This is a genomic window from Planococcus beigongshangi (genome assembly GCF_016820495.1).
Lineage (GTDB): Bacteria > Bacillota > Bacilli > Bacillales_A > Planococcaceae > Planococcus > Planococcus beigongshangi.
In genome coordinates, this window is sequence record NZ_JADHDU010000006.1 from 1 (window position 1) to 113,086 (window position 113,086).

The 113,086-nt window shown below is 46.8% G+C and carries 118 protein-coding genes, 4 pseudogenes, 2 riboswitches and 2 other annotated features (1 of these 126 cut by a window edge); of the genes and pseudogenes, 69 read left to right on the top strand and 53 right to left on the bottom strand.

All coding sequences use genetic code 11. The annotated features are described in order from the left end of the window. The 6 genes from IQ294_RS12680 to IQ294_RS12705 form a co-directional block, all read right to left on the bottom strand. Positions 1–278, bottom strand: a 278-nt coding sequence (locus IQ294_RS12680) for an Hsp33 family molecular chaperone HslO (protein ID WP_203334429.1), incomplete at its 3' end; no start/stop codon positions are given. Between the two features lie 208 nt (positions 279–486). Beyond that, positions 487–1,812, bottom strand: a complete 1,326-nt coding sequence (brnQ, locus tag IQ294_RS12685; protein WP_203334430.1) for a branched-chain amino acid transport system II carrier protein — start codon at positions 1,810–1,812, stop codon at positions 487–489. A 116-nt stretch (positions 1,813–1,928) separates the two neighbouring features. Further along, positions 1,929–2,179, bottom strand: a binding site (T-box leader). A gap of 145 nt (positions 2,180–2,324) precedes the next feature. Continuing rightward, positions 2,325–2,999 (bottom strand): ABC transporter ATP-binding protein, encoded by a 675-nt coding sequence (locus tag IQ294_RS12690; protein WP_203334431.1) that lies wholly within the window; start codon positions 2,997–2,999, stop codon positions 2,325–2,327. Between the two features lies 1 nt (position 3,000). Then, entirely contained in the window at positions 3,001–4,035 is a 1,035-nt protein-coding gene (locus tag IQ294_RS12695) for an ABC transporter permease (RefSeq protein ID WP_203334432.1), read from the bottom strand. Between the two features lie 133 nt (positions 4,036–4,168). Further along, complete coding sequence (locus IQ294_RS12700) at positions 4,169–5,539, bottom strand: sensor histidine kinase (protein ID WP_203334433.1); 1,371 nt, start codon at positions 5,537–5,539, stop codon at positions 4,169–4,171. Next, positions 5,536–6,210 (bottom strand): response regulator transcription factor, encoded by a 675-nt coding sequence (locus tag IQ294_RS12705; RefSeq protein ID WP_203334434.1) that lies wholly within the window; start codon positions 6,208–6,210, stop codon positions 5,536–5,538. Before IQ294_RS12705 ends, IQ294_RS12700 begins: the two co-directional genes overlap by 4 nt. Before the next feature lie 453 nt (positions 6,211–6,663). Next, positions 6,664–6,918 (top strand) — a binding site (T-box leader). 73 nt (positions 6,919–6,991) lie between these two features. Here IQ294_RS12705 and ilvE point away from each other — a divergent pair. The 6 genes from ilvE (at position 6,992) to ilvA (ending at position 13,724) form a co-directional block, all read left to right on the top strand. Further along, positions 6,992–7,894 carry a branched-chain-amino-acid transaminase gene (gene ilvE / locus IQ294_RS12710; protein ID WP_203334435.1) on the top strand — a complete coding sequence of 301 codons (903 nt, stop codon included), beginning with the start codon at positions 6,992–6,994 and terminating at the stop codon, positions 7,892–7,894. 15 nt (positions 7,895–7,909) lie between these two features. Next, complete coding sequence (ilvD, locus tag IQ294_RS12715) at positions 7,910–9,577, top strand: dihydroxy-acid dehydratase (RefSeq protein ID WP_203334436.1); 1,668 nt, start codon at positions 7,910–7,912, stop codon at positions 9,575–9,577. A 42-nt stretch (positions 9,578–9,619) separates the two neighbouring features. Then, positions 9,620–11,329: a biosynthetic-type acetolactate synthase large subunit gene (ilvB, locus tag IQ294_RS12720; protein ID WP_203334568.1), complete on the top strand. Its 1,710-nt coding sequence runs from the start codon at positions 9,620–9,622 to the stop codon at positions 11,327–11,329. Then, positions 11,326–11,643 carry an acetolactate synthase small subunit gene (gene ilvN / locus IQ294_RS12725; RefSeq protein WP_203334437.1) on the top strand — a complete coding sequence of 106 codons (318 nt, stop codon included), beginning with the start codon at positions 11,326–11,328 and terminating at the stop codon, positions 11,641–11,643. The genes ilvB and ilvN overlap by 4 nt, the downstream gene beginning before the upstream one ends. 20 nt (positions 11,644–11,663) lie before the next feature. After that, entirely contained in the window at positions 11,664–12,680 is a 1,017-nt protein-coding gene (gene ilvC / locus IQ294_RS12730) for a ketol-acid reductoisomerase (protein ID WP_203334438.1), read from the top strand. A 69-nt stretch (positions 12,681–12,749) separates the two neighbouring features. Further along, positions 12,750–13,724 carry a threonine ammonia-lyase gene (gene ilvA, locus IQ294_RS12735; protein WP_349291366.1) on the top strand — a complete coding sequence of 325 codons (975 nt, stop codon included), beginning with the start codon at positions 12,750–12,752 and terminating at the stop codon, positions 13,722–13,724. A gap of 199 nt (positions 13,725–13,923) precedes the next feature. On the opposite strand, the gene IQ294_RS12740 is transcribed toward ilvA, so the two are convergent. Then, positions 13,924–14,493: a biotin transporter BioY gene (locus IQ294_RS12740; RefSeq protein ID WP_203334439.1), complete on the bottom strand. Its 570-nt coding sequence runs from the start codon at positions 14,491–14,493 to the stop codon at positions 13,924–13,926. A 132-nt stretch (positions 14,494–14,625) separates the two neighbouring features. Further along, a riboswitch (TPP riboswitch) is annotated at positions 14,626–14,726 on the top strand. Positions 14,727–14,827: 101 nt separating this feature from the next. On the opposite strand from IQ294_RS12740, the gene tenI reads away from it, so the two are divergent. The 7 genes and pseudogenes from tenI (at position 14,828) to IQ294_RS12775 (ending at position 20,841) form a co-directional block, all read left to right on the top strand. Then, positions 14,828–15,433, top strand: coding sequence for a thiazole tautomerase TenI (gene tenI, locus IQ294_RS12745; RefSeq protein ID WP_154750180.1), 606 nt, complete (start codon positions 14,828–14,830; stop codon positions 15,431–15,433). Positions 15,434–15,466: 33 nt separating this feature from the next. Next, positions 15,467–16,594 (top strand): glycine oxidase ThiO, encoded by a 1,128-nt coding sequence (gene thiO, locus IQ294_RS12750; protein WP_154750181.1) that lies wholly within the window; start codon positions 15,467–15,469, stop codon positions 16,592–16,594. A gap of 13 nt (positions 16,595–16,607) precedes the next feature. Beyond that, positions 16,608–16,811: a sulfur carrier protein ThiS gene (thiS, locus tag IQ294_RS12755; RefSeq protein ID WP_154750182.1), complete on the top strand. Its 204-nt coding sequence runs from the start codon at positions 16,608–16,610 to the stop codon at positions 16,809–16,811. A 2-nt stretch (positions 16,812–16,813) separates the two neighbouring features. Then, positions 16,814–17,581, top strand: coding sequence for a thiazole synthase (locus IQ294_RS12760; RefSeq protein WP_203334440.1), 768 nt, complete (start codon positions 16,814–16,816; stop codon positions 17,579–17,581). Beyond that, positions 17,578–18,597, top strand: coding sequence for a thiazole biosynthesis adenylyltransferase ThiF (locus tag IQ294_RS12765; RefSeq protein WP_203334441.1), 1,020 nt, complete (start codon positions 17,578–17,580; stop codon positions 18,595–18,597). The genes IQ294_RS12760 and IQ294_RS12765 overlap by 4 nt, the downstream gene beginning before the upstream one ends. A 101-nt stretch (positions 18,598–18,698) precedes the next feature. Continuing rightward, on the top strand, positions 18,699–19,451 hold the full coding sequence (locus IQ294_RS12770) for a 3-oxoacyl-ACP reductase (protein WP_203334442.1): 753 nt from the start codon (positions 18,699–18,701) through the stop codon (positions 19,449–19,451). Positions 19,452–19,530: 79 nt separating this feature from the next. Continuing rightward, a pseudogene (locus IQ294_RS12775) lies at positions 19,531–20,841 on the top strand (LLM class flavin-dependent oxidoreductase). A 283-nt stretch (positions 20,842–21,124) separates the two neighbouring features. Here IQ294_RS12775 and IQ294_RS12780 read toward each other — a convergent pair. Further along, on the bottom strand, positions 21,125–21,988 hold the full coding sequence (locus tag IQ294_RS12780; RefSeq protein WP_203334443.1) for an Rgg family transcriptional regulator: 864 nt from the start codon (positions 21,986–21,988) through the stop codon (positions 21,125–21,127). Between the two features lie 164 nt (positions 21,989–22,152). On the opposite strand from IQ294_RS12780, the gene IQ294_RS12785 reads away from it, so the two are divergent. From IQ294_RS12785 to IQ294_RS12810, 6 genes are all read left to right on the top strand, one after another. Next, positions 22,153–22,593: a hypothetical protein gene (locus IQ294_RS12785; protein WP_203334444.1), complete on the top strand. Its 441-nt coding sequence runs from the start codon at positions 22,153–22,155 to the stop codon at positions 22,591–22,593. Between the two features lie 1,016 nt (positions 22,594–23,609). After that, complete coding sequence (locus tag IQ294_RS12790) at positions 23,610–24,476, top strand: ABC transporter permease subunit (protein WP_203334445.1); 867 nt, start codon at positions 23,610–23,612, stop codon at positions 24,474–24,476. After that, a complete protein-coding gene (locus tag IQ294_RS12795) occupies positions 24,470–25,507 on the top strand; it encodes an ABC transporter permease subunit (RefSeq protein ID WP_203334446.1) in 1,038 nt (345 codons plus the stop codon). The genes IQ294_RS12790 and IQ294_RS12795 overlap by 7 nt, the downstream gene beginning before the upstream one ends. Positions 25,508–25,673: 166 nt before the next feature. Next, complete coding sequence (locus IQ294_RS12800; protein WP_203334447.1) at positions 25,674–26,201, top strand: sigma-70 family RNA polymerase sigma factor; 528 nt, start codon at positions 25,674–25,676, stop codon at positions 26,199–26,201. Then, positions 26,191–27,201: an LCP family protein gene (locus tag IQ294_RS12805; protein ID WP_203334448.1), complete on the top strand. Its 1,011-nt coding sequence runs from the start codon at positions 26,191–26,193 to the stop codon at positions 27,199–27,201. Before IQ294_RS12800 ends, IQ294_RS12805 begins: the two co-directional genes overlap by 11 nt. Positions 27,202–27,297: 96 nt before the next feature. Then, complete coding sequence (locus IQ294_RS12810; protein WP_203334449.1) at positions 27,298–27,645, top strand: CPCC family cysteine-rich protein; 348 nt, start codon at positions 27,298–27,300, stop codon at positions 27,643–27,645. A 59-nt stretch (positions 27,646–27,704) separates the two neighbouring features. Here the strand turns inward: IQ294_RS12810 and IQ294_RS12815 are convergent, their stop codons facing one another. Continuing rightward, positions 27,705–28,577, bottom strand: a complete 873-nt coding sequence (locus IQ294_RS12815) for a sulfurtransferase (RefSeq protein ID WP_203334450.1) — start codon at positions 28,575–28,577, stop codon at positions 27,705–27,707. Between the two features lie 252 nt (positions 28,578–28,829). On the opposite strand from IQ294_RS12815, the gene IQ294_RS12820 reads away from it, so the two are divergent. The 9 genes and pseudogenes from IQ294_RS12820 (at position 28,830) to IQ294_RS12860 (ending at position 36,363) form a co-directional block, all read left to right on the top strand. Then, positions 28,830–29,552, top strand: coding sequence for a class I SAM-dependent methyltransferase (locus IQ294_RS12820; protein ID WP_203334451.1), 723 nt, complete (start codon positions 28,830–28,832; stop codon positions 29,550–29,552). Between the two features lie 72 nt (positions 29,553–29,624). Next, positions 29,625–30,644: an SDR family oxidoreductase gene (locus IQ294_RS12825; RefSeq protein WP_203334452.1), complete on the top strand. Its 1,020-nt coding sequence runs from the start codon at positions 29,625–29,627 to the stop codon at positions 30,642–30,644. 251 nt (positions 30,645–30,895) lie between these two features. Next, positions 30,896–31,582 (top strand): FusB/FusC family EF-G-binding protein, encoded by a 687-nt coding sequence (locus IQ294_RS12830; RefSeq protein WP_203334453.1) that lies wholly within the window; start codon positions 30,896–30,898, stop codon positions 31,580–31,582. A 162-nt stretch (positions 31,583–31,744) separates the two neighbouring features. Then, positions 31,745–32,737, top strand: a complete 993-nt coding sequence (locus IQ294_RS12835) for a LacI family DNA-binding transcriptional regulator (RefSeq protein ID WP_432419962.1) — start codon at positions 31,745–31,747, stop codon at positions 32,735–32,737. Beyond that, complete coding sequence (rbsK, locus tag IQ294_RS12840; protein WP_203334455.1) at positions 32,734–33,615, top strand: ribokinase; 882 nt, start codon at positions 32,734–32,736, stop codon at positions 33,613–33,615. The genes IQ294_RS12835 and rbsK overlap by 4 nt, the downstream gene beginning before the upstream one ends. Further along, positions 33,612–33,998, top strand: a complete 387-nt coding sequence (gene rbsD, locus IQ294_RS12845; protein WP_203334456.1) for a D-ribose pyranase — start codon at positions 33,612–33,614, stop codon at positions 33,996–33,998. The genes rbsK and rbsD overlap by 4 nt, the downstream gene beginning before the upstream one ends. 19 nt (positions 33,999–34,017) lie before the next feature. Next, positions 34,018–34,941 (top strand): annotated as a pseudogene (locus IQ294_RS12850) (sugar ABC transporter ATP-binding protein); the annotation flags it as partial. Next, positions 34,923–35,435 (top strand): annotated as a pseudogene (locus tag IQ294_RS12855) (substrate-binding domain-containing protein); the annotation flags it as partial. The pseudogenes IQ294_RS12850 and IQ294_RS12855, both read left to right, overlap by 19 nt. Before the next feature lie 370 nt (positions 35,436–35,805). After that, a complete protein-coding gene (locus IQ294_RS12860) occupies positions 35,806–36,363 on the top strand; it encodes a hypothetical protein (protein WP_203334458.1) in 558 nt (185 codons plus the stop codon). A 15-nt stretch (positions 36,364–36,378) separates the two neighbouring features. On the opposite strand, the gene IQ294_RS12865 is transcribed toward IQ294_RS12860, so the two are convergent. Further along, on the bottom strand, positions 36,379–36,897 hold the full coding sequence (locus tag IQ294_RS12865; protein WP_203334459.1) for a TetR/AcrR family transcriptional regulator: 519 nt from the start codon (positions 36,895–36,897) through the stop codon (positions 36,379–36,381). A gap of 98 nt (positions 36,898–36,995) precedes the next feature. Here IQ294_RS12865 and IQ294_RS12870 point away from each other — a divergent pair, with 98 nt between their 5' ends. From IQ294_RS12870 to paiA, 3 genes are all read left to right on the top strand, one after another. Continuing rightward, entirely contained in the window at positions 36,996–37,820 is an 825-nt protein-coding gene (locus IQ294_RS12870) for an SDR family oxidoreductase (RefSeq protein ID WP_203334460.1), read from the top strand. Between the two features lie 175 nt (positions 37,821–37,995). Beyond that, the gene (locus IQ294_RS16455) at positions 37,996–38,721 is read left to right on the top strand and encodes a DUF2087 domain-containing protein (protein ID WP_203334461.1); all 726 of its coding nucleotides are present in this window, start codon (positions 37,996–37,998) and stop codon (positions 38,719–38,721) included. A gap of 40 nt (positions 38,722–38,761) precedes the next feature. Continuing rightward, a complete protein-coding gene (paiA, locus tag IQ294_RS12880) occupies positions 38,762–39,280 on the top strand; it encodes a spermidine/spermine N(1)-acetyltransferase (protein WP_203334462.1) in 519 nt (172 codons plus the stop codon). 313 nt (positions 39,281–39,593) lie between these two features. Here paiA and IQ294_RS12885 read toward each other — a convergent pair whose 3' ends face one another. The 9 genes from IQ294_RS12885 to IQ294_RS12925 form a co-directional block, all read right to left on the bottom strand. Beyond that, a complete protein-coding gene (locus IQ294_RS12885; protein ID WP_203334463.1) occupies positions 39,594–40,625 on the bottom strand; it encodes a DUF4097 family beta strand repeat-containing protein in 1,032 nt (343 codons plus the stop codon). Then, a complete protein-coding gene (locus IQ294_RS12890) occupies positions 40,618–40,941 on the bottom strand; it encodes a helix-turn-helix transcriptional regulator (RefSeq protein WP_203334464.1) in 324 nt (107 codons plus the stop codon). The genes IQ294_RS12885 and IQ294_RS12890 overlap by 8 nt, the downstream gene beginning before the upstream one ends. 166 nt (positions 40,942–41,107) lie before the next feature. Continuing rightward, positions 41,108–42,937 (bottom strand): FtsX-like permease family protein, encoded by a 1,830-nt coding sequence (locus tag IQ294_RS12895; RefSeq protein ID WP_203334465.1) that lies wholly within the window; start codon positions 42,935–42,937, stop codon positions 41,108–41,110. Continuing rightward, a complete protein-coding gene (locus tag IQ294_RS12900) occupies positions 42,934–43,710 on the bottom strand; it encodes an ABC transporter ATP-binding protein (protein WP_432419960.1) in 777 nt (258 codons plus the stop codon). Before IQ294_RS12900 ends, IQ294_RS12895 begins: the two co-directional genes overlap by 4 nt. Positions 43,711–43,838: 128 nt before the next feature. Next, positions 43,839–44,840, bottom strand: coding sequence for a GNAT family N-acetyltransferase (locus IQ294_RS12905; protein ID WP_203334467.1), 1,002 nt, complete (start codon positions 44,838–44,840; stop codon positions 43,839–43,841). 112 nt (positions 44,841–44,952) lie between these two features. Beyond that, complete coding sequence (locus IQ294_RS12910; protein WP_203334468.1) at positions 44,953–45,342, bottom strand: hypothetical protein; 390 nt, start codon at positions 45,340–45,342, stop codon at positions 44,953–44,955. A gap of 17 nt (positions 45,343–45,359) precedes the next feature. Next, the gene (locus tag IQ294_RS12915) at positions 45,360–46,754 is read right to left on the bottom strand and encodes a sensor histidine kinase (protein WP_203334469.1); all 1,395 of its coding nucleotides are present in this window, start codon (positions 46,752–46,754) and stop codon (positions 45,360–45,362) included. Next, positions 46,751–47,422 (bottom strand): response regulator transcription factor, encoded by a 672-nt coding sequence (locus IQ294_RS12920; RefSeq protein WP_203334470.1) that lies wholly within the window; start codon positions 47,420–47,422, stop codon positions 46,751–46,753. Before IQ294_RS12920 ends, IQ294_RS12915 begins: the two co-directional genes overlap by 4 nt. Before the next feature lie 66 nt (positions 47,423–47,488). Then, positions 47,489–49,588, bottom strand: coding sequence for an MMPL family transporter (locus tag IQ294_RS12925; protein ID WP_203334471.1), 2,100 nt, complete (start codon positions 49,586–49,588; stop codon positions 47,489–47,491). Positions 49,589–49,783: 195 nt separating this feature from the next. Here IQ294_RS12925 and IQ294_RS12930 point away from each other — a divergent pair, with 195 nt between their 5' ends. The 3 genes from IQ294_RS12930 to IQ294_RS12940 all read left to right on the top strand — a co-directional run bounded on the left by IQ294_RS12930 (position 49,784) and on the right by IQ294_RS12940 (position 51,286). Continuing rightward, positions 49,784–49,948, top strand: coding sequence for a hypothetical protein (locus IQ294_RS12930; protein WP_203334472.1), 165 nt, complete (start codon positions 49,784–49,786; stop codon positions 49,946–49,948). A gap of 160 nt (positions 49,949–50,108) precedes the next feature. Beyond that, positions 50,109–50,702: a hypothetical protein gene (locus tag IQ294_RS12935; protein WP_203334473.1), complete on the top strand. Its 594-nt coding sequence runs from the start codon at positions 50,109–50,111 to the stop codon at positions 50,700–50,702. Between the two features lie 68 nt (positions 50,703–50,770). Next, entirely contained in the window at positions 50,771–51,286 is a 516-nt protein-coding gene (locus IQ294_RS12940) for a hypothetical protein (RefSeq protein WP_203334474.1), read from the top strand. A gap of 237 nt (positions 51,287–51,523) precedes the next feature. Here IQ294_RS12940 and IQ294_RS12945 read toward each other — a convergent pair whose 3' ends face one another. From IQ294_RS12945 to IQ294_RS12965, 5 genes are all read right to left on the bottom strand, one after another. Then, positions 51,524–52,249, bottom strand: coding sequence for a hypothetical protein (locus IQ294_RS12945; protein ID WP_203334475.1), 726 nt, complete (start codon positions 52,247–52,249; stop codon positions 51,524–51,526). Between the two features lies 1 nt (position 52,250). Continuing rightward, a complete protein-coding gene (locus IQ294_RS12950) occupies positions 52,251–53,123 on the bottom strand; it encodes an ATP-binding cassette domain-containing protein (protein ID WP_203334476.1) in 873 nt (290 codons plus the stop codon). Further along, on the bottom strand, positions 53,123–53,497 hold the full coding sequence (locus IQ294_RS12955) for a GntR family transcriptional regulator (RefSeq protein ID WP_203334477.1): 375 nt from the start codon (positions 53,495–53,497) through the stop codon (positions 53,123–53,125). Before IQ294_RS12955 ends, IQ294_RS12950 begins: the two co-directional genes overlap by 1 nt. Positions 53,498–53,659: 162 nt before the next feature. Next, entirely contained in the window at positions 53,660–54,112 is a 453-nt protein-coding gene (locus IQ294_RS12960) for a GDYXXLXY domain-containing protein (RefSeq protein ID WP_238942831.1), read from the bottom strand. Continuing rightward, the gene (locus tag IQ294_RS12965; RefSeq protein WP_203334478.1) at positions 54,109–55,281 is read right to left on the bottom strand and encodes a DUF2157 domain-containing protein; all 1,173 of its coding nucleotides are present in this window, start codon (positions 55,279–55,281) and stop codon (positions 54,109–54,111) included. Before IQ294_RS12965 ends, IQ294_RS12960 begins: the two co-directional genes overlap by 4 nt. Positions 55,282–55,430: 149 nt before the next feature. On the opposite strand from IQ294_RS12965, the gene IQ294_RS12970 reads away from it, so the two are divergent. After that, positions 55,431–56,627, top strand: coding sequence for a M20 family metallopeptidase (locus tag IQ294_RS12970; RefSeq protein ID WP_203334479.1), 1,197 nt, complete (start codon positions 55,431–55,433; stop codon positions 56,625–56,627). 76 nt (positions 56,628–56,703) lie between these two features. Here IQ294_RS12970 and IQ294_RS12975 read toward each other — a convergent pair whose 3' ends face one another. From IQ294_RS12975 to IQ294_RS12990, 4 genes are all read right to left on the bottom strand, one after another. Then, positions 56,704–58,026, bottom strand: a complete 1,323-nt coding sequence (locus tag IQ294_RS12975) for a CitMHS family transporter (protein WP_203334480.1) — start codon at positions 58,024–58,026, stop codon at positions 56,704–56,706. A gap of 152 nt (positions 58,027–58,178) precedes the next feature. Further along, complete coding sequence (locus tag IQ294_RS12980; protein WP_203334481.1) at positions 58,179–58,913, bottom strand: response regulator; 735 nt, start codon at positions 58,911–58,913, stop codon at positions 58,179–58,181. Further along, entirely contained in the window at positions 58,910–60,559 is a 1,650-nt protein-coding gene (locus tag IQ294_RS12985) for an ATP-binding protein (RefSeq protein WP_203334482.1), read from the bottom strand. The genes IQ294_RS12980 and IQ294_RS12985 overlap by 4 nt, the downstream gene beginning before the upstream one ends. Before the next feature lie 144 nt (positions 60,560–60,703). Then, positions 60,704–61,264, bottom strand: coding sequence for a DUF4256 domain-containing protein (locus IQ294_RS12990; protein ID WP_203334483.1), 561 nt, complete (start codon positions 61,262–61,264; stop codon positions 60,704–60,706). A gap of 112 nt (positions 61,265–61,376) precedes the next feature. Here IQ294_RS12990 and IQ294_RS12995 point away from each other — a divergent pair, with 112 nt between their 5' ends. The 7 genes from IQ294_RS12995 (at position 61,377) to IQ294_RS13025 (ending at position 65,832) form a co-directional block, all read left to right on the top strand. Next, a complete protein-coding gene (locus IQ294_RS12995) occupies positions 61,377–61,547 on the top strand; it encodes a hypothetical protein (RefSeq protein WP_203334484.1) in 171 nt (56 codons plus the stop codon). Positions 61,548–61,645: 98 nt separating this feature from the next. Further along, positions 61,646–62,362, top strand: coding sequence for a PspA/IM30 family protein (locus IQ294_RS13000; protein ID WP_203334485.1), 717 nt, complete (start codon positions 61,646–61,648; stop codon positions 62,360–62,362). 48 nt (positions 62,363–62,410) lie between these two features. Next, complete coding sequence (locus IQ294_RS13005; protein WP_203334486.1) at positions 62,411–63,439, top strand: TFIIB-type zinc ribbon-containing protein; 1,029 nt, start codon at positions 62,411–62,413, stop codon at positions 63,437–63,439. Beyond that, positions 63,436–64,221, top strand: a complete 786-nt coding sequence (locus IQ294_RS13010) for a TPM domain-containing protein (RefSeq protein WP_349291359.1) — start codon at positions 63,436–63,438, stop codon at positions 64,219–64,221. The genes IQ294_RS13005 and IQ294_RS13010 overlap by 4 nt, the downstream gene beginning before the upstream one ends. Positions 64,222–64,254: 33 nt before the next feature. Continuing rightward, on the top strand, positions 64,255–65,220 hold the full coding sequence (locus IQ294_RS13015) for an SPFH domain-containing protein (RefSeq protein ID WP_203334571.1): 966 nt from the start codon (positions 64,255–64,257) through the stop codon (positions 65,218–65,220). A 48-nt stretch (positions 65,221–65,268) separates the two neighbouring features. Beyond that, on the top strand, positions 65,269–65,583 hold the full coding sequence (locus tag IQ294_RS13020; protein ID WP_203334488.1) for a hypothetical protein: 315 nt from the start codon (positions 65,269–65,271) through the stop codon (positions 65,581–65,583). Positions 65,584–65,610: 27 nt separating this feature from the next. After that, the gene (locus tag IQ294_RS13025; protein ID WP_203334489.1) at positions 65,611–65,832 is read left to right on the top strand and encodes a hypothetical protein; all 222 of its coding nucleotides are present in this window, start codon (positions 65,611–65,613) and stop codon (positions 65,830–65,832) included. Positions 65,833–65,891: 59 nt separating this feature from the next. On the opposite strand, the gene IQ294_RS13030 is transcribed toward IQ294_RS13025, so the two are convergent. Continuing rightward, positions 65,892–66,674, bottom strand: a complete 783-nt coding sequence (locus IQ294_RS13030; RefSeq protein WP_203334490.1) for a glucose 1-dehydrogenase — start codon at positions 66,672–66,674, stop codon at positions 65,892–65,894. Positions 66,675–66,798: 124 nt separating this feature from the next. On the opposite strand from IQ294_RS13030, the gene IQ294_RS13035 reads away from it, so the two are divergent. Then, entirely contained in the window at positions 66,799–67,602 is an 804-nt protein-coding gene (locus tag IQ294_RS13035) for a class I SAM-dependent methyltransferase (protein WP_238942832.1), read from the top strand. A 33-nt stretch (positions 67,603–67,635) separates the two neighbouring features. Beyond that, the gene (locus IQ294_RS13040; RefSeq protein WP_203334491.1) at positions 67,636–68,187 is read left to right on the top strand and encodes a DUF1697 domain-containing protein; all 552 of its coding nucleotides are present in this window, start codon (positions 67,636–67,638) and stop codon (positions 68,185–68,187) included. 83 nt (positions 68,188–68,270) lie between these two features. Here IQ294_RS13040 and IQ294_RS13045 read toward each other — a convergent pair whose 3' ends face one another. Both IQ294_RS13045 and IQ294_RS13050 read right to left on the bottom strand, forming a co-directional pair. Continuing rightward, positions 68,271–68,444: a hypothetical protein gene (locus IQ294_RS13045; RefSeq protein ID WP_203334492.1), complete on the bottom strand. Its 174-nt coding sequence runs from the start codon at positions 68,442–68,444 to the stop codon at positions 68,271–68,273. A gap of 222 nt (positions 68,445–68,666) precedes the next feature. Then, the gene (locus IQ294_RS13050; protein ID WP_203334493.1) at positions 68,667–69,695 is read right to left on the bottom strand and encodes an NADP-dependent oxidoreductase; all 1,029 of its coding nucleotides are present in this window, start codon (positions 69,693–69,695) and stop codon (positions 68,667–68,669) included. 150 nt (positions 69,696–69,845) lie between these two features. Between IQ294_RS13050 and IQ294_RS13055 the strand changes: the two genes are divergently transcribed. Further along, the gene (locus tag IQ294_RS13055) at positions 69,846–70,976 is read left to right on the top strand and encodes an NADH-dependent flavin oxidoreductase (protein WP_203334494.1); all 1,131 of its coding nucleotides are present in this window, start codon (positions 69,846–69,848) and stop codon (positions 70,974–70,976) included. A gap of 45 nt (positions 70,977–71,021) precedes the next feature. Here IQ294_RS13055 and IQ294_RS13060 read toward each other — a convergent pair whose 3' ends face one another. Next, positions 71,022–71,531: a DUF2798 domain-containing protein gene (locus IQ294_RS13060; protein ID WP_203334495.1), complete on the bottom strand. Its 510-nt coding sequence runs from the start codon at positions 71,529–71,531 to the stop codon at positions 71,022–71,024. Positions 71,532–71,716: 185 nt separating this feature from the next. Here IQ294_RS13060 and IQ294_RS13065 point away from each other — a divergent pair, with 185 nt between their 5' ends. From IQ294_RS13065 to IQ294_RS13080, 4 genes are all read left to right on the top strand, one after another. Further along, complete coding sequence (locus IQ294_RS13065) at positions 71,717–72,211, top strand: pyridoxamine 5'-phosphate oxidase family protein (RefSeq protein ID WP_203334496.1); 495 nt, start codon at positions 71,717–71,719, stop codon at positions 72,209–72,211. A gap of 144 nt (positions 72,212–72,355) precedes the next feature. Then, the gene (locus IQ294_RS13070) at positions 72,356–73,309 is read left to right on the top strand and encodes an Abi family protein (protein WP_203334497.1); all 954 of its coding nucleotides are present in this window, start codon (positions 72,356–72,358) and stop codon (positions 73,307–73,309) included. A gap of 23 nt (positions 73,310–73,332) precedes the next feature. After that, the gene (locus IQ294_RS13075; protein WP_349291360.1) at positions 73,333–73,743 is read left to right on the top strand and encodes a phosphotransferase; all 411 of its coding nucleotides are present in this window, start codon (positions 73,333–73,335) and stop codon (positions 73,741–73,743) included. A gap of 92 nt (positions 73,744–73,835) precedes the next feature. Beyond that, positions 73,836–74,714, top strand: coding sequence for an AraC family transcriptional regulator (locus IQ294_RS13080; RefSeq protein WP_203334498.1), 879 nt, complete (start codon positions 73,836–73,838; stop codon positions 74,712–74,714). A 362-nt stretch (positions 74,715–75,076) separates the two neighbouring features. Here the strand turns inward: IQ294_RS13080 and IQ294_RS13085 are convergent, their stop codons facing one another. Together IQ294_RS13085 and IQ294_RS13090 are read right to left on the bottom strand one after the other, a co-directional pair. After that, a complete protein-coding gene (locus IQ294_RS13085; RefSeq protein ID WP_203334499.1) occupies positions 75,077–76,630 on the bottom strand; it encodes a hypothetical protein in 1,554 nt (517 codons plus the stop codon). A gap of 408 nt (positions 76,631–77,038) precedes the next feature. Then, positions 77,039–77,557, bottom strand: a complete 519-nt coding sequence (locus IQ294_RS13090) for a cysteine hydrolase family protein (RefSeq protein WP_203334500.1) — start codon at positions 77,555–77,557, stop codon at positions 77,039–77,041. Positions 77,558–77,687: 130 nt separating this feature from the next. Next, positions 77,688–77,790, top strand: a riboswitch (TPP riboswitch). Between the two features lie 80 nt (positions 77,791–77,870). Between IQ294_RS13090 and IQ294_RS13095 the strand changes: the two genes are divergently transcribed. Together IQ294_RS13095 and lipA are read left to right on the top strand one after the other, a co-directional pair. After that, positions 77,871–78,695, top strand: coding sequence for a lipoate--protein ligase family protein (locus IQ294_RS13095; RefSeq protein ID WP_203334501.1), 825 nt, complete (start codon positions 77,871–77,873; stop codon positions 78,693–78,695). Between the two features lie 11 nt (positions 78,696–78,706). Then, positions 78,707–79,657: a lipoyl synthase gene (lipA, locus tag IQ294_RS13100; RefSeq protein ID WP_203334502.1), complete on the top strand. Its 951-nt coding sequence runs from the start codon at positions 78,707–78,709 to the stop codon at positions 79,655–79,657. A gap of 103 nt (positions 79,658–79,760) precedes the next feature. On the opposite strand, the pseudogene IQ294_RS13105 reads toward lipA, so the two are convergent. Beyond that, positions 79,761–80,243, bottom strand: a pseudogene (locus tag IQ294_RS13105) (DUF2975 domain-containing protein). A 103-nt stretch (positions 80,244–80,346) separates the two neighbouring features. After that, the gene (mug, locus tag IQ294_RS13110; RefSeq protein WP_203334574.1) at positions 80,347–80,847 is read right to left on the bottom strand and encodes a G/U mismatch-specific DNA glycosylase; all 501 of its coding nucleotides are present in this window, start codon (positions 80,845–80,847) and stop codon (positions 80,347–80,349) included. Positions 80,848–81,027: 180 nt separating this feature from the next. Between mug and IQ294_RS13115 the strand changes: the two genes are divergently transcribed. Beyond that, on the top strand, positions 81,028–82,425 hold the full coding sequence (locus IQ294_RS13115) for a vWA domain-containing protein (protein WP_203334503.1): 1,398 nt from the start codon (positions 81,028–81,030) through the stop codon (positions 82,423–82,425). 52 nt (positions 82,426–82,477) lie between these two features. Here the strand turns inward: IQ294_RS13115 and IQ294_RS13120 are convergent, their stop codons facing one another. Then, entirely contained in the window at positions 82,478–82,918 is a 441-nt protein-coding gene (locus IQ294_RS13120; protein WP_203334504.1) for a VOC family protein, read from the bottom strand. Next, positions 82,915–83,433, bottom strand: coding sequence for an SRPBCC domain-containing protein (locus IQ294_RS13125; protein ID WP_203334505.1), 519 nt, complete (start codon positions 83,431–83,433; stop codon positions 82,915–82,917). The genes IQ294_RS13120 and IQ294_RS13125 overlap by 4 nt, the downstream gene beginning before the upstream one ends. A 184-nt stretch (positions 83,434–83,617) precedes the next feature. Between IQ294_RS13125 and IQ294_RS13130 the strand changes: the two genes are divergently transcribed. Then, a complete protein-coding gene (locus IQ294_RS13130) occupies positions 83,618–84,160 on the top strand; it encodes an NUDIX domain-containing protein (RefSeq protein WP_203334506.1) in 543 nt (180 codons plus the stop codon). A gap of 57 nt (positions 84,161–84,217) precedes the next feature. After that, positions 84,218–84,733, top strand: coding sequence for an RDD family protein (locus tag IQ294_RS13135; RefSeq protein ID WP_203334507.1), 516 nt, complete (start codon positions 84,218–84,220; stop codon positions 84,731–84,733). A gap of 73 nt (positions 84,734–84,806) precedes the next feature. On the opposite strand, the gene IQ294_RS13140 is transcribed toward IQ294_RS13135, so the two are convergent. Together IQ294_RS13140 and IQ294_RS13145 are read right to left on the bottom strand one after the other, a co-directional pair. Beyond that, complete coding sequence (locus tag IQ294_RS13140; RefSeq protein ID WP_203334508.1) at positions 84,807–85,805, bottom strand: DUF4179 domain-containing protein; 999 nt, start codon at positions 85,803–85,805, stop codon at positions 84,807–84,809. Continuing rightward, positions 85,802–86,356 (bottom strand): sigma-70 family RNA polymerase sigma factor, encoded by a 555-nt coding sequence (locus IQ294_RS13145; RefSeq protein ID WP_203334509.1) that lies wholly within the window; start codon positions 86,354–86,356, stop codon positions 85,802–85,804. Before IQ294_RS13145 ends, IQ294_RS13140 begins: the two co-directional genes overlap by 4 nt. Before the next feature lie 242 nt (positions 86,357–86,598). Here IQ294_RS13145 and IQ294_RS13150 point away from each other — a divergent pair, with 242 nt between their 5' ends. Together IQ294_RS13150 and IQ294_RS13155 are read left to right on the top strand one after the other, a co-directional pair. Next, positions 86,599–87,741 carry a GGDEF domain-containing protein gene (locus IQ294_RS13150; RefSeq protein ID WP_203334510.1) on the top strand — a complete coding sequence of 381 codons (1,143 nt, stop codon included), beginning with the start codon at positions 86,599–86,601 and terminating at the stop codon, positions 87,739–87,741. Next, complete coding sequence (locus IQ294_RS13155) at positions 87,734–88,132, top strand: RDD family protein (RefSeq protein ID WP_203334511.1); 399 nt, start codon at positions 87,734–87,736, stop codon at positions 88,130–88,132. Before IQ294_RS13150 ends, IQ294_RS13155 begins: the two co-directional genes overlap by 8 nt. A gap of 54 nt (positions 88,133–88,186) precedes the next feature. On the opposite strand, the gene IQ294_RS13160 is transcribed toward IQ294_RS13155, so the two are convergent. The 5 genes from IQ294_RS13160 to IQ294_RS13180 all read right to left on the bottom strand — a co-directional run bounded on the left by IQ294_RS13160 (position 88,187) and on the right by IQ294_RS13180 (position 93,656). Then, positions 88,187–89,095 (bottom strand): DMT family transporter, encoded by a 909-nt coding sequence (locus tag IQ294_RS13160; protein ID WP_203334512.1) that lies wholly within the window; start codon positions 89,093–89,095, stop codon positions 88,187–88,189. Positions 89,096–89,258: 163 nt separating this feature from the next. Then, a complete protein-coding gene (locus tag IQ294_RS13165; RefSeq protein WP_203334513.1) occupies positions 89,259–89,738 on the bottom strand; it encodes a BsuPI-related putative proteinase inhibitor in 480 nt (159 codons plus the stop codon). 150 nt (positions 89,739–89,888) lie between these two features. Beyond that, a complete protein-coding gene (locus IQ294_RS13170; RefSeq protein ID WP_203334514.1) occupies positions 89,889–90,776 on the bottom strand; it encodes a fructose bisphosphate aldolase in 888 nt (295 codons plus the stop codon). 159 nt (positions 90,777–90,935) lie between these two features. Then, positions 90,936–92,414, bottom strand: a complete 1,479-nt coding sequence (locus IQ294_RS13175) for a protein adenylyltransferase SelO (RefSeq protein ID WP_203334515.1) — start codon at positions 92,412–92,414, stop codon at positions 90,936–90,938. Positions 92,415–92,753: 339 nt separating this feature from the next. Next, positions 92,754–93,656: an oxidoreductase gene (locus IQ294_RS13180; protein ID WP_203334516.1), complete on the bottom strand. Its 903-nt coding sequence runs from the start codon at positions 93,654–93,656 to the stop codon at positions 92,754–92,756. Positions 93,657–93,806: 150 nt separating this feature from the next. On the opposite strand from IQ294_RS13180, the gene IQ294_RS13185 reads away from it, so the two are divergent. Further along, the gene (locus IQ294_RS13185) at positions 93,807–94,706 is read left to right on the top strand and encodes a 3-hydroxyacyl-CoA dehydrogenase (RefSeq protein WP_203334517.1); all 900 of its coding nucleotides are present in this window, start codon (positions 93,807–93,809) and stop codon (positions 94,704–94,706) included. Positions 94,707–94,765: 59 nt separating this feature from the next. On the opposite strand, the gene IQ294_RS13190 is transcribed toward IQ294_RS13185, so the two are convergent. Beyond that, complete coding sequence (locus IQ294_RS13190; protein ID WP_203334518.1) at positions 94,766–96,586, bottom strand: LTA synthase family protein; 1,821 nt, start codon at positions 96,584–96,586, stop codon at positions 94,766–94,768. A gap of 201 nt (positions 96,587–96,787) precedes the next feature. On the opposite strand from IQ294_RS13190, the gene IQ294_RS13195 reads away from it, so the two are divergent. Continuing rightward, positions 96,788–97,345 carry a methyltransferase family protein gene (locus IQ294_RS13195; protein ID WP_203334519.1) on the top strand — a complete coding sequence of 186 codons (558 nt, stop codon included), beginning with the start codon at positions 96,788–96,790 and terminating at the stop codon, positions 97,343–97,345. Positions 97,346–97,364: 19 nt separating this feature from the next. Beyond that, positions 97,365–97,823 (top strand): hypothetical protein, encoded by a 459-nt coding sequence (locus tag IQ294_RS13200; RefSeq protein ID WP_203334520.1) that lies wholly within the window; start codon positions 97,365–97,367, stop codon positions 97,821–97,823. Positions 97,824–97,890: 67 nt separating this feature from the next. On the opposite strand, the gene IQ294_RS13205 is transcribed toward IQ294_RS13200, so the two are convergent. Then, positions 97,891–98,907 carry an STAS domain-containing protein gene (locus IQ294_RS13205; protein ID WP_203334521.1) on the bottom strand — a complete coding sequence of 339 codons (1,017 nt, stop codon included), beginning with the start codon at positions 98,905–98,907 and terminating at the stop codon, positions 97,891–97,893. A gap of 232 nt (positions 98,908–99,139) precedes the next feature. Here IQ294_RS13205 and IQ294_RS13210 point away from each other — a divergent pair, with 232 nt between their 5' ends. Then, on the top strand, positions 99,140–99,643 hold the full coding sequence (locus IQ294_RS13210; RefSeq protein ID WP_203334522.1) for a VOC family protein: 504 nt from the start codon (positions 99,140–99,142) through the stop codon (positions 99,641–99,643). Between the two features lie 67 nt (positions 99,644–99,710). Here IQ294_RS13210 and msrB read toward each other — a convergent pair whose 3' ends face one another. The 3 genes from msrB to IQ294_RS13225 form a co-directional block, all read right to left on the bottom strand. Further along, positions 99,711–100,835: a peptide-methionine (R)-S-oxide reductase MsrB gene (gene msrB / locus IQ294_RS13215; RefSeq protein WP_203334523.1), complete on the bottom strand. Its 1,125-nt coding sequence runs from the start codon at positions 100,833–100,835 to the stop codon at positions 99,711–99,713. A 20-nt stretch (positions 100,836–100,855) separates the two neighbouring features. Then, the gene (locus IQ294_RS13220; RefSeq protein ID WP_203334524.1) at positions 100,856–101,380 is read right to left on the bottom strand and encodes a TlpA disulfide reductase family protein; all 525 of its coding nucleotides are present in this window, start codon (positions 101,378–101,380) and stop codon (positions 100,856–100,858) included. Between the two features lie 197 nt (positions 101,381–101,577). Next, positions 101,578–102,090 carry an NUDIX hydrolase gene (locus tag IQ294_RS13225; RefSeq protein WP_203334525.1) on the bottom strand — a complete coding sequence of 171 codons (513 nt, stop codon included), beginning with the start codon at positions 102,088–102,090 and terminating at the stop codon, positions 101,578–101,580. A gap of 134 nt (positions 102,091–102,224) precedes the next feature. On the opposite strand from IQ294_RS13225, the gene IQ294_RS13230 reads away from it, so the two are divergent. From IQ294_RS13230 to IQ294_RS13240, 3 genes are all read left to right on the top strand, one after another. Further along, positions 102,225–102,716, top strand: coding sequence for a hypothetical protein (locus IQ294_RS13230; RefSeq protein WP_203334526.1), 492 nt, complete (start codon positions 102,225–102,227; stop codon positions 102,714–102,716). A 21-nt stretch (positions 102,717–102,737) separates the two neighbouring features. Further along, positions 102,738–103,121: a VOC family protein gene (locus IQ294_RS13235; protein ID WP_203334527.1), complete on the top strand. Its 384-nt coding sequence runs from the start codon at positions 102,738–102,740 to the stop codon at positions 103,119–103,121. A gap of 163 nt (positions 103,122–103,284) precedes the next feature. Further along, positions 103,285–104,088 (top strand): SDR family NAD(P)-dependent oxidoreductase, encoded by an 804-nt coding sequence (locus IQ294_RS13240; protein WP_203334528.1) that lies wholly within the window; start codon positions 103,285–103,287, stop codon positions 104,086–104,088. A gap of 74 nt (positions 104,089–104,162) precedes the next feature. Here IQ294_RS13240 and IQ294_RS13245 read toward each other — a convergent pair whose 3' ends face one another. Beyond that, a complete protein-coding gene (locus IQ294_RS13245; protein WP_203334529.1) occupies positions 104,163–105,107 on the bottom strand; it encodes a sugar phosphate isomerase/epimerase family protein in 945 nt (314 codons plus the stop codon). Between the two features lie 40 nt (positions 105,108–105,147). Then, on the bottom strand, positions 105,148–106,002 hold the full coding sequence (locus IQ294_RS13250) for a GNAT family N-acetyltransferase (RefSeq protein WP_203334530.1): 855 nt from the start codon (positions 106,000–106,002) through the stop codon (positions 105,148–105,150). Between the two features lie 172 nt (positions 106,003–106,174). Here IQ294_RS13250 and IQ294_RS13255 point away from each other — a divergent pair, with 172 nt between their 5' ends. The 4 genes from IQ294_RS13255 (at position 106,175) to IQ294_RS13270 (ending at position 109,603) form a co-directional block, all read left to right on the top strand. Beyond that, on the top strand, positions 106,175–106,909 hold the full coding sequence (locus IQ294_RS13255) for a phosphatase PAP2 family protein (RefSeq protein WP_203334531.1): 735 nt from the start codon (positions 106,175–106,177) through the stop codon (positions 106,907–106,909). Between the two features lie 50 nt (positions 106,910–106,959). Next, on the top strand, positions 106,960–107,829 hold the full coding sequence (locus IQ294_RS13260) for a PPK2 family polyphosphate kinase (protein WP_203334532.1): 870 nt from the start codon (positions 106,960–106,962) through the stop codon (positions 107,827–107,829). Positions 107,830–108,313: 484 nt separating this feature from the next. Next, a complete protein-coding gene (locus IQ294_RS13265; RefSeq protein ID WP_203334533.1) occupies positions 108,314–109,159 on the top strand; it encodes a YitT family protein in 846 nt (281 codons plus the stop codon). A gap of 162 nt (positions 109,160–109,321) precedes the next feature. Further along, positions 109,322–109,603 (top strand): hypothetical protein, encoded by a 282-nt coding sequence (locus IQ294_RS13270; protein WP_203334534.1) that lies wholly within the window; start codon positions 109,322–109,324, stop codon positions 109,601–109,603. A 54-nt stretch (positions 109,604–109,657) separates the two neighbouring features. Here IQ294_RS13270 and cysK read toward each other — a convergent pair whose 3' ends face one another. Further along, entirely contained in the window at positions 109,658–110,575 is a 918-nt protein-coding gene (gene cysK, locus IQ294_RS13275) for a cysteine synthase A (protein ID WP_203334535.1), read from the bottom strand. A 237-nt stretch (positions 110,576–110,812) separates the two neighbouring features. Here cysK and IQ294_RS13280 point away from each other — a divergent pair, with 237 nt between their 5' ends. Together IQ294_RS13280 and IQ294_RS13285 are read left to right on the top strand one after the other, a co-directional pair. Beyond that, on the top strand, positions 110,813–112,249 hold the full coding sequence (locus IQ294_RS13280; RefSeq protein WP_238942833.1) for an amidase: 1,437 nt from the start codon (positions 110,813–110,815) through the stop codon (positions 112,247–112,249). A 277-nt stretch (positions 112,250–112,526) separates the two neighbouring features. Then, positions 112,527–113,086, top strand: partial view of a S8 family peptidase gene (locus IQ294_RS13285; protein ID WP_203334536.1) — the 5' portion only. 709 nt of this gene lie beyond the right edge of the window; the window shows 560 of its 1,269 coding nt (coding positions 1–560); the start codon lies at positions 112,527–112,529; its stop codon lies beyond the right edge, outside the window.

Sequence of the window (113,086 nt, forward strand, 5' to 3'; positions counted from 1 at the left end):
TCGTTCAGGTATCCTCTGACATTTCCATTCGCTTCGGTTTCCGCAAAAATTTTATGGAGAGGATTGCTCAACGTTATCTGGAGGCTCATTCGCTGGTTTCCTTTGAGCGTGCCGGAAAGTATGCTCATCGCGGATACCGTTTTGCCCAACATCAGTTTAAGCGATTCAGGCAGTTCTTGGTTTAAAGCAAAGATATCGCGAAGCAGCTGGGTATTATCGATAAAATATAGACGAATCTGTTCTTCATTAATTAATGCCTTAACAATGGCATTTTGCACAACGATTCCCCCCTTTTGCAAAAGTAAGCTAGCTGTACTATAAAACATTACCCGACGTGAGGTTCAAGGGGAGAATGAAATTTTCACGATATTTATTTTTAGTTAACATATGATACCTTAACGGAAGTACTAACTGTTTAACTAGAAAAAATAAAGAGGAGTGCTGCTCAATTAGCACTCCTCTTTATCTTTATCTGGCCATATCTTTTTATAGGGAAGAATTTTCTTTCCATTCTTCAGTGAACTTGTCCTTGAACTTATCAATTCCATACCCAGCCATGGCTGCAAGAAACGCGGGCAGGATCCATCCAAGTCCCTGTTCAAAAAACGGGGTAATCCCTATCCAGTTAGTTGCCAATTCCAGTTGAAATCCGATGCTGATCAATACCTGGTATAGCGCATAAACGGATGTCACGGCTACCGAAAGCCGGAACATCAGCCGGCTTTTTCCTGCAATATGTTCGAAGAGGGAAAGAATGATCAGGACAATGGCGATCGGATAAATAAATACCAATAAAGGGATTGCCAGTTTCAATATTAAATTCAAGCCCAAATTAGATACAAGTAAGCCAACGATTACAAAAACAGCTACGTAGGATCGGTAACTTATTTTCGGATTAATCTCGTTGAAGAATCTCGAACAGGCATTGATCAGACCGACGCATGTGGTGAGACAGGCAAGGATGACAATGATACCGAACAAGAAAGCTCCGCCCCCTCCGAACAATAGGCTGGCTGCAAAAGTTAAAATCTCGGCTCCGTTTTCAAAGCCGTTCTCATTTGGAATGACACGCCCAATCCAGCCCAGTGAAAAGTAAACCACAACCAATCCCAGGCCGGCGATGAGGGCGGCTCCAAATGTGCCTTTCACCAGTTCCGATTTGGATATAGCACCTTTATCTTTCAATGCATTGACAACGACGATTCCAAACGCCAGAGCTGCGACTGCATCCATCGTGAAATACCCTTCCAGGATCCCGGTGACCAAGGGAGATGATGCATATTTTCCAACAGCGGGCGAAGAGACATTACCGAATGTAAAGAAAGCCCTTATGACAAGCACAGCTAAAACAAGCAGCAAAAGGGGCGTCAGGTATTGTCCGATGCGATCCACAATTTTCTTTGGATTTAAACTGATCAAATAAGTAATACCAAAAAACACCAGGGAGAATGCAGCGAGCGCAAATCCGCCGTCAACGTGAAAGACTTGTTTGAAGCCCAGTTCATAAGCAACGCTTGAAGCTCGGGGTATCCCGTAGAAAGCGCCGATCGAGAGATAGATGATAATAGCAAAGGCCATGCCGAAAACGTAATGCACCCGGTTGCCCATGGATACTAATCCGTTATCGGACAAAGCGACAGCCATAATGGCCATAAATGGCAATAGAACACCCGTGATAAGGAAACCGGCAATCGCTGATCCAAAGCTGCTCCCGGATTCCAAACCTAGAAGAGGGGGAAAGATAAGATTCCCTGCTCCGAAAAATAAAGAAAAAAGCATAAATCCTGCAAATACTACATTGGTTCGACTCATCATAATTCCTCCTGAATTTTAGTTGGATACTCGAAGCTTCCACAGCTTCAAAACTACTGTGGCTGCTGCGTTGTTATCGCCATACTCAATTTTTTGCATAAAAAAACCCGTCCCTGAAAAGGGACGAGTTTGTGCTCGCGATACCACCCATATTCCGCAAGTTCCATACAAAAGAAACATTCCGGCGCTTAGTCGACGTACAATCATACGTCTTCCCGATAACGGTGGAAATCCGGCAAATCTTACTGTTTTCAGCTTTGCATCTCGGAGATGATTTTCGGATAAGATTCGTCCATCGGCTTTCACCAAGCGCCGACTCTCTGAGGAACAGTTATCTTCTCTTACTCTTTCTCGTCATTGATTCTTATTTATACAACTTAACTTAGCAAATGCTAATCGGAAAAGTCAATATACTTTATTGGTTCGAAATGGATTTGTTTCTATTTCTTTTGGTTCTCCTACTATACCGTTACAACTGCTTAAGTGAGAAATTAAAAGAATAGCGCTTCACGTCACTCGGCCAAACCATCTTTCATCGTGATGATATGGTCAGCATACGCCAGCATTTCCTCGTCATGAGTCACCATTAAGGTGGTGATGTTCAAAGTTTTCGTCAAATCGCGGATCAGCTCCATGACATCTTTTGACCGTTTTGAATCCAGGCTGGCCGTCGGTTCGTCCGCAAAAAGCATTTGAGGTTTGTGGATGATAGCCCGGGCAATCGCTACCCGCTGTCTTTCGCCGCCTGATAAGGACGCGGGGTAGGCGGACTTTCGATGTTCCATGCCGATCAGTTTCAGGATATCGGCAATCTCCTTTTTTTGCTGCACTTTGTTTAATGTCGTTTCCGACACTTCGAGCATCAGAAAAAGTTGTTCTTCCACGGTAAGGAAAGGGACAAGATGCGCTGACTGGAAGACAAAGCCGAAATCGCTGGCACGGATTTTCCGGATTTGCTCCTGGTTCATGCTGGTCATATTCCTGCCATTGAACAGGATTTTTCCATCCGATGCCGGCTGTAGGCCAGCGGCAATTGTCAGCAAAGTACTTTTGCCGGATCCGGAAGCACCGACAAGTGCGGTAATTTCGCCTTGTTGAAGCGTCAGGTCAATTCCCTTTAATATTTCTTCTGCCACTTCACCCGTTGTAAACGTTTTTCTCAGTTCATTGATCGTAAAAATTGTCATATTACACTTCTCCTTGTTGAATCGCCTGCAGCGGTTCGACTTTTTTGATTTGGATGCCTGAAAGCGTAGCGCCGACAAAACCGATGAGGAGGAAAACGATGGACAATTGGACCGTTGTGACTGCAGTTAAGCTGAAAGGCATACCGTCCGGTGCGATAAAATTGAAACTCTGGCTGAGCGCAATCGATAACGCCAGCGCAATGGCGGTGATGAAGAACATCTGCGTCCACATCATTTTGAACAATGCACTCGTCTTCACGCCAATCGCTTTTAAAATGCCATACAATCCGATTTTTTGCACATTCATCATATAGAAGAATATGGCGAAAAGCAGTCCGCTGATTACGACGAGAAACCAGACAATCATGTTGAGAGACAGCTGTTCTGCACTGTAGCTGGGAATCGTATTGAGGAACTCGCTGTTCGTAAACGATTGCAGTCCGTCAATGACTGGGGTTTCGCCTCCATCTGGAATGAAAATCAATTGCATTTCATTTACCCGGTACATCTCTTTGTAGTTTTCCATATTGATGAAAGCGACTGGGGCGTGGCTGTATTTTTGCTGATCGACAAAGCCCTTCACGGTAAATTCGCCGCTGAATTGGTTGTTGGTCAGTATATCCCCAACTTTTAACCCTTCTTCTTCCAAAGAACGGTCCAGGACAATTTCGCCTGCTTGGACGTTTTCAAACAACTCCGATTCCGTTGAAGTGACAAACGCCACACTGCGCTGTTTGTCTGCTTCATCATTCAAAAATCCCATTTGAATGGATAGCGCAGCAGCCCCATCGTGTTCATTTAAGGCCGCTTTCTGGGTGTTCGGGTCGATCAGCGAAAGGTTATACGTTTCTTCCGCATCTTCATTCATATAAAATTGCCCATCCGGCAAATCTTTGATCAGTGCTGCATTGTCCTGGGACAACCCGTTCGCAAGCCCTGATATGATGAAAGTCAAAAAACTGACAAGAAACACAATCGAACCCAGAATCATAAATTTCACTTTGCTTTTTTTAATTTCTTTCCATGCAATGTTCATCTGTAAGCCTCCGATTTCTTTATTACCCTTAGTTTATAGGGCTTAGATGAACGGAAGGTGAACAAGCCATTACATTTCGAAAGGAAATTCATACAAGGCTGTCCTCTGTGAAGAAATGAAAAGCCAAAGCGTATTACAATCGCGGCAACACTACATGTATGGTTGTTCCGGCTTTGGGAGAACTGGTGATTTCAATCGACCCTTTATGCAATTCGACAATTTCTTTAACAATGGCCAATCCTAACCCTGAGCCTTTTACGGACCGCACCCGAGCCTGGTCCGCCCGGTAAAAACGGTCAAATGCACGGACAGTTTCCTCTGCCGACATGCCGATCCCTTCATCCCGTATTTCCAGTACCATCTCTTTTGGCGAAGAACTTAAACTGAGTTCAATGGCGCCTCCCGGCTCGCTGTATTTAATCGCATTGGTCAATAAATTCTCCCAGACTGTCTGAAGAAGGACGGCATTTCCTTTTACGTTAACAGATGCCAATTGCGCTGAAATCCCGAGCTCTTTTTCGTCAAACGCGTAGCGCAAATGAGACAGGGTGTCCCGTATTTGCTGGTCGATGGAAATCACTTCACTGAGTTCCTGCACTTCTTTATCAAAAGATGCCAACGTAAGCAATTGATTGGTCAACAGCGACAAATGCGTCGTTTCTTCCTGAATGATGTCCGCATATTTTTTTTTCTCTTCTTCGTTGCTTCCGATTTTTTGCAGAAGAGATAAATAACTTTGAATGGTATGGAGAGGGGATTGAATGTCATGTGAAACATTGTGAACGAATTCTTTGCGTTTTAATGTGGATTGTTCAACGCGATTGCGCATTGTGACGAACTGATCGGCCAGTCGGCCAATTTCATCTTTTCGGTTAATGGAAAGAGGGACATCGAAGGTTTCCGTGCCCATTTTTTCCGTTGCTTCCGTTAATTTGGTAATCGGCTGAATCAATAAACGTGCCACCAGCAGCATGCCAATAAAACTCAAGATAATGATGCCGACTGCTAATCCGCCGAATAAGAAGCGAAGTTCCTGGAACAGAAGCTTTATATCCGGACGCAAAAAGAGTGCATGGTTTTCACCATTCAATTCCAACGGCACACCGATGGAATTTTCCAGCTCATTGGCGAAAAATCCGGTGACAAAAGTCTCCCGCGGAAATTCGCGTATGCCGTTAAAGGCGTCTCCCTGAAGAACTTGCTGAATGTCTGCCTCATCAATCGTTTCGTCACGAAACTTTGCGCCATAACGGTTGACAGTGTCCCCGTCTGTGACATACAGCTGGTAACCCGCATCGCCCAGCATCTGAAATGTGGCTTCGATTTGATCCGCCGGTACACTTTCCGCGAACTCTGCAATCGAAGTGGCGATAGCGAGATTTTTATCATTATTTTCTGCTTTCAGGTATTGGTCGTAATAAGTGTTCATTGCAAAAAAAGAGATGATGCTGCTGACCAGCATCGTCGCAAAAGTGAACCAGACAAATTTGACGTAAAGGCTCATGCGTTCACCTCAAGTTTATAGCCTACACCGCGTACAGTGACAATCTGCACATCGGGAGCAAAACTTTCCAATCGCCGGCGCAGCCGTTTTATGTGAACATTTACGGTCTGTTCATCCCCCTGGAAATCAATTCCCCAAATTCGCTCGATTATCAGATCTCTGCTCAGTACTTGTCTGGGTTTGGAGGCGAGCAGGGTCAGCAATTCAAATTCCTTGAGCGGAATGATTAAAATCCCTTGATCCGATTGGACTTCGTAACTTTTAAAATCAATGGTTAACGTACCAATGGCCAATGTGTCATCCGCAGGCTGGTCATATCTCCGCAGAATGGCTTTGACGCGGTACAATAATTCTTTCGATTCAAAAGGTTTAACCAAATAATCATCAGAACCGGCTAAGAATCCGCGCTCTTTATCTTCAATATGATGCCGGGCAGTCAGCAGGATGACGGGGAGATTGTAGTCTTTCCGCAATATTTTCGTGAGTTCAAAACCATCCATTCCCGGCATCATGACATCCACTATCGCTAAATCCACATTTCTGGAATCCAAGCACCCTAATGCTTGTTCGCCTGATTCGGCCTCAATTACTTCATAGCCACTTAGGCGAAGTTCGGCTGAAACAAAATTCAGCATATGTAAATCGTCATCTACTGCGAGTATCCGTATCAAATTATCCCTCCGTTATATCTTTTATACTACGTCCGATAAATTGACTATAAAGCTAAAAATGAGGTGAAGCAACGAATAGAGGGCAGGATCGTGTTCAAAATTTTATTGCGGTAAAAAATCTGCATAAAAATAAAAACTATATTGAGATAATAAATTGCTTTCAAAAAAGTTGCGATTATCTCTCTGGCCGCTGAAGCTGTCCAGTAGGTTACATGGTCATTTTTCTTGCAAAATTTAAATGCATATAAAGAAGCAATAATTTTATCCAGCCTCAGTCGCCAGCTTGGTTTATACTTGTGGAGCCTTTTACTTTAGCCATATTTCAGCCGTATATTTGTATAGGGATAAAATCTTCTTTTGATAAAACTTTCCAATCTTTTAAAAACTAAAGCAAAAAAGTGTTTGACAACTTAGTTTATTGCTGATAGTTTTGGAATTAAGAATTTTTGAAAAATAAAATCGTTGACGAGAAGAGTAAGATAAGTGCCCTGTTCCACAGAGAGTCGGTAGATGGTGCGAGCCGATGTCCAGAACTTATCCGAAAATCATCTCCGAGATGCAATGCTGAAAGATTTTGTTTAAGCATTGTCGGGCTGTCCCCCGTTACAAGGAACAACGTATGATTGTACGTTGATCGAGTGTCGTAAGTGGATATTACTATTCATTTACGGAACTAGGGTGGTATCGCGAGCTAAACTCGTCCCTTTTTTAAGGGACGGGTTTTTTTGTTTTTCAAAATTTGTATGAATATAAAAAAACAATAAGAAATGAGGAATGACAGATGAGTGAGCAATTGATTTTCTTGAATGGTGAGTTTGTCAGCAAAAAAGACGCTGTTGTTTCTGTGTATGACCACGGCTTTTTATACGGAGACGGTGTGTTCGAAGGGGTACGCGTCTATGAAGGCAATGTCTTCCGGCTTCAGGAACATATTGACAGGCTGTATGATTCCGCGAAATCAATCATGTTATCTGTTCCTTACAGCAAACAGGAAATGAGCGATCTGGTCGTTGAGACGTTAAGGAAAAACGAGTTGCAGAATGCTTATATCCGCGTAGTCGTTTCAAGAGGAGTGGGAAATCTCGGACTGGATCCATCTTCCTGTGCACGGCCGCAAGTCATCGTCATTGCAGAAGAACTGGCGCTGTTCCCGAAAGAATTGTACAAGACGGGAATCGACATCGTTTCTGTGGCGACGAGAAGAACCCGGGCTGATGTGCTGTCGCCGAAAGTTAAGTCATTGAATTATTTAAACAATATCCTGGTCCGGATCGAAGCCAATTTAGCGGGCGTCAGCGAAGCGTTGATGCTGAACGACCAAGGCTATGTGGCTGAAGGTTCAGCGGACAACGTATTCATTGTCAAGAACGGTGAAATTTTGACGCCGCCCGGCTATGTGGGAGCACTGGAAGGAATCACAAGAAACGCCATCATGGAAATTGCACATGAGCTGGGCTTCCCGATGCGGGAGCAGGTTTTCACCAGGCACGATGTCTATGTCGCGGATGAAGTCTTTTTAACCGGAACAGCCGTAGAAGTGATTGCAGTCGTGAAAGTTGATGGCAGAGTCATCGGCGATGGCAAACCAGGCGATTGCACGAACCGGCTCCTCGAAGAATTCAGGAAAACAGTCGTTGAAAATGGCACAAAAGTATATGGACAGGAAAATGTCCAAGTTGTTTGATGAGGGGGAAATAGTATGCGCAGCGACATGATCAAAAAAGGCATCGACCGGGCTCCACACAGGAGTCTGCTGTATGCAACAGGAGTAACACTAAAGGATATGGAAAAACCGTTCATCGGGGTCTGCAATTCTTATATCGATATTATCCCAGGACATATGCACTTGAGGCAATTTGCCGATGTCGTCAAAGATGCCATCCGGGAAGCCGGAGGTATTCCGTTTGAATTCAATACAATCGGAGTGGATGACGGCATTGCGATGGGGCATATCGGCATGCGGTATTCGCTGCCAAGCAGGGAGCTTATTGCAGACTCAGCGGAAACTGTCATCAATGCCCATTGGTTTGACGGAGTTTTCTATATTCCGAACTGCGATAAAATTACGCCGGGAATGCTGATGGCGTCAGTAAGGACGAATGTGCCTTCTGTATTCGTTTCAGGAGGCCCGATGGAAGCCGGCGTTTCCAGCGCCGGCGAACCGTTGTCGCTTGTCTCTGTATTTGAAGGGGTAGGAGCTTATCAATCGGGAAGAATGTCTGAAGCGGAATTGCTGGATGTGGAACAAAATGCCTGCCCGACATGCGGTTCCTGTTCCGGGATGTTCACGGCCAACTCGATGAACTCGCTCATGGAAATGCTTGGAGTTGCGCTGCCGGGCAACGGAACGCTTGTGGCGACTTCAAAAGAGCGGCATCAATTGATCTACGATGCTGCCCGCCATTTGGTTGAATTGATAAAAAAAGACATCAAACCGAGAGATATCATCACAAAAGATACAATTGATGATGCCTTCGCGCTCGATATGGCGATGGGCGGATCGACGAATACCGTCCTGCATACGCTTGCGATAGCGCACGAAGCTGAAATCGAGTATGACCTGAGCCGGATAAACAAAGTGGCGGAGCGCATTCCGTATCTGTCCAAAATCAGCCCGGCATCCGATTATTCCATGCAGGATGTACATAATGCAGGCGGTGTCAGCGCCATCATCAAACAGCTTTGTGAAATGGAAGGAGCGGTTCACCCGGACCGGGTCACGATTACCGGAAAATCACTTTATGAAAATGTGAAAGATGCGGAAGTTTTGAATGATGATGTCATCCGCAACAAGGAAACAGCGCACAGCCCTGTTGGCGGATTGTCGATTCTGTTCGGAAATATTGCACCGGACGGTTGTGTCATCAAAGTGGGCGCAGTCGATCCCGCCATCAAAACTTTCCGGGGCGAAGCGATTGTCTTCGATTCTCAAGATAAAGTGATGGCCGGAATTGAAAATGGCGATGTTCAGGAAGGGCATGTGGTGGTCATTCGGCTTGAAGGGCCAAAAGGCGGACCCGGAATGCCGGAAATGCTTGCGCCAACCGCCGCTATTGCGGGAAGAGGGCTTGAAAAGAAAGTGGCATTGATCACGGATGGGCGATTTTCAGGAGCTTCAAGAGGAATTTCCATCGGCCACATTTCACCGGAAGCGGCTGAAGGCGGGCCTATCGCTTTCGTCAAAAATGGCGATGAGATCTTTATTGATTTGGAGAACCGTGAAATCACTCTCGTTGTTTCCGAAGCGGAACTGGCAGCAAGAAAAGTGGGATGGACGGAGCCGCCGCCAAAAATTAAAAAAGGATATTTAGCCCGTTATTCGAAACTTGTAACTTCTGCGAGCACGGGTGGAGTTATGAAAATCTAATTAGATGAAAAGGAGGAGACAAATTTGGAAGCGAAAGAGGCATTGGCAATATTGTCAATATTGGCAACTGAAGAAGTGACAGGCAATGGGGAGGATCTTTTCATCCAATCCCTGAAACAGGAAGGCGTGGAAATTTTGTTCGGTTATCCTGGCGGCGCAGTATTGGGCATTTACGATGCGTTATATAAGTCGCCGATCAAACACATTCTTGCCCGCCATGAACAGGGCGCCATCCACGCGGCAGAAGGCTATGCCCGTGTTTCCGGGAAACCGGGTGTCGTCCTGGCCACTTCAGGTCCGGGCGCGACCAATTTAGTCACCGGAATCGCCGATGCCATGATGGACTCGCTGCCGCTTGTCATTTTCACCGGCCAGGTGGCTTCTCATGTTCTGGGGACGGACGCTTTTCAGGAAGCGGACGTGGTCGGCATGACGACACCCATCACCAAACATAATTACCAGGTGAAAAAAATCGGGGATCTTCCCAGAATCATGAAAGAAGCTTTTCATATAGCATCAACCGGCAGGCCAGGTCCCGTATTAGTGGACATACCCAAAGATTTAGCAGCGGATCCAGCTGTTCCGCTGCTGAAAATCGAAGTGGATCTCCCGGGATACCAGCCTCTTTCCGATTCGGATCCGCTGCATGTAAAACATTTGATGGAAGCACTTGGAAATTCCAGCAAACCGCTTATTTTAGCGGGTGCAGGCGTTTTACATGCAAAAGCTTCCGAAGAATTGCTCTTATTTTCGGAGCGTTATAATTTGCCGGTGGCCCATACACTTTTAGGGCTTGGCGGATTTCCGGCGGAGCACCCTCTCTTTTTGGGGATGGCCGGAATGCACGGCTGCTACACCGCCAATATGGCTATCTCAGAATGTGACTTATTGATAAATATCGGAGCGCGTTTTGATGACCGGTTGACTGGGAATTTGGCTTCGTTTGCGCCATTCGCTAAAGTTGCCCACATCGACATCGACCCATCGGAAATCGGTAAAAACGTCGAGACGCATTTGCCGGTTGCCGGGGATGCAAAAGCCGTGTTGACGGCAATTCTGAACCAAAGAGCGAAAAATCAGGATTTGCAGAGCTGGTTAGAGCATTTGGAAAACTATAAAAGAGATTACCCTTATTGGCATACCGAAACGGAGGAATTCCTTTCCCCGCAGCGTTTGATTGAATTGGTGCACAAGCATACAAATGGCGATGCGATTGTCACGACGGATGTCGGCCAGCATCAAATGTGGGCTGCGCAGTATTACGCTTTTTCACGCCCGAACCGTTGGGTAACTTCCGGCGGACTGGGAACTATGGGGTTCGGTTTCCCGGCAGCCATCGGAGCGCAATTGGCTGAACCTGAGGCTGCAGTCGTTTCGCTGGCTGGAGACGGCGGTTTTCAAATGACTTTGCAGGAATTGATCCTATTAAAGGAATGGAACTTGCCTGTAAAAGTTTTGATTGTCAACAACGGATCACTGGGAATGGTTCGCCAGTGGCAAGAAACGTTCTACGGCAAACGATTTTCACAATCGGTCTTTTCCCTCCAGCCTGACTTTCTGAAGCTCGCAGAATCTTATGGAATAAAAGCTTACCGCATCAGCACGGAACAGGAAGCGGAGACGTTATTCGGGGAAGTGCTGTCAGACCGGGAGCCGGTTCTGATCGATTGCCGTGTGAACCCGGCTGAAAACGTCTATCCAATGGTGGCGCCAGGCAAAGGATTGCATGAAATGATCGGGGTGAAAACATGAAAAAAGGAACAATCACTGCATTCGTGCAAAACCAGAACACTGTACTGACGCGTCTTATGGCTTTGTTAGCAAAACACCAATTCCAAATCGAAAGTCTGTGGGTCGGCTGCACCGAAGTGGAAGACGTTTCAAAAGTGACGGTTATCGTTAAAGAAGAGACTGGCCATAAATTCAGGCAGCTGGTGAAACAAGTCGAAAAGCAAATTGAAGTGCTTTTCGTCATGGAAGGAACAGACTTACAAGTGGTTGAAGAACAATTCGAATTGATCAAAGCGCACAACTCAGCAAAAGTATTGGTGCATTTAAAGGAATGAAAAAAGAGGAGATGACTGGAATGGTAAAGGTCTATTATGAAGCAGATGTGAATGAAGACGAGTTGAAAGGCAAAACAATGGCGGTCATTGGCTATGGTTCGCAAGGGCATGCACATGCGCAGAATTTGCGTGACAGCGGCCATCAGGTAGTGGTCGGATTGCGCCAAGGGAAATCATGGGCTCAGGCAGAAAAGGATGGATTCCGCGTATTGCCTGTCACTGCCGCGTGCGAAGAAGCGGATGTCATCATGGTTTTATTGCCGGATGAAAACCAGCCTGCCGTTTATGAAAATGAAATTAAACCTTCTTTGTCCGCAGGAAAAGCGCTTGCGTTCACCCACGGTTTCAACATTCACTTCCATCAAGTCGTTCCGCCTGCCAATGTTGATGTTTTTTTAGTGGCTCCGAAAGGTCCCGGCCACTTGGTGCGGCGGACATTTGAAGAAGGCGCAGGCGTCCCGGCGCTGGTTGGCGTCCATCAAAACGTCACTGGCCAGGCAAAAGCACTTGCTTTAGCTTATGCAAAAGGCATCGGTTCGGCTCGCGCAGGTGTGCTGGAAACAGATTTCAAAGAAGAAACCGAAACCGATCTTTTTGGCGAGCAGGCGGTTCTTTGCGGCGGCTTGACGTCACTTGTAAAAGCGGGGTTCGAAACGCTGGTTGAAGCAGGATACCAGCAGGAAGTGGCTTATTTCGAATGTATGCACGAGCTGAAATTGATCGTTGACTTGATGTATGAACAAGGTCTTGACGGGATGCGCCATTCCATTTCAGACACCGCCCAATGGGGAGATTTCGTTTCCGGGCCAAAAGTGATCAATACGGAAACAAAAGCGCGTATGAAAGAAGTGCTGGCGGATATCCAGTCAGGTGAATTTGCAAAAGGATGGATCCTTGAAAACCAGGCAAACCGCCCTGTGTTCAATGCAGTCGCCAATCGCGAAAAACAGCATCCGATCGAAGTGGTCGGCAAAGATTTGCGGAAAATGATGCCTTTCGTGCAGCAGAAGCTGAAGAAAGAGTTAGTGGAAACGTAATTTATATGCAACTTTTATAGATTCTAATATCAAGTCAGAGGTGAGCGTATTGGGGATTTGTTGGCGAGTGTGAAAATTGGTGAAGCGATGGGAAATCTGACGGGGAAAGTTCATCAAACTCCGTTAAAGCAAAGTGCAACATTAAATCACTTGACGAATGCGAAGATCTTTTTGAAATTGGAAAATCTGCAGAAAACGGGTTCTTTTAAAGTAAGGGGAGCCATGAACAAAATTACTTCTTTAACCGGACAGGAAGCAGCAAAAGGGATTATAGCAGCTTCTGCCGGCAACCATGCCCAAGGAGTCGCACTGGCGGCAGCGCTGCAGGGAATCCGGTCAAAAATTTACATGCCGAGGCACACTCCGCTTTCGAAAGTGAATGCCACAAAGGAGTACGGTGCAGAAATCGTAATGGCTGGAGAAACGTATGATGAATCCTATCAATTTGCGGCAGAAGAAAAGATTCGGTGCGGCAGCCCGTTTGTCCATGCATTTGACGATGAACAAGTAATTGCAGGGCAAGGGACCATTGCACTTGAAATGCTTCGGCAAAACAGCCAATTGGACATCATCTTTGTGCCGGTTGGCGGAGGCGGTTTGATATCAGGCGTTGCTCTTGCTGTTAAATCCATCAATCCATCCATACGGGTAATAGGTGTACAGGCGTCTGGCGCGTCTGCTGCCTATCGAAAATTCACCGGGCAAAAAGTGGAACCATATTTGCCGATCAACACGATAGCGGATGGGATTTTAGTCAGAGAGCCGGGAGCGGTAACTTTTCCAATCATTGAGAAGTATGTGGATGATATCGTAACGGTGGCTGATGAAGAAATCGCCTATGCGATCATGTTTATGCTTGAAAGGGAAAAAATGCTGACAGAAGGAGCGGGAGCCGCCGCTTTGGCCGCCATTTTATGCAACAAAATCGCCATTGGCCAAAAAAAGGTCGGCTGCATTATCAGTGGTGGAAATGCAGACCCTGAAAAATTGCCGCTTTATAAAAGCCTGGCTAAAATGCCAATGGATTTAAACTTAGCAAAATAAACAGCTGAGACAGAACACTGCATAATCAGAAAAGCGGTTTTTGAACAGATAACATTTATATAGAAGAAACTCGTGAGTGCAAACGAAGATTCCAGCGAGTTTATGTTCACCATTCATAGTTACAGCAATAAAAACTGCCGATCTAAAATCAGATCGGCAGTTTTTATTATTGGTAAGTTGATGGTCAGCCAGCCTATGTTTAAACAGCCTTTCTCTCTTCCAAATATAAAATATTAGCTGATTTCAAGCGATTTCTTACTATGATCCCAATCCACGCAGCCAGCGCGGCTTTAATAAGACCGACTAAAATGAACGGAACAAACCCACCCATTAACGCACCTGTCCATGAAAGATCAGCGAATATCTTCAACCAGACTGTTCCAAACATCAATGCCACAAACATGCCAAGGACATTAGCGATTATGGCATTGGCTAATGTGTAACTCGTTTTCTCGAGATAATAGCCTATGATAAAAGCAGTTGGAATAAAGCCGAAGAGGTAGCCGCCAGTCGGTCCGAATAAGCTGCCTAATCCTCCTGACATTTGAGCGAAAACGGGAATTCCAACTGCCCCCAGCCCCAAGTAGACCAGGACAGATAAAGTTCCGTACTTAGCCCCTAAAATCGTTGCGGCCAGTCCGATTGCCAGTGTTTGCCCTGTAATGGGAACTAACGGCAATGGGATTGTTACCTGCGCCAGGATTCCGATGATTGCCGCAAATAATGCCGTAATAATCATCATTCTCAATTTTACATTTGATTCTGTCATGTCACACTCTCCTTTTAAGTTAACCAAAAAAATAATTTGGTTAACTTATATATTACCATATTTCCTATAATAACTAGATAAATATTTGGAGAGATGTTAGGCTGTTTTTAGGCATCATAAAAAAACTGAATATAAAAACACTAGGGGAGTCTTTTGAGACTGAGACGGAGCAATCCGGACCCTTTGAACCTGATCTAGTTGAAACTAGCGTAGGGAAGTGGTTGCTATGTATTTTATCTATTCTTAAAATATGATCGAAACCACTCCGTCGCTGGAGTGGTTTTTTTATTTGCCAGGTATTTTTTATGCATTAAGGGAGTGAAGGAAAAAATACATGAAAACTAAAAAGTTGCATATTATCTCTACAGGAAGGCAAGAGCCGGAACAATTAGCAGATATCATCGGCAGGATTCATTTTGACATCGATTTCATCCATCTTCGTGAAAAAACGAAAACAGCAAAAGAAGTATATAAGACGGTGGAGCTTTTAAAAAGCAAAAAAGTTCCTCTTTCAAAAATAATTATTAATGACCGGGCGGATGTTGCCTGTGTTTCAAATGTGAAAGGAGTTCACTTAGCCTATCATTCGCTGCCTGTTGAAATTGTAAAACGAAAATTTGAGGATTTGACAGTTGGCTGTTCCGTTCATTCCCTTGAAGAAGCTCAAATTGCCGAGCAGCAAGGTGCTGATTATGTAATATTCGGCCATGTATATTCAACTCAATCCAAATCAGGACTCATTCCCAAAGGCTTAGAACAGTTGAGGTTCATTTCTGAATCAATTTCTATCCCAGTTATAGCGATTGGTGGAATAAAACCGACAAATAGTAGGGATGTTATCGAAGCGGGAGCACAAGGAGTCGCTGTAATGTCAGGGATATTGGAAGCAGAAAACCCTTCGCAGGCGGTACTGCAATATCGTTCCTATTTAACTAAATAATAGTTCGCTTGCAATGGTTAAGGAGAGATTTAAATGAATAAACCGTATGATGCCATTATAATCGGTGGCGGAGTCAATGGCGGAGCAATAGCTTTTAATTTGGCGAAAAGAGGAATGAAGGTTTTATTGCTGGAAAAAGACCGGCTTGCAAGTAAAGCATCTGGAGCGGCAGCCGGGATGCTGGGTGCCCAAGCCGAGTTGGATGGAGAGGGGCCGCTTTTTCAATTAGCCAGAACCAGCAGAGCGTTGTTTAACGACTTGGCAGATGAACTGAATATGATCAGCGGTGTTGATATTGAACTTGTGAAAAAGGGAATGCTAAGGGTTGCCTTAACTGATCGGGAGCAGCAGGAACACCATCGGATCAGTGGAATCCATAAACAGAACGGGGAACTTGCCGAGTTGCTTACAGGTGAAGAAGCGAGAAGAAGAGAGCCGGCATTGTCCAATGACGTAATTGGCGCAATGTATCTTGAGAGAGATGGACAAGTAGAAGCTCCGCAGTTGGCTTTAGGATTTTTAAAATCTGCCTCAGCACTTGGCTGCGTGATTATAGAATATGTAGAAGTACATTCCTTTCATATTGCAAATGGAAAAGTCAATGGCGTTGCTACGAATGAAGGCGATTTTATGAGCAGCAACATTGTAGTAACAGGAGGGGCTTGGAGCGAGAAGCTGTTGATGAAGATAGGCTTACAGCTCAAAATGTATCCCGTGAAAGGTGAGTGTTTTTCTGTACGGACAGAGTTTCCCTTATTATCAAGTACAATCTTTACGCCAGGTTGCTATCTTGTTCCGAAAAAAGACGGAAGAATCATTATAGGAGCAACCTCTGTACCGAATACATTTAATCAACAAGTCACTTTAGAGGGGATTTTTTCGTTAATGGAGAATGCAAAAAAATTGGTGCCTTCCATATCACAGAGCGAGTGGGAAAGAGCGTGGACCGGGATTCGTCCGCAAACGGCAGATGGCTTGCCTTATTTAGGTGAACATCCTGAGTACAAAGGGCTGTTTATAGCGACAGGCCATTTTAGAAATGGGATATTGCTGTCTCCGATTACCGGAGAGGTGATGGCTGATTTGATTGAAGGAAAATCTCCTTCAATTGATATATCTCCTTTTCGTGTAGATCGGTCAATCAGGAAAACAATCCAATAATGAGGTGAAGAAAATGATATTGACGGTAAATGGAGATCAAGTAGAAGTACCCAATACAGTGAAAACGATAGCCGAACTGCTGCAGCATTTTGAGTTGAACAATAAAGTAGTAATTGTTGAAAAAAACGCTGAAATATTGGAGAAGGAAAAGCATGCAGAAACTCTGATTTCCGATAAAGATAAAATTGAATTAGTCCATTTTGTAGGAGGCGGATGAACATGTTGAAGATAGGAAACCATGAATTCTCATCAAGATTATTATTAGGCACGGGCAAATATCCAGACTTTGAGATCCAAAAAGCAGCGGTAGATGTGTCGGGTACAGAGATTCTAACGTTCTCAGTCCGACGAATGAATATATTTGAAGCGAGCCAGCCGAATTTCCTAGAAAACCTGGATATTTCAAAGTATACCTTACTACCAAATACAGCTGGGGCCAAGACTGCTGAAGAAGCGGTAAGGATTGCAAAACTGGCTAAGGCATCAGGCCTTTGTGACATGATTAAAGTGGAAGTAATCGGCTGCCAAAAAACATTGCTGCCGGATCCAATTGAAACGTTAAAAGCATCAGAACAACTATTAAAAGAAGGGTTTATTGTCTTGCCGTATACATCAGACGATGTTCTTTTGGCAAGACGGCTCGAAGAACTGGGCTGTCACGCCATAATGCCCGGTGCATCTCCCATAGGCTCTGGCCAGGGGATCATCAATCCATTGAATCTTTCTTTCATTATAGAACAGGCAAATGTTCCTGTGATTGTCGATGCCGGCATTGGAACGCCATCTGATGCTGCGATTGCAATGGAAATGGGAGCGGCTGGCGTTTTGCTAAATACAGCTGTATCTGGAGCGGACGATCCAGTAAAAATGGCTAGAGCCATGAGACTTGCAATCGAAGCAGGAAGATTGGGATTTGAGGCGGGACGAATTCCAAAAAAACGGTATGCCACTGCCAGCAGTCCGCTTGAAGGGATGAGCATCGGTTGAATGGACGATACTCGCGACAGGAGCTTTTTGCACCGATAGGGATAAAAGGACAAGAGAAATTGAGGAACAAGCATGTCTTGATAATCGGTGCTGGCGCATTAGGAACTGGAAGTGCCGAAATGCTGGTACGGGCAGGGATCGGCAAAATTACCATCGCAGATCGGGACTATGTGGAGTGGAGCAATCTTCAGCGTCAGCAGCTTTATACCGAAGAGGAGGCAGAACAGCGAATCCCAAAAGCGGTGGCGGCTAAAAAACGACTAACGGCTATTAATTCTGAAGTGGAAATTTGCTGTCATGTCATGGATGTCTCAGTCGAAGAAATGGAACGGTTGGTGGAAGGCGTTGATCTGATTCTTGATGCCAGCGATAATTTTGATATCCGGATGATTATCAATGATATTTCCCAAAAATATCAGATCCCTTGGATTTACAGTGCATGTGTTGGAAGTTATGGAATCAGTTATACCATTCTTCCGGGTGAAACCCCTTGTCTAAATTGCTTATTAGAGAAGGTGCCTATGGGAGGAATTACATGTGATACGGTGGGAATCATCAGCCCTGCTGTCCAAATGGTCCTGTCTTTCCAAATTTCAGAGGCATTAAAAATTTTAGTTGAAGATAGACTTCATTTAAGGAACAAGCTGATCTCCTTCGATCTATGGGAAAATCACCAATCATCTATTAACGTCGATAAGATTAAAAGAGAGGATTGCCCTTCTTGCGGAGCGGAGCGTTCTTATCCTTATCTTTCTTTCTCAAACCAAACAAAAACCGCCGTTTTATGCGGTAGGGATACGGTTCAGATCCGTCCTTCCCAACCGATAGACAGAGACTTGGAAAGCTTGGATAAAGCCTTGTCCAGACAGCTGGGAAAGGTTTCACGCAACCCATATCTGCTGTCTTTCTCGACCGCAGAGCATCGCCTTGTCATTTTTAAGGATGGCCGTGTTTTAATTCATGGAACGAAAAGCATTCCTGAAGCTAAATCTTTATATCACCGATATCTAGGTTAATGTGCATTTATCTGAATGTTTAAGTGTGCTTGCAAATTCTTTATTGATCTCTTACTAAATTATTTAAGATTCAGAAAGACTAAAAAGAAGGAGTGGTTACAATGAACAGAACAGTATTGGTAACGGGCAGTAGTAGAGGATTAGGAGCTTCTATTGCAAAAACATTGGTGCAACAAGGGTTTAAAGTGGTTATCAATTATTATAAGAGCAAAGATGCTGCTGAAGAGCTTGTTTTTGGGCTAGGGAAGGATAATGCTATTGCAATTTGTGCCGATGTCACAAACCGCAAAGAAGTTGATGCGCTAGTAAAAAAAGCAACAGAATATTTTGGCCAAATAGATGTCGTAGTCAACAATGCATTGGTGGACTTCAAATTTGATCCAACCAAACAGAAATCTTTTACTGAACTTACTTGGGAAGATTATCAAAAACAGCTGGATGGTACTTTAAAGGCAGCATTTAATGTAGTTCAAAGCGTTATGCCTCAATTTATGGAACGGCAAAATGGAAGCATTATAAGTATCGGCACCAATTTATATCAAAACCCTGTTGTACCCTACCATGAATATACAACAGCTAAAGCTGGATTAATTGGTTTTACACGTAATCTCGCTTCGGAACTGGGACAATACGGCATAAAAGCAAATGTGGTTTCAGGTGGCTTATTAAAAACGACTGATGCAAGTTCTGTTACAACCCCGGAAGTATTCGATTTAATTGCTCAATCAACGCCATTGAAGAAAGTAACAACGCCTGAAGATGTAGCCAATATGGTCGCTTATTTATCTTCAGAAAATGCTGACGGTATTACAGGCCAGAATATAACAGTAGACGGTGGGTTGACAATGAACTAATAATTTCACTTACAAAGGATAGCTTTATAAAAAGAGGTTTTTTAAACAGCCAACCATGACTTAGGGAGCGAGATAACTAATGAAAGAAACTCAAAGGAAACAACTCCATTTAGGAATCTTACTGTATGGATGCGGACATCATCAGGCTGCTTGGTTAATGCCTGACTCAAGTGTGGACCGCGTTGGGGACATTTTTTATTACCAATCCTTGGCGCAGTTGGCTGAAAAAGGGTGCTTTGATGCAGTGTTTTTTGCTGACAATCAATCGTTCCTTGCCAAAGATTCAAATGAAATGCCGGCATTTTGGCTGGATCCAGTGGTCAATTTAACAGCCATCTCACAAGTGACGAATTACGTGGGATTAGTTTCAACAATCTCTAGCACCTTTTCCAACCCCTTCACTGCTTAAAGGCAGCTGTTGAGTCTGGATCATATTACTAAAGGCCGTGTCGGATGGAATCTGGTCACTTCAATGAGGGATGAGGAAGCGTTAAATCACAGTATGAGCAAACTGCCTCCCCGTGATGAACGGTATAAAAAGGCTGATGAATTTGCTGCTCTCATGAATAAATTATTTCTATCATGGGACAGCAATGAGTTTCTGTACGATCGAGCAGAAAGACAGTTGATAAACCCTGACAATATACGGCCAGTCAACCATAATGGCACTTATTTCAAAGTGAAGGGACCATCCACGACGCCAAAAAGCCCTCAAGGCAGACCGGTGGCCATGCAAGCAGGAGCCTCTGAACAAGGTATTGCATTAGCTGCGAAATATGCAGATGCAGTCTATTCAGTGTCATGGAACTTAAATCAAGCAAAGAAGTACCGAAAAAAGTTGGATGAACAGATTAAGCAAAATGAGGCCAGTGATCGGCATATCAAAGTATTCCCGGGCTTAGTCACTTATGTGGGCCGTACGAATGAAGAAGCTCTTGCCAAAAAATCTTCATTAGATGAAAAGTTGCCTGTGGAAACCGCTTTAAAACAGTTGAGTTTCTTTCTCCAGCAAGATTGTTCTAATTGGGAAATTGATCTAAAAGTGCCCCCATTGCCTCCTGTAGAAGAATTCACAGGTCCAATTGGCCGATACGAAACAATACTTGAAATTATTAAGGATACCGAACCTACAGTAAAAGAACTATTAGGATATCTTAATGCAGGCGGTGGGCATTTCACGCTTATTGGTACGCCTGAGGAAATTGTGGATCAGATGGAGATTTGGGTTGAGGCGGGTGTTGCTGACGGATTTAACCTTATGCCTCCTACACTGCCCGGTAGTTTAGAGGACTTTGTTGAACTCGTTGTTCCTGAAATGCAAAAAAGAGGCATCTTCAGAAAGCAATATGAAGGGCATACTTTCCGTGAGCATTTAGGATTAACACGATGAATTAGATTAAAGGGACTGAACTGGGGGCAGAAACTGTTTTTTAAATGGCTAAGACAACGGGTGAACTGGCCTTTGCTGCAAAATTAAACAAGTAGAAAAAGGTGCTTTGGCAAGCGACATTTTTAACTGCCATTCACTGCAATTTTTTTACTTACCAAAACAATTTTCTAATGAGGTAATTGGTTTACATATCATGATCTTATCGGAAGTTGTTTGAATAGGGAGAGAAGAGGCTGATAACAGTACCTCTTCTTTCTCTATTCTTTGTAGATGTATGAGTCTGCTATTGTTGCAACTTACCGTGATTCTGTATTTCACCAATCAAAATATCCCTCAACGTGTAGTCTTCGAGAAGTTCCAGCATCAGAATTCCTTTATCGGCGTCTTCCTTGCCTTCGGACAGTGTAAGCTGGCTCAAGCAGATGCCTTTCCGCACATAGGCAGCCGCCAGGTGTTTGTACATGGCATATTCTTTGAACACTTCGCTCATATGCTCAATAATCCCTAAAGCTTCCGCATACTCCTGCTCCCTGATTAACAGGAACGACAGATTCAGGTTCACAATCCCGATTAATTTATTCGCCTCTTTGAAATCTCCGTATCTTTTCAAATTGGTAATCACTTTCTTTGTCATTTCTTTCGCTGCAGCGGAAGGGAATAAAAATAAGATCGAGTTGATGATTTTGATTTCCGACAAATACCAGTAATGGCGATCGGCCAGCCGGCTCCAGACAACTTCTGCTTTTTTCCTCGCCTGCTCCATATCATTCGTTTCGACCAGCAGAATCAGCGCTTCACAGATGACCGCTATATCAGCGACCACTTCATTTTCTGCATTTTTCAATATTTCCCGGGAAGTTTTGATAATCGCATCCAGCTGTTTTGAATCATTGAAGGGCAGATTGAAGAAATCAAGGAGCAGCTTTTCATGCGGATTATAATTATAATCATTCTGCATATAGGCAAATTCCTCCTGGGTCATTTCCAGCTTCTCCAGCAATTGAATGTAACTCGCATAGGAGATTTCGTTTTTCCCCAGTTCAAATTTCGAATACGCGCTTTGAGTCAGAACTCCCTTGGCCATAAATTCCTGTGAAAAGTTTTTATTCCTTCGTATTTCCTTAAATAACGTGCCAGCATTATTCACAATTTCATCTTCCTTTCAGTCAAATATGACTATAATGTCAATAAGTTCAGGTTAGCAGATATTCTAAAAGTAAAACATCCATTTTCGGAAAATTATAAACACTGTTGCGGTTGAGCATCAAAAAAATAAAAAATATAGATTTTGAAAATTGGGGGATGCTGAGTATGAAGAGGAAAGCTAGCAGTCTGTTGGTGCTTATTTTGGTGATTGGGATTGTTCTATTGGTCGTGCGATGGAATGACTACCGGGAGAAAAATTTGGTCGATGTCCTGGAGGCAGAGGAAATAGAGCAATTCATTTACCTCGAACCAAACACGGAAACTGCTGTTCTTTTTCAAGAGACGGCATTTAAAGATCCGGAGACAATCAAAGAAGTGATGGATTTTTTTGGGCAGTACAAAGTGAAAAAAGAAGGGGGAAGTAATTTCTCGACCAGATATCCGGATGAGCAATTCCATTTCATACTTGAATATACAGACGAACGTATAACTGTCCCATCTATGATCGAAAGAGATGTGCTACTATTTCATAATAACCAGTACACCATAACAAATGGCCCGGTGGATTACAGACGGATTGAAGCATTTTTAGCGAAACAAAAATAACAGGGGCAATTAATAGATTCACCGAATATTTGAGGTATTGCTTATAGTAATTAGCTTCAAATTGGAAGAGCGGGTGTTTGAAGAGAAGAAGCTTGTACGGGAGCTTCTTCTTTTTTGTTGAATTACTTGTGAAGGTTACATATGAGTGGTTATCGGCAGTAATAGCTAGTGGGCGATAGAAGGAGAGGTAGTAATAGAGAGACCCCTGTAACCCAGCATGACTAAAAGTCTTGTTGAGTTACAGGGGTTTTTAAAAGTCTGGATTGTCTTCAGTTAGCTTGGCCGTTCTTCAGCCAGCTTATAAATTTTTCTTTATCCCGCTTTCCGAGTGCCGCAATCTGAATCAGATGAATGGTGTCTTCATCTTCCCTGACAATAATTCGAAGACCCATTTTTTTGTTTTCAATTTATTGCATTTTACCAAATTGCTGTGAAGGGGTTGTCTGGATTCCATTCCTCTCATCTTAATCCGATCAGGTGCTTTATCGACAAAAATCTTTTGGCTCCCATCAAGCTGTACATAGTCGTCTTTGAATCCAGTGTCCATTCAAGCTGATACAACAATTACTCCCACCAGTCTTTCTCATCGATAACGGGGGACCTAACTGCGACTGCACCGCGAACTTCCCTATCTGAGAAAGTAGCAGCATTTTCAGTTGATAGACGTTTTTCAGCGATTAAGTCAGCCGGCTGATCGTAAAGTTCATCAATTTCTTTGTTTAGAGACTCGCATTGTTTTTGGAATAAGCCTGACTCCCGCAACCTTTTTGCGATTGAAGACTTAGACGCCACCACCGAGGAATTGATGTTCCGGATCCATGCGCAAGCAACGGAACTGTCATGAATCATGTCTGCGGCAGGGAACAAACACTCGGCTGGTATGAGACTGGCATGAGACATTGACGGACGTTTCGCCTTATAGTTTTACCCTGCTGAAAGTTCGGAATGTTACAATTTTTTATTGGAAAAAAAAGAGAGGAATGGTAGTCTGGAACATAAGGGGAGTGGAGCATGACATGACAGCCATCCTGAATGTTTTCATGAGATTTTTCTTTGTGGCGATCGGATTGATCCTGCTGAGCGCAGTTGTAGGGCTGTTCGTAAACGGCATACATCCGGATGCAGGTCTGTTCATCACCCAGATTTTTCATATTGTCAAATCACTGGCAATCCCGGAAAATTTAACCTTTACGGCCATAAACGGCGCGGAATATTCCATTTTCCCTCACTTTTGGGAGTATTACTTCTATTCACTGATTATTTTTCTTTCCAGTCTAATCCTTTCGCTGGCAATGGGAATCGTGCTGGCTTACATAACATCACTTCTTCCGGAGAAAAAAATCCATTCAGTCGCAAAAACGGTTTCTCTATTGGAAGCTTTACCTGATCTATTCATCATCATGATCATTCAATTCGGCGTCCTTGTCTATTATAAACAAACCGGCACGCTGCTTTTCAGCATCGTTTCGTTAGGCGACAATAAAACTTACATATTCCCAATTATTGCATTGGCGCTGATTCCCAGCATCATGGTCTATAAAGTGATCCTGTTCCTGGTCAAAGAAGAAATGAAAAAAACCTATGTGAATTTCGCGAAAAGCACCGGTTTCAGCCAGACTTATATCTTTTTCCATCATATTTTACGGAATATCACTCCTACAATCGTCAGCCACAGCAAGTCCATCCTGCTATTGCTGTTGTCTTCCATGGTGATTTTTGAACAGATCATTAATATCAGAGGGATTTTCACCTTCATCATTGAAAATCCGGTGCCGAACGTGATCGCCTTTACGTTGATCCTGTTCTATTTACCGATCTTTTTGATATATGCATTGATTACGGCATGGGTTGAAAAAGCGACTGCCCAGAGATTGGAATGGTGACGGATATGGGAATTGCAAAACGTTTGATGAAGAATAAAGTGTTTCTCATCGGATTCGGTATCATCGGCGGGTTCTTTTTGGCAAGTCTGTGCTATTTCTTTTTTTTCAACGATCAGATTCCATCTGCTCCGCTGCTCTACGATGAAAATGGAAAGCCGTTGCCTGCTCCGTATAAGGGTTCGGACTATCCGCCGCTTGGAACGGATGAATTCGGGCGGAACATTGCCATCGTCATGCTTGTCGGAGCGAAATATACCATCGGGGCCGCGTTGATCATCATGGTCCTGCGTGTAGTGCCGGCTCTCTTTTTCGGTATTTTCCTGCAGTTTTTTCTCAAATGGTTTAAGCGGCCGTTGAAATCCATTGCCGATTCCATCAATTATTTCCCTATCACGCTATTGGCTTTTCTGTTATTGAACTGGGTCAGTCTGGAAGGGATTCTGATGCAGGAAGATGTTCCTTCTTTCGGCGTTCAGATAGCTATTTACATCTGTGTTCTCTCTTTCATCTTTATTCCACTGAATTCCGTACTGATTGCGAATGAAGTGGAACTGCTCTACAGCAAAGAGTTCATCGAAAGTTCGCGTACCTTGGGGGCGGGGACCTGGCGCATCATTACGAAACATATCTGGCCTTACCTGGTTCCTCAGCTGTTCATCATTATGATAAGAGAATTTATCCAGGTTCTGATCCTGATGGCTCACCTGGGGATACTAGGCATCTTTATCGGAGGAGTCGTCAGTAAAGGCAGCCTGTTCGGCCGGAATGTGCTGACCTCGCGTTCCAGTGAATGGGCGGGGACACTCGGCATGTGGTGGGATTATTTCTGGACAGCCTTTCCCTGGATCGCTTTTATTCCGATCACTTTCCTTACGGTGCTTATTCTGGCGGCAAAAGCAATGTTGAATAGCTTAGAAAGTGTATTGTCGGCAGATGAACAGGCGAAACAGGCGGATCTTCAGGAGCCGGAAGAAGAGGAGCCGTTCGCGCAAATGGCACCGTTTCAATTGCTGCGCTATAAAGACAACTGAATTCTTAACAGGCAAGGAATTCGGAACTGAATTCCTTGTTTTTTAATTGGCAGACATAAAGTTTTTCATTCGCATAGATTCATCACATTCGTTTTTCTAAAAATTGAACCTGAAATGAAACGGCACTCGTCTAATAGCAGAGCAGGGGGAAAGGGAGGGCAGCAGAATGGGCAGAGAAGAGAAAGATTACATATTGGAAAAAGTGATGGTCGAATACGGAAATGAGCTGGTGAGGCTGGCATATTCCTATGTACATGATGCCGAAACAGCGAAGGATCTGGTACAGAACACGTTCATCAAATGTTACAGGAACCTCGATACTTTCCGGAACGACGCCCAGATGAAGACCTGGCTATACCGGATTGTAATCAACGAATGCAAAGATTACCTGAAAAGCTGGAACTGCAGAATGGTCCAAGTCAAGAGCTTTATAAACGAAACAACAAGTTCCATCCTGCCGTCAGCCGAAAAGACCATGATCAATCAATACGATAACAGGCAATTGAAAGATACGGTATTTTCCCTTCCGAAAAAATATAGGGAAGTCGTCTATCTCTATTATTACGATTCCTTGAAAACGGAAGAAATAGCTGAAGTGCTGATGATTTCGGCAAATACAGTAAAGACAAGGTTGAGAAGAGCGAAACAGCGGTTGGAATCTATGCTGGAGGAGGCTGAGCTGCATGAAAGATGATCAAACAAAATACAGTTTCACCGATGCTGCCAATGAAGAATTGACATTTTTGAAGGAAGACCGGGAAGAAGTGTTCCGGAAAATCCGCCAAGCAGAGAAAAAGAAAGTGCATACTGCGGCTCATCCACTGTTTTCGGTTTCCAGAAAACTGGCGCCTCTTACGATTTCATTGCTGATGGTCGGCTTAAGCCTGTTTCTATTCTTTCCATCACTCTTCGACAGTACGGGAACTGAAACTACTGGAACGGCACCGGTTGGAGAAGCGGCTCCGCAGGAAAAGGAGGAAGGTTATTTCACGGCTCTGTTCTCCATTAAAGATGAAGAGGATAGAGTGCCGCTCAATCTGTTGCTTGCATACGATAAAAAGCAAAAAAGGATGAACATTTTATCCATTATGCGGGATGCACATATGGAAATGCCGAATCAGGATGACCCGGATGCGTATAAAAAATTATCCCACGCATACCTGAATGGTTCAAAGGGCGCTGAAAGTGTGAAAGCTGCAGTTTCTGACCTGTTTGATTTGCCGGTTGATTATTATGCGGTCATGGACTTGGAAACTTTTTCAGCAGCAGTCGATTCGGTGGACGGAATTGTTTATGATTTGCCTGAAGATGTAACCGTAAGAGCGATATCGCAAGTAGCGTTCGAATTGGAAAAAGGGAGACGGAATTTAAGCGGCGAAGAAGTTGTGGTATTATTGATGGACGCTACAGAGGAGAAAAGTTTTGGCGCGGAGGATCAATTGAACCTGATCAACTCAGTCATCGATCAAACCATCAATGAATTTTCAGCCGAAGAGTTGAAGCGATATGCTGCAGAAATGGAAAGCAACATTCCGGATGACCAATTATCCTGGAGCGGACTGGATCAGATTTCTGTTCAGCTGTTGACTTTAAGTGATGGAATGCAGAATACGATGATCGACGAAACCTTCTATATTGAATTTGATGAGGAGTTCTTGCATGCAATAGCATTAGAATTAACGACATTCGACTAACATTCAAGAAAACCAGATTTAGAATTTATTTCCAGTTCTTTGTCGCAAGAAAGTACTCGATAAAGTAAGAGTTGCTCTAAGGGGGAGAAGCCATAGATGAACAGGGTAAAATGTCCGTGCTGCGGTTATCCGACTTTGGAATTCAGAAATGATCATGAAATCTGCCTGCTGTGCGATTGGGAAGATGATGGCCAGGACAGTGCTCAGGCAGCGGAAGTCCGGGGCGGGCCGAACGGAGATTATTCCCTCGCAGAAGCGGGCGAAAATTTTAAGGCGCATTTGATAATGTACAGGGACGGCGATGAAAGAAACTCCTGGAAAGTTGCCGGGCAGAAAAAAAGGCTGATGAAGGCTTATGCCAGGTTTGAGACAACGGACAATGAAGAGCATTGGACTGAGATTCTTATATTGGAAAACGAACTGCAGTCGCTGAAATATAGATGAGAAGCCGGCAAAACCAAAGAAATCCCCGCAACCTTCACGATAAGGTTGCGGGGATTTTTTCAATCTGCGCCCTTTATGACCGGGCAGCTCGGATCGCTCGTCCATTCGTTCATGGAGCCGTCATAGACTGCTACATTCGGTTGGCCGAGCCTGTTCAGCATTAATGCATTCCATGTGGCGGCAATGCCCCCGCCGCAATAAGTGATGACTTTTTTAGAGGGATCGAGTGCGCCGCTTTTTTCAAAAGAAGCGCGTAATTTATCTTCATCGTAAAGGGCTTTTGTTTCCGTATCGGCATGCATGCCGAAAAAGATGTTTTTGCTGCCGGGAATATGAGCTGCCTGGAAATCTTCAGGTGACAGGCTGTTGATGAGAACCGTCTGCTCATCGTCCATCGCTTTTCTGACGTCCTCTTTAGTTGCCAGCATTTCAGAACGGCGGTGTCCTGTGTAATTTGCGCGTGGATAACCGGGAGACTCTGTCGATAATTCACGGCCTTCCGCTTGCCACTTCTGTAACCCGCCTTCAAGAATAGCGATGTGTTCGAAACCTTCATAACGTAATTGCCAGGCCAGGCGTGATGCCCAGTAGGATGCTGCGACTGGTTCATCGACCAGCGCATTCTGGTCGTAAATGACTGTATAGGTATCATCGCCGATTCCGAGCTCCGTCATTTTTTTGACGAACGCATCACGTGCCGGTACTGTAAACGGCAGGTCGGATGCAGCATCCGTTAATTCACCAACCAGATCCGCATATACGGCTCCTGGGATATGTCCCTGTCCATAGGAAAATCTGCCGGACTCGACATTCGGCGGTCCGCCGCCATCGGGGAATTTCATGAATACGGTCGCATCGACAATGCGCAGTTTTGGATCATCCAATCTTTCAGCCAGCCATTCGGTCGTAACGATCAATGGAATATTTTTCATATGCAAATCCTCCTTGTCCTCATTGATTCCACTTTACGTCGGCGGCAGCGAAGCGTCAAAAGTTAAGCTCTGCCAGGAATGTTTACGGGGAAGAGAAGCCCGGGAAAACACGAGGGTAGAGGCAATGGACCGATTAGGAACAGGATGAGCAACAGAAGCGGAAGCGAAACGATTGGTTTTGGCACATTTGGATCGGGTGATCGAGCCATTACCGGATCCATGCAAATAAAACGGAAGGCGGAGAAGCGAGCGATGAAACTTTACAGTGAACTGGCTGAATGGTGGCCGTTGATGTCTCCCCATACGGAATATGAAGAAGAAGCGGGGCTCTACCTGGAAATCATCCGGCGTTATCATCCGAATGTTAAAAGCGCAGTGGAATTCGGATCGGGCGGCGGCAGCAATGCCTATTATCTGAAACAGCATTTTCCGATGACCTTGACGGACCTGTCACCGGAAATGCTGAAAGTCAGCAGAGGATTGAATCCGGATTGTGCACATATCGAAGGAGACATGAGGAGCCTGGATCTTGAAAAAAAGTTCGATCTTGTGTTTATCCATGATGCCATCATGCATTTTACTGACAAAGGCGACTTGCTTCAAATCATGTACAACGCGAAAAAGCACTTGAATGATGACGGCATACTCCTGGTTGTTCCGGACCAATTCAAGGAAACATTCCAGACGACGACGAACCACGGCGGCATCGATCAAGGCCGGCGGGGTATGCGGTATCTGGAGTGGACATATGACAATGACCCTGATGATAACAGGACTGAAGCGGAATATATCTATGTTATGCGGGATGGACAAGGACAGGTTTTCAGGGAATTCGATCATGATGAATCGGGTCTGTTTTCAATGCCCGAATGGGAAGGGCTGCTGGAGCAAGCGGGTTTTAAAGCGATGTTTGAGCGCATCGATTATAAGGAACTGGAAGGTACTTACTTTGCGGTTGTAGCGATTCCTTTATGAAATAGCGAAAAAGGGATGCGGGTGACATTTGCAGAATACAGTAACCAAGCATAAAAAGAGGGAGGCTAAAAGATGAAGCTATTAATACTTGGGGGCACCCGTTTTCTTGGACGTTTTTTGGTGGAAAGCGCGATAGATAATGGCCATGAAGTGACACTGTTCAATAGAGGCAAATCAGATCCGGGGCTGTTTCCGGATGTGGAAAAGCTGATCGGGGACCGTGATGGGGATCTGGGGGCGCTGAACGGACGCAGCTGGGATGCCGTCATCGACACGAGCGGCTATTTGCCCTGGATTGTCAGTGACTCACTGGAATTGCTGGCGGGTGCAGCTGGCCATTATACGTTCATCTCCAGTGTCTCTGTCTACAATCAGTTGGAAAAACCCGGAGTTGAGGAAAACCATTCGGTGGGGCAGCTTACTGCGGAACGGATCGAAGAATTGAAAGGGATGGATCCGGCAAAGGCCATAGGTGAAAATTACGGGGAACTTAAATACCTGTGTGAACGGGAAGTGGAACGGGTTTTTCCGGAACACAGTTTAATTGTTCGGCCAGGATTGATCGTCGGTCCCTATGATGTAACGGACCGTTTCAGCTATTGGGTCAACCGCGTTGCAAAAGGCGGACAGGTGCTCGCTCCCGGACGCCGCGACAAAGAAATTCAGTTTATCGATGTCCGGGATCTTGCCGGCTGGATCATCCGATGCGTCGAGTCCGAAACAACTGGCACATTCAACGCCACAGGTCCTGAATCTGAATTGACCATGGAAAATTTCCTTGTGGCATGCAAAAAGACGGTCGGTGATGAATCGGAATTTGTATGGGTGGAAGAGGAATTCCTGCTGGGCCATGAAGTGCAGGGCTGGACGGAAATGCCTTTATGGATTCCTGACAGTATGGATATGAAAGGGTTCCATACCGTGGATATCCGAAAAGCGCTCGCTGCCGGACTGAAATTCCGTCCGCTGGAAGAAACCATCCGGGATACATTCGAATACGAATCGGCACGCAGCGTAACAGAGAAGAAAGCGGGTATGGCTCCCGACAAGGAAAAAGCGGTCTTGAAAGACTGGAATGAAAAAGGATTATAAAATAAAAGGCAATACCCTACAAAAAAATCGGGGTTTAGTTTAAGATAGAAGTCAACAGCACCTTCGAAAGGGGTGATATCAGGTGACAAGCAACATTCGAATGTCAGCGTCAGGAAAAACCCATGCAAAGCCTGTAATACAGAATGGCGATCCTTTGCGTGGGGCAAGCAAGAACTGATTCGCCCGTAAATGTGTCATTCGAACATGGCGTCCTTATAATTATCCGATCAAACAATAAGGAGTGTTTCAAAATGATACATGTAAAAGAAACTAGTGATAACCAAGGAACAGCTGGAGAACGTCCGGAAGCATTTATCCGGAACCACCAGTTCAACTTTATCAAGGGCCAGGCAAAAATCCTGGTCAATGGCAAGGCAAGCAGCAGCGACGCGGAAGTGCTGAGTGTGCTGCGCCATCTGGCACAGGAAAAGGTATTTGGATTATTCCCTTCTTTGACCGAAGAGCAAAAAGCGGTTTTGAAACCTTTGACTGCAGTGAAGGAAGCGGCTGAAGCCGAAACATTTCTTGAACAGGTGTCGGCGTATTTGCTGCCGTTCAAAAGTGTCACGGACCAGGGCTTGAAGAAATTATTCCCGAAAGCGAAAAAGCTGAAAGGGCCGAAGTTTGACCTGGTTGATTTCAAAAAGCTGTCCTATCTCGGCTGGATCGAGAGTTCAACGCTCATGTACTTGGTCATTGAAAAAGATGGCCGCCTGGAAGGCATCCACGGCAGCTTCAATCGAAGTGCAAAACACGGGATCTGCTCCATCTGCAACCGCCATAGCGAAGTGGGTCTGTTCACCGCCAAGACAAAAGGTTCAAGCCAGGATAATTTCGTCAAACGCGGAAATTATATTTGCCAGGACAATGAAACATGTAACAGCAATATCGATCAATTGGCGCATCTTCACGAATTTGTGGAGCGGCTGCAACAGTAAGAGAAGGCTCTCCGGTAAAACGGGGAGCTTTTTTTAATTAGCGAAAAACGCGCTGTAAAGGGAAGTGGGACAAAAAATAGCCCAATTGGAAAATGTTGTTGGTTGACAGCGGGAGAAACGGAATATATATTATGTGTAACCGGTTACATATATAGATTAGGGGTGAGGCAGTTGACGACGATCAGGGATGTAGCGAAAAAAGCGGGTGTTTCTGTTGCGACTGTTTCAAGATTCTTGAATGGAAATGGCTATGTCAGCCAGGAAGCGGCCATTGCAGTGAAGGCTGCCGTAGAAGAGCTGAATTATGAGTTGAATACAGTCGCCCGTTCACTTTCGACTAAAAAATCAAATCTGATCGGATTGATCCTGCCGGATATTACGAACCCCTTTTTCCCTGAGCTTGCCCGTGCAGTGGAAGATGTGGCTTTAACTTACGGCTACACGGTGGTGCTGTGTAATTCCGATGAAGATCCTAAAAAAGAGAAAAGTTACATAGAAACATTGAAGAAGAAATATATTGCCGGTTTTATTGTGACGTCGAATCAGCTTGATGCTCCGCATTATGCCAATTTAAAGCTGCCGATTGTAGCGCTTGACCGTGTCATCAATAAGAACATCCCGACTGTCGTATCGAATAACAGGCAGGGCGGGTTTTTGGGAGCGCAGGCGCTCGTCGAAAGAGGCAGCAGGAACTTGCTGTTTCTGAGAGGACCGAAAGATTTCGGTTCAGCCAATGATCGTTTCACAGGGTTCAGCGAGGCGATGGAACAAAATGGCGTCAATCATCAGACGGCATTCTGCCCATTTCATTTTGCAGAATCGGAAAAAATTGTGGAAGGGATTTTGCGGGACAATAAAGAGATCGACGGCATATTTGCCAGCAGTGATGTACAGGCAGCGGGGGCATTGAAAGCAGCCCATAATCTGGGTTTGGCCGTGCCGGCAGATTTGCAGATAATCGGTTTTGACGGTATTTCGATGGGTGAAATGATGACACCCGCATTGACGACTGTCGCCCAGGATATTTACAAAATGGGCGCGATTGCGACGAGGGTGCTGATCAAGCAGATCGAAGGCCAGGCAATTGATGAATATATGAACGAGATTCCAGTGAGTCTCGTGGTTCGGGGAACGACAAAAGGAGCGGTGACATGATTACAGTGGTAGGCAGCATCAATATGGATCTCGTGGTTCGCACGGACCGGTTCCCGAAACAAGGGGAAACGGCGATGGGAAATTTATATACGACGATTCCGGGAGGCAAAGGAGCCAATCAGGCAGTCGCAGCAGCCAGGCTCGGAAGCGGCGTGCAGATGGTGGGCGCAGTAGGGACCGATGCATTTGGCCAGGTGCTGGCCGAAGGATTGGATAATGAAGGGGTTCAGATTGAACACGTTAAGCAATTGGATGGCATGAGCGGAATCGCCAACATCCTGCTTTCTGAAGGTGACAACCGCATCATCGTGGTGCCGGGGGCGAATCATCTTCTGGAGGAAGAAGGGATGGACGATCTGGAATCCCTCTTCAAAGCGAGCGATCTGGTGATCCTTCAATTGGAAATTCCGCTTCCGGTGGTGCAGCGGACATTGGAGATTTGTAAGCGCATCGGTACGCCGACTATTTTGAATCCGGCGCCGTCAGCAGGTTACTGCAAGGAAATGGAACCTTATTGGACTTACCTGACACCGAACGAATCAGAAGCGGAAGAAATTTTCGGCGAGCAATGGGAAGACGCTTTAGAGCAATTTCCGAACCGCCTGATCGTGACATTGGGTAAGAACGGCGCGCGTTATTTCGACGGTGGGCGGCATGTGACAGTCGAGGGATACGAAACGTCAGCAGTCGATACGACAGGCGCCGGTGATACCTTTAACGGCGCGTTTGGCGTGGCACTGTCGGAACAGATGCCTTTTGAAGAGGCAGTCCGTTTCGCAAATGCAGCAGCTTCATTGTCTGTCGAAAAAATGGGAGCTCAAGGCGGAATGCCGGGCAGAGAAGAAGTCCTCCGGAGAATGCGCGGTGCTGCAGAGTGAAGAAGCATGGAATGATCAACCGCGACATCGCTGCATCACTGGCTGAATTCGGCCATACGGATCACCTGGTGATCGCGGACTGCGGATTGCCGGTACCCAACGGTGTACGCTGCATCGATTTATCCTACGAATTGGGCAAACCGTCATTCATCGATATTCTGGACGCGGTCTTGGCGGACTTCCAGCAGGAAGCCGCGTTTATTGCCAAAGAAATAGAACAGGCAAATCCAGTAATTGAAACGAAGATAAAAGACCGGGTAACGGTTTCCTATATGACACACGAAGAGTTGAAGCAATTGAGCAAGGACGCAAAACTGATCATCCGGACCGGGGAAGCAAGCCCCTACGCGAATATCGTGCTGCGTTCAGGTGTGATTTTCTAAAAAAGGCAGGTGTGAACCGATGATTGAAATGACAGGCATTTCGAAAGCTTTCAGTTGCAACCAGGTATTGAAAAACGTTTCCTTTTCCCTTGAAAAAGGTGAAATCCATGCATTGATGGGAGAAAACGGGGCAGGTAAGTCTACGATGATGAAAGTGTTGACCGGAATACATAAACGCGATGCCGGAAAGATCGCCGTCAAAGGAAAAGAGGTGGATTTCTCTTCTCCTAAAGAAGCGGAAAAAGCCGGAATTGCTGTAATCCACCAGGAATTGAATATCCTGCCTCATCTGTCGATTGCCGAAAACCTGTTTCTCAGAAAAGAAGAGACAGTCGGCAAAACGAACATTCTGAGAACCAAGAGCATGAACATCAAAACGAAAAAGATGCTTGCTGAATTGGGTCTTGATGTGAATCCTTCATCTCCAGCAAGCGAATTGTCGGTCGGCAAGCAGTAAATCGTGGAAATCGCGAAAGCGCTGTCAGCCGAGGCGGAAGTCATTATTATGGATGAACCGACTGCCGCGTTGACAGACCGTGAGATCGAGACGCTTTTCAAGACGATTCGTGAGCTGCAGAAAAAAGGCGTTTCCTTCATCTATATCTCCCACCGGATGGAAGAGATTTTCTCTCTTTGCGACCGGATCACGGTGCTGCGGGACGGCGAATTTGCAGGTGTGAAATATATAAAAGATACATCCTTTGAAGAAATCGTGCAGTTGATGGTCGGCCGCGAACTGGGTGAGCGCTTCCCGGAAAGGCATGCTGAAATCGGTGAAGTGAAACTCGCGGTCAAGGGCTTGACGAGAAAAGGCTGTTTCGAGAATGTTTCGTTCGAATTGCGGGAAGGCGAAGTCCTTTCCATTGCCGGCCTGATGGGTGCAGGACGCACAGAAGTGGCTCAGGTACTTTTCGGCTACAAAAAAGCCATATCGCTTCAGATAACGCGGCCGGCGGGGAAATGGCTGGCGAATACTTGCTGTCATTAGTCGGGGAAGGAACGCAAGTGGCTGAACTTCAAGGGGTTCCCGGAGCTTCTGCAACCCGTGAACGCGGAGAAGGTTTTAATGTCATCGCCCAGGAAAGCCTGGATGTCGTGGCACAGCAAACCGCTAATTTTGACCGCGGAGAAGGATTGACGGTCATGGAGAATATCCTTCAATCGAATCCGGACATCAAAGCTGTATTCGCACATAACGATGAAATGGCATTGGGTGCCCTTGAAGCTATCGAAGCTTCAGGAAAAGACATTCAAGTCGTCGGATTTGATGCAACGGAAGATGCGGTTAAAGCGGTTGAAGACGGCCGCCTGGCAGGCACAGTTGCCCAAAAACCGGAACTGATCGGTGAAACGGGAGTGGAAACAGCCATTCAATTCCTTGAAGGGGAAACTGTGGAAGCAGCGATTCCTGTAGAGCTGGAATTGATCCAGCCTTAAATTTAAGCGAATAAAAGAAGATTTTGAACAGCATCCCTGGAAAGGGGATGCTGTTTTTTTGTCCAGTGTTAATTGGATGATACGGGTTGGGAAAATTATGGGGGTTTTACGGGCGAAACAGGAAATGGTTTTTCTGTTTTTGATGTGAATATGACAATTATATCTTTTAATTAGTTAAATGTGTAGAGTTTGTGAAGGATATGGGTTCTAAAGTAATGAAATGGAAGTTTTGATGTTGGGAAAATCAGGGAGTGGTTGATATCAAGGGGACAGGTGGCTAGTATCAGGAGTATGAAGGCAAATTATGACGTTTTCTGCCGGTTTACCAGGCAGATGCCATAGATTCAAATGACACATTGGAGTTGGGGCTATGAGAAGAAGGTTGATGGGATCGCTGCTCATCTTTGCGCTGGCCGGATTGGGTGTGCTGGGTTATGCATGTTTCGGAAAAGCTGAATCGGAGGAAGCCGGATGGACGCATGCCAAGTCCTACGACTCGCTTGAGAATATAAGGGCGGAAGCGGATTTGGTGGTGCGTGCACATGTGCCGCTGTATTATGATATCCGTGAAGTTGGTGAAGGGGATAAAATCACGAGACAGGCATTTTATGACGTGGTGATCGGAGAGGTTTTCAAAGACCTTACCGGTCATGGATTCAGTAAGGGTTCTGAAATTGTTGTCAATCAGGTGATTGGCATGAAAGATATAGGGGCTGCTGACTATTCATCGGACCGCGGGATGAAACCGATGAAGGCGGGGGATTATTTATTGTTCCTGAAAAAATTCATCCACCCCGACGGTAAAGTCTACTATATATCCAATTCGTCACGCCATCTCTACAAGTGGCGAGGAAACGGCATATTTTCAAATATCACATCCGATGAATTGACGGAAATCCGCTATTCGGAGTTGTCGGGTGAGAGCTGAAGCAGTTTTCCGGTTTTATTGATCCAGCAGATCAAGGGGCTGCACCAGCTTTTCTGTCCAATCGGTATAGGCGATTTTCGACAGCTTCTCTGCTGCTTCGACAGGACCCGCCTGGAATCCTCCGGTGACCCAGGCGCTCAAATAGCCAATGGTTCCATAACTGGCAAAAATGGCGTAATCCGTATCGTTGAAAACCTCGTGCAGGCGATCTGCCAGCTGATTGGACAAAAGATGGATCGTGTGTGCATCAGAAAACTCCCATCTGTAAAAAGACCAGTAGCTGAGGATATGCCTGCATATCTGCTCTGTCACTGGGCTTGCTTCGGCCGCTTCCGAATAAAGGCCGAGGAATTGGCCGTTCAGCGTTGTACGCAATTCATCTACCAATTGATATTTATCCGTAAAATGCAGATAGAATGTAGAGCGGGACACTGCCGCTTTTTGCACAATATCCTTCACAGACAAGTCATCGAACTGACGGTCGGCCAGCAGCTGCAAGAAAGCTCCCATTATTGTTTCTTTCGTTGTTTTCATTTATGACGCCTCCATGGACATTTCGGACAAAAATGTCTCGTGAAATTTTCTTGAACACTGTTATCCTTAATTATAAAGAATGACAGGAGGAATAACATATGACAAAAGATGTTTATGTAATTACAGGCGGATTTGGCGGAATGGGCAAAGCGACGGCTGAATTGGTCGGCCATAAAGGCACGGTTCTGCTGGCGGATATTTCAGAGGAGCGCCTTGCCCAAACAAAAGAGGAACTGGCTGCGAAAGGCATCACAGATGTCCATTACCAGACAGTCGATATCACATCTAAAGAAGATGTGGCAAAACTTGCTGAAAAATCGGCAGAACTTGGTACGTTGAGAGGGCTTGTGCACACTGCAGGACTGTCACCGACAATGGCCGATTCCAAGCGCATCACGGCCGTCAACCTGGTGGGAACAGGACTGATCCTGGATGCATTCCTGCCGCTGGCAAATGAAAGAACTGCGGCCGTCATGGTATCATCGATGAGCGCTTATATGGTGCCGCGCCAAGGGCCATTCATGGAAGCATTGACTCAGCCGCTTGCTGAAAACGCAGTGGAAACAATGGAGCAATTCACGCAAGGGGATTCAGGCGCAGCTTACAGCATGTCAAAACTTGGCGTCATCCTGATCGTTGAAGATCAGGCTTGGGCATGGGGCGAAAAAGGTGCTCGCCTGAACTCATTGTCCCCTGGCACGATCAATACGCCAATGGGCCGTCAGGAAGCTTCCCAGCAGCAACAGATGAAAGTCATGCTGGACCACACGCCGCTCCGCCGTGAAGGAGAGCCGTCTGAAATCGCATCGGCTATGGAATTCCTGCTGAGCGATGCCGCGTCTTATATCACAGGCATTGACCTCCGCGTAGACGGTGGCACAATCGCCAACTTCCCGCGCATGCGTGCTTCGATGTCACGTTAATAAAGATGGAAAGTTAAACCCCCGAGAGCGCGATTGATGCTCTTGGGGGGTTTCTGATTAAAGTAAATGCATGGGAGAAACGTTAAGTATGATAATAAACTATTTTTAAAAACTGTTTAATTATTTGTAAACAAAAGTTATAATTGTTTACAAATATTCAAATGGAGATGATAAGGTGGAAATTGAAGATGCGACGATTGAAGAATTAGTTAAAGGCCATCGGGACATACACGCCTATTATCAATGCCTGTTTTGCGCTGAATCATTTGATAAAGAAGAAATTTTCAATACAGGAAACCGTTTTATAACTGCGCGGAAGATGATAGAGCGGCATATTCAGGAGGCACATGGTTCTCCATTTCAGGCGATTATGGAACTGGATAAAAAATTGACTGGCCTGTCAAATGTGCAGGCAGAGATGATGAGTCATTTTTTTGAGGGAAAATCCGATTCAGAAACAGTGGCAGCCAGCAGTGTGAACAGCGTTTCAACTGTCCGCCAGCACCGGTTCAAACTTCGCGAAAAAGAGAGGCAGGCGAAATTGTTTATTGCCCTGATGGAATTATTGAAAGAAAAAGATAAATATATGGTGCATAAAGGAGCGAGGCAAGTGGACGAACGCTATGGCATTGAACAGGAAGTACGGGAAAAAGTATTGAAAGCTTATTTCAAGGATGGCCTCGATGGACCGATTGAAACGATCCCGAGCAAGGAAAAGAAGAAGCTCATCGTTTTGCAGCATATCGTGACAAAATTTGAAAAAGGTCATTCATACAATGAAAAAGAAGTGAATGCGATTTTGAAAGAAATAAACGCAGATTTCGTTTCACTTCGAAGACATTTGATCGAATACGGATTCATGGACCGCAACAACGAGGGTTCTACATATTGGGTGAAATAATAATGGATTATCGGGCTTGTGGGCGGAAGGAGTGGAATCGATGGATATTAAAATTAAGAAGTGTTTGATCGAAGATGTGAAGGAGCTGCAGAAGATCAGTGTAATTACATTTACAGAAACGTTCGAAGAACATAATACGCAGGAGCATATTAAGGCTTATCTGGACAAGGCGTTCAGTATTCCGCAAATGGAAAAAGAATTGGCCAATCCTTTTTCGCGTTTCTTTTTCGTAACGGCGGACGGGCAAGTGGCGGGTTATCTGAAAGTGAATGAAAATGACGCGCAGACAGAAGATATGGGTGAAGATGCGTTTGAAATCGAGCGTATTTATATAAGCCGCGCCTTCCAGAAACATGGATTGGGGAAACATCTGATGGAGCGGGCGCTGGAATTGGCTGCCGGGCTTGGGAAAAAGAAACTCTGGCTCGGCGTTTGGGAGCATAATGATAACGCCATCTCGTTCTATCAGAAAAAAGGCTTCGTCAAAACGGCCGAACATTCCTTTTTCATGGGGGATGATGAACAAATCGACTGGATCATGGTAAAAGAGCTGGATTGAGGGCGGGTTTTTAATTTTTTTCGCTGTTGTGTGCGGTGAGGGGACTTTATGTGCGCTGAGCGGATATTGTGTGCGCAGAAATGGATTTATGTGCGGTGACAGAGATTTATGTGCGGAAAACAGGTTTTATGTGCGCAGTGCCGATAATTTGCCGTTTATACTAAATTTTTGCACATGATATCATTCGCACAATCCAAGATATTCGCCCCACCGGACATCAACCGCAACAGCGGACGTTTTTCGCGGTGGCGAAAAACTCCAATCCCTAAAAAGGAAGGCTTCGCATCCGCGAAGCCTTTTTCCATCCATCAATTCAGTCGATCAGTTGGACTGTAATGCTGCCGTTATCAGATTGCAGGTCGATCGGGTGGTGACCGCTGCCGAAGACGGTTTTTCTGTTTTTGGATCCGAAGACGGAAATTGAACCCCAGTCAACGTCTGCCTGAATGGTGGCATTTTCAGGGTAGGCACGGGTCTCGAGCAAAATGGCGCCGTTATCCGTTTCCAGTTCGATGACCCGATCGAGATTGCCGGTGAGCAGATGGATGCGGCCATTATCCGTGCGTGCCTGGACATCCCCATCAATTTCGGTCAGTGTGATAGCTCCGTTGGCTGAATTGGCTTCAATATTCCCGCACTGGATTTCGTGCATCACCAGCTCGCCGTTTTCCGTTTCAGCTTCGATGTTTTTGGCCTGGACCGACTTGAGGCGGATATCCCCATTTTCCGAATTCACCGTGAAACGCCCGGCGCCAATCCCGGAAATATCGATGCGTCCATTTTCAGCTTCCAATTCAAGCAGAGTGGCGAAAAGGCGTTCGCCAGTGATGCTCCCATTTTCAGAGCTGATCTGTATTCTTTCATACAGTCTGTCCGGCAGCCGGACATTCAGTGTCGGCGTATTGGTGCTGCGTGTGATGCGGAAGATTCCCCATAATGTACTTTCTTCCTTCAAAGAGATGACAAGTGTGCGATTTACAATATCAACAGCCAGCTGCTGTTTGTAATTCTTATCCGTTATATCCACATGCATTTTTCCATCTTCCGAAGGGAAGATCACCAGCATTCCATTCTCAATTTCGATATCCACTTTATCGAATTTGTCTTTCGTCATGTCGATGTCCAGGGAAGGTGCCGCTGTCTTATTGAAATCAAAACTATCGACAAGTTCTTTGGCGATCGCTGCCGGTTCTCCAAGCTCAGCAGCAATCTCGCTGTCCGACTTGCCATCAGCTCGGCCATTTGCGAAATACTCGCGGATGTCCTGCAGAATATCTGTGCGTTCTTCAGCTGGAAGGGAATTCAAAGCCGTTTCCAGTTCCTGTATGAATTGATTTTCAGTCATTTTCTACACCCTCTTCGATTAATTTATTGACTCCGTCCGTAAAACTCTTCCATTCATCCAGCTGTTCGTGGAGATACGTTCTGCCGGCATCCGTCAGCGAATAGTATTTACGCGGTGGGCCTTCCGTCGACTCCTGCAGGTAAGTGGAGAAATAGCCTTCCTTCGTCAGGCGGCGAAGCAGCGGATAGACTGCACCTTCCGAAATGGCGATGCGGTCTGATATTTTCTGGACCAGCTCATAGCCGTACCGGTCCTGTTTATCCAAAAGTACCAGCACACATAAATTCAGGACGCCTTTTTTAAATTGAATATTCACCGGAACTGCCTCCTTTTCTCACTAGTATTTTATAAACAGTAGTGGTTAATGAATAATATATCATCCAGTACTGTTCAGTGCAAGGTATTGAAATAAAATATTTTAATTTATTTGACAATAAGAAAAACCTGCCCAGAGCACAGACTCCGAACAGGCATCATTGATTTTATTGGCGTGGCAGCACGATCTTCCGGTACAAATGAACCGTAAAGAAATAATAACCGCCATAGATTGCCAGGAAAATCAGGAGGGAGACCCACAAACGATAATACGGGTCGTCCATGATGAAGGAAAACATCCGCATGCCGACCAGCACATGCAGCAGCCCTAAAACGCCAGGGAAGAGAAAGACGATCAGAATTTCCCGATGGATGGAATTTTCCAGAAGCCGGCGGCGCACGCCGAGTTTTCGCAGGCTGTCGTAACGGCGGATGTCATTATTTGCGCCCGATAGAATTTTGAACATCAGGATGCTGGCCATCATCGTCAGAAATGCGAGTCCGAGAAAGAAGCCCATGAAAAAAGTTCCGCTGGCAATCGCATATTGCGTTTCGAACTGGGCGTACTTGGTGGCGACAGAATCGGTTTCAGGATCGAATCCAGCGAACAGGGCCGTGTACGTGGATTCCTGCAGCCGGGCGAGCTCCTGCCATTTTTCCATATGAGCAGCAAAGTCGTTTGTTCTTGCGAGCATGACTGAAATTTCTTCTCCGCCCGCACGTTCATATTCAATGAGCGGAACGATATGGGAATTTCTTGTACCGAACAGAGCGGGATTGACTGTTTCAAGCGCGCTCATCCAGGTGTCCGGCACAATCTGGTAACCATCTTCAATTTCCAGATTCTCAGGCAAAGAACCGGGACGCATGACGTCATAAGTTACCCAGTCTTTGACGAGCGGCGGCGTTGCAACAAGTTCTTCCCGGACGAAATACATCGTTTCATCATCCAGTTTGAAACGGAAAGTAAGCTGTTCTTCAAGCGGTATGGAATTCAATAATTCAGTTTCTGCAGCACCGGGATTATAAAGCGTCGTATCATATTGCCAGTATTCATCAATCGAAGTGAAGGCGTTATTTTTGAAAGCGAATCCTCCAGCGATGGCACCCGCAGATAATGCAATGAGCATCGCGATGGTGGCAAGCACCCATTTCAGATTGGACAGGCGGAAGCTGAGCTGTCCGGAAGTGAATGAGTTGATCCCTTTGAAATTCACTGTTTTATTTCGTTTCCATTTCCGGACGATGACCGGCAGCAGCGCAACGAACAGCAGATAAGTTCCGAGCGTCGTCGCGACCGGTGCGGTGAATAGTCCGATAAACCGAAGCTGTTCCATGAAGTACAGTGCGAAATAGCCGATCCCAAGCAATAAAACACCGAGAAAAATCTGCAGCACAGCACTTTTCGGTTTTTCCGGCACGATATCGTTCTGCACTTCAGAACGCAATAAGTCGATGATGGATGATTTGGCGAGACGCATATTATGGACCGACGATGTAATGAAAGAGACTAGCAGAAAATAAATCATTGTCCAAAAAACTGCGGGCAGGTAGATGATCTTGAATTGAGTGAATTCGACATTCAGACCGTTCATCAGCAGCCAGGAGACAAGAAGGGATAAAAGGATACCGAGTGTGAGGCCAATGACAAGTGAAATGGCCGTAATCGCCATCGTCTCAATCTGGAATACACGCCTGATCTGGAATTTTTTCGCGCCGATCAATTCATAGAGGCCGAATTCTTTTTTCCTGAGAGACAGCAGAAACGAATTGGTATAGAACAAATAGAAGAAAGTAATGACTGAAAGCATTACTGTACCTACGAGAAAAACCGACTGGATATTATTGATGACGGAATTTTGGGTGATGAATTCCTTGTTCAGCGACATCGTCAGGAACATATAAAAGACGGCAATGGAAATGATCAATCCCGTAAAAAGAATGATGTAATCGCGCTGTTTCCTTTTCAGCCCGTTTAAGGCAAGTTTTGTGATCATGCGCGGACACCTGCCACAGGACGGCGATCCAGGTCGCCGAGAACTGTTAGAATTTCCTGGTGAAACTCCTCACGGCTGCCGCGTGAGCGGAGTTCCCGGTCGAGCTTGCCGTCTTTGATGAACAGCAGCCGGCTGCAATAGCTGGCGCTCCGCGGATCGTGCGTCACCATCATGATGGAAACTTTCCGATCTTCATTCAGATCCGCCAGCGTTTCAAGCAGTGTTGCGGCATTCCGGGAATCGAGCGCGCCAGTCGGTTCGTCAGCCAGCAGCAGCGCCGGCTGGTGAATCAGTGCCCGGGCAATAGCCGTCCGCTGCTTTTGTCCGCCGGACAGTTCCGCCGGATATTTTTCAGTAAGGTCGCTGATTCCGAGGAGACGGGAAACCTGGCTTACACTTGCCTGAATTTTTTCCAGTTTCGTATTTTGTAGCGACAGCGGCAGGGAGATGTTTTCAAATACAGTCATATTTTCAAGCAGGTTAAAATCCTGAAAGATGAACCCGAGTTTTTCGGAGCGGAAGTCCGACAGCTGATCTTCATTCATGGAAGAAATTGAAACCCCGTCAATCGAAATTTCACCGCTTGTCATTGGATCCAAAGTAGCCACCATGTTCAATAAGGTCGTTTTGCCGGAACCGGATGGACCCATGATACCGATGAATTCACCTTCGTTCATTGAAAAAGAAAGGTCCTGTATGGCCGTATAAGTGGCAGCCCCTTTCATGCCGTATGTTTTTGATATTTTTGAAGCCTGTAAAATGGATTTCATCAAAATTCCTCCAGTCGCTTTAAAAGCTTATTGGCCTCAGTATAATGCGCAAACATGAAGAAATTCGGTATGAAAAAATGAAGAATTCTTAAGTTTTCCATAAAAAAAGAAGCTGTACAGGACAGCCTCTTCTAATGGGTCGAATTTATCCCATCCGCCCACAGCACGCGTTCATCAATCTGGCGGTGAAGCCTGTAGGCGTATGGGTTAAAGCCGCGGCTCGGAAGAAAGTTTGAAATCGGCAGGTTTGCCATCCGCCAATCCGTTTCGAAAAACTTGAAACCGGATTGTTTGGCTTCATACAGGGCAATTGCCAGGAGCCGGCTGGAAAGACCTTTGCCGCGGGCGGCTTCCTGGGTGGCGACACAGCTGACAGTGCTGCAGTTTGCTGGAATCTTCATATCCGTTTCGCTTTCGGGATCCGGCCAGGTCGCGAGACAGCTGATGATTGAGCCATCGTCACCGAATGCCGCCCAAAACCTGACATCTTCTTCATCAAGCAATTCAGCATAGCCGTCGTTCATATCCGGCAGCATTTCAGGCAGTGTCGCACCCCACACAGGTGCCGCCGCGACTTGTGAAGCGATTTTATTCGACATCGCACGCACTGCAGCTTCATCGGCTTTCGTCGCTAGCCGGATGGAAGAATCCAGAGGAGGAGGCGGTGCCACATGTTCCAGACTCAGCAGTGCATGTACCTGTTCATGGGCAAAGCATAGGCGGAACCAGGCTTCGACCCATTTTTCATTGCCGCAGGGCGTCATCACAAAATGGCTGAAATAGCCAAGCCGGATCAATCTTTCACCTAAATGGCTGTATAACTGGCGGATCAGTTCGGGAGTCTCGTCGGCTGCAATGGCATAACCGGCATAGTCGATCCAGGCATGGCGTCCGCGCTGCGGTTCATTGAGCGTGTTGGCGATCATAAAACCGACCAGTTTGCCATTCCGGACAGCAGCGATCCCTATATAATCGCCTTTCGTCAATAAACCCCGGACCGCTTTTTCAGCATGGCCGGCCTCTTCAAAGCGGTCAGGCAGTTCGGGAAAAGAATTTCTTTCTTCCTGGTGGCGCATGGCAAGAAGTTTTGCGGCGTCAACAATCATTTCTTCAGTGAAATTCAGGATATCCACGGGTTTCCCTCTTTTCTTAACTGGAATAATTAATAGAATTCCACACAGAAGGGAGAAATCCTTTATCAGCAGCAAGAAAAACCCCTTCCTGCAGCAGAAGGGGTTTTTTTCATTATTTCTTTTCCGTCATGAACGTAATCACTGCAAACAGCAGGAATGCCAGCAGCAGAAGCGATCCGCCGACGATGAAGAGGATCATCACGAATGTTTCGTTCCAGTTGAACGGATTCAAATTGTATAACCACATGCCGCCGGTCAGGCCGATTGCACCGATCATGCCGAGGACGCTCTGGATCGTAACGAGTTTCTTATATTTAATCTTAAAGTTAGTGTAGAAAATGCCCCATGCGAATACGGACAGCCAGCCGACCAGCAAAATGTGTGCGTGGATCGGACGGAGTGAATAATCCATCTGGCCCGCCATATGCGAACCAAGATATGTGCCGATGAAGCCGAAGATGGCAGAGAACTGAATCAGGCGTAAGCCCCAAGTTTTTTCCATATACTTAAACCTCCAAATTATGTTTGTTTCACATCGGGATACGGCAAGGCGAGGATAAACTCACTGCCTTCCCCGACTTTACTTTTAACTTCAATCGTACCATGATGCAGCGTTACAATCTGTTCGACAATGGACAGGCCCAGCCCGGTTCCATCTTTTTTCCGTGCGGCATCGCCCCGGTAGAAGCGGTCGAAAAGCTGGGGAACAGCATCTTCCTGAATGCCGACGCCGCTGTCTTTGAAAGTGATGACAGCGTTCGTATCATCGGACTCGAGCCGAATTTCTATACTGCCGCCGGTTTTATTGTATTTGATGGCATTGGTCAGTAAATTATCCCAGACGTTATCGAGCAGTTCCGGATCGCCGCGGAATAAAGTGGGGGCAAGCTGATAGGACAATTGGATATCCTGTTCTTCAAGCCGCCAGCGATATTTTCGGACGACACTGCGCAATTGCTCATCAAGCTGGAATTGCTTCACTTTCATCGGATAGGCCCCCTGGTCGAGAGACGTCAACAGCAGCAGCTGCCGCGTCAGGCTCGACAGCCGTTTCGCTTCCTGATCGATGATTGAAGTATAGGCCAGTCGGTCCGACTCTGAAAGCTCAGGTGACTTCAATAGTTCGGCATAACCCTGGATGTTCATCAGCGGTGACTGGAAATCATGCGACACGTTGCTGATGAATGATTTGCGCGCCAGATCATTATGCTTCAGCTGCGTCTGCATCAAATTGAAACTTTCCGACAGCTGGCCGATTTCATCGTTGCGCCGGATGTCCAGCGGGTAGCTGTAATTTTCACGTGCGATGTGTTTGGTCGCTTCAGTCAATTGCACGATTGGCCGTGTCAATTGCCGCGCCATCCAGATCATGCCGATGATGCTGACAAGGGCGATCGCTGCGACAAAACCGATCAATACGGTGTGGATATCGGTTCCCACAAGCTTCGTATCGGGGCGGATGAACAAACCGTAGCGTTCGCCTTCCCGTTCAAACGGCACACCCACTGTATTATGCAATTCGTTTGTGAAATGGCCAAGCATGAAAATCTGGCTTGAAAAATTTTTGATGCCTGTGAAAGTTTCGTTTCGGGTCAGGACACGCTCAGCTTCCGGCGGTAACGAAGTATCGTCAAACGTTTCACCGAAGAACTTCATGTCACCATCGCTGTCGACAAGGGCGATCTGGTAGCCAAGTTTTGCAACTGCCTGCAGATAGCCTTCAAAGCCTTCTTCTGAATAAGGGACGTTTTGGACGGTGGAGACGATTTCTTTGGCAATTCCGATATTCTGCTCGATCGTCTCCTGTTTTGTAACGTTTATATAGAAGATATTGGCGATGCTGAAACCGATCAGAATGCTGATGGCCAGGATGAATAGCGTAGCAACGGTGAATTGCCGGTATAAAGTTTTCATTTCGGTGCCTCGAGCTTATAGCCGATGCCGCGCATCGTCTGGAGTTCAATCGTCGCTCCGTAGCGTTTCAGGCGGTCACGGATCCGGTTGATGTGGGTGTTCAGGGTCATCTCGCTGACATCATGGTCTTCTCCCCAAACGTATTCCATCAGGAGACCGCGGGGAGTGGCCAGATTTACCCGAGATACCAGCAGCGACAGGATCTCGAATTCCTTCAGCGGCAGGATGACGGTTTCATTGCCGATGGACACTTCAAAATTTGTGCGGTTGATCTTCACGTTGCCGGCTTCCAGATTTTCCTGCACGGAACGTTCGGACCGGCGTAGGACGACCGCAACTCGGAACAGCAATTCCTTTGGTTCAAATGGTTTGACGACATAATCCTCCGTACCGGACAGGAAGCCTTTTTCCTTATCTTCCAGCTGATCTTTGGCAGTCAGCAGGATGACAGGGATTTTCAGATCCCGGGTCAGGATGCGCGTCAAATCGAAGCCGTCCATACCCGGCATCATGACATCGACGATGGCCAGGTCGACAAGCTGGTCTTCCAGCAGCAAAAGTGCCTGTTCAGCGTCTGTCGCCCTGAAAACTGTATAGCCTTCATTGCCAAGATGGATGGCGACCAGTTGCTGAATATATAAATCATCGTCCACTACGAGTATTTTCATACTGATTCCTCCCTGAATGGCGGAAGCCACATGATGCGGCTTTCCGGTAATTACAGTATGCAGGGTTTACTTATCTTTTTCAAAAAACAGTATCAGGGCCGGCAGCAGCATGCCGCGGACAAGGAATGTATCGATCAGGATCCCGATCGAAACCATGAAGCCGAAGACGAATAAATCGGCGATCGGCATGGTCGTCAATGCGGCAAATGTTGCAGCAAGGATGATACCAGCGGAAGAAATGACGCCGCCCGTATTCGTAAGGGCGGTTTCCAATGACTCTTTGACTTTGCGTGTTTTGCGTTCTTCGATAAAACGTGACACCAGAATTATATTGTAATCGATGCCGAGCGCTACAAGGAAGATGAATGCGTACACTGGCACGCGGGTGCTGATTGCGTCAAAGCCGAACAGCACATCCACGAGGAAAATCCCCAGGCCGAGCGCGGACAGATATGACAATAAAATCGTTCCCATCATATAGAACGGCATTTTCCATGAACGGGTCAATGCAAATAACAGGACCAGGATGAGCAAGGTTTCGAGAACGACAATTTTGATGATATCGGAATTGTTTACATCCCGCTCATCCGTCAATTTCGGTGTGATGCCGCCAAAATGGGTTTCGCCTTCAATCGAGGCAGCGGCAAGCAATTGGTCGCTGTCGGAACGCAGTGTTTCTACAAAATCGATGGCTTCCGTCGAATAGGGATTCATCGAAAGGGCGATATTGAATTTCACCGCTTCGCCGTCATCTGTTTGTCCTGACAGACGGGCCGATGCGATTTCATCGTATGCTGTCAGTTCTTCAGCAAGTGCGGCTGCCGCTTCTTCGTCAATCGGCTGGTCGCCGACTACAAGCAGTGTAGAAGGGGCAATTTCCCCTTTGTCGAAATTCTGTTCAACAATTTCATAACCGACACGGGAAGGCATATCTTCCGGGAAAGATTTCACCGTATCGAATTCAAATTCAAGGTTAAAGATATTCAGTGCTGAAACAATCAGGAAAATGGCGATAATTCCGCCGGAAAAGACGGGCTTGCTGACGACGAATTTTGCAACTGGTCCCCAAATGCCATGTTTTAATTCTTTGGCTTCTCCGTATTTCGGCACTTTAGGCCAGAATGCTTTACGGCCGAATAATGTGAATAAAGCTGGGATCAGTGTAACGGAAGCAAGCATGATGATGAAGACAGCCGTGCCGAAAATCGGTGCGAAGTTGGCGTAATCACGGAAGTCCGCAAAAAACAGGATCAGCATCGCAGCGAGTACTGTACCACCTGCAAAGAATACAGGTTCGCCGGTAGCGCGCATGGCGTATTTCATCGCTTCATATTTGCTTTCATAATGGTTCAGTTCCTCGCGGTAGCGGGAGAACACGAACAAGGAATAATCGATAACTGCTGCAAACAGCAGGATACTCATGATCGATGTGGTCTGGCTCGTCAGTTCGAGTCCGGCAGATCCCATGAATGCAAGCGTCTGGTTGACAACCTGATAGACGATGATCGTTGCCAGCAGCGGGATGAATGCAAGCAGCGGTGAACGATAGATGACGATCAGCAGAATCAGGATGATCAGGACCGTCGCAATCAACAGAACGAAATCCGCTTCTTCAAAAAGTTTTACAGTGTCGCCGGCAATGCCGGCTGGGCCAGTAACGTAGAATTCAAGATTGCCTGATTCCGCAGCAATAGCAGATCCGATTTCACTGGCACGATCATTGATAGCAGAGAAATCCGCGCCGCCAAGGCCGGCTTCAAGCGTCATTGGCACAATCATGGTCGAATTATCATCAGAATAGAAACCTTCCAGCGCTTGCGGAGGGAGCTGGCTGATATCGATGATCGAATCGATGCCATCAATGTTTTCAGCATTGATGGCTGTCAGTATTTCTTCGACAGTGTCATTGGCAACTTCGCCTTCACTATTATGGAAGACGAGTATGCCTGGAGTTCCCTGGTCATTCGGGAAGTATTCCTTCAGCTTCTGGTCTGCGATGATCGACTGTGCATCATCGGGCAGCGACTGGAAGTTTGCCACTTTATAATCGTTCAGTCTCGGGCCCATGCTGAGGGCGATCATCACGACGAACCATGTGATGATGGTGATCCACATACCACGTTTCGTGGATACCCAATCGGTGATCGGGGTTAGAAATTTATGCATTTGTGTCACTCCTCTTTCTCTATTAAAATAGTTCACATCTATCGTAGCGTCCGAATATAAATTCAATATCAATTTTTAATGGCAAGGATTTGAACATTTGGAATTGGAGGAGATATATTAAATGGAACTTTATCCCCCGTTTCACTCTTTTCTTATCGGGAATAGGAGGGTTAACACGAAAGAGGAGGGATTCGATTGGCACGAGATAAGAACAAAGATGAATTGCAGACGAATCAGCGGGATCTGGAGTTGAGACAGGAGACTCAGGAATATAAAGAAGAAATCAACCTTCCGGAACAGCCGTTGCGCGGGATGGCTGACGTCGATAATGAAGATGACAAGGAAAATAAAGGAACATGATTTTAGAACCCGCATCCGGGAAAAAGGGGTGCGGGTTTTTAATATGGATGGAATTCTTTTCTGAACAAATTATGCAGATAAATGAAGGAAATAGCCGACAACTCAGAAATAAAGGAGTATTATCTAGGTAGATAGTTTCGCATGAAAAGGAGCGGGCAATATGAAACGAATTCTTCTTTACGCTGCAACCCTCGTAATAGCAGGGATATTGGTTTACATTTCAGGGGTGTGGTACGACGGTGATAAAGTTCTTGGTATTTTAACGGTGGGGATTTTTGCCCTGTTTTTATGGGGTTGGAACCGTACCGGCCATAATGGCATCGGACTTATATGTGTAACGGTATTCTATTTGATTTCGCTTAACTCCATCTTTTTTGTACAGGATATTCCCATCTTTATCGGCAGCCTGGTCATGGGCTTGCTGTTGATCGTGTATCTGCAAAAACACCGGGACGCCTTAACAGCATCACTTGTATTCGTGCTGCTGAATATGCTGATTACATTTGAATTTGTGACGAGTGAAGTCATGCTGTGGCTGATGGTCTTCGTAACGGGAGCTGCCGCCTTGATCGGATTCCGTTTTAGCTTGTATCTTGTCAAAATCTGTTTCAGCATATTGTTCGGACTGTCCGCTTTTTTCCTGCTTCTGTTCGAAGTTTTTGATGACTTCAGCTTTCTTGCAGTAGTGGCCATTCTGATGGTCATCTTATTCATCATGAGCATGTACCGGATGAATAAGCATGTCACAGCCTGAATAAAGGCCCTTCTGTAACTTTCAGGATACCAATACGACAAATAGATAAAGAGAAGGGGAATCTTTTGATGAAAAGATTAATGATTCTTGTGTTTTTCACCTCTTTATTCATGGTCCCGAATCAAAGTTCTGCTTTATCATGTTCGGAACCTTCGTCGATGGATGTAGAATACGATGAATATGATGCTGTGCTGATAGGCACAGTAGTGGGAATTGAAAGCAATAACACAAATAAAAAATTGGCGATTGAAGTCTCTAAAAGTTTTAAAGGCGTAAACAAAAAAACTGTCACTGTTTTCGAAGATATTACATGGGGGGAAATTCAAGAGAACGGAACGTATCTGTTCTTTCTGAAAAAAGATGGGGAGAAGTGGTATCATCCTCTGTGTTCGCCAACTACCCATAACACAGATCTTGCTGCTGAATATTTTGCTGGCGAAGAAGAAATTACTTTGCAGGACGTACCAGCAGTTGGTAGCGCCACGACGAATACTTCTATCATCGTCTTAACAGATATACTGCTGATTACTGTATTAGCTATTGTCTTAATTAAATTGATTAAGGGAAGAAATGAAATTCAGTAGCAGGAAGGCCGCGATGACTCGGTTTGAAAATGACAAAGAGCTGGGGTTGTATGAACATACAAAAGAATTTCTCTGCATCAAGTAGAACAGCCCCCTAGGCTAACATTAGTTGGAATAGATGATTGATTTCAATATTTCGGCAAACGCGAACTTTACAACGCTTTGGCAGGAATTAGCATTATAAACAAAAAGAAATGCCAGCCTCTCTAAAGAGAAGCTGGCATTTTTTTAGCTTGGCTACAATTTTATTGCCATACGTTTTGTCAGCATCCTCATCACGGCAAGCAAAACGCTGATCAGGACCAGTGAGCCTACGATGGAAATGACGGGTGATCCATGTGGCTGAATAGTCGGGATCCAGGGGATTACTGTACTGATGTCATCCTCCCCCCAGAAATAGCCGTTCATGGTGAGGGCAACGATTGCCGCTGCGATAAAAAGGAAGCCGATGATCCAGCCAAAGCGGTAATAACCGACGCCGATCAGCCAGCCGACCATGTAGTAAGTGAAAATGTTCAGCAGATAGAAGACCGCTTCCTTCAGCCACTCCGAAGTGGAGCCAAACGAAGTGAAGGTCAATGGCAATGCTGTATATTCAGTGAGCAGGAACTCGATCCCGTTTAGCATAAGCGGCATCAAAGTAAGGAAGAGCGATAAAACGAAAGTGCCGCCGGCAATGCCGATATAGGCATCTTTTCTGGTAACGCCTTGCTGTACATGGTATGTCATGAACACATAAACAGCCATGATGCCGCATACCAGCATGAAAATCGCTGTCGAGTAGCGGGAGAACTCGAAGAAACCGACGATTGACGGCTCGACTCCCACCGATCCTGAGTTTTCGAAGTAAATCAGTACACTGACATGGATGGCTGCGAGTATGCCGAGAAACCATATGCTCCATTTGAATTGTTCGTAAAAGATATCGAAAGCGACTTTAGCGTTCAACTTTTCCCGTTTCATTTTATCGCTCCTCCTCTGTTAAGTGGATGAACAGGTCCTGCAGTGAAACAGGCCCGATTTCAAGTCCCAGTTCACGCGCATTAACATACCGATTGTCGTCCAGTACGCCGTAGACCATGACCTTTTTTGTTCCGCCCAGTTTTTGCTCATTCAGTATTTTCATGCCGGAAGTGAAGGCATCGACCTGTTCAGCGGATCCTGTAATCGAAGCGCCGCGTGCGGTCAGGGTTTCGTAGTCTTCATTAAGAATCAATCGGCCCTGATTGATGATGACGACATTGTCGAACAGATAGTCCATTTCCGAAACCAGATGCGTGGAAAGTATGAAGGTGCGGGGATGTTCCGCCTGGTCCGCCAGTATTTCCTGGTAGAATATTTCCCTTGTGGGTGCATCCATCCCGAGATACGCTTCATCAAAAATTGTGATGGGGGCACGGCTGGCAAGTCCGATGACCGCGTTCATCGCCGACTGCATCCCTTTCGATAATTTATGGACTGATTTATCGAGTGGCAGTTTAAAGCGTTTCAGCAGGTAGTCAGCATAGTCCTTGTCGTAATTTGGCCGATGCCGTTCCACGAACTCCAGCATGGCAGGAATTTTATCGTACTCTTCATCGTATTTTTTATCGTAGACGAACATGACCTGCTGCATTTTATCCGGATTTTCAAATACCGGCTCACCATCAATCGTGATCTGACCGTCCGTCGGCTCACGGAAAGCCGCGAGCAATGACAGCAGGGAGGTCTTGCCGGCACCATTGCGGCCGATCAGGCCGTGGATCTTATTTGCATCCAAACTTAACGAGATATCTTTCAGTGCTTCGAATTTCCTGAATCGCAGCGTGACATTCTGTAGCTCGATTTTTCTGTTCATTACCGGCCACTTCCTTTCTCCGTTTTAATCAGCTTGATAATCTCTTCTTCCGTAATCCCGAGTTTTTCGGCTTCCATGACAAGCCCTTTGACATAATTATCCACGAATGCTTCCTTACGCTGACTCACGAGCTTTTTCTTGGCTCCCTCTGCGACAAACATTCCAATCCCTCTTTTCTTGAATAAGATTCCTTCTTCAACGAGCTGATTGATCCCTTTGGAAACGGTGGCATGGTTGATCTTGTAGAAATCGACGAGCTGGTTCGTCGATGGCGCCTGTTCGCCTTCTTTCAGCTGGTCATTGACAATCTGGTCTTCGATGGACTCCCGTACCTGGATAAAAATCGGTTTACTCGAATCAAATACGCTGCTCAACAATAGCACCTCCTATTCGCATGGTTAAATGGTTATATACTTATGTGTATAACCATATACCTGTAATTGATATCTGTCAATCCATTGCTTATAACTTTCTGATATTTTTTACTTAAAAAAGCCTTCATCAATTAATGATGAAGGCCTTTCCAGTTAATACAGCTATTCTTCCCGTACGTCCAATTCAAGCGGCCGAATAAAACCCCACGGCGCAACGGCTATTGTCGCCTGCAGCTGGACGGCTCTTTCCAATTCCGGTCCGCGGCCCTGTTCCACATAAAACTGTTCGAGCTGCGGAGCGCTCAGGCGGTCACCGTACGAATAGCCGCTGATGGCTCCGAAGAACGGTTCCCGGCTGATCCGGTCTACGACAGCAAAACCGTCATTGCCTTCTTTCAGGCTGAAATAGATATCGCCATGATAGCCGGCGGCCGATTCATTCAGATCGGGATACTGCAGCATGACGTATTCTCCGTAGAACGGATCGAACGGATCAAAAGGTTCTGCGCGCAATTTGTATTGTTCACCAAACCACGAAGCCGAATAGAATGAAGCCACCAATAGGACGATAAACAGCGTCATCAAAATCGGCAGAATCCAGTGTTTCATTTTCATGTTCCTGCACCTTCTTTCCTGCGGTTCAGCCACCAGGCGGCTCCCGATAAAGCAAACAGCAGAAGGGCGCCGATCAGGAAGAACAGCGACATATCCAGGCGTTCCCATGCGTAGATGACGTAAATCACGAACTGCACCAGGATGAAATAGACGAAGCCGGGTGCAAGCGGCCGGTTTTGGCGCTGGGCAAAAATCAGATAAGCGAGCGCACTGACTTCGGCTACAGCCGCCAGTCCTAGAGCCGTATTATCGAATAGCAGCAGCCCGACAGCCCCCAGAATTGAAATCCAGATGATGCTGCGGAATTTCGTGTAAGAGATAAACAGGACGGCGAACCCGGCAGCGGCAAGCGCAACGGACTCCGGCCAGTTCAAATCGACCAGCGACAATTCGGTTTCTCCTCTGAGAGCCAGGTAAACGACAAGCATGATGGCACCAAAAATCAGGTAGAGGGGAGACAGCAGCTTCTGTGTGCGTTCAGGGACCAGAAACAGCAGCAGCACCAGAGCAAACAAAGTCCAGATCGGCCAGAATGGGCTGTTGTAAGTAACGAGATCCCACATCAGGAAACCGGAAAAGAACAGCAGCAGCCAGCTGAAAACTTTTGGTGCATTATCTTTGCTGAAGTAGAACCAGGCAAGAGCAATGGCAACAAATACAATCCATTCAACCCAGACTGTGTCAGGCAGGAACGAAGTGAGTGTATTTATACCAAAGATGAACGCAATAATCGCGTAAACTGTGTTCCGCCACTGGAAATAATGGGCGAGAGCTGCGATGAAAATAGCCCATGGCAGAATGGAATTTGACAGGCTTAAATGAAATGTCTGAGCGGTTACCAGAATGCTTGCGCCGAACATGGCAAGGCCGAGCAGCCGGAAGAGGAGCGGCTGGCCGATTTTTCTCTTTTCAGAGAAGTAGGCGAGTACATAGAACACCCACATCAATCCGACAGCCAGAGCCACTTTCAGCAAATCCGGAATTGCCTGCCAGTTCGCTGCGATAAAACTGAAGACCGCCAGTGCGAAGAAAATTAATCCGATCAGCAACAGCAGCGGAACTTTTTTCTTTTGGGGCTGTTTCTTTTCAAACGCTATGATGCGATCCATTGCCGTTTGATCGAGCAGCCCTTCATTGCGCCACTGAACCAGCTTTTGTTCCAAATCCATAATGGCACCCCCTTTATCTTACCTTCATTATAGTCCTGAAATAACAGAATAGATAGAAAACAGTGAGCCGAATGGCATGAAAAATTCTGCAGTCTGCAAGCATTGATTTTCGAATAAAAGGGTAGAATCAGGAAAAGGAGGTTTTTCAGATGCTGCTTGAAAAACTGATGGAACAACTGGAGCAGAAAGAACAGCGTATCATTGAAATTCGCCGCTATCTCCATGAACATCCGGAGCTTTCATTTGAGGAAGAACAAACCGCTGCCTATATAGCCGATTTCTATAATGGAGTGCCGGTCGATGAAGTGGAAACGAATTTCGGCGGCCAGCGGGGGATCGTCGTGACGATTAATGGCGGAAAGCCTGGAAAGACGATTGCCATCCGCGCCGACTTTGACGCCTTGCCGATCAAAGAAGAAACAGGTCTGCCGCATGTTTCAAAAAATGAAGGCGTCATGCACGCCTGCGGCCATGATGGGCACACTGCCTACATGCTCGTGCTGGCAGAAACGCTTGCCGAGATGAAAAACGATTTGGCCGGAACCGTGAAAGTCATCCACCAGCCTGCCGAAGAAATGCCGCCCGGCGGAGCGCTCGGCATGATCAAAGCCGGCGTGCTGGAAGGAGTCGATGCCGTGTTCGGGATCCATGTCATGTCGATGATGGAGGCAGGGAAGATCTTTTACCGGAGCGGCAATACGCAAACCGGCAGAGCAAGCTTCAAGTTGAAGGTCCAGGGCAGGGGCGGCCACGGGTCATCACCGCATACAGCCAATGATGCGATTGTCGCAGCCAGTTCGTTCGTCATGAACTGCCAGACAATCGTCAGCCGCAGAATCAATCCATTCGATACAGCTGTGGTGACGATCGGTTCATTCGACGGCAAAGGGCAATTCAATGTCATCAAAGACTCCGTCACGCTTGAAGGTGACGTCCGGACGATGTCAGAAAAATCACGGGAGCTTGTGGAGAAAGAAATCCGCAGTTTTGCCGAAGGGCTTGTAGCATCGTTCGGTGTGAAGACAGTGCTTGACTATGCCAACGATTATCCTGTGCTTTACAATGATCCGGAAATTACCGGACGTGTCCGCACGGCACTCGAAGGTGCGGATATTTCTGAAGTTGATACTGTTCAAGAAACAGAGCCGCAGCCGCCATCCGAAGATTTTGCCTATTACCTGCAGGAAAAACCCGGCTGCTTTTTCTACGTCGGTGCAATGCCGGATGACGGGGAAGCGTATCCCCATCACCATCCGAAATTCGTGATCAATGAAAAGAGCCTGCTGATTAGCGCCAAAGCGATGGCAGCAGTGGTTGCGGATTTTTGCGGAGGAAAAGCTGATTAAAACGATAAAACCAAAAACCGGCTCTGCCGCATTAAGCGGAGAGCCGGTTTGTTTTATTGTTCCGAAGCAATGTTACTTAGACAACTCCGATTAAGATTGAAATAATCAGCAGCACTATGCTGAAGCCCCACATGATCGGCAGGGAATAGCGGATGTGGCGTCCCATTTCGAGACCGGCCAGTCCAAGTGCCAGCCACAATGCCGGGGAGAACGGGCTGACGAAAGTTCCGATGATGTTGCCGATGATCATCGCGTAGGCTGCAGACAGCGAAGAAACGCCGAAGCCGGTGACAACCTGTTCAACAATCGGGAACAATGCGAAATAATATGCATCTGTGCTGAGCAGTAAATCAAACGGCACTCCGAAGAAACCGATGATGAGATGCAAATAAGGAATGATGAAAGCCGGTAAAATTGTGACAAGATCAGTGGCAATCGAGTCGAGCATCAGTGTGCCGTTCAATATACCGAGAAATGATCCGGCCGCGAGGATGATGGCGGCCATCAGGAGTGCGTTCGGTGCATGATCTTTGATGCGCTCCATCTGGTCTTTCATATTCGGATAGTTGAGCGGCAGCGCAATGCTGACACCGATCATGAAGGCGAAGCCTGCCGGAATGATACCCCACACCAGGATGCCGATGACGGCAAGCGCCAGCAGAGCATTGACCCACAGTAATTTTGGGCGGCGCAGTGCAGCGGCTTTTTTGGAAGCTTCATCTTCTGCGCCTTCGGCCAACGGATTCGCTTCTTCATAAATAGCCTCATTCAGATTGCCGCGCTTGGCGATCAGTCGCTTTTCACGGATTGCCAGCAGGACCGCCAGCCCGATTAAAAGGGCCAGACCGATTACCTGAACTTTAATCAGCGGACGCCATAACTCGGTGACATCCATACCGAGGACCGCGGCAGTCCGGCCAAGCGGACCGCCCCATGGCACCATATTCATGATACTGGCAGCAAGGCCGACTAATAATAATAGCAGATACGGGTTCATTTTCAGCCGTTTATAAAGCGGCAGCAGCGCCGGAATCGAAATCAGGAATGTCGAAGCCCCGGATCCGTCCAATTGGGCGATGGCCGCTATAATCACAGTCCCGACGGCAACCGCAATGATATTTCCACGTGAAATGTCGATCATTTTATTGATCAATGGATCGAATAATCCCACATCCTGCATGACGCCGAAGAAAAGAATCGCAAAGATGAACATGACCACGACGCTCATGACATCGCTTATGCCGCTGTTGAAGAATTCACCGATTTCCCCGAAATTAAAACCGGCAGCAAAAGCGGCAACGATCGGCACCAATACAAGCGCAGCGATGGGTGTGACTTTATTGCTGATGAGCAGACCGACTATCACTACTATGGTCAATAAACCAATAATGCTTAACATGTAAATTCCTCCAGACAGAGATTGAAAATCGGAGGGGTTTTGTGAAAACGCATACAAAATGGAGTTGACACGACAAATCCCTCTGTTTCTAAGTTGCAGGTATAAACTTAGCACAGAGGGATTTGAAAAATAAGATTATTCGATTAAGGCAATTAAAAAGCATTTTGACTCTTTTGTTCATTTTGTTCACGGCTGTAGCGGCGTTCAGGCCGGCCGATTTCACCGTAATTCAGTTGCGCCTGCACTTCTCCTGCTGAAACAAGATGTTCCAGGTAGCGTCGGGCCGTGGAGCGGCTGACACCTACAGCTTTTCCGGTTTCCATGGCGGTAACACCGGGAGGGGAGGAAGACGCTAGAAAATCCTGGATACCCTGCAGCGTCAGGGGGTCGATGCCTTTTGGCAAACCGCTTTGTCCGTTGGCAGCTTCAGTTTTCGGATTGTAACGAATGCCCAGCAATTGATCGATTTCGTGCTGCCCCATCGCCTCTTTGGCGGCGAAAAGCTCTTTCCGTTCCAGATAGCGGCGAAGCGCCAGTTCAAAGCGCCCGAAATCGGCGGGTTTGAGGATATAATCAAAAATTCCACCCTGGACAGTTTCTTCGATAGTCCCTGCTTCTGCTGCAGCAGTCAGCATGATGATGTCGATCCGCGGGAAATTCCGGCGGATATCATGGAACAAATCGAGTCCATTCCGGTCCGGGATAAAGACATCCAGCAGGATGAGGTCCGGCAGCACTTCAGCGGATTCCAGAAAACTCATCGCCTCCTGGCCTGTTTTTGCGATTTCTTCAACCAAAAAACCGTCAACCTGTTCGACGAGCTGCTGATTGATGGCAGCTATCCGAAAATCATCTTCAATAATCATGACACGGAATTTCCGCTTCATATTTTCAGCTCCTTTTTTGGCAGGGTAACGATAAAGCATGCTCCGCCAAGTTCACTTTCTTCCATATGCACTTCTCCTCCGGCAAAGCGGATGAATTTCCTGGTGGTGCTGAGGCCATATCCACGGTCAGAACCGTTTTTTGAAGAATAGCCTTCTTCAAACAGGCTGCTTTCCTGTGAAGCGGCAATCCCGGGGCCGGAGTCATCGATTTCAAGCAGGATGTCTTCACCTACATCTGTAAAATACAGCGAAATTTGCCGCTTGTCAGGGGCCTGTTTTTTTACGGCGTCGATGGCATTATCGATCAAATTGCCGAGGGCCGTGAGCAGCGCCTGTTTTTGCTGTTCGGATAAAGCGGTGTTCAGCCGGCTCTCGGGGTCAATGGACAGTTCGACCTGCTGCTCACTCGCCTGATTCATTTTGCCGAGCAGGATGCCGCTGATCAGCGGATCTGCCACTTTATCGATCAATTGATGGATCCATTCCTGCTGCACATCCTGCTCCATCCGAATAAAATCAAGCGCTTCACTCTTATTGCCGAGATGGAGCAGACCGGAAATGGTATAAAGCTTGTTCGAAAATTCGTGTGTCTGGGCACGGAGTGCGTTGGCATATTGTTTTATATGGGTGAGTTCTTTCGTCAGTTCGTCAATCTCTGTTTTATTGCGGAAAGTGGAAACGGCACCGACTAACGTCTCCTCATAGAATATCGGACCGGAATTGACATAAACCGGGTGACCTCCGTATAGTTGCTCTTCATCATAATGACTTTCCTTCGTTTCAAGGATGCCGGGCAGATTGGAAGAAGGGAGCACGGAGCGGATTGGCTGGCCGATGAGAGTGTCGGGATTGCTGTCATCTCCAATCAGCAGGTGCTGCGCCACCTGATTGGCCAGTGTTATATTCCCCTGAGTGTTCACGGCGACTATGCCTTCCCGCGTCGATTGCAGAATCGTCTCTTTCTGCAGCAGCAAATGGGAAATTTCCTCTGGCTCAAGTCCGTGAAGTTTCTTTTTGATATAGGAAGCGATGGCGATGGAAGCTGCGATTGCGCCAAGACCGATCGAAAGCAGTGTGAACCAGATTTCCTGATTGTAATTGCCGATCAAAGCCTGGATATCAGCGGCCAGAAAACCGACGGAAACGACGCCGACAATTTCCCCGCCATCGAATATGGGAACTTTCGCACGCAGCGAATTGCCGAGGGTGCCTGTCGCTTTGGAAATATAGGATTCGCCGTTTACCAAAGCTCTCTGATTATCTTCGCCGACCATTTTCTTGCCGATCTGCGATGGATTGGGATGAGAGAAACGTATTTCCTCTTTATTGCCCACAACGATGAACTCAGCGTCAGTCGAGTGCTGCACGGGAGAGACAAGCGGCTGGATGATGGACGCCGGATTGTCTTCACCAAATGCTTCCGCAATCTCCGGATTCAGCGCAATGCTTTCCGCTACAGCCAATGCCTGTTCCCCTAATTGCGTTTCAAGTGTATCGGTTATGAAGTAATGGAGGAAAATGCCCATGATGAGAACGACTGCTGCAATCAGCAGGCCTATCAAAAGGATCATCCTCTTTTTCAAACTCAGCCGGCTGCGCTGAGCCGCCATCCGGTCCTGGATATCCGATTCGCGGAAATGGATCATATAATAAGCTCCTCACTGTCTTTCTGCTTTTGCCATAATACCATAGAAGGAAAAGAAGGGAAGAAACGAAGATTTGAAAAATACTGGCATTGTAAAAAGGCTTCCGGACATGCAGAAGCCTTTAGGATGATTATTTAGTTATTATCATACTTCCAGCTTCCCGCGGAACGCCCTGCTCCCGTAATACGAATCGGCACCGTTATGATAAGTGAACACCTGGCCATAGCGGTAATCGCAGAAGATGGCGCCGCCGAGTTCACGGATATTTTCCGGTGTCAGCACCCAGGTGGATGTTTTCTTATCGAAACTTCCGAATGTCTGAAGCGCACGGTACTCTTCTTCCGTAATCACTTCGATCCCCATTTCAGCAGCCAGATCCATCACGGTATTTTCGGGTTTGAATTTCTTCCGCGCTTCCCAGGCTTCCCGGTCGTAACAAAGGCTGCGGCGGCCCTTCGGCGTTTCAGCAGAAAAATCGTAAAAGACATAAACGTCCTCCTGTGGTTCCAGAACGGCCACATCGGGTTCGCCGCCTGTTTCTTCCATCTGGAATAGAGACCATAGCTTATCCGGATTCGCTTCCAGTTTGACCTGGACATCCATCCAATCGATTCCTTCGTGGCGATTCATATTGCTGTCAAATCGCGTTTTCAGTCTGCCGATCAATTCTTCTTGCTGTTCCGGCGATAACTCTTTTTTCCCCATGTTGAGTTCCTCCTTCATTAATTGTTTTACTGTAAGTCAAGTATATACAAATCCATTCTTGAATTGAACGGTCTGGAAAAATAACGGTCGAACAGGGAGCAGATGAAACTTTTTGCAGACTCTTCCGTACAATAATAAAAAGGAAAGGCTGGCGATGGAAGTGGCGGCGAAAAAGGAAGAGAAAAAAGATCGATGGTGGATTTTTGAATTGCTGCTTGAAGCTGTGGAACTGCTGATTTACATTCCACGTTTGGTATTCCGTTTTATCAGAGAAATCAATTGAATGAAATGAAGCTTTCGGATTAACAGACAGCCGAAAAGGGTAGTTTGAAGGAATAGGCAAACCCTGTCTAATGAGAAAAAATGAAGAGGAGAATGATGATGGAAATTTTAAAACGCTTCAGGGATATCATGACAAGCAATATTCATGCGATGTTGGATAAGGCAGAGGATCCGGAGAAGATGATCGACCAATATATGCGCGATTTGAGCACTGATCTCGGCAAAGTGAAGTCGGAAACGGCGGCCATCATGGCGGCCGAAAAACGCGAGCGCCGCGAACTTGCAGATGTCCAGAAAGAGATGGATGATATGCAGCGGTATGCGGTCAAAGCACTCGAAGCAGGCAACGAAGATGATGCAAGAAAATTCCTGCAGCGTAAGGCAGAACTGACAGAACGCGAGCAGGGACTCCATACGGCCGTTGAAATGGCAGCCGCCAACACGATTCAGATGCGTCAGATGCATGATAAACTGGAAGAAGACATCAGTGAACTCGAATCGCGCCGGGCCGAGTTGAAAGGCAAAGCAGCGATTGCCAAAACACAAAGCCGCATGAACGAAATGGGTTCATCGATGAACGGAGCCGGCGAACGGATTTCCGCTTTTGATGCGATGGAGAAGAAGATCAACCAGCAGCTGGACGAAGCGCAGGCAATGTCGGAGCTGAACAGAGGTTCGGGAGACAATGTCAAAGATCTTGCGAAAAAATATGACGACACCTCCAATGTTGATGCGGAACTGGAGTCGCTGAAATCCGGCATCAATGTCGATGATGAACTGGAAGCCTTAAAATCACAGATCCAAAATAAAGAATAATGACTGACATGCATACGCTGCATACAGTATTGAAGGGAGGGGGACGGATTGGTCACTCATTATAAATGTCCGAACTGCGGATCGGATATGAGTTTCGACAGTGAATCCGGTCATCTGTCCTGCCCGAGCTGTGGGCGGCAGGACGAAATCGAATCGTTTCCTGAAGAGAATATTATAAAGGAATTCGATTCGGAAGAAGTGAAGGAATACCATTGTGAAAACTGCGGGGCAATTATTCTGACAGACGCCAATACAACAGCGACCAATTGCAGTTTCTGCAGTGCGCCGGTCGTATTGTCCGATCGGCTGACGGGGGAATTTGCACCTTCCAAAGTCGTTCCGTTTAAGATCAGTAAAGATGAAGCTGTGGCAGCTTTCCGGGCGTGGACAAAGAAAGGCCGTCTTTCGCCCACCAGTTTCAAGAGCGGTGAAAGGATCAAAAAAATGACCGGCATGTATGTGCCGTTCTGGCTCTATGATATAGAAGGGTCCGCAAACGTAACAGCGCTTGCTACAAAAGTGCGCACTTATACACGTGGCGATACGGTCTATACAGAAACGGACTTTTACGATATCCATCGTGAACTGGATCTCCGTTATTTGAAAGTGCCTGCCGATGCTTCGGAAAAAATGGACGACGAATTGATGGATAAGCTGGAACCCTATGATTACGGGGAATTGAAGGACTTTAAAATGCCGTATTTGGCAGGTTATCTTGCTGAAAAATACGATTATGACGATGAGGCGATGTTTTCGAGAGTCGAATCGAAAGTGCTCCCCTACATCGATTCATACATAAGTTCGACTGTTTCCGGCTATTCAACTGTGAATTACTCCAATAAAAACATCCATACACAAAAAAAGAATGTCCATTATGCCTTGTTTCCGGTATGGATGGTCTATTACGATTTCGAAAAAAAAGAACATACTTTTGCGATGAATGGCCAAACTGGTAAAGTGGTGGGCAAACCACCCATCAGCGGCTTTAAAGTCGCCGGCTGGTTTACAGGCATTGCAGCTTCTGCGCTGCTGGCCATGAAGGCAGTATCGTTTATATGGGGAGGCGTTCTTTGGTGAAAAAGGTGAACTTCAAAGCGCCTCTGCTTTTTTGCCTGATGCTGTTTTTGCTGTTCATTTCTTCATCAACAGCTTTTGCAGTGGCAGACCGGCATATATATGATGAAGGCAATTTACTCAGCGACTCTGAAATAGCTGAGCTGGAGGCAGTGGCAGCAGAACACAGCCGTAAACATGATGTGGATTTCCTGTTATTGACATCCGATGATCCTGAGATTTTTTTCATCACCAATTTTATGGGTGATTTCTTTGATGACTGGGCGGAAGAGAACAATCAGGAAAATGCGGTGCTATTGACGATCAATAGTGCAACCCGCGATGTTTATCTGGCAGGTTTCGGAACGGCGCAAAGGTCTCTCGACAACCAGCGCGTCGAACTTGTGCTTGACCGGATCATGAACGAAATGCGGGCGAATGATTTCGATGCTGCTTTCCATAAAACAGTGACAACAGCGAGCCGCTATATGGAATTTCGTCCAGGCGTCAATCCCGAACATATCTTTTTCAAAAACTGGTTTCAGATTTTGATAGCAGTGTTGCTTGGAGCTTTGATTGTCGGAATCATGATCTATAATTCAGGCGGCAGAATCACAACCACTGCCCGGACGTATTTTGATGACCAAAATTCTAAAGTGATCACGAAAAAAGATGTCTTCCGCAATAAGACTGTTACGCGCCGGAAAGTGCAGAAACAAAGCAGCGGCGGTGGAGGCAGTTTCGGCGGTGGAGGCGGCAGTACGGGCGGTGGCCGCTCTTTCAGTGGTGGCTGGCGCAAGTTCTGATGACCGATTCAACGAGAGAAGGGAATGACTAAGATGGTGTTTTTTAGCAATCAATTTGCAGATGTAGTGGAATGGGATGAATTCCGCGATGACATGATTTTTTATAAATGGGCCAATAAAGAAGTGAAAAAAGGCAGTCGCCTGATCATCCGCCCTGGACAAGATGCGATTTTCCTCAACAACGGCAAGATTGAAGGGATTTTCGAGGATGACGGCGAGTACGATATCGAATCGGAGATCGTTCCGTTTCTGTCGACATTAAAAGGCTTCCGTTTTGGCTTCAACAGCGGCATGCGTGTCGAAGTGCTGTTCGTCAACACGAAGGAATTCACCGTCAGATGGGGCACCCAGAACCCGATCAATATTCCGGCTCCGGGAATGCCCGGCGGTATGCCAATCCGGGCGAATGGCACATTCCAATTCAAGGTGAATGATTACATCAGCCTGATCGATAAAATTGCGGGTGTACGCACAAGTTATGTGGTTGAAGACGTGAAAATCCGCATTACGGCAGTCCTGGATCAGCTGCTGATGAAATGGATTCCCAAAGAAGGCAAGGATATGTTCAATCTGCAGGCCAACGCATCCGACATCGCGAAAGGCATCCAGGATGATCTCGACATGCAGGTGATGGACGATGGTTTCAAAATCACCGGCTTCCAGATCATGAGCTTTAATTATCCAAAAGAGATCCAGGATATGATCAATAAAAACGCATCTCACGGCATGGTGGGCGATATCTCGAGATATCAGCAGATGTCCGTCGCGGATGCCATGGGCAAGTCATCGGGTTCGAACACGGCATCCGACATGGCCGGCATGATGATGGGTATGAACATTGCGAAGGAAATGATGGATGATCAGAAGGATTCGGGGAAAGAATCAGCAGGGTCCGGATCCGGGTCCGGCAGCGGAAAAGGTCCGAATTTCTGTCCGAATTGCGGTGAAAAAGTGAGCGGCGCTAAATTCTGCCCGAACTGCGGAGAGAAATTGACATAACAAGACGGCCATGCCCCTCATCGAGTGATGAGGAGCACGGCCGTTTTTTTGGATGCCGATCATAAAAGCCTGAATGGCGATCACAAACAGCGTAATGCCGATCATAAAAGAGGTTATACCGATCACAAAAGGCCGGATGCCGATCATAAAACCACTTATCCCGATCACAAACCACATTTCAACTGGAAATCCTTTATTTCCATGGGCATCCTGGCAATCGATTTTACGCTTTTCTGTTGTTTATTGAAGAAAGCTGCATTTAGATGGAGAAAAAGGGCGCTCACCCTTCCGATAATCTCTCGAGATTTCTTTAAAAGTGCATTTCAAAAAGGAGTAAAATCTCTGCCTGCGGGTAAACTGTAAGTAAATGATTTTCAGGAGGGATTTTGAATGGCCAGAAAAGGGACAGCAGGCAAAACACCCGAGAAGCAGATTGGTGCGCGAGAATCGGGTATCGATAAAGCGATCAATAAAGTGAAGCAGACATTTGACGGAGAAAACGAAGCTACAGATTATGAAGAAGAAAAAGGCAGGGAAGAGCAAGAAGATGCCAAAGAGTATTCCAAGAAAGTTTCGGATGAGGAAACGAATAATCCGCGCAGAAACGAATAGGGATACACACAAAAGAGAAGTGCTGACCAGCCAGGTCAGCACTTCTCTTTTGCACTTTCTTAATATTTATACGATTGCCCTCCGTCGATCGGAATGACTGATGCGTTGATGAATTTCGCTGCATCGGACAGCAGGAATGCGACCAGATTGCCGACTTCTTCCGGTTTACCGAAACGTTTCATCGGATTGACGCTGACGAACTCCTTGCCGGCCGCTTCCCAGTCATCGCCAGCCATTTGCTTCAGGGAACCTTCTACCATGGGCGTCATGATGGCGCCGGGAGCAATGGCGTTGATGCTGATGCCGAACTGGCCGTATTCAATGCCGGAGTTGCGGGTCAGGCCGACAACGCCGTGTTTGCTCGCTGCGTAGCCGGACTGATTGCCGACGCCGCGGATTCCGCCGACGGATGCGGTGTTGACGATGGAGCCGTACCCTTGTTCCTTCATCACCTTCAGCACATGTTTCATGCCGTAGAAAACACCGTTCAAGTTAACGCTGACAACTTTTTCAAACTCATCCGAGCCGAAGTCTTCAGTCAGATTCTGTTTGCCTTCGATACCGGCATTATTGAAGAAGCCGTCAATTTTGCCGAATTTCTCGAGTGTGAAACTGACATAGTTCTTCACATCTTCTTCATTGGTGACATTGGCTTCGACAGTTTCAACCTGTGCATCCGCCGCTGCAGAAAGGATTTCTTTTTTACTGTCTTCCAGGCCGTCTTTATTCATATCAACCAGAACAAGTTTACCGCCCTGTTTGGCAATCGCCAATGCCGCTGCGCGTCCGAGTCCGGAACCGCCGCCCGTGATTATTATGACTTTTTCTGAGTAATCAATCATTGATCATCTCTCCTTTTTTGTTTGTGCTAAACTGTAGAAAAGCTTCCACTTATTCTTATACCCGGACAGCAAGGGGCTTAATCAGCTGGAACTTTAATCGTCAGCACAAGGGGATGGAAGAGGTTTGAAGGAAAATAATTTAGATCATTTACTGGCAAGCATGAAAATAATTGGAAACGATCATATTCAACGGTCCCAACTGAAGCACCGCCGGTCACTCGTCGAGGCGTTCGGTCTGGAAGAAGGCATGCGCATACTGGAAATTGGCTGCGGGCAAGGGGATACGACAGTGGTGCTCGCGGATGCCGTCGGAGAAAGTGGCTTTGTGCTGGCTGTAGATATAGCAGATCCCGATTATGGTGCCCCGATTACGCTCGGGGAAGCGACGGACACGATCGCTGCTTCTGCACTGGGCAGCCGTATCGAATTTAGACTGCAGACTGATTTACTTGATCTGCCTGAGGAAAATTTTGATGTGGCGATCCTCTCCCATTCCTCCTGGTATTTCCGCGATCCCGAACAGCTTCTCGCTTATTTTGAAAAAATGCGAAGAATGGCGAAGCGGATCTGTATCGCCGAGTGGGATCTCAATTTTACCCGCATGGAGCAGCGGCATCACTTTGCAGCGACTGCCATTCTGGCGTTGTACAGTGAATTTATTGATAATGAAGGGAATATCCAGCATGTATTCGATTCGCTCCAATTGCAGGACTTGCTTGAAAAAGCGGGCTGGGCGGTGCAGCAGACGGCGGTCGTCGATGCGGGATTTTTACAGGACGGCGCGTGGGAAGTTGACCATGCACAGAGTATCCGTGAGGAATTTCTCAAGACGCCGCCGCGCATCCAGTCGCTGGCCGCAAGTTTCTATGCGCTGCTGGAAGCGGAAGCTGTGGAAAGTCTGGACAGTCTGGTGATTTTGGCGGAATAAAGAATTTATCCGAGCCGGAGGGAGTGGGCTGATATGGTTTATGTGGCTTTGCTGCGGGACATCAATGTCGGCGGAAACAATAAAATCGATATGAAATTATTGAAGAGCGTATTTGAAGAAGCAGGTATGTCCGCCGTCAAAACGTATATCAATTCGGGCAATATCATTTTTGTGAATGATGATCATATTAAAGAAGAATTGCCGTCGGTATTGGAAGCAGCGATCCTGGCTCATTTCGGCTTGGCGATAAAAGTCCTTGTTTATTCGTTTGAAGATTTTAAAAGGGTGGCCGCAGAAATCCCGGATAGCTGGACGAATGACAAGGAGATGAAAAGTGACGTTTGGTTCCTGTGGCCGGAAGCAGACAGCGAATCGGTGCTTGGGGACTTGTCCGTCAAACCTGAAAACGACCGGGTGAATTACGTTCCCGGTGCCATCCTTTGGTCGGTCGATAAAGAGTTCGTCACGAAGAGCGGGATGCAGAAAGTGATTGGCACGAAATTATATAAATCGATGACGATCCGCAACGTGAATACCGTCAGGAAGCTGCTCGGACTGATGGAGGAATTGGACACGGAAAGTTAAATACGATACAAAACCCGCATCCTGACTTGCAGGATGCGGGTTTTTTCATCGTTTTCAGTGGCGCAGCGCTCTGGGGTCAAACATTAATCCTTCGCTTCGTCATCTCCGCTTTTCACGCTGTCTTGCCAATCGCCTTTGTTTTCATTGACGTAGTCTTTGCCTTTGTCTTTATACTCGTCACCGTGTTCGTTCAGATGAGTTTTGCCTTTTTCCGTCGCCTTGTCTTTTGCATCGTTGAATTTGTCGTTAAAAGCCATTCTACTCCATCCTTCCGTTCGGTTATTTCGTACATTGACTATTTACCCGGTCATTAAAACTTAAGTCAGACAAAAGGAAAAATCGATCGTAAGGCTCAGAAATTTTAGAAGCCTTTATCAGAATAAACCCTGGAATCGCCATGCCGATCACAAATGATGGAATGCCGATCACAAAAGCCTCATCTTCACCAAATCATCAGCCAAATCGTATTAAAATACGGCTTAAAGCTCCGCAAAGTCCGGATCCGCTACTTTCACCAGCTGTTTTCCGAGATTTTTACCTTCAAATAACTCCAAAAATGCACGTGGTGTGTTTTCGAAGCCTTCCACAATCGTTTCCTCGTATTTCAATTTGCCAGCTTGAAGCCATTTGCCGAGATCGGCGGCACCTGTCGCGAAATCGGATGCATAATCGCCAAGCGTGAAGCCTTTCATCATCGAACTCGTCGTGATGAATTTCCACTGGATGCGCGGCCCCAAATCCGCTTCAGGGGAATTATAGGAAGAAATCGTTCCGCACAGCACCACGCGTGATTTATTGTTCAGCTCCAGAATCACTGCATCGGACACTTCACCGCCCACATTGTCGAAATAGACATCGACTCCATCAGGTACGGCTTTTTTAAAGTCTTCCTTAAAGCTGTCGGATTTATAATTCACGGCAGCATCAAAGCCGAGTTCGTTTACCAGGTAATCGATTTTTTCCTGGGAGCCCGCGATGCCGACAGCGCGTGCGCCTTTCAGTTTCGCAATCTGGCCGACGACTGATCCTACTGCACCGGCGGCACCGGATACGACAACGGTTTCGCCTTCCTGCGGTTTGCCGATATCAAGAAGCCCGAAATAAGCGGTCAGGCCGGTCAAACCGAGGATTCCGAGGCGCGTAGTGATCGGTGCGATCGTCGGGTCCACTTTCTGGACACGCTCCGCTTTTACGATATTGTACTCGGACCATTTCATCGTGCCATTCACGATATCGCCTTTTTGGAGCAGGTCTGATTTCGATTCCACGACTTCGGCCAGGATGCCGCCGCTAATCGCTTCGTTCAATTTATATGGAGCCACATAAGATTTCACATCCCGCATGCGTCCGCGCATGTACGGGTCGACGGATAGATACAGTGTTTTAACCAGCACTTCGCCTTCAGCAGGGGACGCCATCTCTCTTTCGATGAAGGCGAAATCCTTATCTTCCGGAGTGCCTTCCGGGCGGTTAGCCAGGTGAATTTCTTTATAAGTCTTCGGTGTCATCTAAACTCCTCCTTTAATGTCCATTCGAAAAAAGCGTAACATTACCAAAGAATGGAATCAAAAATTTGGGCCTGTAAGCCAGTTTTGTTGTAGCCCTTTGAGCCATGTGCTATTTTGAAATAACGAAACTCCATAGAAAAGAGGAATTCCATGAACCCGAAATTCAAATCTTTATTCGAAGAAATTACATTGCCGAACGGTGTGGTGCTGAGCGACCGTTTAGGTGTTGCACCGATGACGACATATGCAGGAAATCCGGACGGCACCGTCTCTGACGAGGAACTGATCTATTACCGCCGCCGCTCCAATATTGGCAGTCTATTCGTTTCAGCCTGTATCGCGGTGTCCGAAAACGGCATTGCGTTTCCGAACCAGTTTGTCGCATTCAAAGAAGACGTCATGCCGCGGCTGTCGCAATTGGCAGCGGCCATGAAATCGAATGGCAATAAAGCCATACTTCAGATGCAGCACGGCGGCCGGCAGGGCCAGCCGCACCTGATCGCCGCCAATGAAACAGTAGCGCCGAGTGCTGTCGAAGCACCCGCCGGCAAACCAACGCCGCGTGCTTTGACAAGTGAAGAAATCACTGACATCATCCGTGATTTCGGCGAAACGACACGCCGGGCAATCGAAGCCGGATTTGACGGTGTGGAGATCCACGGTGCCAATACGTATCTGATCCAGCAATTCGTTTCGGAAATCACGAATCAGCGCGTTGATGAATGGGGTGGCAGCCTGGAGAATCGCTTGAAGTTCCCGCTTGCCGTGCTTGCGGAAGTCAAACGGGTCGCCGCTGAATATGCAGATGAAAAGTTCATCATCGGATATCGCCTGTCTGCAGAAGAATACAGTCAGGAAGGCGTCGGCTATACGATCGAAGAAACGAAAGTTTTGACTGAGAAATTGATTGCCGGGGGAATCCATTATCTGCACGTCTCATTATTGGATTTCAAAAAGCAGCCCCATGACAATAAGGATGAAGGCAGCATCGTTTCCATTTTATCCAAGCTTATCAACGGCCGCGTCGCATTTGTCGCAGTCGGCAGCATCAAAAAGCCGGAAGATGCCGTGGCGGCACTCCAAGAAGGTGCAGACATCGTCGTGATGGGGCGCCAGGCATTGATTGACCCCGAATGGACTGAAAAAGTGAAGCAAGGCAAAGAATCCGATATCAATGAAATGATTCCAAAAGACATGGTGGATCACATTGAAATTCCGACGTTAATGTGGAATATGATCGGCGCTTCCCGAATGGTGCAGCAAGAAGAAGTTAAATCCTAAATGATAAGATAAAAGCTCCCTGCCAAATTCGGCAGGGAGCTTTTCCTATAGGATTTGCTGTTCCAATACGGCTTTTCGATCTTGCGCATCATGCAATTTCACCATGGCAAAACGGGCAATCGGCTGGATGACAAGACTTTCGGCTGCAAGGACGATGACGAAATTTCGCGGCCAGTTATGAAGCCAGTTGCTCAATAGTTTCCCGTGGAAGCCGTTGCCGACGATATCGCCGATCAGTGTCATGGCCGCAGACATGCCGATTACGGTAAAAAGGATGCGGAACAGGATCTTCGCATTGAAGCTGTCTGATTGCTTCGTGAATTTTGCCGTCAGGGCTTCGGCGATCCGGCCGAAAATGAGCGGTTCGATCAGCATGACGATGATCCAGATGATCGGCAGCATCTTCAAAATCGTCAAAGCGACGTCTCCGTCGAATGCTCCGGCAAAATAAACGGCGCTGTATACCGTCATGAATAATACGGTCAATGTGGAAATGATGGAACCGTATAAGAATCCTTCTTTGCCGTTGCGCGGCAGTCGTTTCTCTAATTGCATAATGATGTTTTTCCCCTTTAACATTGGTTTTCTGTAAGCAGATGCTAACTATATCAAAGAGGGATGCGGCCATGTAAGTGTCCATTTCATGTCCATTTGAGAAAGCATCCCCTGTTTAATCGAGCGGGAAAATGGGAAGACTCACTAAAGATGAGACAGATATAAATTTCAAGGAGGAATTTCACATGGCAGAAAATACACCTACTCATAAAGAGGAATTGAAAATCGTCAACGATTTGATCAAGGATATCGAAGTGGCGATGTTTACGACGATCATGGACAATAAACCGGTATCCCGTCCGCTCCAGACACAGGAAGCAGAATTCGACGGCGAGCTTTGGTTCCTGACGTTGAAGGATACGGATAAATATCAGGAAATCCTGGAGAATCCGGCGGTCAACGTGTCATATGCCGGAAAATCATATGTATCGATCAGTGGACAGGCACAGTTCGTAGAGGATTTGGAGCGCAAAAAGGAATATTGGAGCCCCGTGTTCGATAAATTGCTCGGTACGACTTATGATGACCCCAATGTCATCCTGATCAAAGTGACAGCGGACTCCGCTGAATACTGGGATTCCGGCAGCACGCTGAAAACGGTCAAGAACTTTGCTAAGAAACTGACAGGCAACGAAACAGAAGGTGATAAGAAGCAGATGAACGATACGGTGGAATTTTAACCGGCTTTTATTATATAGAAGAAACAACGGAAACCCGCAGACATTTTGATGCCTGCGGGTTTTTCACTTGCTGTCAAAAGGGTTTATTATTTAAGGCATCTCGCTTACAGTAAAGGAAAGAGACCGTTGCAGAGGATGAAAGAGATGAAAGTATTTGCGTCACACGACGAACAGATTATGATTTTGCAGAACCGGGGTTTGCTGGTGCCGGATAAGGCGACAGCGCGGCGGGTTCTATCGCGCGAGAATTATTATGCGCTGATCGATGGGTATAAGGATCCTTTTTTGGAGCGGGATGAGCGGCTGAATCCCTATGGCCAGGAAAAGTACCGGACGGGCACCGAGTTCGGCCATATCTACGCGCTGTATCGTTTCGACCGGGAACTGCGCATGCTGATGCTGGGTGAATTGCTGAAATTCGAGAAGAACATCAAGTCGAAAGTGGCGTACCGGTTCTCGGAGAAGTTCAAGGAGACCGACAGTTTTCTGCAGGCGGCCAATTACAGTTTGGAAGTGGATCGCCATCACGAGCGCGATCGCATCATCGCGACACTGGCCAACCTGATCAAAAGCCATAAGAAACGCGACCACGTAAAATACCCGGAGATCCGGGAGTTTTTTGACAAGCACCGAAACGTCCCGCTGTGGGTGCTCGTCAATTTCCTGTCACTCGGTCAGATCACCAATTTCTATTCCGTGATCGATGATGATTTGCGGGAGCGCATTGCGGCGGATTTTGCGGAAGAATTCAGTGAGGAAAATGAGCCGCTCAGTTTGAGAGCGGCGGAATTGGATGCCATTTTGAGAATCGCTTTTCCGTATCGCAATAAAGCGGCGCATGAAGAGGTTCTATACCGCTACCGGCTGCCGCATCCTGAAGATCTGAGGGATGTCGATGCCCTGCTGCGTCTGCATGCTGGCAGCCTAGGAAAGGGAACGGTCTATTCGATGGCGGGCTTGCTCAGGATGTTGCTGGCAAAAGAGGAATACAACAGTTTCTCAGTGGAACTCGACCGCCTGATGCAGGAATTGAAAGAGGCGCTGCCAAGGCGGGCGTATGGCGCGGTTATGCGGGATACGGGTTTTCGGGAAGACTGAATGTGGATCAATGAATTAAAGGAGTGAAGCGGAGCGGACTTGGCGTCAGTGAAAAATTGTGGACGCGCTGGCAGAACTGGATCGGCGATGATTCGTTCTGGCCGGAGAACACCGGTTTTATCCACGGAGATTTGCATCCGGGGCATATTCTGGTCGATGGAGATGAACGCGTAACCGGCTTTATTGACTGGACAGAAGCGAAAGTGGCTGACATATCGACTGATTTCATCGGACATCTCAGGACGCACGGCGAAGAGGAGCTGGCCCGATTGATCGCGGCTTATGCTGAGGCGGGCGGTGTGGTATGGCCGAAGATGAAGGATCATATTCTGGAACTTGCTGCGACCTATCCGATTGATATTGCGGAGTTTGCGATCAAATCGGGCAGCGGCGAATACCTGGATATGGCAAGAGGGGCGTTGCAGGAGGAATAGGGGAAAGGAGCAATGCGATATTTTCCGTACAGCATACATCGGATGAAGGGAACGGATCCCGACTAGAATTGAAAAAGAAGGGAGGTCAGATGATGAATATGCTGAAGGACATGAATGAGGCATTGAATTATATTGAAGAACAATTGGACGGCGACATCGATTTTCAGGAAGTGGCGGCGATCGCCGGCGTTTCGGAATATCATTTCCGGAAGATGTTTTCGTATTTGTCCGGCATGGGGCTGAGCAGCTATATCCGCAACCGGCGCCTGTCGCAGGCGGCATTCGATCTGCAGCAGGACGACGGGCGGGTGCTGGATGTCGCTGTCAAATACGGCTACGATTCGGCGGACGGCTTCAGCCGCGCATTCCGCGAGTGGTCGGGCATCTATCCGTCGGAAGTGAAGCACAGCGGCCCTTTGAAGCTGTTTCCGCGTCTGACTTTCCAACTGACGATTCAAGGAGGAATGGATATGGATTACCGTATTGTTGAAAAAGAAGCATTCAGGCTGGTGGGCATCCAAAAACGTGTGCCCCTCATCTTTGAAGGGATCAACCCGGAAATCATGAAAATGGTGGAATCGATTACCGCAGAACAGCGTGACAGGCTTGGGGCGGTCCGGAATACGGATGTCAAAACTGTGGTGAACGCATCTTTTAACTTTGATGATGGACGCAATGAGGAAAAGGGGGAGCTGGATCATTTGATCGGTTCCATCACGACGCTGGATCAGGATTTCGGTGAGTTTGATGTGGTGGATGTTCCTGCAGGAAGCTGGGCAGTTTTCAAAGCTGAAGGGGAATTCCCGAAAGTGCTGCAGGATACGATGGCGAAGATTTTCTCCGAATGGCTGCCGTCTTCGAATTATGAAATAGCGGAAGGACCGGAAATCTCTTTTAACGGCGATATGTCGGATTTACGGAATGTCTCGAGTGAAATTTGGATCCCCGTGATAAAGCGGAAGAATCTGTAATAATTTTGTGATGGAGCTGATGGCAATAAAGCCGGAAAAGATTCGCGGATGCGTGGATCCTTTCCGGTTTTTATCATTTTCAGCGGTGAATTTGTCTTTTTACAGGGAAATTTGAAAAATGGGATGGTAAACTCTGCTGAAAAGGAGGCTGGAGCAGGCGGTTTTCGGACTTTCATCAGTTTGTGATCGGCATATGTGGTTTTATGATCGGCATTCCACTGTTTGTGATCGGCATATGGAGTTTTATGATCGGCATTCCACTATTTGTGATCGGCATCCGAGGTTTTGTGATCGCCATGTAAATTCATGGACCAAAATAAAAAAGGATTCGCGCAAAAGCGAATCCGTTTTCAACCGATCCATCATCCAGCTTCCTGTATTTCATTTTCCACGAGCTCCGTCACTTTTTCGATGACTGCATCATAATAAAGCAGTTCCTCATCAAGCAGGATCATGTAGCCTTCAAGCGGAGACGAAGAATTGATCAATTCGTAAGCTTCCACATACGCCTCCAGATTATAGAAAGTGAAGCCCATATCCAAATCCTCCGAACTGTCATCCACAACGATCTGCGCGTCCCTGATCAGCGCCAGCGATTTCGCTGGATCCACAAGCAGATAAATCTCGGCAAGTGATGTCAGATCATCCACGCGGGAATCGGCATCGCCGTTTTCCAGACGGCCTTCGATCAATCGGATGGCATCATCGAATCGATTTTCCATGAGATAGATATCCGTTTCCATCCAGCTAAGGTGGTAAAGGTCTTCCTCGGATGCATCCTTCTTCAACTCGTCGATCAGGCTAAGCGATTCGGCGAAATCCCCCTTGTCCATGGCCGCGTAAACTGCGTCGTATTGGGCCATTTCCGCCTGGCTCTCCGCTATCAGCTCATCCAGGAAAGTTTCCTGGAAATCAGCAAGTTCCATGCCGCTCGCCTCTTGGAGCATGCCGTAGAATTCACTCTTTTTATCCGCAGACAGGAGGGTGGCCAGAATCCCTTCCCCGTAATCATTGGCAAGGGCTTCCACAGCTAAAAAGCTCTGGACGTATGGATCGAAGTTCCGGGAATATGAATCATGGAATGAAGCATCCGTATCCAACAATGTAAAATCTGTGATTTCGATATCTTCCAGGTCATACCAGTCACTTGTCTCGCCTGCCAGGTAATCCGCGATTCCTTCTTCAAACCAGACAGGAAGACGCGTTTCGGATAAACCTGCTTTCTCGCTGTACAAATGGCTTTGGTGATGGGCATATTCATGCAGGAGAATGATATCCCATGAATAATCGTCCGGCACCAAGTGGATTTCCCTGCTGTAATAATCATAATAGCCCATCGCTTCCTCATAGCCGGAAGCTTGTGACAGGGTCTCGAAATCATCATGGAAGACGATTGTCAGGTTACCGGGCTCTTCATTGCCGAAAAAATCGTCGATCCGCTGTTTTTCAAGCTCCAAAAATTCATCGATTTTCTGAATCTCATCTTCTGTTGAAGATGTATACGAATAAACTACACCGTTTTTCTCGAGACTGCCTGCAGCGTTGTTTTTCGGACCGCTGTTCCATAAAGAGGCCACCAGCATTTCCGTTTTTTCAGAAGCTGAAAAATCCTTTGTCAGCTCACGGGCTTCGAGCGCCGTATTCGCGACAGCAAAAACACCGATTGCAGAACTGAGATAAACCGTCAAAATAAGCATGGCCGCCACTTCCAGGCGGCTTGTCAACCCGATTTTTCGGAGCCCGCCAGTTTCAATGCCGTAAAGGCTGAAAGCAAGCATTCCGACGCACAGAATCAGGATCACTCCCGAAAAAAGGATCCCGAGTATGAGCCCCTGGCTGAATATGAGCCAATACCCCCCGATGCTCAGCCCCAGAAATAAAATCGATAACAGAAGTAATTTGAATAAGAGTTTCATGTCGTCCTCCGCTTTCCATGTTTGATGATCATATAAAACAAGTGCCGAATGAAAAAGGAGGTTACTGGCGTGAGCCTCTACAACTTTTATTTTTCGTCTCGGATCTGCTTTTGAACCTGGCAGCATTCATAGGTGAAAGTCTTCAGGTTTTCTATATATTAACATTTACTAACCAAGGAATATATCTATTTTTATCGGCGGATCTGGCCGCAGCCAGAAAACAGTCTCAGCGGGTAAGGCCGGGAAATGAAGATGAAGGGATGGAATAAGGTGGATCCACTGACAGGAAAACTCGACGCTGTCACCTGAGAGAGAGGGTTGAACGATGACTCAGCCGCCTGTATCCGAATCGATCAATAACGGCAAAAAGGAAAGCGCCCGTCAATCGGCACTTTCCTTTTCCGCAATTCATTCCCTGAATTCAATTTCGCCGGTTTCCTGCATAGCGGCAAAGTCACGCAGCTGTTCATTGTAGTGGTCAATAATTTGGCTCGCCTTCCTATCTTCCGAATCCCATGTGCCATGCGCATCTTTAACAAGCGTCACGTTAAAACCGTGCTGACTGGCGCTGCGCGTCGTGGCGTCAATGCAGTATTCCGTCTGGTTGCCGGCGAGCACCAGGTTTTGAATGCCCCGATTCTTCAATTCCTCCAGCAGCCGCGTCCCATAGAAAGAATCAGGTGTTTTTTTCTGAACGATCAGCTCATCCGGTTCCGGGGCAATGGACGGATGGATCTGCCAGAAATCAGTTCCTTCCACAAGGGCGGCGTCATTATGCTGCACATAAATGACCGGCACATCCGCTGCCCTCGCTTTTTCGATGAGGGATTTCAGATTCCTCAGCATCTTCTCGCTTTGATGAACCGGATTTGCTTCATCATACATTTCGTTATGTGCATCAATGATCAGTAAAGCTGTATTTGACATGGCGCAGTCTCCTCTGCAAATCTTCTTACTGGAATAAATTCGACTTATCTATTTCAAACCCTTTCTTTACACAAGATAAAAAGGGGTTTGATTTTTGGATTCCTTATGCTACGCTGTTATTAACCAAATATTTACACACTGGGGGAGCCGCTTTTGGGCTGAGACAAGCATCGCTTGGACCCTTGGAACCTGATCTGGATTATGCCGGCGTAGGGAAGTGGCAGTTGCATTCATTATGATGCAACCCTTCTGCACTGCTGTCCGATTCATGGAAGCTGTGTATTTTTTTGTGCAAAAATTAGGAGGGGAAGCGATGGGGGAAACATGGGGGTTCATCGATTCGGGTCATGCCAGTCCGGCCTTTAACATGGCCCTGGATGAATTGATGCTCGAATGGCTGAGCAAAGGGGAGATGGGCCCGACGATCCGGTTTTATGGCTGGTCACCGGCCGGGATATCGATTGGCCGTTTCCAGGATGCCGATGAAAAAATCGATTTTCAGCAGGCTGCTGTCTACGGAATGGAAATTGTCAGGAGACAGACCGGCGGACGCGCCGTGCTGCATGATCACGAACTCACTTATAGTGTAGTGGTGCCGGAAACACATCCAGCAATGCCGCGTTCGGTCAAAGAAGCCTATCTGGTCATTTCGAAAGGATTATTGGAAGGCTTTCGGGAACTCGCCATCCATGCAGAATTCGCCATTCCGGAAACATCCAGGGAAAAAACGGATTCTGCTGTCTGTTTTGACAAATCATCCTGGTACGAACTATTGGTAGATGGCAAAAAAGCGGCTGGAAGCGCACAGATGCGCAGAAAAGGCATGATCTTGCAGCACGGTTCCATCCCGATTGAAATCGACAGGATGAAATTATTTGATTTATTCAGCTACCCATCTGCCGCAATAAAACGGAGAGCGCTGGAGGCGTTCAAAGAGAAAGCCATCTCCATCAATGAAGCGGCGGATAGACCACATGATTTTGACGAAGTGAAAGCTGCGTTCAAACAGGGATTCGAAAAGGGGCTCGGCATACAATTGGAAACGATGGTGCTGTCGGAAGCGCAATTGATGGAAGCCGGCCGCCTTGCGGAAACGAAGTATAAAAATCTTGATCTGAAATTTTCAATCGAAAAATAGGAGGGTCCACAATGACTAAACAAGAAGAATACATACGGAAACCGGATTGGCTGAAGGTGAAGATCAATACGAACGAATCGTTTACAGGTCTGAAGAAATTAATGCGCGAGAAGAAATTGAACACCGTGTGTGAGGAAGCACGGTGTCCGAATATCCACGAATGCTGGAGTGAACGGAAAACCGCGACCTTCATGATTCTGGGAGATACCTGCACGCGCGGCTGCCGCTTTTGTGCGGTGAAAACCGGATTGCCGAATGAGCTCGATCTGGGCGAACCGGAACGCGTCGCGGAATCCGTCGAAATCATGGGCTTGAAGCATGTCGTGGTCACAGCAGTTGCCCGTGATGATCTGAAAGACGGCGGAGCAGCCGTCTTTGCGGAAACTGTACGCGCTATCCGGAGGAGGATGCCTGCCACGACCGTTGAAATTCTGCCATCCGATATGAAAGGTGATTATGAAAGCCTCCATACCTTGATGGACAGTGCGCCGGATATATTCAACCATAATATCGAAACCGTGAGACGCCTGACAAAACGCGTGCGTGCCCGTGCGATGTATGACCGCTCGCTTCAATTGCTTGCACGGGTCAAGGAAATCGCTCCGGATACACCGACCAAATCGAGCATCATGGTCGGGCTCGGCGAAACGAAGGAAGAAATCATCCAGGTGATGGACGATCTTCGTGCGCATAATGTGGATATTATGGCAATCGGGCAATACCTGCAGCCGACGAAAAAACATTTGGAGGTGGAGCGTTATTACCATCCCGATGAGTTTGCGGAACTGAAGGAAATCGCTCTTTCAAAAGGCTTCAGTCACTGTGAAGCCGGTCCGATGGTACGCTCGTCCTATCATGCAGACGAACAGGTAAGTGCGAGCTCCGCCCAGCGCCGCATCAATTACATGAAAGGCTACGAGTCGCAGGGCAGGAAACTGGAAGAGAAATTTTTTAGTATATAAATGAAAATGGCCTCCGCATTAGCGGAGGCTATTATTTTCCATAAGGATGTATTTCAGTCACACGAGTTGATGGCCTGCCATGGATATTGGGCAAAATCTGATGTTAAACAGTCAGATCGTTCTCCGCTTTTATTCGCAGAGCATCCTGCACCAATTTTTGAAGTACGGCAGCGACGACTGCCACGATGAATGAAACGGAAATGACGACCATCCCGATGACTGTGCCGGGGGCATCATCCGCCATGGTAAGCTGGTGCAGGAAAGGCATTTCCACGATATAGACTGCGATGATGGCAATGGCGCACAGCTTGATGGTTTTCACCGCTTTAAGCGAATACAGAGAAAATGCCAGGTTGCGCTAAATATAACCGAGGAGTTTTAAGGCCTGATATAGAGCGATAAAGAAAGGGATCATTCCAGCATACATGCCGATCAACAGCGGATATTGCAATTTTTCGAGTTCCGGCAGCGCCTAGTAGGGGGAATTGGGATCGAATCTTGAGAATCCGTAAATGCATCCGGCAAGAACAGGGGCACCGACGAGGAAAATCGCAATCTTCAATACAGTTGTGAACCCTCGTGCCATTTCAAACACCTCAATAATCAGTTTTGTTAATGAAATGATACAACAAAATTTATTGAATATTAATAAAAAAATATTCTTATTTAATTGATGCCGCGGAAATTCATCACAGATATTTGTGCAGCCCCCGGTAAATTTCTACGATTTCATTGACCTTCATGCGGACAAGTCCACTCGATGACGGGGCGACAAATTCGACGATCCCCGGAATGACGGGTTCCGCTTGCTCCCCCCACGATACTTGACGCTTCCTGCTGTATTGCTGGTACACGCCCTTGCCGACAAAGCAGACAGCTTGCGGCTGATACCGGCTGATTTTTTTCTTCAATTTTTCAGCGCCGATTTGATATTCGTCCTTTGAGATTTCAACCGCTTCCTTTGTCGGCCTTGCAACAATATTTGTCAGGCCGAAACCAAGCTCCAGAAGCTGACTGTTTTCTTCAGGCAGCATCTTCCGGGGCGTCAATCCCGCTTCGTAAAGGATTTTCCAAAATCGGTTGCTGGGATTTGCGTAATGATAGCCGGTTTCCGACGAACGGATGCTGGGATTGAAGCCGACGAAAAGGATTTTCAGATTAGGGGATAAATGGTCGGGTATCGATTGCAAAGCCACAAAACGCCTTCCTTTCTCTATTCGTTATTTATATATTACCCGATTTCCCGAACTCCCTGTGATTTATTACATATATGCGGCAGTTCAAAAGTACTGAAATTCATGGGAAATGAAACCTTGCGCCATATGGGGCGTAAGCTGATATTAGAATAATTACACGAGGTGGGAAATGATATGAAAAAATTGAAATCACTTACATTGCTTCTAATCGGGATATTGTTTCTTGCGATCCTGGCCGGCTGTTCGGAAGACGAAGCGGCGGCTCCGGAAAAAGAGGAGATTCCAGAACAACAGGAAGCGGAAACAACGCCACAAGCTGATCCTGAAGAAGAGAAGGAAGCGAGTGGCCCGGAAGAAAGTCAGGCTCCTAAAGCTGCGATACACAATGTTGAAGAAATCGTAAAAGAGAAAGGGAAATATGTGCCGAATGAAATGACGGATCAGCAAAAAGAGGAACTGCAAAAAGAAGTGGAAGCGGCTCCTGAAGGCATGACTGGAGAAGAAGCCTATTTGTTCGCGGTTTCCTTGTTGGCAGCGGATATCGAAGAAGCAGCCCGCATCATCAATGAAACCGATCCGGTGATCAAAATTGATTCCGCTACACCTGAAGACGAAATCGACATCCCGGAAGCGGAAACGGTCAATGTGGCACTTCTGCTGGATGCGAGCGGCAGCATGGCAGGGGAAGTGACGGGCGGACAGAAGATGGAGCTGGCGAAAGCGGCGATTCAGAACTATGCATCCGACCTTCCGGAAGGCGCGAACATCATGCTCCGCGTGTATGGACATGAAGGAACCGGCACAGATGCTGACAAAGCGATGTCCTGCGCAAGCAACGAAGTCGTTTATGAACTCGGCGGGTACGATGAACAGAAATTCACAGAGTCACTCAGGGAATTTGCCCCTGCCGGATGGACGCCACTTGCCGGTGCAATCCAGGCAGCTGAAGCAGATCTGAACGGACAGCAAGGAGACAATGTGCGCAATGTCATCTACGTCGTGAGTGACGGCATCGAAACATGCGACGGCGATCCGGTTGCGGCCGCAGCAGCATTGACCGAGTCAGAGATACAGGCCGAAGTCAACATCATCGGCTTCGATGTGGACAATGAAGGGCAAAAACAGCTGGAAGAAGTGGCGAAAGCCGGGAATGGCCAGTACAAATCGGTGTATTCCGAAAGTGAACTGAACGAATACCTCAAACAGGAATACAGCCGGCTTTACTGGGAATGGCTCGCTTGGAGCAATGACCGGAAACTGGAAATCCTTTCACAAAGCAATGATATCTATTTTGACCTTCTCGCCGCAAATAATGATGTCAGCTTCCTGTCGTTGGCAGCGAAAAATGACATGATTTCCCTCCAATATGATTTTAAGGACTTAGGGAAATTCAAAGATGATGAGGCATTGAAGCGGTATGTTGAATTGGTCAACCTGAGATATGATACGGTTCGGAATCATTTCAGGCAGGAAGTGGACCGTAAAGATGCAATCCGAAAAGAAATGAAAGAGAAATTGAACAAGCAAGTGGAAGAAATGAAAGAGGAAAGCGACAAAAAATATACACCATAAAAAAAGCTCCGCCCAACCGGTAAACTACCGGAGAGGCGGAGCTTTTTCAATTTTAAGGCTGATTTTCAGCATCCACCGATATCTGCCATTCAATGCCGAAACGGTCGATGCAGCTGCCATACAACGGGCTCCAGAAAGTTTCCTGCAGGTCCATGCTGACCGTCCCGCCTTCAGCAAGTTTCCCGAAAACTCTTCTCGCTTCCTCCTGATCGTTGAGCGTCAATGTCATCGATACGCTATTGCCTTTTTGGTAGGACATTCCCATACCCGGGGGGACATCTGAAATCATCAGATAATCCCCGTTAGCTAAAATGATTTGAGCGTTCATCACCATATCTTTCACTTCATCCGGAATGCCGTCCATATTATCAGCGTTTGCCTCGCCGTATGTCATGAGACCGACCAACTCGCCATTTAGTACATCTTTATAAAAGTGGACGGCTTCCTGGCCTTGTCCATCAAAATTCAAATAAGGAAAAAGTTTTGTGATCATGACTGCCCTTCTTTCCGTGGTTTTTGCTGATCCGCCAGAAATTCCTCCAGCCGGTCATAACTTTCCGACATGCCTTCAACCGCGTGCATGTCCATGATTCGCTGTAATTCTTCTTCGGATTCGAAGAGAGTGCGCGAAGTTAATATGGTTCTGTTTCCATTCTCCGAAAAATACAGTTTGATGAGCATTTTCGGCATCCCTTCAATTTCGTTGCCATAAAGGTCTGCAAACGCATCTTCATAAACGAGCCGTTCATTCTCTTCAACTTCAAAGTATGTGACTTTCCCCCACGCTTCTTGGCCATCTGTGGAAGATCGCATGCAATAATGCCAGATTCCTTGGGGTTCGACTGTCATTTCATAGCTGTGCGTATCCCATCCTGCCGGTCCCCACCAGCGCGCAATATGGTCAGGGCTGACATGGGCCGCATAGACCAGCTCTTTCGGTGCATCAAATTCACGTTCCATGATCAATTCACGTCCGACGGTTTGAGTTCGGGTTTGGCCTGCTGACATTGGATGAACCTCCTTCTGTCTCAGGTAACCGATCCGTTTCAGCAGTCTCCTTCCCTAAAAGCGATCGGTTTCTTATACTCATTATAACGATTTTTCATTAAAGTTAAATGAAAATTCAGATAAAATTATTTTAGGTTAAAATGAATATGAAGCAATTACAGATTTTAGCGGATAGGAGAATATCATGTATTTCAACAAACCCATCAGCTTTCTTGAAAGTTCCACACAACCAGTAAGATTAATCGGTAGAACAGCAGTCCGGGCCATCATCATGGAACAGGGAAAAATTCTGATGGTCCACTCGAACCTCGGCTATTATAAATTACCGGGCGGCGGTGCTGAAACAGGTGAAAGTCTTACAGAAGCTTTGAGCCGGGAAGTTGTGGAAGAGACCGGTTATTTGAACAGCCAGGCTTTAAAGGAACTTGGAGTCGTTTCCGAATTACGGCCGGATCGTTCAATGGCAGGGACCTGTTTCCATATGGATTCTTATTATTATTTATGTCGATTGACGGATAAAGAAAAAACTGAGCAAGCGCTGATCGATTATGAGTTGGAAGAAAACTACACGCCTGTTTGGATTTCACTGCTGGAAGCCATTGAGATAAATCAGTCATCATATGAAAAGAATAACTCGTTGATCTTTATTCCCAGGGAGAATTTTATACTGAACTGGCTGTTACGGAATCCTTTAGCAGTAGCTCAAGGAGGGACAGCTGCTTTATGAAGCAGGAAAGCGAGGTGCGCAACGAGAATAATAAAACATAAGAAAGGACGTGTACAGATGCCGGCAGCGGGAATATGGATCAGGATAAAAGCGTTCATATGGGATTATATATGGCTGTTCATCTATCTCTGTTTTATCGTTTTGCTGACGACTCTGCTGCTGCCCGGGCTGCAGGATTTCTTTAATGGTCCAGTCGGAATTGCCCAATTGAGCGGATTTCTTTTGGTGACTTTGCCGATTTCTTTATATTTTGCCATAGGAGATTCAAATTTAATGAATGGAACTTTCGGGAAACGGAAAATGGGGATCCGAGTGGTGGACATGGAAGGGGGACCAATCGGCTTCATGCGTTCTGTCTTCAGGATCCTGCTGAAGTTTTTACCGTGGGAATTGTCACATTTTCTGGTTTACCGGCTCGTCCATCTCGGCGACGGAGAATTTCCGCTCCATCTCATGCTGATTGGCGGCTTGGTCTATCTCCTTATCTTCACGTATATCCTGACAGCTGTTTTCTCGAAAGAAAATCGTTCGCTGTATGACCGGTTGAGCGGGACGAAAGTGATCCGAATATGAAAAACAGCGGAATGAAACATAAAAGGTCACCGGAGAGAGATTCCGGTGACCTATTATTGTGTCTTGCCCATGCTTATTCCAGCTCTACGGTAATCGGTTCGATATCGACCCGTATGCCTTCATCCTCAGGATTTTCAATATAGCTGATCAGCGGCTGTATGGTAACCGAGGACGCTTCCGGGTCCAGGGCTTCAAAGGTCATCTGGTAATATGGCCGGTGGAATGTGGATGCGCCGCCGGTTCCGAATACCATCGGATAAATAGTGCCCAGGTTATCAGTAAGCTGCCAGTCTGTCACGTAATGATTTTCATCAATTCCTTCAGATTCAAATCTTAAAACAGTGGATAGTTTATTGAAAGAGATGTCATCCACAAAATATTCTCCGCCTTCGAAGGCAAGGGTTTCATCGATATCAAAGCTGCCTCCCTCCAGTGCACGCAATTTAAAGTTGAATGACCAGTCACCGGTGATTTCTTTTCCGGCGTCCATTGCATCACTGAACGCGACCGGTTCCCATGAAAGTGATAGCGATTTGGGCGGAGAGTTTCTGAAATCTGGTGCCAGACTTATGAAACCCACATAAGTTGTATCATCCACTTTCCGCATATCAATCGATGCACCGTATCCTTTTGAACCGGATGCTTCGATCATTTCACTTGGCAGCGGGGTTGGACCGAGGTCCGTCTCAGTCTTCAGCGCGAAACTGATGGTCACCGAAGTTCCATCATATACCCCTTCTTCCAGTGAGAGCGTGGAACCGTTGCTCGTCTGCGTCATATTCAGCGGCTGTGCGACTTCACTGAAATGAGGGAAGATCAGCTCTTCCTCATCAAAATAGGAAACGATATCCTGCAGAACGGGAATCTGGGAAGCGATGGTCGGGAAAGCAGTGACCATGGTGATTCCAGTGCCGATCAGCAAAGCGGCAGCCACGGCTGTTTTCAATAGCCATCCGTTTTTTTTCTTTTGTCCAAGAAGGCGGCGCTTCATCGCTTTTTTTTCGAGTTTTGAAACCGGCGCTTCGGGAATATCCTCTATATCGGTATTCAGTAGTTTATGAAAGTCATTCATATGAATCGCTCCTTTCGCTGGAACAGATGAAACAGTTTCTTTTTGCCGCGGAACAGCCGGTTATCGACTGCGGATAAGGTTATGCCGAGTGCGTCCGCTATTTCGCCGTTTGACAGATCCAAATAATATTTCATCAGGAATAACTCCCGGTCGGCTTCCGGGAGCTCGTGGAGACGGTACAGCATTTCATTGCGGGCTTCGTTTTTCATAACGGCATCTTCTGTATCATGGCTTTGGCCATCATTGCGCACTTCATCCGTCAGCGCTTCTCTCTGCTGCCGTTTTTGCTGTTTCCGATAAACATCGATGGCTTTATACTTGGCCAGGGTGCCGGCCCATTTCCTGAAATCCTCATGGCTTCCTTCAAATTTTCCGGCCCGCTGCCAGATAGTCATGAGTACGTCGTTCAAACATTCTTCGGCAATATGAAAACCATAGCTTTTCAGCAATACATGCTGGCAGATCCCTTTCAGAAACGGCATGTATGCATCGATCAGGTAATCGATCGCCTCTTCTTCCTGGCGTTTTAGCCGCATGATGAAATCTTCCATCGCCTTCACTTCCTCCCTTTGTTACTCCATACAACGAAGCAGATGAATAAAGTCTCGCGCTGGTTCTAAAAAAATATGGATGATTTCTTTTTCTTGATTGAAGAAGGGCAATTTTGATGCAGCTACTTTTACATAATTTTCTATTTTCATGGGATATGCCATACAATGAAAATTAATAACAGGATATAATATTTATTACATAACTGGTAAACTGTTCAAGAACATATATTTAGGGGTGTAATATGGAAGATTTACTGTTTTTCTTTTTAGAGAATATGGCGCTGATCATCGCGCTTATGTATTTGGGGTTTAAAGTGAAAGATGCTGTATTCCATGATTGGACCGATCCGGTCAGGCAGCGGCTCATCATCTCCGTTTTTATCGGATTCCTTACTTTTTCAATCATGTATCATCCATTCATTATAGAAGAAATGCGATTGGATTTGCGGGAAGTTCCGCTATTTTTCATTTCTTATGTCGGTGGATGGCAATATGGGCTGCTGTCCGCGATCCTGCCGACCGGCTTCAGGATGTACATCGGCGGGCCGACGATGCTGGATGGGATTCTGCAGTCGATCCTATTGCCGATCATCATCGGCAGCCTGTTCCATGACCGGAAGCGGAAAGATCATTTCACAGGAATTCTGGATATAAAAAGAATGATGATTGCATTCGTCATCTATGAAGCGATCAAGTCTGTATGGGTGATCACATCAACCCCGATGACTCTTGGCATAACCCTGCCGATGTTCATCGCTGCGGCTGTGGCTGTAATTTCGATGGGTCTGATATTGAATGGTGAAAACCGGAGTAAGCTGCTGCGTGAAGAACTGGAGTTTTATTCGAATCGGGATCCGATGACGCAATTGCCGAACATCCGATTTTTTAAGAATAACGTAAGAAAGCTCGTTGAAAATAATAAACCGATGGCGATTGTCATGCTGGATGTAGACTATTTTAAAGTATATAACGATACGCACGGCCATCAGAAAGGCGATGCAGTCCTGCGTTCCATCGCTCAAATCCTTACAGACTTGATTCGGAAAGAAGATTTTGTAGCGCGTTACGGCGGAGAGGAATTCATCTGCTGCATCACGGCACCGGCTGGTCTGGAAGAGGCTGCGAAAATGGCGGAGCGCATTCGGAAAAATATTTTCGACTATCATTTTGATGGCGAAGAACTTCAGCCGGAAGGTGTACTGACTGTTTCCATGGGGATGGGCTATAGCAGCGGAGGAACGGTTCTTGAAGAAATGATCGAAGAAGCGGACCAGTCACTGTATCAGTCAAAACGGCAGGGGCGCAACCGTTTAACTGTTTTTCCGGGAATCATGTTAGACTCTAATAATAAAGGTAGTAAGATGAAGGAGGCAAATTATGAATAAATTAATGAAAAAACGCTTAAAAGCGATGGCAATCGATCTCGCTATTTCCACAGGTGTCACGGTTATTCTTGATCCATTGCTCCGAAACAAGGTGAAAAATAAAGCGGCATATGATGTGATAGTACCGACCGCCGTATTCTGGGGTCTGGAATATGCGCAGCTGCTTGCGAGAGGTCAGACAGTCGGACATAAGGCAGCAGGCATCATCATCGATACGACAGATGGCAGCGCTATAAGCTCGGAACAGATTATTAAAAGAATTCTTCACCGCGATTCGATCAGCACGTTTTCTTATCTGAAAGACCGGGGCAAATATGAGTTTTATGAAGGAACCAAGTTGCCGCATGACTTGTACGCAGATACAGTCGTGAAGGAATATCTGAAAGAATAGCGAAAAAGGAAGTACTCCCGCGATGTGGAGTGCTTCCTTTTTGATTGATCAATCTTAAGCAGTTTCTGCCAGTTTGCGGGCAAGGGAAGGTTCCCTCCGTCCGAGTGCATTGACCAGGATGACTCCTGCTATTGCAATGACACCGCCGATGAGCGAAATCCCGGTCGGCAATTCATGGAGCCACATCCAGGATACGAGGATCGCTACTGCCGGTTCCAGATAAATAAGGCTGGATACCGAGCTCGCGTTTGCCATGGACAATGCGGTCGCCCAGGTGACATAGGCAATGGCGGCAGGGAAAATTCCTACATAGAGCGTAGCGAGATGAGCTTCCCATGTTGCGTTCTGAAGAGTGGTCACGAGGCCGGGTGAAAAGATGAAAAATGGCAATGTGCCGGCCCATGTGAAATAAGCTGTGAGTTCAATTGCCGAATATTTATTCAAAAGTGGTTTCTGGAAAACAAAAAATGCGGCTGAGGCAAAAGCCGCAATCAGCACCAGCACTGCTCCGTTCGTCAATGTCACGGAACCATCGCCGGATCCGAAGGCGATGAGCATGATGCCCACAAAACCGATGGCCATTCCAAGCCAGCCGATGCGCGTCAATCGTTCTTTCAAAACGACCGAGGCGATGAGGGCAGTGAAAATCGGTCCTGAACCGACCAGCATGCCGGCAGTGCCTGCAGAAATGGTTTCCATGCCGAACGTGACGAAAATGTGGTAAACACTGATGCCGATCCAGCCAAGGATCAGCAGACGCAGAATATCACCTTTATGCGGCAGCCTGAATTTTACACCCGGCCACAGTGCGTATCCAAGAAATAACAGGGAAGCAATCAGGAAACGGACGAGTACATTTTGTCCGGTCTCATAACCGCCCTGCAATCCGACACGGATCGCTGCAAAGGATGAGCCCCAGATTACAACTGAAAATAATGCCAAAGAAAATGCTTTTGCGTTCATGAACGTTCCTCCATCAGCCATCCTTTTATAAAGAATCGGCTTATCCAAGTGTCTGAAACAAACAGACAGCTTCTATTATATTCGTTTCGGAGAGGAAAGTCAGCAGGGGACATGGGATCATCCCGATAAAAAAGCAGCCATCCGAAGAGGGCTGCCAGGTATGCTATTCAACTTTGAATTCAGTTACAGCTTCGTACTCCGCACCGTCAGTCGGTGTCAACCAGGCTTTCAGTTCATAAACACCAGCTTCCAGCTCCAGTTCAGGAATGACAAATTCGTATTCAAGTTTGCCGTCGGGCTGAAGCGTTTCTTCTCCTAACGCCTGCATGTACATATTAACGGATGAATCGCGGTGAAGCTCTTCACCTTTATCATTGGAAAGCGTAAAGTCAAAGCGCTGTCCGCTCGAGAAATCGTAGTATATCGTCTCATCCGTCGGGTTGTTCACCGTATAACGGAACAGGTCCTTATCCAATTGTTCAATCGTCCCATGCACTTCAGTCACCTCGATCTCCTCATTTCCTGTTGATGAGCCATTGTCTGTGTCCGTTTCAGGTTCGGCGGTACTCGAAGTTCCGCACGCCGCCAACAGCAGGGTAAATGCCATCAGAAGAAATACTGCCAAAGCTTTTCCTGTTTTCATGAATGTTCCTCCCCGGTCTGTTAAAGTGGGTCATGCTGTTCTATGTGGTTGCCTATTTGAACGGCTGACCGGCGGAAAAGTTACAGATTAACAGAAAATAACTGGCAGTTTCACAAAAAAGCCCCTGATAAGGAGCTTTTCTGCTTTGCGTCATGTGATGGATGCAAGATAAATCGTTCTTACCGATTCTTCAATCATCGTGTTGAAATCTTCATCCGACTGGCTGGCATTCAAACCTTCGGACAAACCACGGGAAAAGCTGGCGATCAAGCCTTCATTCGCAGTCAGTTTCAAATTGGCTTCATCGCGTGTATAGCCGCCGGAAAGGGCGACAACACGGACTACGCGTGGATGATCGATCAATTCCTTATAGAAATTATCGACTGTCGGAATCGACAGTTTAAGCATGACATTTTTATCTTCGCTCAATGTATTCAAGCCTTCCAGAATTTCTTTTTTCAGGATTTCTTCTGCTTCGGCTTTGTCATCGATGCGGATATTGACTTCCGGTTCGATGATCGGAACAAGTCCGGCTGCGAGGATCTGTTCAGCCACTTCAAATTGCTGGGCAACCACTTTTTTGATGCCCTCAGCATTTGCTCCATTGATCACGGAACGCATTTTTGTTCCGAACACGTTTCGTTCGTTTGCACGTTTCAGCAAATCATCAAGCCCAGGATTCGGCTTCATCAATTGAACGCCGTCTTCTTCATCGGCAAGGCCCTTATCCACTTTCAGGAATGGCACGACACCTTTTTCCTCCCAAAGGTAATCCGGTGTATATTTCCCTTCCACTTTGCGGTCCATCGTCTGTTCGAACAGGATGGCGCCGAGAATCGACTCGGAGTTGAAGGCAGGTGCTGTCATGACGCGTGTGCGCATTTCATGGATCAAATCATACATTTCATCTTCGTTCGAATATGAATCTTCCGAGACACCGTATTGTGCCAGGGCTTTCGGTGTACTGCCGCCGCTTTGGTCGAGCGCTGCAATAAACCCTTTTCCATTTTTCACGAGTTCAAATTGTTCCTGATTCATTTTCCCAGCTCCTTTGATTAGTTTGAGAAACGCAAAAAGAATAAAACTGTACATAGAATATTGTAACAATAAACTAGGCAATCATCAAAAAAGAGCGGCGCCTGTGCAATTTGAAAAACCACCGAAGAAAATTCTTCGGTGGTTTTTGTGAAGTATGGATCATGTGCCGCAATACGTCTTGAAATTGCGTTCCTCATCTTCAGGCGGTGCTTCAGTATAGGCAAGCTGCCCGTCACTGTAGGCATACGGATTCCGTACGGCTTCGACCAATTTACGGGTAAGGCTGAAATCCTGATCATCGACCGCAGCTTCGATGGCTTCTTCCACCCGGTGGTTGCGCGGGATGATGGCAGGATTGCTGTTTCGCATCAGCTCATGGGATTCTTCAGGACTTTCTGTTTGCTCTTCACGGCGCAAGGTCCATGCCGCATGCCATTCAGCGAATCCAGCTTTGCCGGCAAGCGGTGTTTCTTCCGGCTTATCGAATGTCAACGCGCGGAACGTATTGGTATAATCCGCTTTATGATCGTGCATAAGTTTCAATAACTCATCGATCAGCGATTCGTCTTCCTCTTCCTTGCCGAATAAACCGAGTTTCGCCCGCATGCCGGCAGACCAGTTTTGCTGGAATTGATTGCCGAAATCGCCAAGAAGATCCTGAGCAGCTTCGATGGCCTGCGCCTGATCCTCATCGATCAGCGGCAGCAGCGTTTCTGCAAAACGGGCCAGATTCCAGCCGGTTATTTTCGGCTGATTATTGTATGCATAGCGGCCGTACTGGTCAATCGAACTGAACACGCGGCCTGTTTCATAAGTGTCGAGGAACGCGCACGGTCCGTAATCGATCGTTTCTCCGCTGATGGTCATATTATCCGTGTTCATGACGCCGTGGATAAAACCGGCAAGCTGCCATTTTGAAACGAGTGATGCGTGGCGTGCGATTACATTCCTCAATAATTCCAGGTAAGGGTTGTCCGTGTCACGGACTTCCGGATAGTGCCGGTCGATCGCATAATCAGCTAGTGATTTCAGCTCTTCAGGTTGACCCCACTGGGCGGCATATTGGAATGTGCCAAAACGAAGGTGGCTCGATGCAATCCGCGTCAGCACAGCGCCGGGCAGGAAAGTTTCGCGCACCACCGGGATACCGGTGGAGACTACTGCGAGGCTGCGGCTCGTCGGAATACCGAGGCCATGCATCGCTTCACTGATGATATATTCCCGCAGCATCGGCCCGAGTGCCGCGCGTCCATCGCCGCCTCTGGAATATGCGGTTCTGCCGGAGCCTTTCAACTGGATATCGAAACGCTGCCCATTTGGCGCGACTTGTTCGCCGAGAAGCACGGCGCGTCCGTCTCCAAGCATCGTGAAATTGCCGAACTGGTGGCCGGCATATGCCTGGGCGATCGGCTCGGCGCCTTCCGGAATTTCTGTACCTGCGAGAATTTTGACGCCGTCCTCAGATTGCAGCTGTTTCGCGTCGAACCCGAGCGTTTCAGCGAGCTCTTCGTTGAAAATTATGAGCTCGGGCGTCTTCGCCGGTTCAGGATTCGTTTTTGTAAAGAATTTCTCCGGCAGGCGTGTATAGCTATTATCGAAATTCCAGCCGACAGCCGGAATATTTGTCGTGTTTTTCATAAGATCACCTTTTCTTCTGACTTGGTTTCAATGGCTTGTGGCAATAAATGCTTCTATTATAAGGTTTACCCGTTTTAGAGGAAATGAAAATAGGCGACTGCACCTAAACTGGGGAAAACCGCAACTAATGCATCGATTTCCGCAACTAAATGGTCCAGTTCCGCAACTAAAATAAATCTATGGAAAATATTTCAACTCAAATTGCCTTTTTCACAATATTAGCCATGAAAAATTGCCAACCGCACCTCAACATGAGAAAATCGCACCTCGCGAGCCGATTTCCGCACCTCGCAGACGAATAACCGCACCTCAAACGGTCTAACCCGCAACCCAAACAGATCAACTTCCAAATTTAAACTTTATTCCAGTTAATTCTTCCGATATATCCCAAAGTTGCTTCGCCACTTCTTCATCAAGTGCTGAAGGGTGGGGTGTCTCTAAAGCCGGATAGCCTTTGCGGCGGCCTGGACCATCCGGCCCGATGTATTCGCCGCCTGTTAAATGAGGGGCAGTGGCAGCGTGTACGGTAGCAAGGGCACCGATTGCCGGCGGCTGCAGATAGAATTTATTCGCCAGATTGCGAATGAACAGCGGCGCATCCCGTCCACCGAGTTTGAAAATATTCGTTCCCGAAACCCCGGGGTGGCAGACGACGCTGATCGTTTCGGCACCATGTTTTTTCAGGCGGCGGTCGAGTTCAAGCGCAAACAGCATATTGGCGAGCTTGCTTTGATTGTAGAACTTTTTCGCCTGGTAGCCACGGGAGCCGTCCAGATTGTCAAAATCGATGGCGCCGCGGTTATGCGCCAGGCTGCCGATTGTCACGATGCGTGATTTCGGCGTTTGTAGAAGGAGGGGCAGGAGCTGTGCTGTCAAAGCGAAATGGCCGAGATGGTTGCTGCCGAATTGCATCTCAAAACCGTCTTTTGTTTTGGAATAGGGCGGTATCATGACACCGGCATTATTGATCAAGACGTCTAGCGCAGAAAAATCGCGCAGAATACTCTCGGCAAATGACCGGACGCTCGACAGATCCGCTACATCAAGTGAACGGATCTCGACACTGGCGCCGGGATGGAGACTTAGGATCTCATTGCGTGCCGCGGCTCCTTTTGTATCGTTGCGGACCGCAATCACGAGCCGCATGCCTATACCGGCCAGCACTTTGGCAGCTTCCAGGCCTATGCCGCTGTTGGCGCCTGTGATGATTACAGTTTTACTGCTCAAGGATTGTTCCGTCATTTTTTCAACTCCAGTTTCTCTGTCTAGTTAAATGGTAGCTGAAAACTGCAGAAGTCACAAAGGATTACGACTGGCGGTCACTGGATATGTTTCAAGGATTTTTAACAGGGAAAACAAGAAGTATACTGAATAAAAGGAGACATGCAAATTATGGATTATAAAAACATTACAGTTGCAGGAAGTGGCGTACTTGGCAGCCAGATTGCTTTTCAGACTGCTTTTAAAGGATTTGACGTAACGGTCTATGATATCAATGATGAAGCGATCGCCAAATCACAGGAACGCATGATGAAATTGAAGGACAATTACATGAAGGATCTGCAAGCGAGCCAAGCTGATGTGGATGCAGCTTATGGGCGGCTGACATTCCAGACGGATTTAGCGGAAGCGGCCGCTCAGGCAGATCTAGTGATTGAGGCGATTCCGGAAGTTGTGGCGATTAAAACGGAGTTCTATCAGAAGCTGGGTGAAGTCGCGCCTGATCATACGGTTTTTGTAACAAATTCATCGACTTTATTGCCAAGCCAGTTTGCGGAAGCGACTGGACGGCCGGAAAAATTTCTGGCCCTGCATTTCGCGAATACCATCTGGATCAACAACACAGCGGAAGTCATGAAGCATCCAGGGACAGATATGAAGGTCTTCGATGACGTCATCGGTTTTGCGAAAGCTATAGGCATGGTGGCGTTGCCGCTGTATAAAGAGCAGCCGGGCTATATTTTGAATTCATTGCTCGTACCATTCCTGGAGGCTGCGGAATTATTGCTGGTGAAGGAAGTTGCGGATGTTCAGACAGTCGACAAGACATGGATGATCGGTACAGGCGCACCGCTCGGGCCATTTGCCATTCTCGATGTCGTCGGTATCCGTACGGCCCATAATATTGTGCAGGCAAAAGCCGCTGCGACGGGCAGGGAGGATTTTGTTAAACTTGCGGAAATGCTGCAGACGGAATACCTGGATAAAGGCAAAATCGGACGTGAATCAGGAGAAGGCTTCTATAAATATCCGAATCCGGCATTTGCCGATCCTGACTTCTTGAAAAATTGAATGACATAATGAAAGGCCATGAAGAAATCCTCTTCATGGCCTCTTTAATGTATTATTTTTCATTCCTGCCGGATCCGCTCCAGCGCATTTTCGTGGATGATTAAATCAGACAGCCGCAATTGCGCAGAAGCTTCCTCGATTGCGCCTTCACAATTTTCAAGCGCTGCCGGATTTCCAATGACGGTCGAATGGCAGACACCGCTGCCGATCGGTTCAGTAAGGTCGGGTTCATAATAATAATCGCCATAGCGGAATGAACCGTTTCTGAACACTGTGATGTTGTCCTCACCATCCAGCAATGAATTGCCAAGCATATAAGGTGGGTCGATGCCGATCAAATCGAGTATGGTCGGTGCAATATCGATTTGGCCGCCGACGCTGTCATTGATGTCACCCGTATCAATACCTGGGACTTTGATGAACAAGGGGACACCGTGATCCAGTTCGAATAGATCGACAGTATTTACAGCACCCGCATCTATCGCCAGTTCCGTTCCTTGATGCGTCAAGCCACTGTCGTGGTCCCCGTAGAAAACGATGATTGAATCATCCCATAATCCCTCTTCTTTTAACTGGCCGACCATTTCGCCCACCGCTTCATCGACGTAATGGACGGTGTGGTAATAACCTTTCACCAAGTCATCTTCATAGCCGCTCAGATCCAGTTTTTCCAGGTCCTCCGGAAATTCATAAGGGGTGTGGCTGGTCAGGGCAACCATGAAAGCAAAGAAAGGTTCTTCAAGTCCGGCAGCATATGCAGTGGATTCAGCGAGAAAATCCTTGTCGTTTAATGCCATGCCGATTTTCTCATCATCTGTAAAGTCTTCCTCGCTGTAAAACTTATCGATGCCGATATTGTTATAAAACACATCCCGATTCCAGAAAGTTTTATCGTAGGCATGCATGGCAGCCGTATTGTAGCCATATCGCTGGAGATGGGCAGGCAGGCCATCGAAGTCATTGTCGCCGTATTGGGTATAGACTGAACCTGATTTCACCGGATACATGGAAGTGAGTGTCAAAAATTCTGCATCGGATGTTCGGCCTTCATGAGTCTGATGATAAAAATTGGGAAAGTAGAGGGTTTCATCTTTCAACCGATTCAGATGAGGAGTCAGCTCCTGACCAGCCACTTTCTGTCCGATGACCGAAGCCTGGAATGATTCCAGCTGGACGACGATGACATTCGGCAGGGTTTCAGGAATTTCCGCCGCTTCTATTTTAGGTACTGCATCGGTCAATAAATCCAGTTGATCATCAGATAAGCCGCTGCCGCCTGTAAGACGTGCAGCTCCCTTCAATAGATCAGCGCCGTGATAACCCCAAAATCCAAGCTGATAATATTCCCGCATGTTCGAAATCGGATTATCCACTAGCCACTCTTCTTTTTGCCAATAGCTCCAGGCGAGCGGAATGGAAAAAACGATCAAACCGGCAGCGAGTCCGCTGCCTGCAAGCTGCAATCTTTTCGTGAGGGGAAGTGTTGCGGTCTTTTTACGAAAGAAGAAAAGTGCCGATGAAAATAGGATGAGGTCTGTAAAGAACAAAAGATCCTTCCAGGCTACAAGTGTCATAAATCCACCGCCAACACTGCTCATTTGCGGAATGTCGGCAATCAGCATCACGCTGAGCAGGTCTTCGAAGTAGCGGTAATACCAGATATTCGAAACGATCAATGTGCTGTGAAGAAACAGCAGGGACAACAGCACCCATCTTCGGGTTCTGGCTTTCAGCATTAACGTCCAGCTCGACAGGACTAAAACGGACGCCAGGTTCACGATGAAAAATCCGAAAGAAAACCCGGTGTCCGTATAAACGCTGAACAGGAACAATTTAAACATGGATATCGCCAAATAGATGGCGTAATCGATAAATTTCATTCTGGGGGCACCTCCACAAACACAAATAAGAAACTCTTATCTACTAAGTACCTCTTTTCAGCGAAGCGAAAACATTAATCCGGGGGCATTGGGGTATGGAAAAAGAAACGCAGAAGGCGCAAGAACGCCAGGCTTAGGAATTGTAATATTACAGAATTATCTATAAAATCGATTATGTAAATAGAAAGGCTGAGATTGATCATGACTGTATTGGACTGGATTTTCACAGGTGTGGCAGCAATTTGGGTTTTTGAATTCATCTTATTCCGAAACCGGGGGACAACAGCGGAAGATCCACTGGAAAAACGCTCTTTCGGCTTAATCTTTTCCGCACTTGCAGGTACTATTGCAGCAGCGGCGTTGATCGGGGAAATGCGATTTATTGAACAGGCGGAACCCTGGCTGAAAGCACTCGGATTACTTCTTTTTACGGCTGGTGTATTTTTGCGGTATTGGGGAATCCTTCATCTGAAAGCGCAATTTACACGTCACGTAACCGTGCAAAAAGGAGATGGCATTGTGAGTTCAGGCCCATACCGAAGATTGCGGCATCCGCTATACACGGCCCTGTTATTGATTGCAGTCGGCATGGCTCTGTTTTTCCAGAGCATCGCCGCTGCAATTATCGGAGGCGCTTTGGTCGCATGGGTACTGACGAAACGGATGGACGGTGAAGAGGCTATGCTCATTGCGGAATTTGGCGAGGAATACCGGGAATGGATGAAGAAGCGTGCCAGGCTTCTCCCGTTCATCTATTAAGTGAAAGTGAGTGGTGTGAGTGAATTTGCCTTATGGAGTAAGCGGTTTTTATAATTCAGCAGAGGAAAAACCGCCGGAAATGGACATCAGCAAATACAAGGAATTCTGTTACAGCCTCGCGAGAAGTTTGGATGGTGAATTACTGGGGTTCAGCGATTCATTGTATCCGGCCAATTTCTGTAAAGCGGATTTTAAACTGCCTTCCAGCGCGGTCTCACTTGTCATGAATAAACATTATCCGATTCTTGCATTTGCTGCAGCGGTGGATGCGGTTAAAATTGAGTTTATCGATTTTTCAACCGGAAATGCAGTGGTGCCGGATGGTTTCACTGTGCTCCGGCCAGCAACCCTGGAGACGCAAGTTCCTGAAAACCTGGAATATTTGCCTCCGAATCATCTGAATCAGGGGGAGCTGGAACAAATCAAATACTGGAAGCCGGAAACCATCGGTCAAATCATTTTCAATTTTTGGGATTGAACCGATGAACAGGAAAGCGCCGCTTCAGCTTAATGCTGAAGAGGCGCTTTTTCTTTTGGAACATTGTTCAGACAATTTGTCTGCCGCTTTTTCCGAGCGCGTAATAGATACCGTGCTGGAGACTTTGCAAGCATTCGAATTTTTTCAGGCTGTTTTCGGATTGGACGATCACCATCGCGAGTTCCGGTGACACACCGACCAGGATCGTTTCAATACCGAGCATGCGTGCTGCTGCCCCGAGCTTATCGATGAGTCTTGCTGTGTGAACGGAAATATGTTTATGCAAACCTGTCAGATCCAGCAGTAAGAACTGGGCTTGATGTTTCGGCAATTGGCTCAATGTATTGAAGATAAGGTCTTCAGACCGGTCTTCATCATAACTGCCGATCATTGGCACAACCACTATTTTTTCAAGCACCGGGATGATCGGTGATGAAAGCTCTTTGACCAGATTTTGGAGCATCTTGGTTTTATCGTCCACCATCCGTTCGAGTTCCTTGATCTTCTGGGCTTCCTGCTTTCTGGACATTTCGTGGATATTGGACTGCACAGTTACTTCTGAAGGGTAATATTCCACGACGCTGCAGGGGTTTTCATTGTTTTGATAGTGAATAATCTTATACCAGAAATTGGTGCCGAACAGCCCGGTGAATACGCCGGCATAATGGGAGGGAACAAAAATCCCTTCCAGCTCTTTTTGCTTCAGCTGATTCATTTTATATTCCCAATCATCCTGGATATGGAGGGTGAAATGTTTGGTTTCCTCATCCATTTCGACGATTTTCACTTTCCCCCATCCAGCGGGGGCATATGTATTGGAAATCCAGTCAACGACATTGGAAGTGTTGATGTTCTTCATTTTCTTGAATTCACTGCCTACCACTACGCCTTGCCGGAAGCCTGTCGTTTCAAGCACAAGCTTTGTCGCTTCCATTCCTGAAATGTCCCGTATCGACTCGAAGAAGGTTTCCATGGCCGTCGTCCAGAAAAAGACGACATCGCCACCATCAAATAATACTTCACCTGTTTCCAGATCCCATTTTAAATCCACGTCACCGACAGTGATTTGTTTTTTCATCATCATTCTCGATCCTCCGATTTGCTGTAATTCCATTTTGCTTGCTAAACCTGAAATCATGACTTTATCAAAGTGAATAAGTTCTCTATCGTATTCCCTGAATACGGTGAGATTAAGCACGCAGACCAATAAAAATTTATTTCATCGGCACTGGGCAATTTATTATGAAGGAACGTGATTGCCGGATGTCGAAATACAACATGATGCATGATTGAACAAAACAAGGAGGCAGAATGAAATGGAAGGGGAAATCCAGAAAATCAGGCCTAATTTTTGGTTCGACATGAATGCGGAGGAAGCGGTTAATTTTTATCTTTCAGTCTTTAAGAATTCGAGCATTGGAAGAATCACACGGTATACCGATGAAGGCAGGGAAATTCATGGCATGCCGGAAGGAACGGTCATGACGGTTGAATTTGAACTGGAGGGCCAACAGTATATTGCATTGAACGGGGGAGACCAGTTCAAGTTCAATGAAGCGGTTTCCTTACTCATCAATTGTGAGTCACAGGATGAAGTGGATTATTACTGGGACAGGCTGAAGGAAGGCGGCGACGAAAATGCGCAGGTCTGCGGCTGGCTGAAAGACAAGTTCGGAGTGTCCTGGCAAGTCGTGCCAAGGGAATTGGACGATATGATGGCATCCAAAGACATTGATAAGGCAAAACGCGTGACCCGGGCGATGCTGCAGATGAAGAAACTGGATCTCAACGAATTACGGAAGGCTTATGAAGGGCGGTAGCCCCAACTGAGGAGACAAAGGAAGAAGCGGCACACTCAATCAGAATGTGCCGCTTCTTTCTGTTCATTTAATTTTCAACAAGGCTGCTCAAATAGCCATAGCCTTCTGCTTCCATGTCAGCAGCAGGGATGAACAGGATGGATGCACTGTTGATGCAATAACGCAGGCCGCCTTCGTCTTTCGGGCCGTCATTGAACACGTGGCCAAGGTGGCTGTCGCCGGCCCGGCTGCGGACTTCGGTGCGTTTCATATTGAAGCTTGTATCGACATGCTCCGTAACGACTTCCGGTTCGATCGGTTTTGTAAAACTTGGCCAGCCGCATTTCGAATCGTATTTATCGGCTGAAGAGAACAGCGGCTCGCCGGTTGCGACATCGACATAGAGGCCGGGTTCGTAATTATCCCAGTATTCATTGGAATAGGCGGTTTCGGTATCATCTTTTTGCGTCACATTATACTGAGCTTCCGTCAATGTCGCTTTCAGCTCTTCATCACTCGGCTTCGGATAATCCGCGGGATCGATCAAAGCGGGAATTTCCTGGTCTTCAAGCGAATCAAATTCGATGTGGCAATAGCCATCCGGATTCTTTTCAAGATAATCCTGATGATATTCTTCCGCAAGATAATAATGTTCCAGCGGTTCGACTTCCGTCACGATCGGTTTGTCGTAGCGCTCAGCTTCAGCGGCCACCACTCCTTCGATAACAGCACGCTCCACTTCATCCCCGTAGTAAACGCCGGTACGATATTGCGTCCCTTTATCATTACCCTGCTGATTCAACAGCGTCGGGTCGATGATGATGAAGAATTGGCTGACTAGACTTTCCAGATCGATGCGCTCGGGATCGTATTGAACGTGGACCGCTTCTGCATGCCCTGTGTTTTGATAGAGCACTTCCTGATAAGTCGGGTCTTCAGTGTTGCCGTTGGCGTAGCCGGAAGTTACGTCATAAACGCCGTAAACACGTTCCATGTAAGCTTCGACTCCCCAGAAGCAGCCGCCTGCAAACCAGATATCTTTCAGGTTCTCCGTCTCGAATTCCAGATTCTTATTCGGATTGTCCGGGAAACGGGACGTGCTTTCCGATAGATCCGCTGCCGCGTTTCCGGCCGTGCTGTTTGTACCCGGAACCGAACAGGCAGTTAACAGAAGCAGAAGAAACAGCAGGAGCAGTGAGAGTTTGGACTTCATGACTGGCCGGGCTCCTTTCATTATTGGATGTTGTCAAAGGTTTCATAAATCTGTTCATTGCTCATATGGCCGGACTGGCTTTTCACCATGACACCGTCGGAACCGATAAATACGGATGTCGGGTAGCCGATGATGCCGTAGTCTTCAAAAGCAGGGCCGCCTTCATCCAATAAAACCTGGATATTTTCTGTATTGTTGACGCCTTCAAACCATTTGGCAAATGACTCGTTGCTTTTCTCTGCATTCGAATCGGGTGATACGATGGTCAAAACCTCAAATTCAGGGTCTTCTCCGGCAAGCAGATTCAATTCATCCATGCCGGCGAGACAAATCGAGCACCAGGATGCCCAAAATTTAATATAGACTTTTTGCCCTTCATAGTCAGACAGATCGTGTGTATTGCCCTGCAAATCCATCAGTTGAAACTCCGGTGCTGGTTTGCCATCGTTCAGTTGACCGGCACCGGAAATGGCTTCGCCGGCAGAACAGGCAGACAGCACGAATAGAAGGAGGATGAAAATGGGGAGAGTCTTTAATCGTTTCATGGATGATCACCTGTTTTCTGTTGGATGTAAATGCTTTGATCTAAACCTGTCAAAGTGCAGTATTCTTATTACCCATATCATATAGCGAAAAAAGGCAGAAAGATATTCTATTGTCTCAGGTGGGGAGTAAATGGGTCGATGGGTGTGATATGTTCGGCAAATAAAAAGACGCTTCCTGGTTGGAAACGTCATGCAGATTAGCCGTTGATCATTTTTTGCAGATCTTCCTGATACAGTTGGCATCTTTCCATAACATTGGGCACTGTCAGCCCCATTTCATCCATTTTGCGAAGTTCTTCGAAAGTCACAAATTGCGCATCGCAGACTTCGCCTGGTTGAAGCTTCATGGATGATGGATCGATCAATTCCTGCGAACGCCAGATATAACTGTCGCGGAAATAATGTCCATACTTGATTTCTCCGATTTTCATCAATTGACCGGCTGATGCGACCAGTCCGGTTTCTTCCTCGAGTTCCCGAGCGGCACCTTCAGCGCTTGTTTCGCCGGCAGTGATTGAACCGCCTGTAATTTCCCACATTAACGGATAGGTTTTCAGCGGATCCCGCTTCGTCAAAAGGATTCGCCCATCGGCATTGATTGTATAGATCTCCACCACTATATGAAAGTCGCCAGGCGTCAATTCAACTCCGCGGAGATGGGTTCTGCCGGTCATATTTCTATTTTCATCTACTAGATCCCAATATTCCATAGCCATCACTCCCATTAGATGAGTATAGAGAATAAGCATGAAATTTGAAAGGTGTAATCTGGAATTTTTGTGTGAAAATGGAGCAGGTTTATCAAAAGAAAATGTCGAATAAGAATCACGGAGGGGGAGAGAAAATGACCAGAAAAGAAAATGCAATCGGAAAAGCGCTTCAAGTGATTGGAGCCATAATCGTTATCGCTTACACATTCCGAGCGTTCTCGGTTATAGGAGACTTTGGCGGAGGTGCCGGCTTTGACGTGTTCCTGCAGGGACTGATCATCGGGATGCTGCTGATCGGCTTCGGGGAAGTGATCTTATTGATGCAGGGTCTTTTCAATCAGCGCGAACCATTCCGGCCTGTGGAAGACACGGAAACGACCAGAAGAGGAACATTGGCGAAAACAAGTGAAGATACAGTTTCGCTGGAAACTCGCAATCGGATCATGGAACATTATGCGAAACTCGATCTGATTGTCGATGACATCGAGGCGACACCTTATGACGGCTACATGATTGTCCATCACGATGGAACGCGCGATATTGTCGACTTGAATAATTGGGAAGTGGAAATTCTTTCGGATAAGGCATTGAGGAACCAGCCGGAATTACGCGGGTTGATAGAATAGGATAGATTGGAGGAGCAGCAAATGTTCACATTTGAACACGTAGCGATCATGGTCAAAAACATGGATGAGTCCATTCACTTCTATGAGCAGGTTTTTGGTTTTGAAGTCCGGTTCAGGAAAAAACGGGCTGACAGGGAAATGACTTTTCTCTATATGAAAAATGCCCCGGAAATTGAGATCGAACTCATCCAGGACATCGATCCGGTTGGTGAGTACCATACGACCGGTGTAGTGCATCATTTGGCTTTTCGTGTCGAAAATCTGGAGAATGCCCTCGATTATGTCAATGAAAACAGCAGCTTGGCCGTATCGGCGGAAGTCAAACCGGCGGGAGAAGGAAGAATGGTCCTTTTTGAAGGCCTAAACGGAGAAATCCTGCAATTGATAGAGAAGACATCTGCATAAACATAATCCGCCTGAAAGCAAAAGGAGATGTCGCCAGTGGACATCTTCTTTTTTTTGCTCATCGGCAGTCACTCGGCATCTCCGCAACGAAACTCCCATTGTCACAGGTTTGAGCCATTTCCTGAAGGGAAAAGAGGCGTAAAACCATACAGGAGGAGATTTTATGAGGACTTTATTCGCTGAAGATGCACTGGCACATAAACATGTTCTCATCACGGGAGCGACTGGCGGCATCGGCCGCGAAACAGCGAAAGTGGTGGCCGCTATGGGGGCGAAAGTGACGATTACCGGAAGAGATGAGGAAAAACTGAATGCCTTGGCAGAGGAATTGGGGGAAATGACGGATAAGGATAAAATTTACGTTCAACCCGCAGACCTCACTCAATCCGAAGACAGATTGAAATTGATCGCAAATGCAGAAGAAGCGCATGGATTCATCAATGGCCTTGTCAATTCTGCCGGGGTTGCGGGCGGCAAAACAGTGGAAGAGTTGGGTGAGGAATTCATCGAGAAGCTGATGAACTTGAATTATAAATGTACCTTCCTGCTGACACAGGAAATTTACAGGAAAATGATGGAGCAAAAAGAAGGGGATATCGTCAATTTGGCGAGCCTTTCGGGATTGCGGGGAACCCATGGCAACACTGCCTATGCGGCGAGCAAGTTTGCAGTGGTCGGCTGGACGCAGTCGATGGCGCTTGAAGCGATTGAACATGGCATCCGCGTCAATGCAGTGTGTCCGGGCTATGTCGATACGGAAATGGCGCGCAACAGCATTCGCAGAAAAGCGGAGCGAAAAGGCATTTCTTTTGAAGAAGGCATGAAGGAAGCGGAAAGCACCATTCCTTCCGGGCGAATTTCAACACCGCAGGAAGTCGCGAATACGATCGCTTTTCTACTAACGGATGCGGCGGTGAATATCGTCGGTGAGTCCGTCAAGATTTCAGGCGGAAGTGTGATGCGTTAACATACACTGCGAAAAGAATTTTAAAAACCAGTCCAAAGAGCAGGCAATCCGAGATGATGCGGGTTGCCGGCTCTTTATCCTTTCCCCATGGCTGCCTTCAGGTTTTCAACAGCTTTGTCGACGCCTTCGTCAATCGACAGGAGTCCGTCTTCGTGTTCAATGCTTACAGCATCGTCGTAACCGGACAGCTGCAAGGCGTGGATGATAGCGGCCCAGGTTTTTTGTCCGTGTCCGAGACCGACTGTCCGGAAATGCCAGGCGCGTTCCCGGGGAGCGGTATGTTCCGTCATGTCCGTCCAACCATTGCGGTTCAGGTTCTCCGAATTGACAGCCGTGTCTTTTGCGTGGAAATGATGGATGGCGTTCTCACGGCCGAGAAGATGAATCGCAGCAACCGGATCGATTCCTTGCCACCACATATGGCTCGGATCAAAATTGGCGCCGATTGACGCACCGCATGCCTGGCGTAATTTCAATAAAGTCGCAGGTGTATGGACAGAAAAACCGCCATGCATTTCAATGCCGACCTTTACCCCGAGGGATACAGCCAGGTCATTTTTTTCTTTCCAGTAAGGGATCAATTTTTCATTCCATTGCCATTTCAGGATTTTCTGGAAATCTTCCGGCCAGGCGGCGACTGGCCAATTCGGGTAAAGCGCATTTTCGTGATCGCCTGGACATCCGGAAAATGTGTTGACGACAGGGATGCCGAGTCTGGAGGCAAGACGAAGAGTGTTATCGAATAATGCATCAGCTTCCCGGGCACTCTTCTGCTGCGGATGGAGCGGATTAGCGTGGCAGCTTAATGAACTGATGCTCAACCCGTACGCATCTATCGTTTGCCTGAAACGCTGGAGTTTACCGTTATCGCCCAATAACTCTTCCGGTTTGCAATGGGCATCTCCGGGGTAGCCGCCTGTTCCGAGTTCGATCGCTTCAATTCCTTTGGAGGAAACATAATGCAGCATTTCGTCAAAACTAAGTTCGGAGAATAAAGTTGTGAAAATACCCAGCTTCATCTGACGCATCCCCTTTCTTCATATTCAACAGCATTTGCTCTTACCGGCTTTTGCCGAATAGGATCCAGGGAGAGGGCAGGGAAAAGGGATGATTGTCCGGGAGGCTTGCAGCCTGCTGTTTTGTCAGGTCCATCCAAATCCGCAATCCTGGAGAAAACTCCTTTGAAAGTTCATCCCGCGCAAAAGAAATCGTATCCCAAAGGCCATCTTGCTCCATCACATCTCCAAAAGGGTAGATCGCATGCAGGAAATTATATTTCTTCACATCATGTTTGGTGATGAGGACACGGTCGCCTTTATCATTTTCAAAAAACCGCCACCCCGCGACTTTTGCATCTTCGAACATTTCTTCCGTAGCAGGGAAAGGATAATAGCATTCATAAGGAAAAACAGCGGAAGATTCTACATACAGCCGCCTGAGCCATTGCCTTTTAGCAGAGATGCTGTCGACCGGTTTCCAGACAGCCTGTCCTTTCTCCAGGCCGGAAAGTGTTCTGGCGCTGGCACCATAACTGATATGATGTTCAGTCAATCCGATTTTCTTCAGTACGCGCTGGGCAGGGATGTTCTCTTCCTGCGTGTTAGCGCCCACCCAGTTGATCTCGGGCATTTTGAAGGCTTCTTCCATCACTTTTTTCATCAAGTGGGTGGACAGGTCATTGCCCCGGAAGCGCAGATCGCTGCGCATACGGCCGAGCATGGCATATTGTTTGGCAAATACCGTTAACCCGCCGACGCTGACAAGCTGATCATTTGAAAAAAGTCCGAAAAGTTTATTGTTGCCGGTGGAGATCCGCTCAAATACGCGGATGACGTAATCATCTTCGATGCCGGTTTCCATCGCTTGAAGGCTGGGTAAATCTTCTTTTGTCAAAGCACGGATCAGTTTTTCCATCTATGTGCACTCCCTGCTGCTCGATATTTCTTTCTATTATAAACATCCGGTAATCATATCGCATTCAAGAAGGGCAGTGACGGCGAATCTTTTTTTATTCATTCTTTATTGGCATAAGGGTCCCGTTCTTCGGGTATATAACTGGATATAAAAAAATTGGGGAGCCGGTACGATGGTTAATGACAATAAGAAGGTCGGCATCGCTGTCTTGCTGTTGCTCAGCGGACTGGCGATTGCCGGAGCCTTCAGCATTCTTTTTGCCGAGCTGGCAGATGAAGTGATGAGCCAGGAGTTTGGATTATTCGACAATTTCATCATCCGGCTGGTAATGGTGAATCAAAGTGAAACGATGGACGTCATCATGTTTCTTATCACAGAAACAGGTTCGGTCTGGTTTCTGGCATCAATGACCGTGATCGGGGTAGCATGGCTCTGGTTCAAGTCAAAAGACCGGTGGAGTGCCTTGTTTTTTGCCATCACGGTGGCAGGTGGCGGATTATTGAACAGCGCACTGAAAAACTTATACGGGAGGGAGCGGCCATCGATCAATGAAGCGATTGACGCAACCGGCTACAGTTTTCCCAGCGGCCATTCGATGGGGGCAATCACGTTGTATGGATTTTTGATTTTCCTGGTCATCCGGGGCCATCAGAAAGAATGGGTCAAGTGGACAATTTCGATCAGCCTAGCCGTATTGGTGCTGCTCATCGGCGGCAGCCGCGTCTACTTGGGTGCCCATTATCCAAGTGATGTCGTGGCAGGCTTTATCGGCGGTCTGGTTTGGCTGCTGCTTTGCATCATCGCCCTCGAATGGATCAATTGGCAAACCGGAAACGGCATAAAACCGGTAAAAGGCATCCGGAACCTGCTGCGTTCCGGACTGCGCCTGACGCGGAAATCAGCATAGAGAATGCGGCAGTCATCATGACAAAACTTTCATAAATGGAGGCATTTACTATGGACATTGAAAAATACCGTGTAAAATCAGATCGGCCGATCCAATTGGCTGATTTCAATACATCCGATGATACTAAACCTGATGAAAAAGAGCTTGAAGAAAAACTTCTGCCGGAAGCGGTCCGGACCTTAAAGGATCTTCACCTGAAATTGAATGCCGAAGAAGAAAAGGGCATATTGGTAGTCCTGCAAGCCATGGATGCGGCAGGTAAGGATGAAGCGATTTCCTATATTTTCTCGAATCTGAATGCGCAGGGAATGAAGGTTTTGACGCTCGGGAAACCGACGGATCGGGAATTGAGCCACGATTACCTCTGGCGGATCCATGATGGTTTGCCGGCGAGAGGGGAAATCGGCATATTGAACCGTTCCCATTATGAGGAAGTCATCGCTCCGCGTGTCCACGATATTCTGGGGGACGAACCCTTGCCGGAAGAATTGATCGATGAAGAAATCTGGGAAACCCGTTTCCGGCAAATCAATGATTTTGAACGGTATTTAAGTGAGAATGGATTCCCGGTCGTTAAGTTTTTCTTCAACGTATCAAAAGAAGAGCAACGGAAACGGCTATTGGAGCGGATGAAAGACCCGCAGAAAAACTGGGAGTTTTCTTTCAGTGATGTCGAAGAACGCGAGCATTGGGAGGATTATCAGAAAGTCTTCGAAGAAATGTTGAACGGCACATCAACTGATCATGCGCCTTGGTATATTCTGCCGGCAGATGATGAGCAATATTCCCGCTATATCATTTCAGAAGTCATGAATGGATTATTGAAAGAGCTGGATCCGCAATTTCCAGTCATCAGTGAAGAAGAACTAGGGAAACTGCAGGAGTATATCCAAAAGCTCGAGAACGAAGGAAAAGAATAAAACAAAGAGTTGCCGGCTGTAAGAATACTGCATCAGAAAAGCTGCCGGAAACATTATCCGGCAGCTTTTCCTCTATCTTATATCGTGGATTGATAGCGCTTTTGTGCTAGAAGAACAGAAGATTGAGCAGGATGGTCAAAATGACCGACAGAACAATGGATATAAGTAAACTTCCCATACATGATATGCGCATTTGATTTCCACCTTTATGGAGCGTTAGTACCCATCCTTACTCATATTGGGCGAAAGATTAAACAATGAAGAAGGCTTTGATGTTTCAAACTTTTAAGGAGGGATTCCGAAGGATTTAAACGATCTCATGAAACCGAACATAAAACTTGCATTCGCAGCTGCCAATCGACTATAATTTGAAACATTGTGCCCTGAATAACAGGTAAGATCTATTTGCTTTCAAAAGGCCGGATGCATCTGCGCGGCTTTTTTTATTTTGGCCCGGAATTCTATTTGGAAATGAGGTATTATAATGGATAAAATTTATAGCTGGCTGATAATTTTTGCCGGATCTTTACTGCTCGGTTTTGCATTCAATATGTTTTTGCTTCCGCATGAAATCCTGTCAGGCGGGGTGACGGGGATCGCCATGATCTTCAGTCTCATGACACCCATCAATGCGGGTGTCTGGCTGTTCGTCCTGAACATCCCGATTCTGATCATCGGCTGGATGAAACTCGGAAAAATGTTTATCGCCAACAGCATTTTTTCAGTAGCTGTCACATCGGTTTCCATGCTCTACATCCCTGTTATCAAAGTGACGGAAGATGCATTATTATCTTCCGTTTTCGGAGGGGTGCTAGTCGGCATCGGTGTCGGTTTCATCATCCGCTTCTACGGTTCGACAGGTGGCTTTGATGTAGTCGGCCTGCTGCTCACGATGAAGCGCGATATCCCACTCGGTTTTCTGGTGTTTGTACTGAACAGTATGGTGGTATTCGTTTCCGGCTTTATCTTCAACTGGGAACTGGCGATGTATACGATGGCTTCCATCTATATCACTGGTCTTGTTGTTGACCGGATCCATACGCGCCATATCAAGCTCAGCCTGATGGTGGTGACCGGCAAAGGCGATGAAGTCAAACAGCAATTGCTTGAAAACCTTTACCGCGGAATTACGGTGACGGATGGGGAAGGCGCCTATTCAGGCAATAAAGTCAAAGTGCTGTATACGGTCATTTCGCGTTATGAACTGGCATTTGTCCGCCCGCTGATCAAAACGATCGATCCGAATGCGTTCGTCAGCATCAGTGAAACGATGGAAGTCATGGGGAATTTCCGCAAAGATGATAATTTCAAAAAAACTCCGGTGGCATAACCGGACGAAGCCGTTTCTCTTTCATAGGAGAAACGGCTTTTTTTAACACCTGATATAGTCAGGAAGAAAATCATATTCCATTTTATTGAAAAATTGGTATACTGTACTTATCGAATGAAACGGGTCATGGCTTAAGTGGAAAGGGACGGGGGATGGGCTGATATGGTGGAATTCATAATGGAAATGGGTGTCCATGTAACATCATATTTCTTTACATCAAGAAAAAGGCTGGAACAGAACATCAGGACGCTGAAAAAAGAGCCCTGGTTTGCGGAACTGGAAGATGACTTCCGCTATAATCATATGATCTGGAACAACCGCAAAGTGATGCGATATCTGGCATTGAACAACACCGTCGATAAGCTCATCAAGGATGATAATGAAAAGGCCAGGTTCAAAAAACTTCTCGTCTATGAACATGTAAAATTCATCACTGGACCCTAACGGCAAAACGCCGAAACCTTATGCAGGTTTCGGCGTTTTTTCTTGGGATCAGCCTCAATCGAAGAGATTCATGCTCAGGTAACGTTCACCGGTATCAGGCGCTATGCACAGAACTTTTTTTCCAGTACCAAGCCGCTTGGCGATCTCGATGGCAGCATAGATCGTGGCACCGGCAGAAGGACCGACAAAAATTCCTTCTTCCCGCGCTGCCCTGCGGAAGATGTCGATAGCGTCTTCATCTTCGATGGCGAAGATTTCATCATAGATTCCGGTATTTAGGATATCCGGAATAAAGCCGGGGCTAGTGCCGACCAATTTGTGCTTGCCGGGTTTGCCGCCCGATAATACAGGTGAGCCTTTCGGTTCCACGACTGCTATGAACAGTTCAGGTAGCATTTCCTTCAACGCTTCGCCCGTTCCTGTAATCGTGCCGCCGGTTCCAGCTGAAGCGACAAATGCATCGAGGCTGCCCGCCATCTGCTCAAAAATTTCCACGGCAGTCGTAGTGCGGTGGATATCGGGATTGGAAGCATTCTCAAACTGCTGCGGTATAAAGCTGTTCGGAATTTCGGCTTTCAGCTCCAATGCTTTTTTAATAGCTCCTGGCATCTTTTCGTGATCTGGCGTCAGGACCACTTCTGCTCCGAATGCTTTCAATAAATTGATGCGTTCTTTCGTGGCATTGTCAGGCAGCACGAGTATCGCCCGGTAACCTTTTGCAGCTGCAACCATAGCCAGTCCGATGCCGGTATTTCCGCTTGTCGGCTCAATGATGGTTGCGCCTTCTCCAATGATTCCTTGTTCTTCAGCCATATGGATCATATTGAAAGCTGCACGGTCCTTGACGCTTTTTGATGGATTGAACATTTCCAGTTTTACATATACATCGGCGGCACCTTCCGGAACGATGCGATTCAGTTTCACGACGGGTGTGTCACCGATTAATTCTAAGATATTCTCTGCAGGTTTCATGATTGATAACAACCTTTCATAATGGATGGTATATAATTACCTGAAATAAGTGTAGTACACCTGGAGAGGGAACGACAAATCAGAACGCTTTTAAAAGTCCGTATAAGAACCAGCTAAAATGTTGAAGTAATAAGTCCTATTATTTTTTGTTTTTATCATGACCTTTGATTAATCAATATACCTTTATTTGTTAATCAGTAGTATACTTAATTCAATAAATGAATCGGAGGCGTTTGAATGCTTATCACTCCTGAGATAGTTGATGCAGCAGTTCTTGACATGGATGCTTTGGAATTGGCGCAGTGGATCCGTGAGAAGAAAATCTCTTCCAGGAAAGCTGTGGAAATTTATATCGCCCATCTGAATGAAATAAATCCTTCTTTGAATTGTCTGGTGGAGAACCGTTTCGAAGAAGCACTGATGGAAGCGGATCGGGCGGACCATCAGGTGGAGACAGGCCAAGCCACAGGTCTTCTGTCCGGGGTGCCCATCAGTATGAAAGAAGCTTTTGATGTCAAAGGAATGAAAACGACAGGCGGATTGCTCAAGAGAAAAGATGCTGTCATGGACAAGGATGCTGAAGTTGTTCGAAGACTCCGCGCAGAAGGGGCCATCATCCTCGGGAAAAGCAATACGCCGGAATTGTGCTTTTGCCAGGAAACCGACAATAAATTATATGGCCGCACAAATAATCCCCACAATCTTATGCGGACTGCAGGCGGATCGAGTGGCGGTGAAGGCTCCTTGATCGCCGCTGGCGGAGCAGCTGCCGGGCTGGGTTCGGATATCGGAGGGTCGATCCGGTTTCCAAGCCATTTCAATGGGGTCGTCGGTTTTAAATCCGGCAAAGACCAAGTGTCCCAGGATGGAAGCTTTCCTGAAGTGAAAAACGATCTTCAGAACCGGATGCTCGGAATCGGACCGATGACGAAAAGTGTGAAAGACACAAGAGCCATCTACTCGATTATTGCAAAAAAACCGGTGCCAGCGAAAAAGCTTGACGAGTTTATATTGAATACCATTCCTGCCTCCCACTATCCTTTAACGGACGATACGCGTAAGCTCCTCGATGCCGTCGCACGGAAAATCGCATCGGCTTTTGAAAGTGAAGGGGAAATTCCTCCTTATTTTGATGATTCCGCAGGCATCTGGCAAGAGATCATGTCCATCGAAGGTTCAAGTGACGCCCGCAATGAAGTTTATGGAGAAAAATCCCTGAATTTATACAATTCATATTTAAAGGAGCGGCTGACAGGAAAATCCGAAGTGCATCGCTATTTGTCCTGGGCATTGATAGGGGCTTCGCTCTTCAGGCCATCCGGTAAGCGGCTGGTGAAAATGCGGGAATACTTGCATCATGGCGATCATATCCTGGAGAATTATTTTAAAGGTCGGATTCTGATCATGCCGGTCTATCATAAGGCTGCACCTGAACATGGCACCGTTTACAGCGAGATTTTCTCGATCCGGAAGACATTCAAACAATATTTGCCTTATGTTGCATATGCCAACACTTGGGGGCTGCCGGCACTCACGGTTCCATTAGGAACAGACGGGGAAGGCTTGCCGATCGGCATCCAATTGATCAGCAGGAACGGCAATGAGGAAGCGTTGTTCCAACTGGGCGAATGGCTGGAGAAGAATTTCGACTCTTATAAGCGTGCTGTCCTATAGAAGAAACTGAAATCTGTCCCTGATCGGGGCAGATTTTTATGTTTGAAGAGTGATTTCTTGTTCAGTTTCTGGGCAAATAAAAGAATAAAGAGTGAAATGGGTATAAGTACCTAATTTTATATCCCGATTCCTGTTAATTGCCAGTTTTCAACAGATTATTTCCCAATTACGGATACTCTAATTTTCTGATAACGTGTTAAGTGTGGCAGGGGTCGAGCGGGACGCCGCAACACCGGATTTATAGCCATAAATAATTCACGGGATAGGAGATTGATGTATGAAGAGATCAGGAAAGATTTTCACAACAGCCATGTTGGCCATCACTTTAATGATGCCGGCAATGGGAGTCAGCGCAAACGACGGAGATTCGGTTGCAAAAAACGGCAATAACGAAAAATTCCGGGTTCTGGTTGAATCAAACAATGAGAAGAACCTAAGCAATGCCAAAGAACAATACGGAGTGCAATGGGACTTCGCCGGTGAAGGATTTACAACTGAAATGAATGAGAAACAATATAATGCACTGAAAAAGAATAAGAACCTCAATTTAGAAAAAGTGCCGGAACTTGAAATCGCTACGACTTCTTCGAAGCCTGAAGCGACTTACAATGCAATGGCAGCTTCCCAGTCGACACCATGGGGCATCAAGGCGATCTACAATAATAATACGCTTACCCGCACAAGCGGCGGCAGCGGGATCAATATTGCAGTTCTTGACACAGGCGTCAATATCAACCACCCGGATCTGCGCAATAATGTAGAACAGTGCAAAGACTTCACTGTCGGCACAACCTTCACAAATAACAGCTGTACAGATCGCCAGGGCCACGGGACGCA

Excerpts from the sequence above, each read along its gene's own strand:
- brnQ (WP_203334430.1), bottom strand. The coding sequence starts at position 1,812 with ATGAGTCGAACCAATGTAGTATTTGCAGGATTTATGCTTTTTTCTTTA.
- IQ294_RS12690 (WP_203334431.1), bottom strand. The coding sequence starts at position 2,999 with ATGACAATTTTTACGATCAATGAACTGAGAAAAACGTTTACAACGGGT.
- IQ294_RS12695 (WP_203334432.1), bottom strand. The coding sequence starts at position 4,035 with ATGAACATTGCATGGAAAGAAATTAAAAAAAGCAAAGTGAAATTTATG.
- IQ294_RS12700 (WP_203334433.1), bottom strand. The coding sequence starts at position 5,539 with ATGAGCCTTTACGTCAAATTTGTCTGGTTCACTTTTGCGACGATGCTG.
- ilvE (WP_203334435.1), top strand. The coding sequence starts at position 6,992 with ATGAGTGAGCAATTGATTTTCTTGAATGGTGAGTTTGTCAGCAAAAAA.
- ilvD (WP_203334436.1), top strand. The coding sequence starts at position 7,910 with ATGCGCAGCGACATGATCAAAAAAGGCATCGACCGGGCTCCACACAGG.
- ilvN (WP_203334437.1), top strand. The coding sequence starts at position 11,326 with ATGAAAAAAGGAACAATCACTGCATTCGTGCAAAACCAGAACACTGTA.
- ilvC (WP_203334438.1), top strand. The coding sequence starts at position 11,664 with ATGGTAAAGGTCTATTATGAAGCAGATGTGAATGAAGACGAGTTGAAA.
- IQ294_RS12740 (WP_203334439.1), bottom strand. The coding sequence starts at position 14,493 with ATGACAGAATCAAATGTAAAATTGAGAATGATGATTATTACGGCATTA.
- tenI (WP_154750180.1), top strand. The coding sequence starts at position 14,828 with ATGAAAACTAAAAAGTTGCATATTATCTCTACAGGAAGGCAAGAGCCG.
- thiO (WP_154750181.1), top strand. The coding sequence starts at position 15,467 with ATGAATAAACCGTATGATGCCATTATAATCGGTGGCGGAGTCAATGGC.
- thiS (WP_154750182.1), top strand. The coding sequence starts at position 16,608 with ATGATATTGACGGTAAATGGAGATCAAGTAGAAGTACCCAATACAGTG.
- IQ294_RS12760 (WP_203334440.1), top strand. The coding sequence starts at position 16,814 with ATGTTGAAGATAGGAAACCATGAATTCTCATCAAGATTATTATTAGGC.
- IQ294_RS12770 (WP_203334442.1), top strand. The coding sequence starts at position 18,699 with ATGAACAGAACAGTATTGGTAACGGGCAGTAGTAGAGGATTAGGAGCT.
- IQ294_RS12785 (WP_203334444.1), top strand. The coding sequence starts at position 22,153 with ATGAAGAGGAAAGCTAGCAGTCTGTTGGTGCTTATTTTGGTGATTGGG.
- IQ294_RS12790 (WP_203334445.1), top strand. The coding sequence starts at position 23,610 with ATGACAGCCATCCTGAATGTTTTCATGAGATTTTTCTTTGTGGCGATC.
- IQ294_RS12795 (WP_203334446.1), top strand. The coding sequence starts at position 24,470 with ATGGTGACGGATATGGGAATTGCAAAACGTTTGATGAAGAATAAAGTG.
- IQ294_RS12800 (WP_203334447.1), top strand. The coding sequence starts at position 25,674 with ATGGGCAGAGAAGAGAAAGATTACATATTGGAAAAAGTGATGGTCGAA.
- IQ294_RS12805 (WP_203334448.1), top strand. The coding sequence starts at position 26,191 with ATGAAAGATGATCAAACAAAATACAGTTTCACCGATGCTGCCAATGAA.
- IQ294_RS12810 (WP_203334449.1), top strand. The coding sequence starts at position 27,298 with ATGAACAGGGTAAAATGTCCGTGCTGCGGTTATCCGACTTTGGAATTC.
- IQ294_RS12815 (WP_203334450.1), bottom strand. The coding sequence starts at position 28,577 with ATGAAAAATATTCCATTGATCGTTACGACCGAATGGCTGGCTGAAAGA.
- IQ294_RS12820 (WP_203334451.1), top strand. The coding sequence starts at position 28,830 with ATGAAACTTTACAGTGAACTGGCTGAATGGTGGCCGTTGATGTCTCCC.
- IQ294_RS12825 (WP_203334452.1), top strand. The coding sequence starts at position 29,625 with ATGAAGCTATTAATACTTGGGGGCACCCGTTTTCTTGGACGTTTTTTG.
- IQ294_RS12830 (WP_203334453.1), top strand. The coding sequence starts at position 30,896 with ATGATACATGTAAAAGAAACTAGTGATAACCAAGGAACAGCTGGAGAA.
- rbsK (WP_203334455.1), top strand. The coding sequence starts at position 32,734 with ATGATTACAGTGGTAGGCAGCATCAATATGGATCTCGTGGTTCGCACG.
- IQ294_RS12860 (WP_203334458.1), top strand. The coding sequence starts at position 35,806 with ATGAGAAGAAGGTTGATGGGATCGCTGCTCATCTTTGCGCTGGCCGGA.
- IQ294_RS12865 (WP_203334459.1), bottom strand. The coding sequence starts at position 36,897 with ATGAAAACAACGAAAGAAACAATAATGGGAGCTTTCTTGCAGCTGCTG.
- IQ294_RS12870 (WP_203334460.1), top strand. The coding sequence starts at position 36,996 with ATGACAAAAGATGTTTATGTAATTACAGGCGGATTTGGCGGAATGGGC.
- paiA (WP_203334462.1), top strand. The coding sequence starts at position 38,762 with ATGGATATTAAAATTAAGAAGTGTTTGATCGAAGATGTGAAGGAGCTG.
- IQ294_RS12885 (WP_203334463.1), bottom strand. The coding sequence starts at position 40,625 with ATGACTGAAAATCAATTCATACAGGAACTGGAAACGGCTTTGAATTCC.
- IQ294_RS12895 (WP_203334465.1), bottom strand. The coding sequence starts at position 42,937 with ATGATCACAAAACTTGCCTTAAACGGGCTGAAAAGGAAACAGCGCGAT.
- IQ294_RS12910 (WP_203334468.1), bottom strand. The coding sequence starts at position 45,342 with ATGGAAAAAACTTGGGGCTTACGCCTGATTCAGTTCTCTGCCATCTTC.
- IQ294_RS12915 (WP_203334469.1), bottom strand. The coding sequence starts at position 46,754 with ATGAAAACTTTATACCGGCAATTCACCGTTGCTACGCTATTCATCCTG.
- IQ294_RS12920 (WP_203334470.1), bottom strand. The coding sequence starts at position 47,422 with ATGAAAATACTCGTAGTGGACGATGATTTATATATTCAGCAACTGGTC.
- IQ294_RS12925 (WP_203334471.1), bottom strand. The coding sequence starts at position 49,588 with ATGCATAAATTTCTAACCCCGATCACCGATTGGGTATCCACGAAACGT.
- IQ294_RS12935 (WP_203334473.1), top strand. The coding sequence starts at position 50,109 with ATGAAACGAATTCTTCTTTACGCTGCAACCCTCGTAATAGCAGGGATA.
- IQ294_RS12940 (WP_203334474.1), top strand. The coding sequence starts at position 50,771 with ATGAAAAGATTAATGATTCTTGTGTTTTTCACCTCTTTATTCATGGTC.
- IQ294_RS12945 (WP_203334475.1), bottom strand. The coding sequence starts at position 52,249 with ATGAAACGGGAAAAGTTGAACGCTAAAGTCGCTTTCGATATCTTTTAC.
- IQ294_RS12950 (WP_203334476.1), bottom strand. The coding sequence starts at position 53,123 with ATGAACAGAAAAATCGAGCTACAGAATGTCACGCTGCGATTCAGGAAA.
- IQ294_RS12960 (WP_238942831.1), bottom strand. The coding sequence starts at position 54,112 with ATGAAAATGAAACACTGGATTCTGCCGATTTTGATGACGCTGTTTATC.
- IQ294_RS12965 (WP_203334478.1), bottom strand. The coding sequence starts at position 55,281 with ATGGATTTGGAACAAAAGCTGGTTCAGTGGCGCAATGAAGGGCTGCTC.
- IQ294_RS12970 (WP_203334479.1), top strand. The coding sequence starts at position 55,431 with ATGCTGCTTGAAAAACTGATGGAACAACTGGAGCAGAAAGAACAGCGT.
- IQ294_RS12975 (WP_203334480.1), bottom strand. The coding sequence starts at position 58,026 with ATGTTAAGCATTATTGGTTTATTGACCATAGTAGTGATAGTCGGTCTG.
- IQ294_RS12980 (WP_203334481.1), bottom strand. The coding sequence starts at position 58,913 with ATGAAGCGGAAATTCCGTGTCATGATTATTGAAGATGATTTTCGGATA.
- IQ294_RS12985 (WP_203334482.1), bottom strand. The coding sequence starts at position 60,559 with ATGATCCATTTCCGCGAATCGGATATCCAGGACCGGATGGCGGCTCAG.
- IQ294_RS12990 (WP_203334483.1), bottom strand. The coding sequence starts at position 61,264 with ATGGGGAAAAAAGAGTTATCGCCGGAACAGCAAGAAGAATTGATCGGC.
- IQ294_RS13000 (WP_203334485.1), top strand. The coding sequence starts at position 61,646 with ATGGAAATTTTAAAACGCTTCAGGGATATCATGACAAGCAATATTCAT.
- IQ294_RS13015 (WP_203334571.1), top strand. The coding sequence starts at position 64,255 with ATGGTGTTTTTTAGCAATCAATTTGCAGATGTAGTGGAATGGGATGAA.
- IQ294_RS13025 (WP_203334489.1), top strand. The coding sequence starts at position 65,611 with ATGGCCAGAAAAGGGACAGCAGGCAAAACACCCGAGAAGCAGATTGGT.
- IQ294_RS13030 (WP_203334490.1), bottom strand. The coding sequence starts at position 66,674 with ATGATTGATTACTCAGAAAAAGTCATAATAATCACGGGCGGCGGTTCC.
- IQ294_RS13040 (WP_203334491.1), top strand. The coding sequence starts at position 67,636 with ATGGTTTATGTGGCTTTGCTGCGGGACATCAATGTCGGCGGAAACAAT.
- IQ294_RS13045 (WP_203334492.1), bottom strand. The coding sequence starts at position 68,444 with ATGGCTTTTAACGACAAATTCAACGATGCAAAAGACAAGGCGACGGAA.
- IQ294_RS13050 (WP_203334493.1), bottom strand. The coding sequence starts at position 69,695 with ATGACACCGAAGACTTATAAAGAAATTCACCTGGCTAACCGCCCGGAA.
- IQ294_RS13055 (WP_203334494.1), top strand. The coding sequence starts at position 69,846 with ATGAACCCGAAATTCAAATCTTTATTCGAAGAAATTACATTGCCGAAC.
- IQ294_RS13060 (WP_203334495.1), bottom strand. The coding sequence starts at position 71,531 with ATGCAATTAGAGAAACGACTGCCGCGCAACGGCAAAGAAGGATTCTTA.
- IQ294_RS13065 (WP_203334496.1), top strand. The coding sequence starts at position 71,717 with ATGGCAGAAAATACACCTACTCATAAAGAGGAATTGAAAATCGTCAAC.
- IQ294_RS13070 (WP_203334497.1), top strand. The coding sequence starts at position 72,356 with ATGAAAGTATTTGCGTCACACGACGAACAGATTATGATTTTGCAGAAC.
- IQ294_RS13080 (WP_203334498.1), top strand. The coding sequence starts at position 73,836 with ATGAATATGCTGAAGGACATGAATGAGGCATTGAATTATATTGAAGAA.
- IQ294_RS13085 (WP_203334499.1), bottom strand. The coding sequence starts at position 76,630 with ATGAAACTCTTATTCAAATTACTTCTGTTATCGATTTTATTTCTGGGG.
- IQ294_RS13090 (WP_203334500.1), bottom strand. The coding sequence starts at position 77,557 with ATGTCAAATACAGCTTTACTGATCATTGATGCACATAACGAAATGTAT.
- IQ294_RS13095 (WP_203334501.1), top strand. The coding sequence starts at position 77,871 with ATGGGGGAAACATGGGGGTTCATCGATTCGGGTCATGCCAGTCCGGCC.
- lipA (WP_203334502.1), top strand. The coding sequence starts at position 78,707 with ATGACTAAACAAGAAGAATACATACGGAAACCGGATTGGCTGAAGGTG.
- IQ294_RS13115 (WP_203334503.1), top strand. The coding sequence starts at position 81,028 with ATGAAAAAATTGAAATCACTTACATTGCTTCTAATCGGGATATTGTTT.
- IQ294_RS13120 (WP_203334504.1), bottom strand. The coding sequence starts at position 82,918 with ATGATCACAAAACTTTTTCCTTATTTGAATTTTGATGGACAAGGCCAG.
- IQ294_RS13125 (WP_203334505.1), bottom strand. The coding sequence starts at position 83,433 with ATGTCAGCAGGCCAAACCCGAACTCAAACCGTCGGACGTGAATTGATC.
- IQ294_RS13130 (WP_203334506.1), top strand. The coding sequence starts at position 83,618 with ATGTATTTCAACAAACCCATCAGCTTTCTTGAAAGTTCCACACAACCA.
- IQ294_RS13135 (WP_203334507.1), top strand. The coding sequence starts at position 84,218 with ATGCCGGCAGCGGGAATATGGATCAGGATAAAAGCGTTCATATGGGAT.
- IQ294_RS13140 (WP_203334508.1), bottom strand. The coding sequence starts at position 85,805 with ATGAATGACTTTCATAAACTACTGAATACCGATATAGAGGATATTCCC.
- IQ294_RS13145 (WP_203334509.1), bottom strand. The coding sequence starts at position 86,356 with ATGGAAGATTTCATCATGCGGCTAAAACGCCAGGAAGAAGAGGCGATC.
- IQ294_RS13150 (WP_203334510.1), top strand. The coding sequence starts at position 86,599 with ATGGAAGATTTACTGTTTTTCTTTTTAGAGAATATGGCGCTGATCATC.
- IQ294_RS13155 (WP_203334511.1), top strand. The coding sequence starts at position 87,734 with ATGAATAAATTAATGAAAAAACGCTTAAAAGCGATGGCAATCGATCTC.
- IQ294_RS13160 (WP_203334512.1), bottom strand. The coding sequence starts at position 89,095 with ATGAACGCAAAAGCATTTTCTTTGGCATTATTTTCAGTTGTAATCTGG.
- IQ294_RS13165 (WP_203334513.1), bottom strand. The coding sequence starts at position 89,738 with ATGAAAACAGGAAAAGCTTTGGCAGTATTTCTTCTGATGGCATTTACC.
- IQ294_RS13170 (WP_203334514.1), bottom strand. The coding sequence starts at position 90,776 with ATGAATCAGGAACAATTTGAACTCGTGAAAAATGGAAAAGGGTTTATT.
- IQ294_RS13175 (WP_203334515.1), bottom strand. The coding sequence starts at position 92,414 with ATGAAAAACACGACAAATATTCCGGCTGTCGGCTGGAATTTCGATAAT.
- IQ294_RS13180 (WP_203334516.1), bottom strand. The coding sequence starts at position 93,656 with ATGACGGAACAATCCTTGAGCAGTAAAACTGTAATCATCACAGGCGCC.
- IQ294_RS13185 (WP_203334517.1), top strand. The coding sequence starts at position 93,807 with ATGGATTATAAAAACATTACAGTTGCAGGAAGTGGCGTACTTGGCAGC.
- IQ294_RS13190 (WP_203334518.1), bottom strand. The coding sequence starts at position 96,586 with ATGAAATTTATCGATTACGCCATCTATTTGGCGATATCCATGTTTAAA.
- IQ294_RS13195 (WP_203334519.1), top strand. The coding sequence starts at position 96,788 with ATGACTGTATTGGACTGGATTTTCACAGGTGTGGCAGCAATTTGGGTT.
- IQ294_RS13205 (WP_203334521.1), bottom strand. The coding sequence starts at position 98,907 with ATGATGATGAAAAAACAAATCACTGTCGGTGACGTGGATTTAAAATGG.
- IQ294_RS13210 (WP_203334522.1), top strand. The coding sequence starts at position 99,140 with ATGGAAGGGGAAATCCAGAAAATCAGGCCTAATTTTTGGTTCGACATG.
- msrB (WP_203334523.1), bottom strand. The coding sequence starts at position 100,835 with ATGAAGTCCAAACTCTCACTGCTCCTGCTGTTTCTTCTGCTTCTGTTA.
- IQ294_RS13220 (WP_203334524.1), bottom strand. The coding sequence starts at position 101,380 with ATGAAACGATTAAAGACTCTCCCCATTTTCATCCTCCTTCTATTCGTG.
- IQ294_RS13225 (WP_203334525.1), bottom strand. The coding sequence starts at position 102,090 with ATGGAATATTGGGATCTAGTAGATGAAAATAGAAATATGACCGGCAGA.
- IQ294_RS13230 (WP_203334526.1), top strand. The coding sequence starts at position 102,225 with ATGACCAGAAAAGAAAATGCAATCGGAAAAGCGCTTCAAGTGATTGGA.
- IQ294_RS13235 (WP_203334527.1), top strand. The coding sequence starts at position 102,738 with ATGTTCACATTTGAACACGTAGCGATCATGGTCAAAAACATGGATGAG.
- IQ294_RS13240 (WP_203334528.1), top strand. The coding sequence starts at position 103,285 with ATGAGGACTTTATTCGCTGAAGATGCACTGGCACATAAACATGTTCTC.
- IQ294_RS13245 (WP_203334529.1), bottom strand. The coding sequence starts at position 105,107 with ATGAAGCTGGGTATTTTCACAACTTTATTCTCCGAACTTAGTTTTGAC.
- IQ294_RS13250 (WP_203334530.1), bottom strand. The coding sequence starts at position 106,002 with ATGGAAAAACTGATCCGTGCTTTGACAAAAGAAGATTTACCCAGCCTT.
- IQ294_RS13255 (WP_203334531.1), top strand. The coding sequence starts at position 106,175 with ATGGTTAATGACAATAAGAAGGTCGGCATCGCTGTCTTGCTGTTGCTC.
- IQ294_RS13260 (WP_203334532.1), top strand. The coding sequence starts at position 106,960 with ATGGACATTGAAAAATACCGTGTAAAATCAGATCGGCCGATCCAATTG.
- IQ294_RS13265 (WP_203334533.1), top strand. The coding sequence starts at position 108,314 with ATGGATAAAATTTATAGCTGGCTGATAATTTTTGCCGGATCTTTACTG.
- IQ294_RS13270 (WP_203334534.1), top strand. The coding sequence starts at position 109,322 with ATGGTGGAATTCATAATGGAAATGGGTGTCCATGTAACATCATATTTC.
- cysK (WP_203334535.1), bottom strand. The coding sequence starts at position 110,575 with ATGAAACCTGCAGAGAATATCTTAGAATTAATCGGTGACACACCCGTC.
- IQ294_RS13280 (WP_238942833.1), top strand. The coding sequence starts at position 110,813 with ATGCTTATCACTCCTGAGATAGTTGATGCAGCAGTTCTTGACATGGAT.